This is a genomic window from Arthrobacter sp. HS15c, from assembly GCF_040812005.1.
Classification (GTDB): Bacteria; Actinomycetota; Actinomycetes; order Actinomycetales; family Micrococcaceae; genus Arthrobacter.
In genome coordinates, this window is record NZ_JBFOHM010000008.1 from 1 (window position 1) to 113615 (window position 113615).

The 113615-nt window shown below is 65.9% G+C and carries 107 protein-coding genes and 1 tRNA gene (1 of these 108 running past the window's edge); 48 read left to right on the plus strand and 60 right to left on the minus strand.

The window, feature by feature from the left end; translation table 11 throughout:
* Nucleotides 1–124: integrase core domain-containing protein (locus ABV518_RS14030; RefSeq protein WP_367765755.1), on the plus strand; the 124-nt coding region annotated here is incomplete at its 5' end.
* 68 nt (nucleotides 125–192) lie between these two features.
* Here ABV518_RS14030 and trxA read toward each other — a convergent pair.
* Nucleotides 193–621 carry a thioredoxin gene (trxA, locus tag ABV518_RS14035; protein WP_131131219.1) on the minus strand — a complete coding sequence of 143 codons (429 nt, stop codon included), beginning with the start codon at nucleotides 619–621 and terminating at the stop codon, nucleotides 193–195.
* A gap of 162 nt (nucleotides 622–783) precedes the next feature.
* Between trxA and ABV518_RS14040 the strand changes: the two genes are divergently transcribed.
* Both ABV518_RS14040 and ABV518_RS14045 read left to right on the plus strand, forming a co-directional pair.
* The gene (locus ABV518_RS14040; RefSeq protein ID WP_367767750.1) at nucleotides 784–1707 is read left to right on the plus strand and encodes an ABC transporter ATP-binding protein; all 924 of its coding nucleotides are present in this window, start codon (nucleotides 784–786) and stop codon (nucleotides 1705–1707) included.
* A complete protein-coding gene (locus tag ABV518_RS14045) occupies nucleotides 1704–2504 on the plus strand; it encodes an ABC transporter permease subunit (protein WP_367767752.1) in 801 nt (266 codons plus the stop codon). The genes ABV518_RS14040 and ABV518_RS14045 overlap by 4 nt, the downstream gene beginning before the upstream one ends.
* 4 nt (nucleotides 2505–2508) lie before the next feature.
* On the opposite strand, the gene ABV518_RS14050 is transcribed toward ABV518_RS14045, so the two are convergent.
* Complete coding sequence (locus ABV518_RS14050) at nucleotides 2509–3075, minus strand: acyl-CoA thioesterase (protein WP_367767754.1); 567 nt, start codon at nucleotides 3073–3075, stop codon at nucleotides 2509–2511.
* 59 nt (nucleotides 3076–3134) lie between these two features.
* Complete coding sequence (locus ABV518_RS14055; protein WP_367767756.1) at nucleotides 3135–5066, minus strand: beta-N-acetylglucosaminidase domain-containing protein; 1932 nt, start codon at nucleotides 5064–5066, stop codon at nucleotides 3135–3137.
* A 560-nt stretch (nucleotides 5067–5626) separates the two neighbouring features.
* Between ABV518_RS14055 and ABV518_RS14060 the strand changes: the two genes are divergently transcribed.
* Complete coding sequence (locus tag ABV518_RS14060) at nucleotides 5627–6598, plus strand: LysM peptidoglycan-binding domain-containing protein (protein ID WP_367767758.1); 972 nt, start codon at nucleotides 5627–5629, stop codon at nucleotides 6596–6598.
* 136 nt (nucleotides 6599–6734) lie between these two features.
* Here ABV518_RS14060 and ABV518_RS14065 read toward each other — a convergent pair whose 3' ends face one another.
* The 3 genes from ABV518_RS14065 to ABV518_RS14075 all read right to left on the minus strand — a co-directional run bounded on the left by ABV518_RS14065 (nucleotide 6735) and on the right by ABV518_RS14075 (nucleotide 7931).
* Nucleotides 6735–7166 carry a CBS domain-containing protein gene (locus ABV518_RS14065; protein ID WP_310161024.1) on the minus strand — a complete coding sequence of 144 codons (432 nt, stop codon included), beginning with the start codon at nucleotides 7164–7166 and terminating at the stop codon, nucleotides 6735–6737.
* A 246-nt stretch (nucleotides 7167–7412) separates the two neighbouring features.
* Nucleotides 7413–7494, minus strand: a tRNA-Tyr gene (locus ABV518_RS14070).
* A gap of 182 nt (nucleotides 7495–7676) precedes the next feature.
* Nucleotides 7677–7931, minus strand: a complete 255-nt coding sequence (locus tag ABV518_RS14075) for a hypothetical protein (RefSeq protein ID WP_367767760.1) — start codon at nucleotides 7929–7931, stop codon at nucleotides 7677–7679.
* A gap of 176 nt (nucleotides 7932–8107) precedes the next feature.
* Here ABV518_RS14075 and ABV518_RS14080 point away from each other — a divergent pair, with 176 nt between their 5' ends.
* Entirely contained in the window at nucleotides 8108–8599 is a 492-nt protein-coding gene (locus ABV518_RS14080) for a YajQ family cyclic di-GMP-binding protein (protein ID WP_131131211.1), read from the plus strand.
* A gap of 96 nt (nucleotides 8600–8695) precedes the next feature.
* Here ABV518_RS14080 and htpX read toward each other — a convergent pair whose 3' ends face one another.
* Both htpX and ABV518_RS14090 read right to left on the minus strand, forming a co-directional pair.
* Nucleotides 8696–9556, minus strand: a complete 861-nt coding sequence (htpX, locus tag ABV518_RS14085; protein ID WP_367767762.1) for a zinc metalloprotease HtpX — start codon at nucleotides 9554–9556, stop codon at nucleotides 8696–8698.
* A 30-nt stretch (nucleotides 9557–9586) separates the two neighbouring features.
* The gene (locus ABV518_RS14090) at nucleotides 9587–10858 is read right to left on the minus strand and encodes an MFS transporter (protein ID WP_367767764.1); all 1272 of its coding nucleotides are present in this window, start codon (nucleotides 10856–10858) and stop codon (nucleotides 9587–9589) included.
* Nucleotides 10859–10935: 77 nt separating this feature from the next.
* Here ABV518_RS14090 and ABV518_RS14095 point away from each other — a divergent pair, with 77 nt between their 5' ends.
* From ABV518_RS14095 to ABV518_RS14110, 4 genes are all read left to right on the plus strand, one after another.
* Entirely contained in the window at nucleotides 10936–11685 is a 750-nt protein-coding gene (locus tag ABV518_RS14095; protein ID WP_367767766.1) for a hypothetical protein, read from the plus strand.
* A gap of 30 nt (nucleotides 11686–11715) precedes the next feature.
* The gene (locus ABV518_RS14100) at nucleotides 11716–12198 is read left to right on the plus strand and encodes a Fur family transcriptional regulator (RefSeq protein WP_131131207.1); all 483 of its coding nucleotides are present in this window, start codon (nucleotides 11716–11718) and stop codon (nucleotides 12196–12198) included.
* Nucleotides 12199–12205: 7 nt separating this feature from the next.
* Nucleotides 12206–13693, plus strand: coding sequence for a catalase (locus ABV518_RS14105; RefSeq protein WP_367767768.1), 1488 nt, complete (start codon nucleotides 12206–12208; stop codon nucleotides 13691–13693).
* Between the two features lie 177 nt (nucleotides 13694–13870).
* Nucleotides 13871–14506: a DUF2461 domain-containing protein gene (locus tag ABV518_RS14110; RefSeq protein WP_367767770.1), complete on the plus strand. Its 636-nt coding sequence runs from the start codon at nucleotides 13871–13873 to the stop codon at nucleotides 14504–14506.
* Nucleotides 14507–14544: 38 nt separating this feature from the next.
* Here the strand turns inward: ABV518_RS14110 and ABV518_RS14115 are convergent, their stop codons facing one another.
* The 9 genes from ABV518_RS14115 to ABV518_RS14155 all read right to left on the minus strand — a co-directional run bounded on the left by ABV518_RS14115 (nucleotide 14545) and on the right by ABV518_RS14155 (nucleotide 24813).
* Nucleotides 14545–15156, minus strand: coding sequence for a TetR/AcrR family transcriptional regulator (locus ABV518_RS14115; protein ID WP_367767772.1), 612 nt, complete (start codon nucleotides 15154–15156; stop codon nucleotides 14545–14547).
* Between the two features lie 44 nt (nucleotides 15157–15200).
* Complete coding sequence (locus ABV518_RS14120; protein ID WP_367767774.1) at nucleotides 15201–15557, minus strand: nuclear transport factor 2 family protein; 357 nt, start codon at nucleotides 15555–15557, stop codon at nucleotides 15201–15203.
* Nucleotides 15558–15738: 181 nt separating this feature from the next.
* Nucleotides 15739–17295, minus strand: a complete 1557-nt coding sequence (locus ABV518_RS14125) for an amino acid permease (protein ID WP_367767776.1) — start codon at nucleotides 17293–17295, stop codon at nucleotides 15739–15741.
* 175 nt (nucleotides 17296–17470) lie between these two features.
* Nucleotides 17471–17920 (minus strand): DUF779 domain-containing protein, encoded by a 450-nt coding sequence (locus ABV518_RS14130; protein ID WP_367767778.1) that lies wholly within the window; start codon nucleotides 17918–17920, stop codon nucleotides 17471–17473.
* Nucleotides 17920–18942 (minus strand): alcohol dehydrogenase AdhP, encoded by a 1023-nt coding sequence (adhP, locus tag ABV518_RS14135; RefSeq protein ID WP_367767780.1) that lies wholly within the window; start codon nucleotides 18940–18942, stop codon nucleotides 17920–17922. Before adhP ends, ABV518_RS14130 begins: the two co-directional genes overlap by 1 nt.
* Nucleotides 18943–18997: 55 nt before the next feature.
* Nucleotides 18998–20521, minus strand: coding sequence for an aldehyde dehydrogenase family protein (locus ABV518_RS14140; protein ID WP_367767781.1), 1524 nt, complete (start codon nucleotides 20519–20521; stop codon nucleotides 18998–19000).
* 152 nt (nucleotides 20522–20673) lie between these two features.
* Nucleotides 20674–22101 (minus strand): GAF domain-containing protein, encoded by a 1428-nt coding sequence (locus ABV518_RS14145; protein ID WP_367767782.1) that lies wholly within the window; start codon nucleotides 22099–22101, stop codon nucleotides 20674–20676.
* 142 nt (nucleotides 22102–22243) lie between these two features.
* Complete coding sequence (locus ABV518_RS14150; protein WP_367767783.1) at nucleotides 22244–23686, minus strand: FAD-dependent oxidoreductase; 1443 nt, start codon at nucleotides 23684–23686, stop codon at nucleotides 22244–22246.
* 128 nt (nucleotides 23687–23814) lie between these two features.
* Entirely contained in the window at nucleotides 23815–24813 is a 999-nt protein-coding gene (locus tag ABV518_RS14155) for a DNA topoisomerase IB (RefSeq protein ID WP_367767785.1), read from the minus strand.
* A gap of 93 nt (nucleotides 24814–24906) precedes the next feature.
* Here ABV518_RS14155 and rarD point away from each other — a divergent pair, with 93 nt between their 5' ends.
* Nucleotides 24907–25926 (plus strand): EamA family transporter RarD, encoded by a 1020-nt coding sequence (rarD, locus tag ABV518_RS14160; RefSeq protein WP_367767786.1) that lies wholly within the window; start codon nucleotides 24907–24909, stop codon nucleotides 25924–25926.
* A 102-nt stretch (nucleotides 25927–26028) separates the two neighbouring features.
* On the opposite strand, the gene gabT is transcribed toward rarD, so the two are convergent.
* Together gabT and ABV518_RS14170 are read right to left on the minus strand one after the other, a co-directional pair.
* On the minus strand, nucleotides 26029–27399 hold the full coding sequence (gene gabT / locus ABV518_RS14165; protein ID WP_367767787.1) for a 4-aminobutyrate--2-oxoglutarate transaminase: 1371 nt from the start codon (nucleotides 27397–27399) through the stop codon (nucleotides 26029–26031).
* Between the two features lie 64 nt (nucleotides 27400–27463).
* Entirely contained in the window at nucleotides 27464–28894 is a 1431-nt protein-coding gene (locus ABV518_RS14170; protein ID WP_367767788.1) for a gamma-aminobutyraldehyde dehydrogenase, read from the minus strand.
* Between the two features lie 157 nt (nucleotides 28895–29051).
* On the opposite strand from ABV518_RS14170, the gene ABV518_RS14175 reads away from it, so the two are divergent.
* Nucleotides 29052–30488, plus strand: coding sequence for a PucR family transcriptional regulator (locus tag ABV518_RS14175; protein WP_367767789.1), 1437 nt, complete (start codon nucleotides 29052–29054; stop codon nucleotides 30486–30488).
* Between the two features lie 15 nt (nucleotides 30489–30503).
* Here ABV518_RS14175 and ABV518_RS14180 read toward each other — a convergent pair whose 3' ends face one another.
* Nucleotides 30504–32117 carry a CHAD domain-containing protein gene (locus ABV518_RS14180; protein WP_367767790.1) on the minus strand — a complete coding sequence of 538 codons (1614 nt, stop codon included), beginning with the start codon at nucleotides 32115–32117 and terminating at the stop codon, nucleotides 30504–30506.
* A gap of 117 nt (nucleotides 32118–32234) precedes the next feature.
* Here ABV518_RS14180 and ABV518_RS14185 point away from each other — a divergent pair, with 117 nt between their 5' ends.
* The 3 genes from ABV518_RS14185 to ABV518_RS14195 all read left to right on the plus strand — a co-directional run bounded on the left by ABV518_RS14185 (nucleotide 32235) and on the right by ABV518_RS14195 (nucleotide 35403).
* A complete protein-coding gene (locus ABV518_RS14185) occupies nucleotides 32235–33470 on the plus strand; it encodes an MFS transporter (RefSeq protein WP_367767791.1) in 1236 nt (411 codons plus the stop codon).
* Nucleotides 33471–33476: 6 nt separating this feature from the next.
* Complete coding sequence (locus tag ABV518_RS14190; protein WP_367767793.1) at nucleotides 33477–34157, plus strand: FadR/GntR family transcriptional regulator; 681 nt, start codon at nucleotides 33477–33479, stop codon at nucleotides 34155–34157.
* A 115-nt stretch (nucleotides 34158–34272) separates the two neighbouring features.
* Complete coding sequence (locus tag ABV518_RS14195; RefSeq protein WP_367767795.1) at nucleotides 34273–35403, plus strand: AI-2E family transporter; 1131 nt, start codon at nucleotides 34273–34275, stop codon at nucleotides 35401–35403.
* Between the two features lie 183 nt (nucleotides 35404–35586).
* On the opposite strand, the gene ABV518_RS14200 is transcribed toward ABV518_RS14195, so the two are convergent.
* Nucleotides 35587–36123: a hypothetical protein gene (locus ABV518_RS14200; protein ID WP_367767797.1), complete on the minus strand. Its 537-nt coding sequence runs from the start codon at nucleotides 36121–36123 to the stop codon at nucleotides 35587–35589.
* Nucleotides 36124–36280: 157 nt separating this feature from the next.
* Here ABV518_RS14200 and ABV518_RS14205 point away from each other — a divergent pair, with 157 nt between their 5' ends.
* Nucleotides 36281–36571: a hypothetical protein gene (locus ABV518_RS14205; RefSeq protein WP_367767799.1), complete on the plus strand. Its 291-nt coding sequence runs from the start codon at nucleotides 36281–36283 to the stop codon at nucleotides 36569–36571.
* A gap of 5 nt (nucleotides 36572–36576) precedes the next feature.
* Nucleotides 36577–37404 (plus strand): DUF1206 domain-containing protein, encoded by an 828-nt coding sequence (locus ABV518_RS14210; protein WP_367767801.1) that lies wholly within the window; start codon nucleotides 36577–36579, stop codon nucleotides 37402–37404.
* 157 nt (nucleotides 37405–37561) lie between these two features.
* On the opposite strand, the gene ABV518_RS14215 is transcribed toward ABV518_RS14210, so the two are convergent.
* The 3 genes from ABV518_RS14215 to ABV518_RS14225 form a co-directional block, all read right to left on the minus strand.
* Nucleotides 37562–39028 carry an FAD-dependent oxidoreductase gene (locus ABV518_RS14215; protein WP_367767803.1) on the minus strand — a complete coding sequence of 489 codons (1467 nt, stop codon included), beginning with the start codon at nucleotides 39026–39028 and terminating at the stop codon, nucleotides 37562–37564.
* An 87-nt stretch (nucleotides 39029–39115) separates the two neighbouring features.
* On the minus strand, nucleotides 39116–40381 hold the full coding sequence (gene cobA / locus ABV518_RS14220) for a uroporphyrinogen-III C-methyltransferase (RefSeq protein WP_367767805.1): 1266 nt from the start codon (nucleotides 40379–40381) through the stop codon (nucleotides 39116–39118).
* 198 nt (nucleotides 40382–40579) lie between these two features.
* Nucleotides 40580–41197: a TetR/AcrR family transcriptional regulator gene (locus ABV518_RS14225; protein WP_367767807.1), complete on the minus strand. Its 618-nt coding sequence runs from the start codon at nucleotides 41195–41197 to the stop codon at nucleotides 40580–40582.
* 71 nt (nucleotides 41198–41268) lie between these two features.
* Between ABV518_RS14225 and ABV518_RS14230 the strand changes: the two genes are divergently transcribed.
* Entirely contained in the window at nucleotides 41269–41763 is a 495-nt protein-coding gene (locus ABV518_RS14230) for a cupin domain-containing protein (RefSeq protein ID WP_367767809.1), read from the plus strand.
* Here the strand turns inward: ABV518_RS14230 and ABV518_RS14235 are convergent.
* The 10 genes from ABV518_RS14235 to ABV518_RS14280 all read right to left on the minus strand — a co-directional run bounded on the left by ABV518_RS14235 (nucleotide 41760) and on the right by ABV518_RS14280 (nucleotide 52822).
* On the minus strand, nucleotides 41760–42497 hold the full coding sequence (locus tag ABV518_RS14235) for a DNA alkylation repair protein (protein WP_367767811.1): 738 nt from the start codon (nucleotides 42495–42497) through the stop codon (nucleotides 41760–41762). The two genes, ABV518_RS14230 and ABV518_RS14235, sit on opposite strands and share 4 nt — an antisense overlap.
* A gap of 205 nt (nucleotides 42498–42702) precedes the next feature.
* Nucleotides 42703–43668, minus strand: a complete 966-nt coding sequence (locus ABV518_RS14240) for an ABC transporter permease (RefSeq protein ID WP_367767813.1) — start codon at nucleotides 43666–43668, stop codon at nucleotides 42703–42705.
* Nucleotides 43658–44383, minus strand: a complete 726-nt coding sequence (locus ABV518_RS14245; RefSeq protein ID WP_131131183.1) for an ABC transporter ATP-binding protein — start codon at nucleotides 44381–44383, stop codon at nucleotides 43658–43660. Before ABV518_RS14245 ends, ABV518_RS14240 begins: the two co-directional genes overlap by 11 nt.
* 53 nt (nucleotides 44384–44436) lie before the next feature.
* Nucleotides 44437–45567 (minus strand): ABC transporter substrate-binding protein, encoded by a 1131-nt coding sequence (locus ABV518_RS14250; RefSeq protein ID WP_367768269.1) that lies wholly within the window; start codon nucleotides 45565–45567, stop codon nucleotides 44437–44439.
* A gap of 130 nt (nucleotides 45568–45697) precedes the next feature.
* Nucleotides 45698–46864 (minus strand): RtcB family protein, encoded by a 1167-nt coding sequence (locus tag ABV518_RS14255; RefSeq protein WP_367767815.1) that lies wholly within the window; start codon nucleotides 46862–46864, stop codon nucleotides 45698–45700.
* A gap of 155 nt (nucleotides 46865–47019) precedes the next feature.
* Nucleotides 47020–48453 (minus strand): sulfate adenylyltransferase subunit 1, encoded by a 1434-nt coding sequence (locus ABV518_RS14260; RefSeq protein ID WP_367767817.1) that lies wholly within the window; start codon nucleotides 48451–48453, stop codon nucleotides 47020–47022.
* Complete coding sequence (cysD, locus tag ABV518_RS14265; RefSeq protein ID WP_367767819.1) at nucleotides 48454–49401, minus strand: sulfate adenylyltransferase subunit CysD; 948 nt, start codon at nucleotides 49399–49401, stop codon at nucleotides 48454–48456.
* A complete protein-coding gene (locus tag ABV518_RS14270; RefSeq protein WP_131131855.1) occupies nucleotides 49398–50126 on the minus strand; it encodes a phosphoadenylyl-sulfate reductase in 729 nt (242 codons plus the stop codon). The genes cysD and ABV518_RS14270 overlap by 4 nt, the downstream gene beginning before the upstream one ends.
* A 26-nt stretch (nucleotides 50127–50152) precedes the next feature.
* Nucleotides 50153–51901, minus strand: a complete 1749-nt coding sequence (locus tag ABV518_RS14275) for a nitrite/sulfite reductase (RefSeq protein ID WP_367767821.1) — start codon at nucleotides 51899–51901, stop codon at nucleotides 50153–50155.
* Nucleotides 51902–52078: 177 nt separating this feature from the next.
* On the minus strand, nucleotides 52079–52822 hold the full coding sequence (locus ABV518_RS14280; protein WP_367767823.1) for a sirohydrochlorin chelatase: 744 nt from the start codon (nucleotides 52820–52822) through the stop codon (nucleotides 52079–52081).
* A gap of 61 nt (nucleotides 52823–52883) precedes the next feature.
* Here ABV518_RS14280 and ABV518_RS14285 point away from each other — a divergent pair, with 61 nt between their 5' ends.
* A complete protein-coding gene (locus tag ABV518_RS14285) occupies nucleotides 52884–53588 on the plus strand; it encodes a trimeric intracellular cation channel family protein (protein ID WP_367767825.1) in 705 nt (234 codons plus the stop codon).
* Nucleotides 53589–53601: 13 nt separating this feature from the next.
* Nucleotides 53602–54027 (plus strand): hypothetical protein, encoded by a 426-nt coding sequence (locus ABV518_RS14290; RefSeq protein WP_131131179.1) that lies wholly within the window; start codon nucleotides 53602–53604, stop codon nucleotides 54025–54027.
* A gap of 117 nt (nucleotides 54028–54144) precedes the next feature.
* On the opposite strand, the gene ABV518_RS14295 is transcribed toward ABV518_RS14290, so the two are convergent.
* The 4 genes from ABV518_RS14295 to ABV518_RS14310 form a co-directional block, all read right to left on the minus strand.
* The gene (locus ABV518_RS14295) at nucleotides 54145–54981 is read right to left on the minus strand and encodes a type IV toxin-antitoxin system AbiEi family antitoxin domain-containing protein (RefSeq protein ID WP_367767827.1); all 837 of its coding nucleotides are present in this window, start codon (nucleotides 54979–54981) and stop codon (nucleotides 54145–54147) included.
* 376 nt (nucleotides 54982–55357) lie between these two features.
* Nucleotides 55358–56458: a polyprenyl synthetase family protein gene (locus ABV518_RS14300; RefSeq protein WP_367767829.1), complete on the minus strand. Its 1101-nt coding sequence runs from the start codon at nucleotides 56456–56458 to the stop codon at nucleotides 55358–55360.
* Entirely contained in the window at nucleotides 56455–57786 is a 1332-nt protein-coding gene (locus ABV518_RS14305; RefSeq protein ID WP_367767831.1) for a geranylgeranyl reductase family protein, read from the minus strand. Before ABV518_RS14305 ends, ABV518_RS14300 begins: the two co-directional genes overlap by 4 nt.
* Before the next feature lie 5 nt (nucleotides 57787–57791).
* Entirely contained in the window at nucleotides 57792–58568 is a 777-nt protein-coding gene (locus ABV518_RS14310) for a demethylmenaquinone methyltransferase (protein ID WP_367767833.1), read from the minus strand.
* Nucleotides 58569–58675: 107 nt separating this feature from the next.
* Here ABV518_RS14310 and ABV518_RS14315 point away from each other — a divergent pair, with 107 nt between their 5' ends.
* The 4 genes from ABV518_RS14315 (at nucleotide 58676) to ABV518_RS14330 (ending at nucleotide 62800) form a co-directional block, all read left to right on the plus strand.
* A complete protein-coding gene (locus ABV518_RS14315) occupies nucleotides 58676–60082 on the plus strand; it encodes an isochorismate synthase MenF (protein WP_367767835.1) in 1407 nt (468 codons plus the stop codon).
* Between the two features lie 185 nt (nucleotides 60083–60267).
* The gene (locus tag ABV518_RS14320; RefSeq protein WP_367767836.1) at nucleotides 60268–61068 is read left to right on the plus strand and encodes an ABC transporter substrate-binding protein; all 801 of its coding nucleotides are present in this window, start codon (nucleotides 60268–60270) and stop codon (nucleotides 61066–61068) included.
* Between the two features lie 125 nt (nucleotides 61069–61193).
* Nucleotides 61194–61985, plus strand: coding sequence for an amino acid ABC transporter permease (locus ABV518_RS14325; protein ID WP_367767838.1), 792 nt, complete (start codon nucleotides 61194–61196; stop codon nucleotides 61983–61985).
* Between the two features lie 11 nt (nucleotides 61986–61996).
* Nucleotides 61997–62800, plus strand: a complete 804-nt coding sequence (locus tag ABV518_RS14330; protein ID WP_367767840.1) for an amino acid ABC transporter ATP-binding protein — start codon at nucleotides 61997–61999, stop codon at nucleotides 62798–62800.
* A gap of 45 nt (nucleotides 62801–62845) precedes the next feature.
* On the opposite strand, the gene ABV518_RS14335 is transcribed toward ABV518_RS14330, so the two are convergent.
* Both ABV518_RS14335 and menD read right to left on the minus strand, forming a co-directional pair.
* Nucleotides 62846–63748 (minus strand): hypothetical protein, encoded by a 903-nt coding sequence (locus ABV518_RS14335; RefSeq protein WP_367767842.1) that lies wholly within the window; start codon nucleotides 63746–63748, stop codon nucleotides 62846–62848.
* 236 nt (nucleotides 63749–63984) lie between these two features.
* Entirely contained in the window at nucleotides 63985–65673 is a 1689-nt protein-coding gene (gene menD / locus ABV518_RS14340) for a 2-succinyl-5-enolpyruvyl-6-hydroxy-3-cyclohexene-1-carboxylic-acid synthase (protein ID WP_367768272.1), read from the minus strand.
* A gap of 286 nt (nucleotides 65674–65959) precedes the next feature.
* Here menD and ABV518_RS14345 point away from each other — a divergent pair, with 286 nt between their 5' ends.
* The 6 genes from ABV518_RS14345 to ABV518_RS14370 all read left to right on the plus strand — a co-directional run bounded on the left by ABV518_RS14345 (nucleotide 65960) and on the right by ABV518_RS14370 (nucleotide 74144).
* Complete coding sequence (locus tag ABV518_RS14345) at nucleotides 65960–67066, plus strand: LacI family DNA-binding transcriptional regulator (protein ID WP_367767844.1); 1107 nt, start codon at nucleotides 65960–65962, stop codon at nucleotides 67064–67066.
* Between the two features lie 293 nt (nucleotides 67067–67359).
* Nucleotides 67360–68634 (plus strand): sugar ABC transporter substrate-binding protein, encoded by a 1275-nt coding sequence (locus ABV518_RS14350; protein WP_367767846.1) that lies wholly within the window; start codon nucleotides 67360–67362, stop codon nucleotides 68632–68634.
* A gap of 23 nt (nucleotides 68635–68657) precedes the next feature.
* Nucleotides 68658–69587 (plus strand): carbohydrate ABC transporter permease, encoded by a 930-nt coding sequence (locus ABV518_RS14355; RefSeq protein ID WP_367768275.1) that lies wholly within the window; start codon nucleotides 68658–68660, stop codon nucleotides 69585–69587.
* Between the two features lie 7 nt (nucleotides 69588–69594).
* A complete protein-coding gene (locus ABV518_RS14360; protein ID WP_367767848.1) occupies nucleotides 69595–70548 on the plus strand; it encodes a carbohydrate ABC transporter permease in 954 nt (317 codons plus the stop codon).
* Between the two features lie 36 nt (nucleotides 70549–70584).
* Nucleotides 70585–72495 (plus strand): glycoside hydrolase family 3 protein, encoded by a 1911-nt coding sequence (locus ABV518_RS14365; protein WP_367767850.1) that lies wholly within the window; start codon nucleotides 70585–70587, stop codon nucleotides 72493–72495.
* Entirely contained in the window at nucleotides 72492–74144 is a 1653-nt protein-coding gene (locus tag ABV518_RS14370; RefSeq protein WP_367767852.1) for a glucoamylase family protein, read from the plus strand. The genes ABV518_RS14365 and ABV518_RS14370 overlap by 4 nt, the downstream gene beginning before the upstream one ends.
* A gap of 317 nt (nucleotides 74145–74461) precedes the next feature.
* Here ABV518_RS14370 and ABV518_RS14375 read toward each other — a convergent pair whose 3' ends face one another.
* The 6 genes from ABV518_RS14375 to ABV518_RS14400 form a co-directional block, all read right to left on the minus strand.
* Nucleotides 74462–76531: a PhoX family phosphatase gene (locus ABV518_RS14375; RefSeq protein WP_367767853.1), complete on the minus strand. Its 2070-nt coding sequence runs from the start codon at nucleotides 76529–76531 to the stop codon at nucleotides 74462–74464.
* A 234-nt stretch (nucleotides 76532–76765) separates the two neighbouring features.
* Nucleotides 76766–77764, minus strand: a complete 999-nt coding sequence (locus ABV518_RS14380; protein ID WP_367767854.1) for an o-succinylbenzoate synthase — start codon at nucleotides 77762–77764, stop codon at nucleotides 76766–76768.
* Between the two features lie 39 nt (nucleotides 77765–77803).
* Nucleotides 77804–78820 (minus strand): magnesium and cobalt transport protein CorA, encoded by a 1017-nt coding sequence (locus ABV518_RS14385; RefSeq protein ID WP_367767856.1) that lies wholly within the window; start codon nucleotides 78818–78820, stop codon nucleotides 77804–77806.
* A complete protein-coding gene (locus tag ABV518_RS14390; RefSeq protein ID WP_367767857.1) occupies nucleotides 78817–79362 on the minus strand; it encodes a GbsR/MarR family transcriptional regulator in 546 nt (181 codons plus the stop codon). The genes ABV518_RS14385 and ABV518_RS14390 overlap by 4 nt, the downstream gene beginning before the upstream one ends.
* Entirely contained in the window at nucleotides 79359–80990 is a 1632-nt protein-coding gene (locus ABV518_RS14395; protein ID WP_367767859.1) for an ABC transporter permease, read from the minus strand. Before ABV518_RS14395 ends, ABV518_RS14390 begins: the two co-directional genes overlap by 4 nt.
* Nucleotides 80983–82026: an ATP-binding cassette domain-containing protein gene (locus tag ABV518_RS14400; protein ID WP_367767860.1), complete on the minus strand. Its 1044-nt coding sequence runs from the start codon at nucleotides 82024–82026 to the stop codon at nucleotides 80983–80985. The genes ABV518_RS14395 and ABV518_RS14400 overlap by 8 nt, the downstream gene beginning before the upstream one ends.
* A gap of 94 nt (nucleotides 82027–82120) precedes the next feature.
* Between ABV518_RS14400 and ABV518_RS14405 the strand changes: the two genes are divergently transcribed.
* The 6 genes from ABV518_RS14405 (at nucleotide 82121) to ABV518_RS14430 (ending at nucleotide 86405) form a co-directional block, all read left to right on the plus strand.
* The gene (locus tag ABV518_RS14405) at nucleotides 82121–82456 is read left to right on the plus strand and encodes a helix-turn-helix transcriptional regulator (RefSeq protein WP_131131164.1); all 336 of its coding nucleotides are present in this window, start codon (nucleotides 82121–82123) and stop codon (nucleotides 82454–82456) included.
* 16 nt (nucleotides 82457–82472) lie between these two features.
* Nucleotides 82473–82979 (plus strand): SRPBCC family protein, encoded by a 507-nt coding sequence (locus tag ABV518_RS14410; protein ID WP_367767862.1) that lies wholly within the window; start codon nucleotides 82473–82475, stop codon nucleotides 82977–82979.
* A 49-nt stretch (nucleotides 82980–83028) separates the two neighbouring features.
* Entirely contained in the window at nucleotides 83029–83571 is a 543-nt protein-coding gene (locus ABV518_RS14415) for a Chromate resistance protein ChrB (protein ID WP_367767864.1), read from the plus strand.
* On the plus strand, nucleotides 83568–84752 hold the full coding sequence (locus tag ABV518_RS14420) for an MFS transporter (RefSeq protein ID WP_367767866.1): 1185 nt from the start codon (nucleotides 83568–83570) through the stop codon (nucleotides 84750–84752). The genes ABV518_RS14415 and ABV518_RS14420 overlap by 4 nt, the downstream gene beginning before the upstream one ends.
* A 95-nt stretch (nucleotides 84753–84847) precedes the next feature.
* Nucleotides 84848–85756, plus strand: coding sequence for a PA-phosphatase (locus ABV518_RS14425; protein WP_367767868.1), 909 nt, complete (start codon nucleotides 84848–84850; stop codon nucleotides 85754–85756).
* Nucleotides 85757–85826: 70 nt separating this feature from the next.
* The gene (locus ABV518_RS14430) at nucleotides 85827–86405 is read left to right on the plus strand and encodes a carboxymuconolactone decarboxylase family protein (protein WP_367767870.1); all 579 of its coding nucleotides are present in this window, start codon (nucleotides 85827–85829) and stop codon (nucleotides 86403–86405) included.
* A 92-nt stretch (nucleotides 86406–86497) separates the two neighbouring features.
* Here the strand turns inward: ABV518_RS14430 and ABV518_RS14435 are convergent, their stop codons facing one another.
* Nucleotides 86498–87106, minus strand: a complete 609-nt coding sequence (locus ABV518_RS14435) for a nucleotidyltransferase domain-containing protein (protein ID WP_367767872.1) — start codon at nucleotides 87104–87106, stop codon at nucleotides 86498–86500.
* A 279-nt stretch (nucleotides 87107–87385) separates the two neighbouring features.
* On the opposite strand from ABV518_RS14435, the gene ABV518_RS14440 reads away from it, so the two are divergent.
* Entirely contained in the window at nucleotides 87386–89989 is a 2604-nt protein-coding gene (locus tag ABV518_RS14440) for a hypothetical protein (RefSeq protein WP_367767874.1), read from the plus strand.
* Nucleotides 89990–90032: 43 nt separating this feature from the next.
* Here ABV518_RS14440 and ABV518_RS14445 read toward each other — a convergent pair whose 3' ends face one another.
* The 7 genes from ABV518_RS14445 to ABV518_RS14475 form a co-directional block, all read right to left on the minus strand.
* Nucleotides 90033–90533 carry a hypothetical protein gene (locus ABV518_RS14445; protein ID WP_367767876.1) on the minus strand — a complete coding sequence of 167 codons (501 nt, stop codon included), beginning with the start codon at nucleotides 90531–90533 and terminating at the stop codon, nucleotides 90033–90035.
* Entirely contained in the window at nucleotides 90530–91219 is a 690-nt protein-coding gene (locus tag ABV518_RS14450; protein WP_367767878.1) for a signal peptidase I, read from the minus strand. Before ABV518_RS14450 ends, ABV518_RS14445 begins: the two co-directional genes overlap by 4 nt.
* The gene (locus tag ABV518_RS14455; protein WP_367767880.1) at nucleotides 91206–91817 is read right to left on the minus strand and encodes a hypothetical protein; all 612 of its coding nucleotides are present in this window, start codon (nucleotides 91815–91817) and stop codon (nucleotides 91206–91208) included. The genes ABV518_RS14450 and ABV518_RS14455 overlap by 14 nt, the downstream gene beginning before the upstream one ends.
* Nucleotides 91818–91888: 71 nt before the next feature.
* A complete protein-coding gene (locus ABV518_RS14460) occupies nucleotides 91889–92431 on the minus strand; it encodes an alternate-type signal peptide domain-containing protein (RefSeq protein WP_367767882.1) in 543 nt (180 codons plus the stop codon).
* Nucleotides 92432–92941: 510 nt separating this feature from the next.
* The gene (locus tag ABV518_RS14465; RefSeq protein ID WP_367767884.1) at nucleotides 92942–93631 is read right to left on the minus strand and encodes an esterase/lipase family protein; all 690 of its coding nucleotides are present in this window, start codon (nucleotides 93629–93631) and stop codon (nucleotides 92942–92944) included.
* A 36-nt stretch (nucleotides 93632–93667) separates the two neighbouring features.
* The gene (locus ABV518_RS14470; RefSeq protein WP_367767886.1) at nucleotides 93668–94885 is read right to left on the minus strand and encodes an MFS transporter; all 1218 of its coding nucleotides are present in this window, start codon (nucleotides 94883–94885) and stop codon (nucleotides 93668–93670) included.
* 79 nt (nucleotides 94886–94964) lie between these two features.
* Complete coding sequence (locus ABV518_RS14475; protein WP_367767887.1) at nucleotides 94965–96230, minus strand: serine/threonine-protein kinase; 1266 nt, start codon at nucleotides 96228–96230, stop codon at nucleotides 94965–94967.
* A 252-nt stretch (nucleotides 96231–96482) separates the two neighbouring features.
* On the opposite strand from ABV518_RS14475, the gene ABV518_RS14480 reads away from it, so the two are divergent.
* From ABV518_RS14480 to ABV518_RS14500, 5 genes are all read left to right on the plus strand, one after another.
* Nucleotides 96483–96707 (plus strand): hypothetical protein, encoded by a 225-nt coding sequence (locus ABV518_RS14480; protein WP_367767888.1) that lies wholly within the window; start codon nucleotides 96483–96485, stop codon nucleotides 96705–96707.
* Between the two features lie 106 nt (nucleotides 96708–96813).
* Nucleotides 96814–97167, plus strand: a complete 354-nt coding sequence (locus tag ABV518_RS14485) for a hypothetical protein (RefSeq protein WP_367767889.1) — start codon at nucleotides 96814–96816, stop codon at nucleotides 97165–97167.
* 150 nt (nucleotides 97168–97317) lie between these two features.
* Nucleotides 97318–97638 carry a hypothetical protein gene (locus ABV518_RS14490; RefSeq protein WP_367767890.1) on the plus strand — a complete coding sequence of 107 codons (321 nt, stop codon included), beginning with the start codon at nucleotides 97318–97320 and terminating at the stop codon, nucleotides 97636–97638.
* A gap of 116 nt (nucleotides 97639–97754) precedes the next feature.
* On the plus strand, nucleotides 97755–98759 hold the full coding sequence (locus ABV518_RS14495) for a LacI family DNA-binding transcriptional regulator (RefSeq protein ID WP_367767891.1): 1005 nt from the start codon (nucleotides 97755–97757) through the stop codon (nucleotides 98757–98759).
* A gap of 139 nt (nucleotides 98760–98898) precedes the next feature.
* Nucleotides 98899–99687 (plus strand): hypothetical protein, encoded by a 789-nt coding sequence (locus ABV518_RS14500; RefSeq protein WP_367767892.1) that lies wholly within the window; start codon nucleotides 98899–98901, stop codon nucleotides 99685–99687.
* A 47-nt stretch (nucleotides 99688–99734) separates the two neighbouring features.
* Here ABV518_RS14500 and ABV518_RS14505 read toward each other — a convergent pair whose 3' ends face one another.
* Nucleotides 99735–100295 carry a hypothetical protein gene (locus ABV518_RS14505; protein WP_367767894.1) on the minus strand — a complete coding sequence of 187 codons (561 nt, stop codon included), beginning with the start codon at nucleotides 100293–100295 and terminating at the stop codon, nucleotides 99735–99737.
* A gap of 256 nt (nucleotides 100296–100551) precedes the next feature.
* Here ABV518_RS14505 and ABV518_RS14510 point away from each other — a divergent pair, with 256 nt between their 5' ends.
* The 6 genes from ABV518_RS14510 (at nucleotide 100552) to ABV518_RS14535 (ending at nucleotide 107611) form a co-directional block, all read left to right on the plus strand.
* Complete coding sequence (locus ABV518_RS14510; RefSeq protein ID WP_367767895.1) at nucleotides 100552–101556, plus strand: LacI family DNA-binding transcriptional regulator; 1005 nt, start codon at nucleotides 100552–100554, stop codon at nucleotides 101554–101556.
* Nucleotides 101557–101654: 98 nt separating this feature from the next.
* Entirely contained in the window at nucleotides 101655–102959 is a 1305-nt protein-coding gene (locus ABV518_RS14515) for a sugar ABC transporter substrate-binding protein (protein ID WP_367767896.1), read from the plus strand.
* A 2-nt stretch (nucleotides 102960–102961) separates the two neighbouring features.
* Complete coding sequence (locus ABV518_RS14520; protein ID WP_367767898.1) at nucleotides 102962–103912, plus strand: carbohydrate ABC transporter permease; 951 nt, start codon at nucleotides 102962–102964, stop codon at nucleotides 103910–103912.
* Complete coding sequence (locus ABV518_RS14525; RefSeq protein WP_367767900.1) at nucleotides 103905–104810, plus strand: carbohydrate ABC transporter permease; 906 nt, start codon at nucleotides 103905–103907, stop codon at nucleotides 104808–104810. Before ABV518_RS14520 ends, ABV518_RS14525 begins: the two co-directional genes overlap by 8 nt.
* A gap of 25 nt (nucleotides 104811–104835) precedes the next feature.
* The gene (locus tag ABV518_RS14530) at nucleotides 104836–106200 is read left to right on the plus strand and encodes a DUF2961 domain-containing protein (protein WP_367767902.1); all 1365 of its coding nucleotides are present in this window, start codon (nucleotides 104836–104838) and stop codon (nucleotides 106198–106200) included.
* A gap of 40 nt (nucleotides 106201–106240) precedes the next feature.
* Complete coding sequence (locus ABV518_RS14535; protein ID WP_367767904.1) at nucleotides 106241–107611, plus strand: glycoside hydrolase family 32 protein; 1371 nt, start codon at nucleotides 106241–106243, stop codon at nucleotides 107609–107611.
* Here the strand turns inward: ABV518_RS14535 and ABV518_RS14540 are convergent.
* The 5 genes from ABV518_RS14540 to ABV518_RS14560 form a co-directional block, all read right to left on the minus strand.
* Complete coding sequence (locus tag ABV518_RS14540) at nucleotides 107604–109175, minus strand: AAA family ATPase (protein ID WP_367767906.1); 1572 nt, start codon at nucleotides 109173–109175, stop codon at nucleotides 107604–107606. The two genes, ABV518_RS14535 and ABV518_RS14540, sit on opposite strands and share 8 nt — an antisense overlap.
* Before the next feature lie 9 nt (nucleotides 109176–109184).
* A complete protein-coding gene (locus ABV518_RS14545; protein WP_367767908.1) occupies nucleotides 109185–109847 on the minus strand; it encodes a hypothetical protein in 663 nt (220 codons plus the stop codon).
* A gap of 326 nt (nucleotides 109848–110173) precedes the next feature.
* Nucleotides 110174–111913 (minus strand): hypothetical protein, encoded by a 1740-nt coding sequence (locus ABV518_RS14550; RefSeq protein WP_367767910.1) that lies wholly within the window; start codon nucleotides 111911–111913, stop codon nucleotides 110174–110176.
* 32 nt (nucleotides 111914–111945) lie between these two features.
* A complete protein-coding gene (locus ABV518_RS14555; RefSeq protein WP_367767912.1) occupies nucleotides 111946–112425 on the minus strand; it encodes a hypothetical protein in 480 nt (159 codons plus the stop codon).
* A complete protein-coding gene (locus ABV518_RS14560; RefSeq protein ID WP_367767914.1) occupies nucleotides 112422–113288 on the minus strand; it encodes a hypothetical protein in 867 nt (288 codons plus the stop codon). Before ABV518_RS14560 ends, ABV518_RS14555 begins: the two co-directional genes overlap by 4 nt.
* A gap of 271 nt (nucleotides 113289–113559) precedes the next feature.
* Between ABV518_RS14560 and ABV518_RS14565 the strand changes: the two genes are divergently transcribed.
* Nucleotides 113560–113615: the beginning of a hypothetical protein gene (locus tag ABV518_RS14565; protein WP_367767915.1), read on the plus strand. Its footprint extends 133 nt past the window's final position; the window shows 56 of its 189 coding nt (coding positions 1–56); it begins with the start codon at nucleotides 113560–113562; its stop codon lies beyond the right edge, outside the window.

The window sequence follows — 113615 nt, forward strand, 5'->3', positions numbered from 1 at the left end:
ATCAGTCCGCAGAAACGCCCTCCCGGCATGGCTGCACCACTACAATCACCACAGGCCCCACACCGCAATCGGAGGCCACCCGCCCATCAGTCGGTTAACCAACCTGCCTGGGCAGTACAGCTAGCGGGCACCGGTTAAAGGCGAAGCGGGGCCTCTCATGGAGAGGCCCCGCTTTGTATGTTCAGTGAGCGCTTACGCGTCCGGGATCTGGGTGCCGTCCTGCGGGCCGGCCGGCTTGCTGCCTGCAGCCGCTGCGGCTTCTGCCTGCGAGCGCGCCACGTGCGCGTGGACCTCGTCCATGTCCAGGGCCTTGACGGCGTCAACCACCTGCTCCAGCTGCTGGGCGTTCAGGGCGCCCGGCTGCGAGAAGACCAGGACCTTTTCGCGGAAGGCCATCAGCGTGGGGATGGACGTGATGCCCGCCTCGGCGGCGAGCTGCTGCTCGGCCTCGGTGTCCACCTTCGTGAACAGGACGTCGGAGTGCTTCTCCGACACTGCGCTGTACGTGGGCCCGAACTGCTTGCACGGACCGCACCATTCAGCCCAGAAGTCCACCAGGACAATGTCATTGCCTTCGATGGTCGATGCGAACTGATCACTGGTGATGTCAACGGTAGCCATGCCTTCAACGGTACGCGAGCAAGCCATGCAATGTCGCGGTCGGGGGCACCCTGTTCGCTTCCCGCGTCATCGGGAATAACCGCGGCGCCCCCATATACAGCACGGGCCGCCCAGCCTACCCTTGGGGTCATCAGCCGCTGAATGCCGCACACAGGAGGGCGCATGCCGCACGCAATCTCCACCAGGTCCCTGACCAAGAAATTCGGCCGCCGGGAGGTGCTTCACGGCGTGGATTTCGCCGTCGAGGCAGGGTCGGTGTTCGGCGTGATCGGCCCCAACGGAGCGGGCAAGACCACCACCATGCGCTGCCTCCTGGACATCATCCGCCCCACGTCCGGCGAGGTCCGGGTCCTGGGCACGGATCCCCGGCTGGGCGGTCCGGAGCTCCGCCGCCGGATCGGGTACCTTCCGGGCGAGCTGTTCCTTGAGGGCAGAGTGACAGGCCGGAAGCTCCTGGCCCACTACCAGGCCATCAGCGGTCCGGTGGCTCCGGGCAGGATCGATGCGCTGGCCGAACGGCTGGGGCTGGACCTGGACAGCCACACCCGCAAGCTGTCCAAGGGCAACAAGCAGAAGCTGGGCCTGGTCCAGGCGTTTATGCACGATCCCGAACTACTGGTCCTCGATGAGCCCACCAGCGGCCTTGACCCGCTGGTGCAGCAGGAGTTCCACGCCATGATGCGCGAAGCGCAGCACAAAGGCCAGACCATCTTCCTCAGCTCCCATGTCCTCAGCGAGGTCCAGCAGACGGCGGACACGGTGGCCATCCTCCGGGACGGCCGGATCATCGCGGTGGAGTCGGTGAGCGGGCTGCGGGAAGGTGCCGTGCGGCACGTCCGTCTTTCGGCCACCGGAATTGCAGCGCATGACGCCGGCGCGCGGCTGGGTGCGGTGCCCGGCGTCGGACACGTGGAGGTACTTCAGTCCGGCAGCGGCGTCACCCTGACCGCCACGCTGGAGGGAGAGATCCAGCCGCTGGTCCAGGCGCTGGCATCCCTGCAGCTCACCGATCTTGTCCTGGAGGAGCCCGACCTGGAGGAATCGGTGCTGAAGATGTATTCAACCCCGCAGGAGGCAGCAAAGTGAGCGCTACCCTGCCGCTGTTCCGCCGGGCGTTTTTCGACACGTGGCGCTCCACTCTCGGCTGGGCAGCCGGGCTGGCAGCCGCCACGTTCCTCTACCTGCCGCTGTACCCGTCCATCGGCGGGAGCGCCCAGATGCAGGACATGATCGATGCCCTCCCTGCCGAGATGACCAAGGCGCTCAACTACGACCAGATTGCCACCGGGCCCGGCTACACCCAGGCCACGCTTTACGGACTGATCGGGTTCCTGCTGATGACCATCGCCTCCGTGGGGTGGGGTGCCGCGGCCGTGGGCGGCGACGAGGAATCCGGCCAGCTGGAGCTGACCCTCGCCCACGGTGTGACCCGCGTCCAGGTGGTGCTGGAACGCGCACTGTCCCTGTTCCTCAGGGTGGTGCTGCTCGCGGCGCTGGTGTTTGTGCTGGTCCGGCTGCTCAACGATTCGGCCCAGCTCGACATCCGGCCGGAGAACCTGTTCGGCGCGGCAGTGCTGTTCGCCGGCCTGGCGCTCCTGAGCGGAACCGCTGCGCTCTGCGCGGGTGCCGTGTCCGGCCGGCGGACCTACGGGTTGGCCGCCGGCGCCGCCGTGGGCGTCCTGGGGTACGTGTTCAACGCCGTCGGCCGGCAGAGCAAGGACGTGGAGTGGCTGCTGAACCTGAGCCCCTACCACTGGGCCTATGGGAATTCTCCGGTGACCAACGGCGCGGACTGGGCAGCAGCCGGGTGGCTCTGGGGCATTTCAGCAGCTTTGGTGGCTGCGGCCGCGTTCGCGGTGAACAGGCGCGACGTCGGCGCGTAGCCGGTCAGCGCACCGGGCGGGCGCTGCTCTCCCAGAGGTGCGGTGCCGGTGTCCGGCTGCCGGGCAGAGCGTTTGTCTCGCGCCACTCGTGGATCCATTCCGGGAGCACAAGACCGGCCGGGGGCTGGCCGAACTCGCGCAGGATCTCGTCCTGGCTGACGGGTTTGCCTTTGCTGACCAGGCGGGTGGCGATGTAGGCACGGGCGTAAATCTCGCCGTCGGCCACCATGCGCTGCTCAAAGTAGATGGCCTTGGCGTCCAGGCCGATGATCCTGGTTTCGATGGTGTACTGCTGCCACAGCTGCAGGGACTTCCGGAAGGCGATGGTCTCCCCCGCCGCCACCGGGGTCCAGCCGCGCTGGCGCATCCTCTTCCAGACGCCGCTGCGGACCATCAGGTCGAACCGGCCCAGGTCCATGAGGGAAAAGTACATACCGTTGTTGACGTGCATGGCGATGTCGATGTCGGTGGGCAGGACGCGCAGCGGCAGGGACGAGGCGTCCCAGATGGTCAGCGCGGAGCGGCGGGCGGACGTGAACAGCATCAGGAGGGTGCGCAGAAGCAGGTGCATCCCTCAATGTTACCGGCGGGTAACTTGGTGGCAAGCCTCCGGTTCATCCTTTCGGGACATTAACGGCCTAAGCGGCGGTCCGATTCCAGGATTGCCCGCTCAAGGAAGGCCTCGAACAAGCCGTCGCCTACCCTGGGTTTTACCTGTGGGCTATCGATGGCCGGCTGGGTGGCCTGATTTGCCCGCTCGACGGCAGCATCCAGCACCGAGCGGGCATCGGCCACAGCCACCGAATCGCCTTCCTCCGCTGCCGCGAGCATGGTGATGGCGCTTCGCAAGGCCTCACCCGAGCTGGCTGCGGCGTCAATCCAATGAATGGCATCGTTGTAAAACCCCTGCACCGGGACGCGTGAAAGGACGTCAGGAAGCCTGCTGATCGTTGCCGCCCGTCGTTCCAGCGCCGAGTCATCAAACGTGCCGTTCTCGTAGGATCGCCAGAACTCCTCCATGTCTGCCGCGAGCAGCGGGGACTTCGCCGTCAGCTCATCAATGGTCCAGTACTTGTTGAGATCTGCGAACGTCTTCACCGCATCCTGAACGTCCTTGTCCGGTCCAGCGATCCCTTCGAGGGCGACATTCAAAGAATCCTCGCCGTCGGATCGTGGACCATTCCACATGTAGTCTGCAAAGCTGGCAAGCGCCGGCATGGATGCGTAAGGCTGAACCATGGGATTGGCGGTGATTCCGGGGATCACGGTGTACAAATCCGGGTTGCGGCCCACTACGGGTCCCAGAAAGAGCCGGTCAGGGGCAAAATCATTGACCGGATAGTTGTCCCAAAGAAAAATCCCTCGAGGCTGCTCCGGAGTGCCATATGCCATGCTGGCCGCTTTCGCGGACTCGGGCGTGATGGTCGGGGACACTATATCGAGGCCGGTCCATTGCACCAGGACGCCAGCGTCCAGCTTGGCGCCGAGTTCCTCCCTGTAGGGGTCGGTCTCCACGCCGTTGAATTTGGTTGGCACCATCTCGAGTGGGTTGACATCCGGGTTTTCCTGCACGAATTGCCGATTGATGCTGTTGAGGAAGGCCGCCTGTGCTGCGGCGAGCCCGCGTTCGCCCTCCACGTTCGCCGCGCGGTCCGCTGTGCATTTCAGGTCCAAATCAATGTCATCCAACGCAATTGAGAACGTCTTGACCCCCAGCTCGTGCACGGCCTGCATTTTGCCTAGCGCTGACTCCAGGTCCGCCTTGTCGGAATAGCAGATGTCTTGACCCGGCGAGAGGGCGAAGACAAATCTCACATGATTCCGTGCGGCGCTCTGAATGAGCTCCGATAACTCCTCCAGCTGGCGGCCCGCGTATTGCTGGCGCCAGTCTCCGCGAAGCAAGGGGTCGTTCTTAGGAGAGTACATGTAGGTGTTCAGCTTTTGCCGGCCATAGAATTCCAACTGATCCAGCCGGGCCTGGTGTGTCCACGGAGAGCCGTAAAAACCTTCCACTACGCCACGAATGCCCATGAGGGGCCAGTCCCGGATGACGACGGGAACCCCGCCGGAGTCCTCCGCGACCTCCCTCAAGGTCTGCGCCGCGTAGTACACACCATCCTGGTCATGCCCGGCCAGCACGATTGCAGGTTGTCGGCCGTCCCAGCCTGCGGCCAAAACATAGCCCTCCGGCTTATCCAGTGCTTCCGCACCGTCGACATCCATAGCCGCCAAAGCCGGGCCGATGGACAAGTTGTCCTCAGGCGTGCCGATGTAGACCCGGGTATGGCTTGTTTTGTAGCCGGCGGAGTCGGGCGCTTCCAGGGTGCCGCCGGCTTTCGCGATCATCTGCGTCACGATCTCAAGCGCGGCGTTGTCGGTCACCGGTCCCCGGTCAATCACGACACGCCCACGCAGCGACACCGACGTCCTGGCGGCTTCAATGCTCTGCGGCGTTGGAAACACCCGCACGGATTCGGCGGACAGCCGTAGAGAAGGGGGATCCGGGTGTTGGTCTGCGGCGAAACCCAGCAGGACCAGGACGGAAACCAGCAAAGACGTCATCAGCTTCGGGCCGTCCGTACTTAGACGCCTCTTCAAAGGCCTCCGCCCTAACGCCATGAATGGCACCTTCTCCCCCGCTGCAGGGCCTGACCATGCCGCCTGACATGGCCCGGCTGACCGGTCCACGACATCGTCTCTGGGAGCCAGCATATCCGGCCAGTCTCTGCAGACACCCGCGCTCGCTGCGTCCCTCCAAGCAGCCCACAGGTACCCGCAGCGGAAAGGGTAGGTATCCGATCCGTTTGCGCCAAGTAATCCTCGAAAAAACTCGGGTAATGCCTACTCGTGCCGCCTGCTCCCCCGTTTCCTAGACTCGAAATTCCTAGGGCCAAACAAAGTTGCTGGCGCATCCTCCGAGCTGGGGTGGGTGATGCCGCTTCATAGTGGAGCTTCCGTATCTTCTGGGTATGCGGGCGGCTCCCATCATGCGCATCCCTGCGCGGCGCCGGTCACTGACCGGAACCGCATCGCGCATCACACCTCGATCCGTCCCGCAACGAAAAGAGCCGGCGTCCGCCGCTGCTTTTTCCTTGCCGGGGCCGACCTGCGATGGGCCACCCATGTACCAGTTGACCGCAAAAGCTTCCGAGCCGCCCCGCCGAAACTTCGAAACAGACGTCCCCCGGACAGAACTGACCCAAGACCGCAAGCCGGTCAGTAACCGGCTCTGGGCAGGCATGGCCGCCGCGGCCGTGGTCTCCGCCGTCGGCGTCGGAGTCCTGGCCGGCCCCGTGCGCACAGCTGAGGTGTCGCCGCCCGCGGAGGCAAGCACGACGTCGGCCGCACCGGTAGTGAGCGTCGCACGGCCGTTGGTTGCGGCGCCCCTGGATGAACCGTACGTCGGCACCTTTGTGCCCGGTTCGGTTGAGGCTGCCACGGCGCAGCCGGAGGTGGCCGCCGCGCCGGCCGAGGCTCCCCCTGCGCCGGCTCCGGAGCCTGCACCGGCGCCTGCCCCCGCCGGAGACTCCAACCGCTACACCGTTGTCCCCGGCGACACCGTGGGCGGGATCGCGGCGCGGTACGGCGTGGACATGAACGCGATGCTGGCCGCCAACGGACTGGGTGTTTACAGCATCATCGTTCCCGGCCAGACCCTCGTGCTGTCAGGTCCCGCCGTCGCATCAGCTCCGGCGTACGCACCTGCACCGGCTGTGGCAGGGCCCGCTCCGGCAGCAGCCCCGGCCCCGGTCCAGGCCGCTCCGGCCGTCCGGACGATCTACGTCGCAGGTGCGGGCGGACAGGCCATGGTGGATGCGTGCATCGGGCCGATCCATTTCACCCCCAATGACGGCTACTCGCTGTTCATCACCGAACACGACTTCTGCGGCGGCTGGGCACGGTTCTCCGGCATCGCCGTGGGGGAAACCATCAGCATCCCGGGCTACGGAACCTACACGGCGACAGCCCGCGGCCAGGTCCCCAACCCCGGCACCACCAACGACGTCCTCCGGGTGTTCGGCGGTTTCCCCAGGGCGATCCTGCAGACCTGCATCCCGGGGACCAGCCAGATGCTCCTGATCGCGCTGAACTGATTTTCCTCAGCTTGTCCGCGGTTTCGAACCGTCAGGGCCAGGAGCCGCGGACAAGGCCATTTCGAACCTCAACGGTTCGGGCCACACAGTAACGCCACGGAGTGGGACTCCGTGGCGTTCCGGGTTGAATTGCTGACTACACCTGCATTCGGCTGCGTTCCGAAATATGCTCCACCAGCTCGCCCACACGCTGTTCGGAGTAGTTGCGGGCGATGTCACCCTGGCTGATGATGCCCACCAACTTGTGGTCGGCAATGACCGGGAGGCGACGGATCTGGTGCTTCTCCATCAGTTCGATGGCGGCGTCAACGTTTGCGTCGGCGTCGACCCAGTGGGGCCGTCCGCTGGCGAGCTCACGGGCCATCATTTCGCGTGGGTCGCGGCCGGCGGCGACGCACTTGAGCACGATGTCACGGTCGGTGATCATGCCCTTCAACTTGCCGTCGTCTCCGCAGATGGGCAACGATCCGCAGTCCAGATCCTGCATCATCCGTGCGGCATCAGCGAGGGACTGTTCTTCCTTGATACACCGTGCATCCGTAGTCATGAATTCACGTACAGCACTCATTGGTCCTCCTTCATCGATTGATGTATCGACACAGGGCACCGGGGCACGTGCGCCGATGGTGTCAGCCTACGCCGGGCCGGGCGTTGCTGTCGACGACGGTTTTGGACCGGACTTCGGTGGCATCTTTTCCCCTTCAAATGGTCAATTCCCCGTGTAATGCCGAGGGGAATAGACCATTCGAAGGGGAGTATCCGGAGACACGAAAAAGCCTCCGGAACCTGGTGGTTCCGGAGGCTTTTCCTTGGGTGGCAGATGAGGGATTCGAACCCCCGTAGGCGTTGCCAGCTGATTTACAGTCAGCCCCCTTTGGCCGCTCGGGTAATCTGCCGAACTTCAAAAGAAGATCACCCCCGGCTGCAGTGTTCAGAACGTCCGTTTCCGGGCCGTTCCGCTTCCAGTAACCGCGGGCAAGACAACTTTACAGAACTTCTGCCGAAGAATCGAATCGAGCCCCACGGCGTCCGGAAAAGAGCGGAAAACCCCTGAAATGACGGGGAAAACCGGCCGGAATCAGGCCTCGCCGAGAATGCGTCCGGCGAGCCGGGCCTCGAACTTCACGGCCTGTTCCTCGGTGATCTGGTTCAACTGGACGGCCCGCAGCAGGTCCTCGCTCACGCCGTCCATCCGGGAGGAGGCATCCGCGACAGGACTGAAGATGATGGAGGCTGCAACCGCGGCGGCGGCGACGGATGTGGCTGCAGTGGCAACGGCGCCTGCGGCAGCAGCGGTGGTTCGGTTGACGTAACGGATGGCATTGCGGTGCATGGTCTTTCCCTTCGCGCTCTTTCCCAACAACTCCAACTCTCCGGCGCCGGCCTTCGTTCCCGCCCGGTGTCCGCTGTGAGGAAACTGTGAAGACAGCAACAACCAACAGGGCCATCCGTATTAGGCTGGAACGCAGAGATCAGGCCCCGCGGGGCACCCCCAGCACAAGGAGAGTCATGGCAGGCGAGTCAACGTTCGACGTCGTAAGCAAAGTCGACAAGCAGGAAGTGGCCAACGCGCTGAACCAGGCACAGAAGGAACTGGTCCAGCGCTACGACTTCAAGGGCGTCGGCGCCGAGGTCGATTTCAGCGGCGAGAAGATCCTGATGAAGGCGAACTCGGAGGAACGCGTCCTGGCCGTCCTGGACGTGCTCCAGTCCAAGCTGATCCGCCGCGGCATCTCGCTGAAGTCCCTGGACACCGGCGAGCCGTACCCATCCGGCAAGGAATTCCGCCTTGAGGCTTCCATCAAGGAAGGCATCGAGCAGGATCTGGCCAAGAAGATCAACAAGTTGATCCGCGATGAGGGGCCCAAGGGCGTCAAATCCCAGATCCAGGGCGACGAGCTCCGCGTTTCGTCCAAGTCCCGAGATGACCTGCAGGCCGTCATGGCGCTCCTGAAGGACTTTGACGAGGCCGACCTGCAGTTCGTGAACTTCCGCAGCTAGGACACTGGTTCGGCGTCAGGACGCAGAACCGGGCTGGGGACACTGGAAATCGGGTGTCCCCAGCCCGTTTCTGTGTCGCAGCCCCTTTGCGTCAGGTCAGGGCCGGCCGGCCATCCGCTCCAGCCGGGCAATCCGCTCCTTCATGGGCGGGTGCGTGGCAAACAGCTTGATCATCGCCCCGCCGCGGAACGGGTTGGCGATCATCAGGTGCGAGGTGTTCACCAGCTTCTGGTCCTGCGGGAGCGGCGCGATCCGGACGCCCTGCTCGATCCTGCCCAGGGCTGAGGCGAGCGCCAGCGGATCGCCGGTCAGCCGCGCACCGTCCTCGTCGGCGTCGTACTCCCTGGTCCGGGAGATGGCCAGCTGGATCAGGGACGCCGCGAAGGGCGCCAGCAATGCCATGGCCAGCATGGCCAGCGGGTTGGAGTTGCGACGGTCGCCGCCGAAGAACAGCAGCATCTGGCCCACCGAGGTGATGACGCCGGCGACGGCGGCCGCCACCGAGGAGGTCAGGATGTCGCGGTTGTACACGTGCATCAGCTCGTGCCCCAGGACGGCGCGGAGCTCCCTGGCGTCCAGAAGCTGGACGATGCCTTCGGTGACACAGACGGCGGCGTTCCGTGGATTCCGCCCCGTGGCGAAGGCGTTCGGGTTCATCGTGGGCGAGACGTAGATGCGCGGCATCGGCTGGTTGGCGCGGACAGAGAGCTCGCGGACGATCTGGTAGAGCTGCGGCGCCTGGGCCTCGGTGACCGGGTAGGCCTGCATGGAGCGGATGGCGATCTTGTCGCTGTTCCAGTAGCCGTAGGCCGTGGTGGCCACGCCAATAAGTGCCATGATCCAGATGGGCGCCGAACTGCGGGTATTGAGGCCGATCAGGCCGCCCAGGCCCAGCAGGACAGCCCAGAGGACGCCGAAGAGCGCCGCAGTTTTCAGGCCGTTGTAATGCTTGTGCACGTCCACTCCTCCACCTCTGCCCGGCAGGTCCTAGCGGACCGGGTTGCGGGCATCGTACTTCCGAAAACCCGGCTGCAGCTGTGCGGCCAACCATGCCACGGCAATGCACAACACCCCGCCGAGCAGCAGGACCCAGCCCTCAGTCAAAATCTTAGTCCCGCCGCCTGCCAGCAGGTCACCCACGCGCGGTCCCCCGGCGACCACCACGATGAAGACGCCCTGGAGACGTCCCCGCAGGTGGTCCGGCGTCGCGGCCTGCAGGATGGTGTTGCGGAAGACGCTGCTGATGGAGTCCGCGATTCCCGCCAGTGCACAGCACAAAGCCGCCGGCAGCAGCCAAAGCGTGGCGCCGCCGTCGCCCGTCCGGCCGGCCAGGAGCACCACCACGCCGAAGCCCGCAATCGAGGCGCCCCAGCCCATCACCGACCACACCACGGCACTCCCCTGCCAGCGGACGTGGCCGAGCGGCCCGGAAAACAGCCCGGCCAGGAACGCGCCCACCGCGGTGGAGGCCAGCAGGATGCCCACGGTGGACTCGCCGCCGCCGATCGTCACGGCACCGATGGCGGGCATGAGCGCGCGCGGCTGGGCGAGGATCATGGCCACGAGGTCGATGATGAATGTCATCCGCAGGTTGGGCCGCGTGCCCAGGAACCGGAAGCCTTCAACAACGGACCGGATTCCGGCGCGCCCGGCGCTCCCCGCCGGCGGCATGGACGGCAGCCGGAAGACGGCCCAAAGCACAAACGCGAAGCTGATGAAGTCGATCGTGTAGGTCCAAGCGAAGCCCACCCACGCCACGAGCACGCCTGCCAGCAGGGGCCCCACCGTCATGGCCAGGCCGAAGGACACCATGCTGAGCGCGTTGGCGGCCGGCAGCAGTTCTTTGCGGATCAGTACGGGGATGATGGCGCTGCGGGCCGGCTGGTTGATGGCCTGCGCCGCGCTTTGCAGCGCGACCAGCAGGTACAGGATCCAGACGTTGCCCAGCTGCAGCCACGACTGCAGCGCGATCAGGCCCGTGGTCAGCCACAGGACCGCGGTGGCCAGGAGCGCCACCCGCCGGCGGTCGTGGGAATCGGCGATGGAACCGCCCAGCAGGCCGCCGAACACCAGCGGCACCAGCGCAAACACGCCCAGCAGGCCCACATAGAAGCTGTCCTGGGTGAGCCGGTACACCTCCAGGCTCACGGCCACCAGGGTGAGCTGGCTGCCGACGGCGGATACCGCGGAGCCCAGCCAGAGGCGGCGGAAAGCAGGGCTCTCCCTGAGCGGTGTGATATCGGCCAGCAGTTTCCCCACCCTGCAACCCTAGCGGGGCAGCCATGTCCTGTTGTGTCACACGCTTGGTATCCTCAGGCGGGGGAAGGAATTGGCTTATGAATCTGTCCAGGCGGCTGCTTTTTGCATCGGCGTTTTGGGAGGTGGCCCGGCCACGGACTGCCCTGAACGCCGGCCATCTCCTCATTCGGCTCACGAATCCCGCTGTCGCCTTCGATCTCCGCTCCGCCGCCGACTGGCTCCTGTGCCACAATGCGGCGCGGCAGGCCCTCGCCGACGTGCTCGGCGCCAAACGCTGCACCGTGGTTTTTGCCCATCAGTGGCATCCCATCGGGGCGGCCATCGGAGAGCCTGAAGTCGAGTCCTCCACCCCAACCTTCCACGTGTTCGGGCGCTGGGACGGTGAACCCGTCACCCCGGGCGAACAGCTCCGCCTTCCCGCGCAGCGCCGGGTGCCCGCTCCTGAGGACCAGCTCGTGGAGTACGACGGCGGCCTCCGCGCCGCCCTGCGCCGTTCGGCTTTGGAGCGCTCAAGTGAGCCGGCATTGGTGGGCGATGCCGCACCGGAACTCGTTGCGTCCCAGCCCCGGTTCAAGGCCGGCGCCCACCACACTGTGCTTGCGCCGGCGTCGGGCGAACCGGGCCTGACGGCCGGGCACCTGCTGGCGCTGGCCGCCTCCCTGCAGGGCCTGACGGAACGCCGCAGCGTGACCGGGCTGAGCTGCGTGGTGCCGGAGCCGGGCAGCGGGCCGGTGGAGGTCCACGCCATGGGCCGCTCTGCAGGGGAATCGGTCAATCCCATGCAGGAATTCCTGGATCTGCCGGAAGTTAGCCAAGCCTTATTGTGATGAACTCATAATAAGTGTTTCAATAGAGGCATGACGGAACACTTTGGCGGCCACGAAGCATGGGCTGCTGCCCTGCGCGCCCACGGCCGCCGGGTGACCAAACAGCGGCTGGCGGTGCTGGCCGCCGTCGAGCACCACCCCCACTCTCCGGCGGAGAGCATCCTGGCCGCCGCGCGCACGGAACTCCCGGAGCTCACGGCCCAGTCCGTCTACGTGGTCCTGGGCGACCTGACCGACCTTCACATGCTGCGCCGCTTCGAACCGCCGCACTCCCCCGCGCTGTACGAGACCCGGGTGGGCGACAACCACCACCACGCGATCTGCATCAGCTGCGGCCGCGTCGAGGACGTGGAGTGCGCCGTCGGGCATGCGCCCTGCCTCACCCCGCACTGGGATGAGAACGCCAAGCCCATGACCATCCAGATCGCCGATGTGATGTACCAGGGCATCTGCCAGGACTGCCAGCAGTCCCAACAACTTTCCCCTCGAACGTCCCAAGTAACAGAGAAATAGGAGAAAAATGACTGCCATTTCAACCACCCAGTCAGGTGCGCCCGTCACGTCCGACGCGCACTCGAAGTCAGTTGGTGCCGACGGTGCCATCATCCTGACCGACCACTACCTGGTGGAAAAGCTCGCCCAGTTCAACCGCGAGCGGGTGCCGGAGCGCGTAGTGCACGCCAAGGGCGGCGGCGCATTCGGTACGTTCAAGGCCACCGAGGACATCTCCAAGTACACCAAGGCCGCGTTCCTGCAGCCCGGTGCCGAGACCGAGATGCTGATCCGCTTCTCCTCCGTCGCAGGCGAGAACGGCTCCCCGGACACCTGGCGCGACCCCCGCGGTTTCGCCGTGAAGTTCTACACCTCCGAGGGCAACTACGACCTCGTGGGCAACAACACCCCGGTCTTCTTCATCCGCGACGGCATCAAGTTCCCGGACTTCATCCACTCCCAGAAGCGCCTGCCGGGCACCCACCTGCGCGACGCCGACATGCAGTGGGACTTCTGGACCCTGTCCCCCGAGTCCGCACACCAGGTCACCTGGCTCATGGGCGACCGCGGCCTGCCGGCTTCCTGGCGTGAAATGCAGGGCTACGGCTCGCACACCTACCAGTGGATCAACGCCGAGGGCGAGCGCTTCTGGGTCAAGTACCACTTCAAGTCCAACCAGGGCGTCAACTCCATCACCGGCGACGAGGCTGCTGAACTGGCCGGTTCGGACGCGGACTTCTACATCCGCGACCTGTCCGAAAACATCGCCGCCGGCAACTTCCCGTCCTGGGACCTGCACGTCCAGGTCATGCCGTACGAGGACGCCAAGACCTACCGGTTCAACCCGTTCGACCTCACCAAGGTCTGGCCGCACTCCGACTACCCGCTGATCAAGGTGGGCACCATGGAGCTGAACAAGAACCCGGAGAACTACTTCGCGCAGATCGAGCAGGCCACCTTCGCGCCGTCGAACTTCGTGCCGGGCATCGCCGCCTCCCCGGACAAGATGCTGCAGGCCCGCATCTTCTCCTACGCCGACGCACACCGCTACCGCGTGGGCACCAACCACGCGCAGATCCCGGTGAACCAGCCCAAGAACCAGGTCAACAACTACAGCCAGGACGGCTCCGGACGTTACCTGTTCAACGCCCCCACCGTCCCGGTCTACGCCCCCAACTCCGTGGGCGGTCCCGCTGCAGTTGAGCCGCAGAACCCGGCCGGCGGCTGGGAGAATGACGGCGAGCTGACGCTCTCCGCGCACACCCTGCACGCCGAGGACAGCGACTTCGGCCAGGCCGGCACGCTGTACCGCGAGGTCTACGACGATGCCGCCAAGGCCCGCTTCCTGGACACCATCACCGGTGCCGTGGGCGGCGTGAAGAGCCCGGGCATCAAGGAACGCGCCATCCAGTACTGGACCAACGTCGACGCCGAGCTCGGCGCCAAGCTGCGCGCCAACCTTGGTGCGGCTTCCGCGGCCGACTCCGACGCCGAGGCCGCCAACAAGATCGGCTAATTGGCCCTTGCATCACTCGGTGGCTTGTGCCACCCGGGAACACCCCGCTGCGGATACTCCGCGGCGGGGTGTTCTGCGTTTGGGCCCCTTGTCCCTGTAGCCTGCAGTTTCCCGGCGCTTTCCACATACGGGATGCCGGCTCTGGCTGGAGCCGGCTGCGGTCCCTAGGATCACTGCATGAGTACATTCCAAGGCATCCCCGCTGGGGCATTCGAGTTCTATGCCGAGCTTGAGGACAACAACAACCGGGAGTGGTGGCTGGAGCACAAGGACAGCTACAACACCCTGGTCAGGGACCCGGTCACGGCGCTGCTGGCCGAGCTCGAACCGCGGTTCGGGCCGGGGAAGGTCTTCCGCCCCAACCGGGACATTAGGTTTTCCCAGGACAAATCTCCGTACAAGACGGCCCAGGGCGGCTTCGCGGCCACCCAGGAAGGCGTCGGCTACTACGTGCAGGTGAGTGCCGACGGGTTGTTGGTAGGCGGCGGCTGCCACACCAGCACGCCGGCCCAGCTGGTCCGGTTCCGGAACTCCGTTGATGCCTCAAGCACCGGCGAAGCCCTCAGGCAGATCGTTGATTCCGTAGCGGCCGCCGGCTTTGCGGTGGAGGGCGAAAAGCTGAAGACCGTGCCCCGCGGGTTCGACAAGGACCACCCGCGGGCGGAGCTGCTGAAGCACAAGTCGTTGTCCGCGCGTGTTGAGCTGGGCGAGCCGGACTGGGTGCACAGCCCGGAAGCGGCCCGGAAGATCTCCGAAATGTGGGACCAGCTGCGGCCGCTGGTGGAGTGGGTGGGCCGGCACGCCTCACCCTGAGGGGTGGTTGCGGAAGCCGGTCCGGCTTTGCCGATGGGTTAGGCCGAGGACTCCTGCGCCGCCGCTGCGAGCCGGGTTTCCAGGTTGTTGAAGAAGACGGTGAGCATCAGCTCAAAGGCCTTCGTAGCGGCTTCCTGCTGGTTCATCACTACAAAGTCGAACTGCAGGCCGTAAAAGGTGGAGGTGAAGAGCCGGGCATCGGTGTCCGCGAATTCCTCCGGGATGCCCTGCACCATCAGCCAGTCGCGGGTTTTGTGGTGGAGCATGCGGAAGTGTTCCTGGGAGGTGCCGCGCGGCTCAGCTGCCACGATGTCCTGGGCCGTGGCTTCGAACTCGAGGCGGGCCAGATGCCGGTTCCGCTGGGCCATGGTCCACTGCCAGGACTCCAGCAGGTACGTCTTCCACGCTTCCCGGTCGATGTCGTGCACGTCGGCGCCGCGCATGCTGTCCAGCCGTGACTCGATGGACCCGATGATCTCGTTGACCAGCTGCTCGCGGCTGCCGAAGTGGTACACCAGCACGTACGCGCTGATGCCCAGGCCATCCGCCAGGCTGCGGAACGTCAGTTCCGCCAGCGTCTTGTCCATCAGATAGTCCAGGATCGCGGAGAGCAGCTCTGCCTTGCGTTCAGGTTTTGCGGGGCGGGCCATGAATCCATCCTAAGTACTGGCGGAGCGTGGTCCAGCCGCGGGGCTTACTGCGGAGTCAGCTCGATATTGTACGAACGGATGTGCGTGACCTGTCCGCCAATGAAGTCGTAGATGTCGCAGGACGCCACCCTGCTGAGGCTGCCCTCCGCGGCACGGTACCCGGCTACGCTGTCAATCACCACGCTGGCGGGACCGGCAATCACCTTGAACTGGTCGAAGCTGGTCTCAGTACCCCGGAGTTCCGCAGCCACCGAGGCGCAGGCATCCACAACCGCCTGCTTGCCGACCAGAACGTCCTCCCCCACCAGCTCCCAGACAACGTCTTCGCTAAGGCATGGCATTGCTTCGTCAAACCGGTGGCTCGAAATGGCGCGGGCTATTTCCTCGATCGACAGGTCCACACTGGCCTCCCTGGGGCTGGAAACATGGTCAACAGCCCCTTGGGACGGCCAGGGAGCCGTCTGATCATTGAACTCCAAAGCCGCCCGGCCCGCCATGCCCTGAAAACACGAAACCGCTCGCCGAGCGGGTCAGCGGGCGGTCTCATCCGATGCGGGTATCAGGCACCAGGTTCCGGATGCCTCAGGCGCGGCTGAACTCGTCCTCGTCGTCGGAGGAATTCGGAGCGGTTGCGTCCGAGGGGCCGTTGACAGCTTCCTTGGCCTCGGTGAAGCGCTCGTTGAGGCGGGAGTGGCGCTGGCCGTAGGCGAAGTAAATGGCGAGTCCGATGACCAGCCAGATGGCGAAGAAGATCCACGTCTCCACGGCCAGGTTGGTCATCAGGTAGAGGCACAGCACGGCGGATACCACCGGCAGGACCTTGCCGAACGGCACACGGAAGGAGGGCTTGAGGTCGGGACGCTTCTTGCGCAGCACCAGGATGCCCAGGCTCACCATCACAAACGCCGACAGCGTGCCGATGTTGATCATTTCCTCCAGCAGGTCCACGTTGGTGAGGCCTGCGACGAGTGCCACGGCGGCACCGCAGATCACCTGGAGGCGTGCCGGCGTCGAACGCTTTTCACTGGTTTTGGACAGGGCACGCGGCAGCAGGCCGTCGCGGCTCATGGCCAGCACCACGCGGGACAGGCCCATCAGGAGCACCATGATCACGGTGGTCAGGCCGATCAGGGAGCCGAAGGCGATGACCTTCGCCGCCGTGGTGTCGCCCACCGCTTCGAAGGCAGTGGTCAGGGTGGGGTTCTTGGCTTCAGCCAGGTCGGTGTAGGACACCATGCCCGTCAGCGCGAGGGACACCAGGATGTAGAGGAGCGTGACGACGGCGAGGCCGCCGAAGATGCCGCGCGGCAGGGTCTTCTGCGGGTTCTTCACTTCCTCGGCGGACGTGGCCACCACGTCGAATCCAATGAAGGCGAAGAACACGAGGGCCGCGCCGGCGAAGATGCCCAGCGTGCCGTACTGGGCGGGGGCAGCGCCGGTGAGGAAGCCGAAGAAGGACTGCTTGAGCACGTCGGCAGCGCCGCTGGCGCCGGTTGGCTCGGCTGCGGGCACGAAGGGGCTGTAGTTCTCGAACTTGACGTAGGTGAAGCCCACCACGATCACAAACAGGACCACGGCGATCTTGATCAGCGTGAAGATGTTGCCGACGCGGGCAGAGAGCTTGGTTCCTAGGACGAGCAGCACCGTGAAGACCGCCACGATCAGGAAGGCTCCCCAGTAGAGGTCCACCCCGCCGAGGGACACGGCAGCCGGAACGTCTGCCCCCATCAGGGCGAACACCTTGCTGAGGTAGATGCCCCAGTACTTGGCGATCACGGCCGCGGCGGTGAAGAGTTCCAGGATCAGGTTCCAGCCGATGATCCAGGCCAGCAGTTCACCCATCGTGGCGTACGTGAAGACGTAGGCTGACCCGGCGACGGGGATGGCGGTGGCAAACTCGGCGTAGCACATGATGGCCAGCGCGCAGGTGACGGCGGCGATGGCGAAGGAGAGAGTCACGGCGGGTCCGGCAAAGTTGGCGGCGGCCTTGGCTCCGACGGAGAAGATGCCGGCCCCGACAGCGACCGCGACACCCATGATCATCAGGTCCCAGGTGCTTAGGGACCGTTTGAGCGTGCGTCCGGGTTCATCGGCGTCGGCCATTGACTGCTCGATTGATTTGGTCCGGAGGAGGTTCATAAGAGATCCACAATCCTGATAGGGGATGGAAACAGACTTATCAACTTTACTGTCCAGCCACTGGACTGTTCCAGTTGTCCCGCATCGTGAGACAGCCCTAATGCCGAAGTTAATTGTGGAAAACACCTCGAGGCCCTCCTATTTGGAGGGCCTCGAGGGTAAAACACCGAACCGCCTAAACAGGCCAATCCATCAGGGTGGACCGGATAAGGAAGCGCTTCCCCTCCGGCGACTCCACCGAGAACCCGCTGCCCCGGCCGGGAACAACGTCCACCGTCAGGTGCGTATGGCTCCAGTAGCTGAACTGTTCACGGGACATCCAGAACTCCAGCGGATGACCGTGTCCGGGGCCGCCGGGAGGGTCGGACGTGACGCCTCCGCCCGTCCCGGCACCGGAGAGGTCGAACAGGCCCAGCAGGACATCCGAATCGCCGGTGATGAACTCCCCGGCGGGATAGCACATCGGCGAGGATCCGTCGCAGCAGCCGCCGGACTGGTGGAACATCAGCGGCCCGTGCTGGCGCCACAGTGTCCGCAGCAGTTCCACGGCCTCGGCGGTGAGCGCCACCCGGGAGAAGTCCTCCCCGGGCAGCGTCACTGCGGCCTCGAGCCTGTCCTGGGGCATCAGAACCTCAGGACCACACGGCCGTCGATCTTGGCGTGCTTCATTTCGTCAAGGACGGCGTTGACTTCCCCGAGCTCCCGCACCGAAACGGTGGGGTGGATCTTGCCCTGGGCGTAGAAATCCAGCGCCTCCTCCAGGTCCTGCCGGGTGCCCACGATCGAACCGCGGACGGTCAAGCCCTTGAGCACAATCTCGAAGATGGGCGCCGGAAAGTCGCCCGGCGGCAGCCCATTGAACACAATCGTCCCGCCGCGGCGGGCCATGCCGATCGCCTGTCCAAAAGCTGACGGGTGCACTGCGGTGACCAGGACTCCATGGCAACCTCCGGTTTCACGCTGGATGACTTCTACTGGATCTTCGTGCAGGGCGTTGACGGTCAGCTCGGCGCCGTGGGCCTTCGCCAGGGCGAGCTTGTCGTCCGCGATGTCCACGGCTGCAACCCGCAGGCCCATGGCCACCGCGTACTGGACGGCGATGTGCCCCAGGCCGCCGATGCCCGAGATGGTGACCCACTGCCCCGGCTTGGCCTCTGTCATTTTCAGGCCCTTGTAGACCGTGACGCCGGCGCACAGCACAGGTGCCACCTCCACGGGGTCCGAGCCTGCCGGGATCCTGGCGGCAAAGCGGGTGTCCACCAGCATGTACTCGCCGAAGGATCCGTCCACGCTGTATCCGGCGTTCTTCTGCACCTCGCACAGTGTTTCCCACCCGGTGCGGCAGTACTGGCAGTCGCCGCAGGCGGACCAGAGCCACGCGTTGCCCACGAGGTCGCCGACGGCGAGGTCAGTGACGCCCTCGCCGAGGGCCACCACTTCGCCCACGCCTTCGTGGCCGGGGACAAACGGCGGCGACGGCTTGACGGGCCAGTCACCCTCCGCTGCGTGGAGGTCGGTGTGGCAGACGCCGGTGGTGAGCACTTTGACCAGTGCTTCCCCCGGCTCCGGGGTGGGGATGGCGATGTTCTGGATCTGGAGATCCTTGCCGAATTCTGTTACTACTGCTGCTTGCATTGTCGTCGTCATTGGCGAAATCCTTGCGTTGTTGTAGCGGTGGTAAAGCGTGGGACGCAGACCGGGCTTAGAAGAAGCCCAGCTTGTTCTCGTTGTAGCTGACCAGGAGGTTCTTGGTCTGCTGGTAGTGGTCCAGCATCATGGAGTGGTTTTCACGCCCGATGCCTGAGGACTTGTAGCCGCCGAACGCGGCGCCAGCCGGGTAGGCATGGTAGTTGTTGACCCAGACACGGCCTGCCTGGATTTCGCGCCCGGCACGGTACGCAACGTTGCCGTTGCGGGACCAGACGCCGGCTCCGAGGCCGTACAGGGTGTCGTTGGCGATTTCCATCGCATCGTCATAGTCGCTGAAGCGCGAGACGGAAACCACCGGGCCGAAGATCTCCTCCTGGAAGATCCGCATCTTGTTGTGGCCCTCGAAAACGGTGGGCTGGACGTAGTAGCCGCCGGCAAGGTCGCCGGGCAGCTCCGCCCGGGCACCGCCGGTGAGCACCTTGGCGCCCTCCTGCTTTCCGATGTCGATGTAGGAGAGGATCTTTTCGAGCTGGTCGTTGGAGGCCTGGGCGCCCACCTGGGTTTCGGTGTCCAGCGGGTTGCCCTGGATCATCTTCTCCACCCGGGCCACGGCGTCGGACATGAACGAGTCGTAGATGTCCTCCTGGACCAGGGCACGGGACGGGCACGTGCAGACCTCGCCCTGGTTGAAGGCGAACAGCGCGAAGCCCTCCTGGGCCTTGTCGTAGAACGCGTCGTTGCTTTCCGCAACATCGTTGAAGAAGATGTTGGGGCTCTTGCCGCCCAGTTCCAGGGTGACCGGGATCAGGTTCTGGCTGGCGTACTGGCTGATCAGCCGGCCGGTGGTGGTTTCGCCGGTGAAGGCGATCTTGCGGATCCGTGGGCTGGAGGCGAGCGGCTTGCCCGCCTCGACGCCGAAGCCGTTGACGATGTTCAGCACACCGGCCGGGAGCAGGTCACCGATGAGCTCGATCAGGACCAGGATGGACGACGGCGTCTGCTCGGCCGGCTTGAGGACCACGGCGTTGCCGGCGGCGAGCGCCGGGGCGAGCTTCCAGACAGCCATCAGGATGGGGAAGTTCCACGGAATGATCTGGCCCACGACGCCGAGCGGCTCGTGGTAGTGGTACGCGGTGGTGTCGTCGTCGAGCTGGGACAGCCGGCCCTCCTGGGCGCGGACCGCCGAGGCGAAGTAGCGGAAGTGGTCCGCGGCGAGCGGGATGTCCGCGTTCAGGGTTTCCCGGATGGGCTTGCCGTTGTCCCAGGATTCGGCGACGGCCAGCATCTCGGTGTTTTCGTCGATCCGGTCGGCGATCTTATTCAGGATGGCGGCGCGTTCCGCCACTGACGTTTTGCCCCAGGACGGCGCGATCTTGTGCGCGGCGTCCAGGGCAAGCTCGATGTCCTCCGCCGTGCCCCGTGCAACCTCGCAGAAGACCTTGCCGGTGACGGGCGTGATGTTTTCAAAGTACTGTCCCTTGACGGGGGCAACCCACTCGCCGCCGATCCAGTTCTCGTAGCGGTCCTTGAACGTGACCTTCGAACCGTCGGTACCGGGCTGTGCGTAAACAGTCATTGCTAGCTCCTTTGCTGTGCATGAGGTGGCCTTGATACTGGGGCCGCCGTTGGTTTCAGCGTAGGAGTGTGGAGGTTGCAGCCAGGTTGCGCCGGGGTGAGCCAGCTCACAGGAAAGGTTGCGCGGCGCCGGACGGGGACCGGCCAGGGGCTTTACGCGCTGAGTTCGGCTTCCAGCCGCTCGAGGTCGGCGACGACGGCGGCCCGCTTGGGCGAGCGCGGCGGCAGCAGCTTGAGCGCGGCAGTCCGGACGTCGACGTCGTCCCTCGCTTCGGGCAGGGCCGCGTACTTGAGCAGCGTCTCGGCGCTGCCGTCGGTGAGTACCGCTTCGCGCATCAGCGAGGAGACCCTGTCGCGGAGGTCGATGATGCCCGGCGCTTCGGACCGCGGGAGCACGGCGCCGCGGTAGATTTCCAACGCAATGCGGTGCGCTCCGCGCTGCAGGCAGCTGAGCACCTGGCCGCTGTCGGGGACCAGGTCCATGCTGAGCTTGTACGGCCGGGATTCGGGCACGGCGGCGGGGTTGAGCTGGACGAGGATCTTGCGGAGCCGGACCATCTCGGCTCGGAGCGTCATGGTGGAGCCGTCGCCCGGGTAGAGCAGGACGCTGAGCTCCTCGGCGTTCAGCCCGTCCGGGTGGGTGCTGAGCAAGGCGAGGATTTCGCTGTGCCGGGCGGACAGGGCCACGGTCTTGCCTTCGATGCTGAGCAAAGCCTGGTCGCGGCCCAGCAGCTGCAGGCTGTTGCGGTACAGGCTTCCTTCCTTCGTGGACCCGCCTCCCCCGGCCCGCGCCGAACCTGCCCTGGCCGCGGAACTGCTGCTCCGCCGTCGGGCCGGCCGGCTGGCAAGGGTTGCCGCCAGCTGGAGCCGTTCAACACGCAACTGAGCCTGCGCGGCCGCCACCGTGGCTTCGACGAGGGACAGCGTGTGGGGCGCCACCGCGGAAGCCTTGCCCGTGATGTCCACAACGCCGAGCAGCGCGCCGGAATCCGGATCGTGGAACGGCACCGCCGTGCAGCTCCAGGGGTGCACGGACCGCTGGTAGTGCTCGGCACCGGAAATCTGGATGCCGCGGCCCAGGGCCAGGGCAGTTCCGGGCGCGCTGGTGCCCACAGTGGCCTCGGACCAATCCGCACCGGGCACGAACATCATTCCTTCCGCCCGCCGCTGCAGGACCGGGTCGCCTTCCACCCAGAGCAGCCGGCCCACTTCGTCACCCACGGCCACCAGCAGGCCGCTGTCGTGGCTGGGCTGGACCAGGAGCTTGTGGATCACGGGCATGATGCTGGCGAGCGGGTGCTGGCGGCGGTATTCCTCGAGCTCGTCCGTGTCCAGTGCCAGCGGCGCTTCGGGGTTGTCCGGGTTCGCCTTCAGCCGGGCCGACCGCTGCCAGGACTCGCGGATCAGCTTGCGCAGGCCGGGGATTTCCTCTGCGCCCGGGAAACCGGCACCGGGAAAATCGGCGCCGGGACCCGCGAGGCGGATCACGCCGTCGAGCCGTTCATGGCCCGCCAGGGCACTGCGCTGGATCAGCCCCTCGGAATCGCTACCGGGAGCCGCCGGGTGGATCAGGTTCCTCATCGAACTCCCACTTGCGCTCAGCCTGCAGGCGCGGCGCATTGCCGACAGCCTTGGTGTGGCCACAAGTGTAGCCCCGCGTCCGCACGCCCGCCTAGGGCTGGCAGGCGGGGCGGACGGAGGCCAGCCGTCGGTCAGCCTCGGACTAGTCGCGGGAGATGCTGATCATTTCCTCGCGGGGAACCACCTTGATGCGTTCGCGGACGACGCCGTTGGTCCCGTCAGTGCCTGTCCACGCCGCGCCGAGGGCTGCTTCGTGGGCGTCGAGCTTGTTCCAGCCTTCCCACGTGGTGTACTCGATGCCGCGCTCCTCCAGCAGGTGGATGATCGCCTGCGGATCCGGGTTCTGGGCCGGCGGCAGGGTGAGGCGGTCCTCGAGCAGGTAGCCGATGGTCTCCAGGGCGTCGCCCTTGGTGTGCCCGATCAGGCCGACGGGGCCACGCTTGATCCAACCGGTGGTGTAGATGCCCGGGACCGGGGTGCCGTCGGCGTCCAGCACGCGGCCGCCCTCGTTGGGGACCACGCCGCGCTTGGCGTCGTACTCAAGTTCGTCCAGCGCCGAGCCGTGGTAGCCGATGGCGCGGTAAACGGCCTGGACCGGGTAGTCCACGAATTCGCCGGTGCCCTTGACGTTGCCGGTGCCGTCCAGCTGCATGCGCTCGAACTTGATGCCGGCAACCTGCCCGGCCCCGCCGTTGTCAGCGTCCTCGTAAATCTCCACCGGGCTGTGCAGGAAGTGCAGGTGCAGCCGGCGGGAGGAGGGCTCCTCCGCTTCGGCGTGCTCCTCGACGAGCCAGTTGGTGAGCGTGTTCACCATGGTCTTGATCTGGTTGTTGCTGCGGATCGCGTCGTCGGAGGCTTCGTCGAATTCGAAGTCCTCGGGGTACAGGACGATGTCCACATCCTTCATGTGGCTCAGTTCGCGCAGCTCCAGCGGGGTGAACTTCACCTGGGCTGGGCCGCGGCGGCCGAAGACATGGACGTCGGTGACCGGGGAGTTTTTCAGGCCCTGGTAGACGTTGTCCGGGATTTCGGTGGTGAGCAGTTCATCGGCATGCTTGACCAGCATCCGGGCGACGTCGAGGGCCACGTTGCCGTTGCCGATCACGGCGATTTCCTTGGCGTCCAGCGGCCATTCGCGGGGAACGTCCGGGTGGCCGTCGTACCAGGAGACGAAGTCCGCTCCCCCGTACGAGCCGTCCAGTTCGATGCCCGGGATGTCCAGTTGTGCGTCCTTGATGGCGCCGGTGGAGAAGATCACGGCGTCATAGAAGGCACGGAAGTCGTGCAGTGTCAGGTCCCGGCCGTACGTGACGTTTCCCAGGAAGCGAATGTCCCCCCGGTCCAGGACCTTGTGCAGGGCGTTGACGATGCCCTTAATGCGCGGGTGGTCCGGAGCCACGCCGTAGCGGATCAGGCCATACGGCGCGGGGTAGGCCTCGAACAGGTCAATGCTGACTTCAAAGTCGCCGCCCTTGACCTCGTTGGATTTGGTGAGGATGTCCGCGGCGTAGACCCCCGCCGGTCCGGCGCCCACAATGGCGACGCGGAGGGGACGTTTGGAGCTGGTTTCGCCTGGGTTGGACACCGGGAGCCCTTCTGGAAGCAGGATATTGCGCCGGAGGCACAGTGCAGCAGCGCGCACAGTGCAGGAAGCGCACAATGCCCCATTCTAAATGTCTGCGGGGCCGGACGGGGTAACGCGTGACGCAGGACTCAGCCGCTTTTCCGCAGCGGAACAACGTCCCCTTCGCGGTACAGCAGCGCCCGCAGCTCAGACTCGGCCGAGTCCACCCGCCTGGGATCGATCGTTTCACCGGCGGCGAAGTGGTCCAGCAGCCGCGGATCCACGTAGCTCTTGCGCGCGATCGACGGCGTGTTCCCCAGCACGGCGGCCGCGTCCTGCATTGCTGCGCTGATGGCCTGCTTCCGGGCACCAACGGTTTTCTGCGGGCCGCTCCGTGCGAGGCTGACTGCGGCGGCCACGGTGCCACGCAGGGTGCGGAAATCCTTCGCGGTAAAGTCCGAGCCCGTGCGCTCCTTGACGTAGGCGTTGATGTCGGCGCTGGTGACTGGGTGCCAGCTGCGGCCATTCTTGAACGCCAGCAGCCGGGCGTTGCCGCCGCGCCGCTTGAGCGTGCGCACCAGGGCGGCGAGGTCGGCGTCGTGGATTTCCGATTCCCAGTCCTTGCCGCTCTTGGCCGGGAACTTCAGCTCCAGGCATTCCTTCCGCACGTGGACATGGGCGCACAGGAGCGTGGCCAGGCCGTGGCTGCCGTTTTCGTTGGTGTACCGCTCGGAGCCCACCCGGAGGGATCCGCTGTCCAGCATCCTGAAGGCCGCCGCCAGGACGCGTTCGCGACTGTGGCCGTCGCTGCGCAGGTCCAGGGTGACCAGGCGCCGGGCGGTGGGCAGCGACTCCGCCAACTGCAGGGCACGGTCGAACTTGACCCGGTCCTTCCGCTCCCGCCACTCGGGGTGGTAGATGTACTGCCGCCGGCCCACGGCGTCGAGGCCCGTGGCCTGGATGTGCCCGTTGTCGAAGGGCGCGATCCACACGTCTGTCCAGGCCGGCGGGATGCCGATGCTTTCCAGCCTGTCCCGGACGGGTCCCGGCGGCAGTGTGGAACCGTCCAGATCCCGGTAGCTGAAGCCTGTCCCGGCGGCCACCCGGCGGTAGCCGCGGCCGGAGGCGTTGCTGCGGCGGAGCCTCACGCTGCGTCCTCCGCCAGGTTCATCCTTGTCATAAAAGCAAGCATACTGACTAGTTGCTGGAATACCTCTCCGTCAATTGGTGTTACTGGTTAGGTGCCTACTCCCGACGGATCCGTCTCCTCCCCCAGCGCCCCCACGACGTCAGGCCGGCAAGCCTCGCCCCGGCCGGGGGTGCCGGCTCCCGGGCTCAAGGCAGTGGACAAGGAGACGACGGCGGGAATCGCCTTCGGCATCGGCGCGTACGGCCTGTGGGGGCTGCTCCCGCTGTACTTCTTTGCGCTGCAGCCGGCCGGCGCGGTGGAAATCGTGGCCAACCGGGTGGTCTGGTCGCTGATCTTCTGCACGCTGCTCATCACGGTTACCCGTTCGTGGCGGGCCATCGCGGGCGCGTTCCGCGACCGTTCGGTTTTCGCCACCCTGGCGATCGCCGCCGTCCTCATCGCCATCAACTGGCTGACCTACACCTACGGGGTGACCACGGGGCAGGCCGTCGAAGCGTCGCTCGGCTACTTCATCAACCCGCTAGTGTCTGTCCTGCTCGGCGTGTTTGTGCTGAAGGAGAAACTGCGTCCGCTCCAGTGGGCCGCCGTGGGAATCGGTTTTATTGCCGTTGGAGTGCTGACGGCGTCCTACGGCAAACTCCCGTGGATCGCCCTGACTTTGGCGGTGAGCTTTGGCCTGTACGGGTTCGTGAAGAAGCGCGTGGGGCCGAAGGTCGACGCCGTGACCAGCCTCAGCGTGGAGACGATGGTCCTGGCGCCGCTGGCTGCCGCCACCATGGTGTGGCTGGGAGTGAGTGGCGTGGCCACCCTGGCCAGCGAGGGTCCGGGGCACTTCTGGCTCCTGGTGGCCTCCGGCGTCATCACCGCGGTGCCGCTGCTGTTCTTCGGGGCCTCGGCCCGGCGGCTGCCGATGACCACGATCGGGCTGCTCCAGTATTTCGCGCCTGTGCTCCAGTTCATCGTGGCGCTGGTGGTGTTCCGGGAGGCCATGACCCTGGACCGGTGGATCGGGTTCGGCGTGGTGTGGCTGGCGCTGCTGGTCCTCACGGTGGACATGCTCCGCACCACCCGCAAGAACTCCGTGGCGAGGAAGCTGGCCCGCACCTCCTAGACGAGCGCCTTAAAAACCAAGCGCGAACTGGCAGCTAATGACGTCAAATCGGGGATTTGAGGTCATTAGCTGCCAGTTCGCGCTGTGGGGTGGGGCTGCGTCCTAGGCGTTGGCCTTGATGGCGGCGGCCAGGACGTCCAGGCCGTCGTTCAGCAGCTCGTCGGTGATGACCAGCGGCGGGAGCAGGCGGATGACGTTGCCGTAAGTGCCGCAGGTGAGGATGATGACACCCTCCTTGAGGCAGGCGGCGGCCACGGCCTTTGTCAGTTCCGGGTTGGGTTCCTTGGAACCGGCCTGGACCAGTTCGATGGCCAGCATGGCGCCGCGGCCGCGGATGTCGCCGATCACGGCTTTGTCCGCGGAGGCCAGCTCGGCCTGGAGCTCCTGCAGGCGTCCCGTGGCGAGCGCCTCGATGTGGCGGGCGCGTCCGGCGAGGTTGTACTCCTCCATGGAGCCGATCGCGGCCAGCGCGGCAGCGCACGCAACCGGGTTGCCGCCGTAGGTGCCGCCGAGGCCGCCCGGGTGGACGGCGTCGAGCAGGTCCGCGCGGCCGGTGATCGCGGACAGCGGCATGCCGCCGGCGATTCCCTTGGCCATGGTCAGGATGTCCGGGACAACACCTTCGTGGTTCACCGCGAACCATTCGCCGGTGCGGCAGAAGCCGGACTGGACCTCGTCGGCGATGAAAACGATGCCCTTTTCCTTGGCCCAGTCGGCGAGAGCCGGCAGGAAGCCTTCGGCCGGGACGATGAAGCCGCCCTCGCCCTGGATGGGTTCGATGATGATCGCGGCCACCTGGTCGCCGCCGATCTGCTTCTCGATCATGGTGATGGCGCGCTTGGCGGCCTCGGCACCGGTGATCGAGGGGTTCTCCTCGCGGTACGGGTAGCTCATGGGCATGCGGTACACCTCGGGCGCGAACGGACCGAAGTTGGTCTTGTACGGCATGGCCTTGGCGGTCAGCGCCATGGTCAGGTTGGTGCGGCCGTGGTAGGCGTGGTCAAAGGCGACGACGGCGTCCCGGCCGGTTGCGAGGCGGGCCACCTTGACGGCGTTCTCCACTGCCTCGGCGCCGGAGTTGAACAGCACCGTGCGCTTTTCGTGGTCGCCCGGGGTCAAACGGTTCAGCTGCTCGGCGAGGGCCACGTAGCTTTCGTACGGGGTGACCATAAAACAGGTGTGGGTGAAGTGCTCCACAGCTTCCTTCACGGCACCGACGACGGCGGGATCGGACGCACCGACGCTGGTCACCGCGATGCCCGAGCCGAGGTCGATGAAGGAGTTACCGTCGACGTCGTGGATGATCCCGCCGTCGGCGTCCGCCACGTAGACGGGGACGCTGGAGGCGACGCCGGCAGCAACAACAGCCTTGCGGCGTTCGGTCAGGGCCACGGACTTGGGGCCCGGGAAGTCGGCCTGGACACGGCGCTTCTGCTCCAGGCGGAAGGTGAGTTCACTTGCGGTGGTGGTCATGGGAGGGCCTTTCTTGAAAGCTGGGATGGTGGGGTCTCGACGAGCTCGACCACCGGGAGAGTTGCTAGGCGTCGAGTGCGGACATCACGTGCTTGATACGCGTGTAGTCCTCGACGCCGTACATGGAGAGGTCCTTGCCGTAGCCGGACTGCTTGAAGCCGCCGTGGGGCATTTCGGCGGTGAGGAGGATATGGGTGTTGATCCACACGGCGCCGAAGTCCAGGTCGCGGCTCATCCGCATGGCGGTGCCGTGGTCGGACGTCCAGACGCTGGAGGCCAGGGCGTATTCGACGTCGTTCGCCAGCTCGAGTGCCTCCGCCTCGGTGCTGAACTTCTGCACCGTGATGACCGGGCCGAAGGTTTCCTTCTGCACGATGTCGTCTGTCTGCTTGGCGCCGGTGACGATGGTGGGCTCGAAGAAGAAGCCCTTGTCGCCTGCGCGGTGGCCGCCGGTGACGATCTTGCAGTTCTCCGGAAGGTGCTCCACCACCGAAGTCACGGCGTTGAAGTGGTTTACGTTGTTCAGCGGGCCGAAGTAGTTGTCTTCGTCGTTCTGCGAGCCGGTGTGCAGGGTCCGGGTGTGCTCCACCATGGCCGCCACAACGTCGTCGTGCACCGAGTCCTCGACCAGCACGCGGGTGATGGCGGTGCAGTCCTGGCCGGCGTTGAAGAAGGCGAACTCGGCGATGGCCGCGGCGCTCTTCTTGATGTCGGCGTCCTTGAACACGATGGCCGGGGCCTTGCCGCCGAGTTCCAGGTGGGCGCGCTTGAGGCCCTTCGCGGCTCCGGAGGCCACGGCGATGCCTGCCCGGACCGAGCCGGTGATGGAGACCAGGCCGGGGATCTTGTGCTCCACCATCATGGCGCCGGTTTCACCGGTTCCCAGGACAACGTTCAGGACGCCGGCGGGCAGGATTTCGCCTGCCAGGCGGGCCAGCACCAGGGTGGATTCCGGCGTGGTGTCGGAGGGCTTGAGGACCACGGTGTTGCCGGCGGCGAGGGCGGGGCCGATCTTCCAGATGGCCATCAGGAAGGGGTAGTTCCACGGAGCCACCTGGGCGACGACGCCGATGGGTTCGCGGCGCACGTAGGAGGTGTGGCCTTCGAAGTATTCTCCGGCGGACTTGCCCTCAAGGATGCGGGCAGCGCCGGCGAAGAAGCGGAGCTGGTCGGCGCCGGCGGCAACTTCCTCGGAGGCGATCAGGCTGCGGACCTGGCCTGTGTTGCGGTGCTGGGCTTCGACGAGCTCATCGCTGTTGGCCTCGACGGCGTCGGCGAGCTTGAGCAGCATCAGCTGGCGCTGGCCGGGGGTGGCGTGCTTCCAGGTCTTGAACGCATCCTTGGCCGCGGTCATGGCCGCGTCAACGTCAGCCTGGACGGAGACGGGCGACTGGGCCACAACCTCGCCGTTGGTGGGATTGACGATGTCCAGCAGGCCGGTGCCGGCGGGCGTGACGAACTCACCGTTGATGAAGTTCTGCAAGGTTTGAACCACGGTGTGCAACCTCTTTCATAGGGATCATCAGCTGCGAAGCGGATGGATGCGACTGCTTTGAGCCTATGCCAGCGCCCCTAGCCAGGGAATAGCCACCTGCACACCTTTGAAGAACATGTTTAGTGCGGTTGCCCAGCGCCCGGTTATCCTTTAAACCATGGCCATTTCCCTCGCTGCACTCCTTGGCGTGAGCTCCCTGAACCTGTCCAAGGCAGGCCTCGCCGAGACCACCTGGCACCAGGACATCAACTGGGTCGCCGTGACGGAACTCGAGGATCCGCAGCGGTTCATCAACGGAGGTGAACTGGTGCTCACCACCGGGCTGCGCCTGAAGTCCGCGCCGGAGCAGCGCCGGTTTGTCCGCCAGGTCCAGCGCGCCGGCGCAGTGGGCATCGGCTTCGGCATCGGCCTCTCGCACGACGCCGTCCCGCCGGCCATGATCGCCGAGGCCAACCGCTGGGGCCTGCCCATGGTGGAGGTCCCCTACGAGACGCCGTTCATCGCGATCGGCAAGCTGGTGGCGGACGCCCAGTCCGCTGACCACTACTCCAAGCTGGAGCGGCTCATCGCCGGGCACCAGGTCCTGGCCCGTGCGCTGCTGACCGGCGGCGGCCTGGCCGAACTCCTGAAGCACCTGGGCAGCATGCTCCGGACCGACATCGCGCTCACCCAGTTCACGGCGCAGCTCTACAGCAGCAGCATGGACCACCCCTCCGCGGACACCTGGGCCTCCTACCCGATCCCCACCGGCCGCCGCGATGCCTGCACCCTCTGGGTCCGCCAGCCGTTCGAGGATTCGGGCATCATCGGCTACGCCCAGAACCTGATCAGCGTGGAGCTGAACAACATGGTCAAGCAGCGCCAGGCCCAGCGCGCCCTCTGCGGCCAGGTGCTGGAGGACGTCATCCACGGCGCCCTCGAGACCAGCGAAGCGCAGCGCCGGCTCGCCGGGGTGGGCCTGAACAGCACGCGGAAGAACGTGGTGCTGCTGGCCGTTTCCGCAGCCCACCACAAGGCCCTGGTGAGCACCTCGGTGCCGCAGCCGCTGGAGAACGCGGTGGCCGCCGTCGTCGGGAAGGACCTGGTGGTGGTCATTAACGACGACGGCGGCGCGGCACCTGCGCTGGCCCGGAAGCTCAGCGACCACCTGGCTGAGGCCGGCATCCACGCGACGATCGGCATCGGCGGCGCGTACACCAAGCCCAACGGCCTGCGCTGGAGCTACTTCGAGGCCCGCGATGCCGCCAGCCATGGCCTGCCGGTGAACGAACCGGAACGGCTGAGCCTGACCTCGCTGCTGCTGGCGAGCGAGGACGTCCCGCTGGCGGACATGGCCAACGAATCCCTGAATCCGTTGCGGGCCTTCGACTCCGCCCACGGCGCGGAACTGATGACCACGCTGGAAAGCTACCTGGGCAACAACGGTTCGGTGGCCGCCGTCGCCGAAGCCCTGACCCTGCACCGGAACACCGTGCGCTACCGCCTGGCGCAGATCACCGAGCTGACCGGCTACGACCCATCAGTCACGGCAGACAGGGTGCAGCTGTGGCTGGCCCTTGCTGTCGCGCGGCTCGGCGGCCGGCAGGGCAGGTAGGTAGGCCGGGCTGGCTTAGAGCACCCCGGCTTTCAGGCGCTTCTTCGACTTCTTCCAGGCCTTCACGTACGTCGCCTCGGCTTCGGCCGCGAGCTGTACTTGCCGGGTCTGGAGCGTGATGTAGGCCGAGGCGACGGGTTCGGACAGGCCCGGGACGGCGCCGAACTCCGCCAGCAGGTCCCGGGCGATGACACCGTCGTGGAAATCGCCCAGTGCTTGCTGCAGCCGGTGCGCAGCCTTCGCAACCTTCACAGCACGCTTGCCGTGGACCGGCACCATCGATTCCGCCACGTGCCGCACCTTCTTGGCATCCTTGCGGACCTGGTGCAGGGCGGATTCGTGCGGAGCGCCCCGCCGCGCATTCTTCGCTGCCCGGTGCGACAGGCGCAGCCGCTTGGCGGCCTTGCCCACCAGCTTGCCCGCCACCTTCCGGGCCGGAGCATCCGCCTCCGGCCTGGCGGGGGGCTGGTCGCGGAAGCGTTCAAGGTCGTCCAGCAGCCGGTAGTACCGCTCGGACAGCAGGGTGCCCTGGAGTTTCCGGTAGGCCGTGTCCAGGGTGTCCCCCAGGTCCTTCTCGAGCTGGGCCTTCACGGCCGTCGCGGCCGGGCCGGGCTCAAGGTCGTCGATGTGGCCGCGGAGCCGGTCCAGCATGACTTCGGCGTCACGCGGTTCCCCGAGGATCTGGCCGAGCCATTTGAGTTCATCGCACAGCCGCCGGACCGCCACGGCGCTGTACAGCTGCCGGTAGGCCGAGAGCGCCGAACGTGCCCGGCGCGTGGCCGAGCGCATCTCGTGAACGGCTTCCGGTTCCTCCAGGCGGACGCCCGGATCGCGCGCCAGGATTTCCTGGATCTGGGCACCGAGGTAGGCCGTGACGACGGCGGTGGCCGGCGATTTCTTGCCGGCAGCTGCAACGGCGGGGGCGGCCCGGTCGTGGGGACTCAGGTCCGGCCCGCCGGCGAGCGCCCGTGCCAGTTTGGATGTGTATTCAGCAGGGCTGGCTCCGGCGGCGGCCAGGGCGTGGTCCGCTGCGGGGAAGAGTTCGGGGCTGCCGTGGACGAGTTCAAGCTCCCATTCGCGCCACCGCTGCGTGGTGCCGGAGTCCCCCGCGGCGCCGAGCAGGTCCGCGCTCACCCGGTCGTCCGCAAGGTCCGCCAGATGCATGCCGTCTTCGGCGTACAACGGGTAGGTGGTCCGCCGGGTCTCCAGCCTGACCACCGGTGCCACGTCGTCACCGCGCAGGTAGGCGCGCAGGTGCGCCAGCAGCCTGTCAGGCACGACGTCGGCCTGGCCCAGTGGCTCGTGGAGCTCACGCCGCTGCTGGGGTCCTGATTCATCGGTCGCCTCGGATGCGCCGGGAACGGCTTCCGCCGGGAGTTTCAGGTGCCATCCGGCGTCGGTATCGCCGGTCCGCCGGCGCAGGGTCATCCGCCGGGAAGCCAGGGTGTGCCGGCCGGTGTCGAAGTACACGGCATCCAGCGTTGCCGTCCGTGGCTCCCCCACCCGAGCCACTCCTGCCACGCCGGTCAGCGACGGCACCTCGGCCGCCTCGCCGACGTCGTACTTCTTTTCGATCTCGATTCCCTGGGCAACCACTGCGCTCCGTCCTTCCACATCACTGCGGCGCATCCGGACCATACTGTCCGGACATGCCGTGGCCACGAGTCTATGGCCCCGACGTTAACGGCCGGGAGAGGTTGGCCACAAAACCATAGACATCAAACGTCTAACGTCTAACCTTGTAGGATGACCACCGCCGCCTCAGCCCCCTCCGCACTGGACGCCCCACCCAAGCCGCGTACCGCCGTCGTGCTGGGTGTCATTGCCCTGGTGCTGATCGGCCTGAACCTGCGCGCCGGGATCACCGGGGCGTCGGCCTTGCTGCACGACCTGCAGGTGGTGCTGGGCTACGGGCCGCTGGTGGCGTCGATCATTCCCTCGATTCCCACCCTCTGTTTTGCGGTGGCGGGTGCAGGCACGTCCTGGCTCACCGGCCGGCTGGGCGTGGAGAAGGCCATCCTGCTGGCGCTGGCGATGCTGGCCGGCGGGCTGATGGTCCGAGGCATCCCGGCCACGGGCGCGCTGGTGGCCGGGACGGTGCTGGGGATGTCCGGACTGGCGGTCTGCAACGTGGCCATGCCGTCGTTTATCCGCGAGCACTTCGCCCAGCGCACGTCGCTAATGACGGCGCTCTATACGGTGACCATGACCACCGGAGCCACCGTGACCGCCGTCGCCGTCGTCCCGCTGGCCCAGGCCCTCGGCTCGCCCTCTGCCGCCGTCGGGGCGATCGGCATCATGGCCGTGGCCGCGTTCCTGGGCTTCCTTCCCGTGGCGCTGCACGCCCACCGCAACAGCGTCCGCACCAAAGCCGGGCACGTTTCGCCCTGGCCCCTGCTGCGCACCCGCAAAGGCCTGCTGCTGACCGCGATTTTCACCCTGCAGGCCCTGCTCGCGTATGCGCTGCTGAGCTGGTTCCCGTACATGCTGACCACCATGGGGCTCAGCGCCTCGGCGAGTGGCCTGATGTACGGGCTGATGCAGCTGGTGTCCGTTCCTGCCGGGATGGTGCTGATCGCCATCGGCTCCCGCCCGCGGATGCTCCGCCCGGCCTTCTACCTTGCCAGCGTCACCATGGCGGCGGGCGTGGCGCTGCTGCTGTTCCTGCCGGTATCTCTGGCGGTGGTCCCGGCGGTCCTGCTGGGCTTCGGCCTGGGCATTTTCCCGCTGGTGATGGTCATGATCAGCCGCAGCGGCGAGAGCACCGCGGAGACCACGGCCCTGTCCACCCTGGCCCAGTCCACCGGCTACCTGCTGGCCACGGCCGGCCCGTTCGGCACCGGCCTGCTGCACAGCGCCACCGGCGGCTGGACGCTGCCGCTCGCCATCCTCCTGGGCCTCGCCCTGGTCCAGATTGTTGTTGCGCACCTGATCAGCGGCCGCCCGGCAATGACCGGCCGCCCCGCCGCGAAGAAGAAGTAGGCCACCATGACCCTGAGCACCTCACACCGCCAGCCCCTTGCCGACGAAATCACCGCCAAGCTGCGGGCCATGATCCATTCGGGCGAGTGGCCGCTGCAGCAGCGGATTCCGTCCGAGCCCGAGCTGATGGCCAAGCTTGGCGTCTCCCGCGGCACCCTCCGCGAGGCGGTCAAGGCCCTGGCGCACAGCGGCATGCTGGAAGTCCGTCGCGGGGACGGCACCTACGTCCGCGCCACCAGCGAGATGTCAGGCGCGGCGCGGCGCATGTACCAGGACCACACCGAGGAGCACATCCTGGAGGTCCGGGTGGGGCTGGACACCCAGGCCGCCCGCCTCGCCGCCCGGCATGCAACGGACGACGACGTCTCCGCCCTGCGTGCACTGCTCGCCGAGCGCGATGCGGCATGGCACGCGGCGGACTACGCGGCGTGGGCACGCGCAGACTGGGGTTTCCACGAGCGCGTGGCCCAGGCATCCCGGAACCCGCTGCTGCACGAGTTGTACGTCAGCTTCGGCGCCGTCTTCCATGACGATCTCCTGAAGCAGCAGCAGCGCCCCGGTTTCGACGGCCTCCCGCATGAAGGCCACGACACCCTCGTGGATGCCATCGAGGCCCGGGACAGCGACGCCGCGGTGGCCAGCGTCAACCGGAACCTGAACTCCTGCGCGGAGTGGCTGGGCGCGTAGGCCCTATGGCGGGGTTTCGCCACACTCCAAGCGGTCAGTAGGCTTGCTATCTGACGTAGGCAGTTGTTCCCGGGCGCCGCCTGCATGCGGGGTGCCCGCCGATGAAGGAGTACACATGGCGCAAGCCGCACGCCTGTCCGAGAGCCAACGAAAGCCGGCCGCGGAACTGTGGGCTGACGGGCTGGGCAGGGTGGGCATCCGCTCCGCCCAGGTCCTGCTGATCCTGGCAGTGGCCGTCGCCTCGGTTTACGCGTTGATGCAGATCAAGCTGCTGGTCATTCCGGTGCTGATCGCCCTGATTCTTGCCGCCGCCATCGGACCGTTCGTAAACATCCTCCGCCGCCGCGGGCTGCCCGGCGCAGCGGCTACGGGCATTGCGTTTGTGGCCCTCCTGCTTGTCCTGGCGGGGGTTGCCACGGTGATCTACTTCTCCGTCCGGAGCCAGTGGACAGAGCTGGCGCAGCAGGCCACTCAAGGCCTGGACGAACTGGAGAACTTCCTACGCACGGGCCCCGTGCCCATCGACCAGGAGCAGCTGGACCAGGCCCGTGAGGGGATCATTCAGTTCGCTACGAGCAGCCAGGTCCGCTCAGGCGCCATCACCGGCCTGTCCGTGGTGACCGAGTTCATCACCGGAACCATCCTGATGGTGGTTATCCTGTTCTTCTTCCTCAAGGACGGGGCCAAGATCTGGAACTTCTTCCTGCGGCCGTTCAAGGGTGAGCGCGAAGCGAAACTCCGCCGCGTGGGAAGCCGCACCCTGGAGGTGCTGGGCGGTTATGTCCGTGGCACCGCCATCGTGGCCCTGGTGGATGCCGTAGCAATCGGTGCGGCACTCCTCATCCTGCAGGTACCGCTGGCATTCCCGCTGGCCATCATCGTTTTTATGACCGCCTTCATCCCGCTGGTGGGGGCAACGGTGGCAGGCATCCTCGCGGCACTGGTTGCCCTCGTTGCCAACGGCCCCGTGGTGGCGCTGATCGTCGTCGCGGTGGTGGTGGCCGTCAACCAGCTGGAAGGCGACTTCCTGCAGCCTGTCGTCATGGGCAAGTCCCTCCAGCTCCACGCCCTGGTGATTCTGATGGCGCTGACCGCCGGGACCATCCTGGCCGGCATCGTGGGCGCGGTGTTGGCTGTCCCGCTGGCCGCCGTCGCCTGGGCGATCATCCAGGTATGGACCGCGGAGGATCCGAACCTCGAGGACATGAACCCGGACCTCCCACCGGCCAACACCCAGCCCGCCTGAGGCCTCACCGGTTCTCGAGCCGGATCTTCAAAATCGAGCCGCATATTCCTTGGCGCACTGGATATATCCGGTGCCACAGCGGATTTGCGAGTCGCAGGCACATTTGCACGTCGCAAATTGAACGCCCGACGGCGGCCCGGCACCTGGGTGCCCGGCCGCCGTCGTACTTGGGTTTGTGGGTGGTTAGGAGCGGAGGCCGGCGAAGACGTTCTTGGGCCGCTGCATCTCGCCGTGCTTGGCGCCGAGGATGACTACCGCCGCCGCGAAGGCTGGAATGGCCCACTGCAGGATCTTGAGCTGCTGCTGCGCCGACTTCAGCTCATCGGACGCCGCCGGCTGGGGCTCCGTGGCGCCGCGTGCACCCTGGCCGGCGAGCTTCTCCACCTTCTTGCCAAGGACGCCGGCGTAAAGCGTCACGCCAGCACCCGCCAGCGTCACCGCCGTCTTGATCACGGTGTCCCTGGCCACGCCGTCCTGCGTGGCGATGCGCCCCTTGTTCTCCCAGGCGATGGCGAGGTCAGCCACCAGGTGCGAGGCGAACGCCGCCGTCTGGAGCGGCGCCCACTTCATCCAGCCGGCGCTGGACAGGCGCGTGCGTTCCGCCGGGTCCTTGGCCAGCGCCGTCGCCCCGTTCAGCCCGATCGCTCCCATCAGCGAACCGCCGAACCATGCCGCGGCGCTCAGATCGTGAACGGACCGGGCTACAAGATTTCCTGCCATGATGTGTTTTCCTAACGTCGAACTGGTTCCGAAAAATGCCGCTGGTGCGGTCTTTACTGGCCGTGTTCCATCAATGTCATGGAATTGCTATGGTAAGCACACTTACTAATATTACGAAACCCCGACTTGAAGCACGCTTACGCGTAATATCGTCGCCATGGAAAACACTGGGACTTTGTTCGGCTGGGCCTTCGGCGACCCCGCCCGTGAAGATGACGCCGCATACATGGCAAGCCTTGAGAAGGAAGCGCTGGAGAACGCGACGGCCACAGCCAAGGCCAAGGGCGTCACGGTGGTCGCAGGCTCTGAAGTCTTCACCGCCCTCAGCGCGAATGACAGCCTGGTGGAACTGGACCACGCTCCCGGCAAGCTGGTGGTCCGCTGCACCGTGCACGTGGAAGGCCCCGGGGCCGCGAAGCTGCACGCGGAAGGGCCCATGAACGGGTAGCTCGCATGGCAGACGGGGAATCGAGCATCAGCGAGGCGGCGGATGCCGTCGAGGAGGCGTCCGACACCAAGGCGCTTGATGTTGTGGCGCGCTCCGGTTTTGCCGTGATGGCCCTGCTCCACATTATTGTCGGCGCAATTGCCGTTGCCCTCGCCTTCGGCCAGCCCGGGCAGGCCGAGGCCACAGGCGCTATCGAGCAGCTGGCCGCGAACCCGTGGGGACCCGCCGTGCTGTGGGCCTGCGTGGTTGCGTGCACCGGACTCGCGCTGTGGCAGCTGAGCGAAGCGACGCTCCGGGCACGGCGCCTTCCCGCCGGGAAGCGCCTGGGGAAGCTCATCTCGTCAGGATGCCTGGCCGTGGCCTACGGCAGCGTGGGGCTCAGCTTCGCGGGGTTCGCCGTGGGCATGCGCGGGGACTCGGGAGACACCACCCGGGACTTCAGCACCGCGCTCCTGAACGCACCCTTTGGCCTGCCGGTGCTGGTGGCGGTCGGCCTGACCACCATGGGCGTCGGCGTTTATTTTGTGGTGAAGGGGCTGCGGCGCGGGTTCAAGGAGGAGCTGTTCCGGTTCGACGGCACCCGGCGCGGCAAACTCATCGATGCCCTGGGCGTCACCGGTCACGTGGCCAAGGGAATCGCGCTGAACCTCGCCGGGCTGCTCTTCGTCATCGCCGCCGGGAAGCAGAGCCCGGAGGAATCTACCGGGCTGGACGGCAGTCTCAAGGCGCTCCGCGACCACCCGTTCGGTCCGTACCTTCTCGTCGCGATCGGCGCGGGCTTCATCTGCTACGGCATGTTTGCGCTGGTCCGGGCACGGTTTGGCCGGATGTAACGCGGGCTGCCGGAAACCGCCGGCGCGGAAACCGCCGGCGCGGGGAGTTAGCCCGGTCGGTTTAAAACCAAAGCGCGAACCGGCAGCTAATGACGTCAACCGTGCGGTTTGAGGTCATTAGCTGCCAGTTCGCGCTGTGAGGGGAACCGGTCCGTACTTAGACGTTGGCGGCCACGCCGTCGCGGGAGATGGCAACCATGTCCTCGCGCGGCACCACCTTGATGCGCTCACGCTTGACCTCAACACCGTGGGATCCGCCGGCCTCAGTGGCCGCGGCGCCGAGCGCGAGTTCGTGTGCGTCCAGGGCCAGCCAGCCTTCCCAGCTGGTGAACTTCACGCCGCGGGCATCGAGGAGCTCGACGACGGCGTCCGCCTCGGGAACGGCGGCAACCGGCAGGTTTTCGCGGTCCTCGAGCAGGTACGTCACGGTCTCCAGGGCGTCGCCCTTGGTGTGCCCGATGAGGCCGACCGGTCCGCGCTTGATCCAGCCCGTGGCGTAGATGCCCGGCACGTGGGTGCCGGCGGCATCCAGGACGCGTCCGCCGTCGTTCGGCACAACGCCCTTTTTGTGGTCGAACTCGATCTCCGGCAGGGCCGAGCCGAAGTAGCCGATGGCGCGGTAGACGGCCTGGACCGGGTAGTCCACAAACTCGCCGGTGCCGCGGGCGTTGCCCGTGCCGTCCAGCTCGGTGCGCTCGAACTTCATGCCGGCAACGCGGCCGGGGGTCTCGGCGTCGTCGAAGATTTCCACGGGGCTGTGCAGGAAGTGCAGGTGCAGGCGGCGGGAAGCGGTCAGCTCGGAGAGGTCCTCGGGCTGCTCGGCGATCCAGTTGGTGAGCGTGCCCACCATGGTCTTGACCTGGTTGTTGCTCTGGATCAGGCGGTCCGATTCCTCGTCGAACTCGAAGTCCTCGGCGTAGAGGATGATGTCCACGTCCTTGGAGTGGGACAGCTCGCGGAGTTCCAGCGGCGTGAACTTGACCTGTGCGGGGCCGCGGCGGCCGAAGACGTGGACGTCAGTGACGGGTGAGTTCTTCAGGCCGGCGTAGACGTTGTCCGGGATTTCGGAGACCAGCAGGTCATCGGCGTGCTTGGACAGGACACGGGCCACGTCCAAGGCCACGTTGCCGTTGCCGATCACGGCGATTTCCTTGGCGTCCAGCGGCCATTCGCGCGAGACGTCGGGGTGGCCGTCGTACCAGGAGACGAAGTCGGCGCCGCCGTAGGAGCCGTCCAGCTCGATGCCGGGGATGTTCAGGTCCGCGTCCTTGATGGCGCCGGTGGCGAAGATGACGGCGTCGTAGTGGGTGCGGAGGTCCTCGATGGAGAGGTCCGTGCCGTAGTCCACGTTGCCGAAGAAGCGGATGTCTCCGCGGTCCAGGACCTTGTGCAGGGCGTTGACGATGCCCTTGATGCGGGGGTGGTCCGGGGCAACGCCGTAGCGGATCAGGCCGTAGGGTGCCGGGTAACGGTCAAAGAGGTCGATGCCCACGGTCAGCTCGCCGCTCTTGACGGCTTCGCTCTTGGTGAGGATGTCGGCGGCGTAGACGCCGGCCGGGCCGGAGCCCACAACGGCAACGCGCAGCGGACGCTCGGCAGATCCTACGGTGGTGCTGGTTGACACGGCTGTGTTCCTTTTCGTCTGCATCGGTTGCTCCGTAATGGCCCTTTTGAGGCCTCATAAGGGCGGTTGCGGAGCAATCGATGGGTTTCAGGGGGCTAAAACTCGGGTGGTACGGGGCTTGTTCGGGCTGGTGGTGCTGTAGTCGGCGGTCTTGAAGTGCGACGGCGCGAAGGGGCTTACGCGCACTACGTCACCGATCACAATCACGGCGGGATTTGCGACGCCGGCGGCTTCCGCCTGGTCGGCGATGGAACCGAGCGTGCCGATGGTCACGCGCTGATTCGGCAGATAGCCGTTCTCAACGATGCCAACTGGAGTGTCCAGAGGCAAACCGGCACCTGCCAGGGCGGCCGCTGAATCCCGGAGCGCGGCGACGCCCATCAGCAGGACGACTGTATGGTCCGGGCGGGCCGGGACTTCGGAGAGTTCCTCATGGCCGGTGACCACACTGAAGCCCTTGGCCAGGCCGCGGTGCGTCACGGGAATGCCGGCGGCGGCGGGAACGGAGATCGCGGACGTGACGCCGGAGACCACTTCAACCTCGACGCCGTGCTGCCGGCAGTATTCGGCTTCCTCGCCGCCGCGGCCCAGAACGTAGGGGTCGCCGCCCTTGAGCCTGACCACGCGGTGGCCTTTGAGTGCTTCTTCGACGAGGATGCGGTTGATGTCGGCCTGCGGTACGGGATGGTGGCCGGGGGTCTTTCCGACCTCGATGACGCGAACGTCCGGGGCAAGTTCGTTGAGCAGTTCACGCGGGCCGAGCCGGTCTGCCACCACAACGTCGGCCTGGCCCAGGAGCCGGCGGCCGCGGACGGTGATGAGGCCTGTGTCGCCGGGTCCGCCGCCCACGAGAGCTACGGAGCCGGCAGATGCACGACGGCGGCGCAGCGGGAGGTCGCCCGTTTCCAGGGCTGTGGCGACGGCGTCCCGCAGGGCCATGGCGCGGCGCGGGTCTCCCCCGGCGTTCACGGCGATCTGGACGTCGTCCACGACTGCGACGGCGGGAGTCCATGCGGCTGAAGCTTCGTGGTCGGAGGCGTTGACACACCAGATGCGCTGCGCCTCGGCGTCTTGCGCGACTTGGGTGTCCACGGCGGGATCGCCGGTGGCGGTCTGGACGAACCAGACGCCGTCGACGTCGGTGCGGACGTAGGTGCGCGGCTCCCAGGTGAGGAGCCCGGCGTCGGCCAGGTCCTGGAGCGCGGCGGAGGCAACGGGAGCCACGACGGTGACCCGGGCACCGGCGTCGAGCAGCCCCTTGGCGCGGCGGGCAGCCACGGGGCCCCCGCCCACCACCAGCACGGGGCGGCCGAGCAGCCGCAGTGCTGTGGGGTAAATATCCTGAATTGCCATGGATCAACGGTAGGGCCGCGTCACATTGACCAACAACGGCAGTGGAAACACCAGTTCACGTAAGGTAACGCTGCGTCACATACGGCTGGGCCACCGTCGTGCCGTCTTCGTGGGGCACATTGGCGCCGATGAGGGCCGGCGAAGGCTCAATCCTCGGCGTGTCCGTGTCGAAGTGCCCCACGACGGCGGCTGGCCGGGTTAGCGGGCGGCGCCCGGCAGCCCGCGCGAGAGAGCCTGGTTGAGCAGGGCGGCCGCCGTCCACCGCTGGGAGGCGACAGCCTCTTCCCGGCTCAGGCCGCCGACATCCGTGAGCCAGACCAGGGACTCAATGCCGGTGGCACTGCGGATCGCCAGGACCAGCCGGTGGATGTCCTTTTCCGCCATGGTTTCCTGGAGCGGGGAGAGCGCCTCAGTGATCCAGGCGATCGCCCGGCCCTGGCGCAGGGGCAGGCCTTTTTGCTGCTCGGCGGTCTGTTCGAGGGAGAGCCTCAACATGGTCCGCTGCTGCGCCTCCGTTTCGAGGATCATCCGGGTGAACTCAACCACGACGGCGTCCAGGCGCTCTGCGACGTCGGCCGGCGGATTTTCCGGGAGCAGCGATGCCGCGGCCGTTTCCGGGTGCGCGGCGGCGAGCAGTTCACGTTGCCCCGGGAAGTACCGGTACGCCGTGCTGCGGGCGACGCCGGCGACGAGCGCGGCCTCGTCCACCGTGGGCGACGTGCCGTCAGCAACAAGCTGGCGCGCCGCAGCGACCAGGGCATCAAGGGTGCGGCGTTTCTGGCCCGTCCGGCCGACGTCTACGTAGGGTCTTGACATGCACTTCATGGTACTCCAGTCTTGTTATGGGACATTAGTCCCATAAGCCCATCAGCGTCGAGGCGGCCACCATGGAGACAAAGAATTCAGCATCCGCAATTGTCCGGCAGCCCGGTGAAGGGGCCAGACGCTGGTTCTTCGGCGGAGGCGTGCAGACCTGGAAGGCCACGGAAGAAGACACCGCCGGGGCGTTCCTGCTCTTCGAAGACGAGATGGAACTCAACAAGGTCACGCCCCTGCACACCCACCCCGACTCCGACGAGACGATGTACATCCTGTGCGGCGAGATCCTGATGAACATGGACGGCACCGAGCACCGGGTCGCTGCGGGCGGGGTGACCATTGCGCCTAGAGGCGTCCCGCACGCATTCAAGGTCACGCAGGAGGGGACCCGCGTGCTGTGCCTGCACACCCCCGGCGGTGCCCAGGCGTTCTACTTCGGCGCCAGTGAACCGCTCGCTGCCGGTGAGGCTTCAGGAGTTGTTGATTTCGGCCGCATCCGGGAATCCGGGCGGCTCAATGGCGGCATTGAGCTCCTGGGTCCACCGCCGTTCCCGGAAGACTAGGCGTTCTTCAACCTCAGGTAGTGGTCCCGGTCCGGCTTGTCCAGGTGCTCGATCGCGTAGCGCAAGGCCGTCCGCGGCATCGTGGCTGCGTGCGCGTCCAGGAACTCCAGCAGCCGGGGCCGGTCGCTCCGGCCGGCGTCGCGGAGCCAGCCGCCGGTTGCCTTGTGGATCAGGTCCTCCTTGTCGTCGAGGAGCAGTTCGGCGATGGCGAACGTGTCTTTGACGTCGCCGGTCCGCAGGAACCACGAAGTCGCCACGATGGCCGTCCGCCGCTCCCACAGATTGGCTGAGCGGGCCAGGCCGTAAAGGACGTCGCGGGGCTTGTCAACGAGCCACCCGCCCACAACCCGTCCGGCGCCCAGGTCCACTAGGTCCCAGTTGTTGATCCGGTCGTGGCGGCGCAGGTACAGCCCGTAAAGATCCCGGCGGCGGTCTTCGGTCGCCTTCTTGCCGGACGCCTGGAGTGCCATGATCTTGACGGCTCCGGCCCGCGCCTCGTGGATGTCCTCGTCCAGGAGCGCCTCAATCTGCGGCAGCTCCATGGCCACGAATTCCTTGCCGAGATCGAAGACCTGCCCCATCCGCACGCCGATAAAGAAGTCGCCTTCGGCGTAGTCTCCCGGGCCTGTCTTGAAGTAGCGCTGGTACTTCCGGTGTTCGTCGTCGGACTGCAGGTCGTGCAGCCGGGCGAGGAACGCGGCGGCAGTGGGATGAGGTGGAGGTCCGGAGGCCATGGCGCCAGTCTGCCAGACGCGCTGCCACGCCGTCGTGGGGCACATTGGCGGGGATTTCGGCGCCGACCTTCCCAAACTGCGGCGTGTCCGTGTCAAAGTGCCCCAGTCCGGCGGGTCGGGGCAATGACGTCGCGCCAACAGACAGCAAAGCCCGACGGCGGGACTCGCCGTCGGGCTCTGCTGTGACGCTGTGTGGGTGGTCGGGTTAGCGGGTGCTTCCGGAGAGGAGGCCGCGGCTTCGGAGCAGGCGCTTCTCGATCGGCGCAAACACCAGCAGTTCGATCAGGATGCCGACGCCGAGGATCAGGAGGATGGCCGCCATCACCACGGTCATGTCGGACAGGACGCGGCCCTGGTCCAGCAGCGAGCCGAGGCCGAAGCCGATGGTGCCGCCCACGGCAATGATTTCCGCCGCCATCAGGGAGCGCCACGAGAACGCCCAGCCCTGCTTCAGCCCGCCAAGGTAGCCGGGAAGGGCTGCGGGCAGGATGATCTGGACAGCCATCTGCAACCGGTTCGCGCCCAGGACTGTGCCCACGCGGCGGTACTGCGGCGGGATCTGGTCCACGCCGGAGATCAGGCCGTTGATGATGGACGGGATGGCGCCCATGAACACCACAAAGTAGACGGTGGCGTCGGTGAGGCCGAACCAGATGATCGCAGCCGGAACCCATGCCACGGAAGGCAGCACCTGCAGACCGGAAATCAGTGGTCCAAAGGCACGGCGGAGCGGAGCTACCTGGGCCAGCAGCAGCCCCACCGGGGTGGCAATGGCAACGCTGATCAGGAACCCGACCAGCCCACGCTGCAGCGAGGTCCACACGGCTTCCTGGAGTTTGCCTTCGCCCCACAGGACTCCGACCTGGCCCAGCACGTCGAGCGGGCCGGGCACCAGGTCGCGGCGCTTCACGCCAAGGGAAACGTAGAACTGCCAGACCAGGACCAGAACCACCAGGGCCGCGATGGGCAGCAGGATACGGCTCCAGTCGACGCGGGTCTTACGCGCGGCGTCGGACTGCAGGGAATCCAGGCCGGCTTCCAGCTGGCGCAGGTCCTCATGCCCGGTGGACGTCCGCGTCAGGGCAGCGTGGATGTGGCGGGACTCGGGCTGGGTCTCGACAGCCTCGATTACCGGCTCGCTTTCGGCGAGGGGTGTGGGGTTATTTGGCATGGCGGCGAATCTCCTCCCGGAGCCGGGCGGTGATGACCCCGGTCAGCTGTCCGGCCAGGCCGGCGTCGGTTCGGTGTTCCTCGGTGACGGCCCACTCTTCGACCACGCGGCCCGGGCGGGAGGACAGCAGCAGCACGCGCTGGCCCAGCCGAACGGCCTCGCGGACGTTGTGGGTGACAAAAACGATGGTCCGCCCGGTCTCTTTCCAGATGCGTTCCAGCTCATCGTGCAGCAGGTCGCGGGTGATGGCGTCCAGGGCCGCGAAAGGCTCGTCCATCAGCAGCAGCTGCCGGTCCTGGGCCAGGGATCGGGCCAGTGAAACACGCTGGCGCATGCCGCCGGAGAGCTCGTGCGGGCGCTTGTCCCCTGCTCCGCCGAGGTGCACCAGCTCCAGCAACTCGTTGGCCTTGGCACGGCGCTCGGCCTTGCCCACGCCGCGCAGCTGCAGCGCCAGCTCGATGTTCTCCCGGGCCGTGAGCCAGGGGAACAGGGCGGCGTCCTGGAACATAAACGCCGCGCCGTCGCTGGGCACTTCCAGGGCGCCCGACGTCGGGGCCTCGAGTCCCGCCATGATGTTCAGCAGGGTGGATTTGCCGCAGCCGGAGGCACCGAGGAGGGCGACGAACTCGCCCGACGCGATGGTGGCGTTGACGTCGTCCAGCACCGGGGCGCCGTCGCCGAAGCGCTTGCCCAGGTTTTCCAGTACGACTGGCATGGTCCCGTCCTTAGGTTGGTGGTGCGGTTGCTGGGTGATGCAGTGCTTGGTGGTCAGTCCTGGCCGAGGTTGGCTGCGGAGATGGACTTTCCGGTGACTTCGTTCAGGGCCCGGAGGTCGAACAGACCGTTGATGTCGGCCTGTTTGGTGGTGCCGGCCGCCACCCCGTCCTTGAGCAGCTTGGGATAGGTCCCGGCCAGCGGATCCACGGTGAAAATGATGTTCTTCAGCGACCGGTCGATAACGTCCGCCGGGAGGGCTGCGCCGGCGGATTCCTGCAGCGCGGCGTTGATGACGGCCGCTTTCTCCGCGGAGGGGGTGTCATTGAGCCAGGCAACGGACTTGGCGTGGCCCCGGAGGAGGGCCTTGACCGTGTCCGGGTGCTCCGCCGCGAAGGTCTTGTTGACGATCAGGATGGTGGTGGGGAACTCCCCCGGCTTGCCGGACGCTGAACCGTCCCAGAGATCCTTTTCATCCACCAGGACCTTGGCTCCGGCCTGGAGCACCAAACGCGAGGCCCACGGCTCAGGCAACCACGCGCCGTCGAGCTTTCCGTCCTGGAAGAGCTTCAGCGTCTGGGCGTTGTCCGTGGGGTTGATGGCGACGTCGCCGCTGCCGTCCACGTTGGTGTCGTAGCCCTGTGAGCCCAGCCAGGCGCGCAGCGCGACGTCCTGGGTGCCGCCGAGCTGGGGCGTGGCGAGGGTTTTGCCCTTGAGGTCCGCGGCGGAATTAATGTCCGGCCGGACCACCAGCTGGGCACCGCCGGCCGCGGCACCGGCAATGACGCTCACCGACTCCCCGCCGCTCTTGACGAACGAGTTGATGGCGGGGTTGGGGCCGATGTAGGCGGCGTCGATGGCGCCGGCGTTCAGGGCCTCGATGGCGGCCGGCCCGGCGTTGAACGTAGCAGTGCTGAGCTTGGTGCTGCCCAGTTCCTTGGCCAGGAAGCCCTGGTTGATGCCCACCAGGGCAGCGGCGTGGGTGATGTTGCCGAAGTAGCCCAGCTTCAGTTCTTCAGCGGGAGTGGGCGACGGCGTGGCAGCCTGGGCGTCAGTGTTACGCGAAACGCTGGACGCCACCACGGCGCCCACGGCGATCAGCAGGACCAGCCCGATGGCCAGCGCAGCCTCGACGGCACGCTTGTGCCTGGGCACCGCGCTTTCACCGGCCACGATCCGGGTCATCCCGGGCTTGGAACTAGTCATTGTTTCACCATAGGGAGTGCCGATTACCCGTTCAATGAAGCAGAAACGCTGGGTCACGCGAGTTCATCTAGCGTCACATTCGGTGGCTGGGAGACGCGGTTCGCGCAGTTCAGTCGCCCTTAACGTTGACCAGCTGCCGCAGCTTGTGCCGCACCTTGACGAGGTCCGCGGCGTCCCTCATCACGACGTCGATGGGCTTGTAGGCCGCCGGGATCTCATCGATGAACGCGTCGCTGGGGCGGAACTCGATGCCGTGCATGGCTTCCTTCAGTTCCGCCAGCGAGAACGTCTTGCGGGCCGCAGTCCGGGAGTACTCGCGGCCGGCCCCGTGCGGGGAGGAGTTCAGCGAGGCGCGGTTGCCCAGGCCGTCCACCACGTACGACGCCGTCCCCATGGACCCCGGAATAAGTCCCGGATCGCCCGGCTCGGCCCTGATCGCCCCCTTGCGCGAGACCCACACGGATTTGCCGTAGTGCATCTCCAGCTGTGTGAAGTTGTGGTGGCAGTTGATCCGCTCACGTTCCGTGACATGGCCGCCCACCCAGTGGCCGAACTGTGCGATCACGCGGTCCATCATTTCCTCGCGGTTCAGCAGGGCGAAGTGCTGGGCCCAGCGGAGCTCCCTGATGTACGCATCAAACTGGGGTGTGCCTTCGTCCAGGTAGGCGAGGTCGGGGTCGGGCAGTTTGGTCCCCCGCTTCCGCGTCACCTGCTGGGCGACGCCGATATGGTGCTGCGCGATCTTGTTCCCTACGCCGCGGGAGCCGGAGTGCAGGAACAGCCAGGCGGCGCCGGTTTCGTCGGCGGAGACCTCGATGAAGTGGTTGCCCGAACCCAGGGAGCCAAGCTGCAGCTCCCACCTTTCGACGTACTGGGCGGGGTTGAAGCCTGCCTTGGCCGCCAGCCTTTTGAGCTCGGCAATCCGCGGCTCGGCGGTGGCCAGGACTCTCCGGTTGTTGTGGCCGGCGGACAGCGGAATGGCGCGCTCGATGTCCTCGCGCAGCCGCTTCCGGTCCCTGGGCAGGTCCTTCACCGAGTACTGGGTCCGCACGGCGATCATGCCGCAGCCGATGTCCACGCCGACGGCGGCCGGAATGATGGCGTGCAGGGTGGGGATCACCGAACCCACGGTGGCGCCCTTGCCCAGGTGCGCGTCCGGCATCAGGGCCAGATGCGGGTAGATGAAGGGCAGCGTGGAGGCGGCCAGCGCCTGGTCAAGGGTCTTGGCGTCCAGGATCGAGGCCCAGCTGATGAGCTTGGGGTTGATGGTCTCCACCGGTTCGCCTCCTCCTGTCGATGATGGTGGGCGAGGCAGCGGGTGGCAAGCACCGTAGGGGTCCCGAAACGAGGAAATCGCCGGAAACATGCGAGGTCGCCGCGCATTTGCGGCGACCTCGCATGTTTCCGGCGACCTCACGGGTGAGGCCAACGTCAGATCGAGTAGCGCTCGTCCTCGTGGTCGCCCGGGTGGTCCTTGACCAGGCCCGCGGCCAGCGTGTTGCCGTCCAGCGGGTCGATCACCAGGAACGCGCCGGTGCGGCGGTGGTGCAGATAGTTCTCCAACGGGAGCGGTGCGGCGAGCCGGAGCTGCGCGTGGCCGATGTCGTTCAGCTCCAGGCTTGACGCCGCCTCCAGCTTGAAGGACGCGAGGTCCAGCTTGCCGCTGACGTTGCGTACAAGCGCCTGGACGGTGCGGGTGCCGTGCTTGACCAGCACCTTGGCACCTTCCCGCAAAGGCTTGGGCGAGAGCCAGCACAGGGCTGCGTACAGGTCGGCGGAGGACTCGCGGACGGTTCCGGCGGCGGCGATGGTGTCACCGCGGGCGACGTCGAATTCCTCGGCCAGGCGGATGGCCACGGACTGCGGCGCGAACGCCTCCTCCAGGGACTCACCGGCGAAGTCGATGCCGGTTACCGTGGTGGTGCGGGAGGCCTGGCCGGGCGTCAGCACAGACACCTTGTCCCCCACCTTGACGGAACCCTCGGTGATCTGGCCAGCGTACGCACGGTAGTCACGGTAGGCCTCCACGTCCAGGCCGCCTGCAACGGCGTCGGGCGCCAGCGCACCCTGCGGCCGGATGACCAGCTGCACGGGGAAGCGGAAGCTCTCAAGCTGAGTGTCGATCTCGTCCGCGGCCGGCAGGGTCTCGAGGACCTCCAGCAGGGCCGGGCCGTCGTACCAGGGGGTGCGCTCGGACCGGTCCACCACATTGTCGCCGTCGAGGGCGGACACCGGGATCACCAGCAGGTCGTCGATGTGGTCAGCCGTCCCCAGCGCAGCCGCGCCGATGCCCAGTTCGCGGGCCACCTGCTGCACGTCGGCCTGGATTTCGCGGAACACGGACTCGCTGAAGTCCACGAGGTCGATCTTGTTGACGGCCACAATCACGTGCGCCACGCGCAGCAGCTGCAGCACGGACAGGTGCCGGCGGGTCTGCTCCAGGACACCCTTGCGGGCGTCAATGAGTACGACGACGGCATCCGCAGTGGACGCGCCGGTCACCGTGTTTTTGGTGTACTGCACGTGCCCGGGGCAGTCGGCCAGGATGAAGCTGCGCTGGTCCGTGGCGAAGTAGCGGTAGGCCACATCGATCGTGATGCCCTGCTCCCGCTCGGCGCGCAGGCCGTCTGTCAGGAGGGCCAGGTCGATCGCCTGGGTGCCGGTGGCACCCGCGCCGCCGAAGCCGCGGTCCGCGGAGGTGCGGGCAACGGCGTCGAGCTGGTCAGCGAGGATCGCCTTGGAGTCGTGCAGGAGGCGGCCCACCAGAGTGGACTTCCCGTCGTCGACCGATCCTGCCGTGGCGAAGCGGAACAGCGTGGTGGGCAGGGCTGTTTCCAGCTCAGCGGCCAATGTGTCGGTGCTCATTTAGAAGTACCCATCCTTCTTGCGGTCTTCCATGGCTGCCTCGGAGATGCGGTCATCTGCACGGGTGGCGCCACGTTCGGTGATGGTGGAGGCGGCAACTTCGATCACAACGTCGCTCACGGTGGCTGCGGCCGATTCAACGGCACCGGTGCAGGACATGTCGCCCACGGTGCGGTAGCGGACCGTCTTGGTGATGACTTCCTCGTGCGGCAGCGGCTGGGAAACCTCGCCCACCGCGCGCCACATGCCGTCGCGGGCAAACACTTCGCGGTCGTGGGCGTAGTACAGGCCCGGCAGCTCGATGTTCTCGCGTTCGATGTAGCGCCAGATGTCCAGCTCGGTCCAGTTGCTGATGGGGAACGCGCGGACGTGCTGGCCCACGGTGTGGCGGCCGTTGTAGAGGTTCCACAGTTCGGGGCGCTGGTTGCGCGGGTCCCACTGGCCGAACTCGTCGCGGAGGCTCAGGATGCGCTCCTTGGCGCGGGCCTTGTCCTCGTCGCGGCGGCCGCCGCCGAACACGGCGTCGAACTTGTTCTTCTGGATGGCGTCCAGCAGCGGGACGGTCTGCAGCGGGTTGCGGGTGCCGTCGGCGCGCTCGGCCAGCTCGCCGCGGTCGATGAACTCCTGCACGGAGCCGACGACCAGCTTCAAGCCCAGCCGCTCGACGGTGCGGTCGCGGAAGTCGATGACCTCGGGGAAATTGTGGCCGGTGTCCACGTGCAGCACGGGGAACGGCACCTTGCCCGGCCAGAACGCCTTCGTGGCCAGGTGCAGCATCACCACGGAGTCCTTGCCGCCGGAGAACAGCAGCGCGGGCTTCTCGAACTCGGCCACGACTTCGCGGATGATGTGGATCGCTTCGGACTCGAGGGCGTCCAGGCTGGAGAGGCGCGTGGATACGGCGGCTTCAGTCACCTGGATGGTCTCCTCAGTTAGGAAAGTGCTCATACGTGTAGTCCGCATTCTGTCTTGTCGGTCCCTGCCCAGCGGCCGGCGCGGGGATCGTCGCCCGGTGCCACCTTCCGGGTGCAGGGCTGGCAGCCAATGGAGGGGTAACCCTGGGAAAGCAGCGGGTTGACCGGCAGGAGGTTGTCATCGGAGTACTGGACCAGCTGGTCGAACGTCCACGCGGCCACCGGGTTGACCTTGACCAGGCCGTTGACGTGGTCCCAGGTCACCAGCGGGGTATTGGTGCGGGTGGGGGCCTCGTCGCGGCGGACGCCGGTGAACCAGAGTTCGTAGCCGGCCAGGGTGCGGCGCAGCGGCGCCACCTTGCGGAGGGCGCAGCACTGGGCTGCGTCGCGGGCAAAGAGGTCCTTGCCGAGGAGCCGGTCCTGCTGCTCCACGGTGTTCTCCGGCAGAACGTCAACGACGTTGACGCGCAGGTTCGCGGCCACCTCGTCGCGCGTGGCGTAGGTTTCCGGGAAGTGGTAGCCGGTCTCCAGGAACAGGACGTCGACGCCGGGCATCTGGTCAGCGACCAGGGCCGGGAGGACGGCGTCGGCCATGGAGCAGGCGACGGCCACTGCGGAGAGGTCGAAGTTGCGCTCCACCCAGGCGATCACGTCGCGGGCCGGGGCGTCCCAGCCGAGCTCGGCGGCGCCGGACTCGGCGATGGCCTTGAGCTCGTCGTGGGTGCGGAGGGTGGGCTTGGTTTCGACAGGCTCAACCACCGGGTCGATACCCGCTGCGTGTTTACTCACTGGAGGGCCTCCTCATCTGCTGCGTGGGCCCACTCGGCGAAGGTCTGGCCTTCGGCGCGCTGGGCAACGAACGTGCGGACGACGCGTTCGACGTAGTCCGGCAGGTCCTCGACGTAGACCTTGAGGCCGCGGACGGTGCGTCCCAGGCCTGCCTCTTCGCGGTCGGTGGAAGCTAGCCCGCCGCCGAGGTGGACCTGGAAACCCGGGGTGGGGTCGCCGTCGGGCGTTGGAAGCATCATGCCCTTGAGGCCGATGTCCGCGGTCTGGATGCGGGCGCAGGAGTTGGGGCAGCCGTTGATGTGCAGGGACAGGGCGTGCGGCAGTTCACCGGACGCCGCGAGGTCCGCCAGGCGGCGTTCCAGCTCGGCGACGGCGGTGGCCGCGGTGACCTTCGTTTCTACGATGGCCAGCTTGCAGTATTCGATGCCGGTGCAGGCGATGGTGCCGCGGCGGAACACGGACGGGCGGGCGGACAGGCCCAGGGCGTCCAGCTCGGCAACCAGCGGCTCAACTTGGTCCTTGGCGACATCCAGCACCACGAGCTTCTGGTGCGGGGTGGTGCGCAGGCGGTACGAGCCGCGGGCCTCAAGGGTGTCCGCGAGCTTCACCAGCTGACCGCCGGACAGGCGGCCGGCCAGTGGGGTGGCACCGATGAAGAACTTGCCGTCCTTCTGCTCGTGCACGCCGATGTGGTCACCCGGGGACGTGGGCTTGGGCGCGGCCGGACCGTCGGCCAGCTTGTAGCCCAGGTATTCGTCCTCGAGGATCTGGCGGAACTTCTCCGGACCCCAGTCGGCCATCAGGAACTTCAGGCGGGCCTTGGTGCGCATCCGGCGGTAGCCGTAGTCGCGGAAGATGCTGGTGACGCCGAGCCATACTTCGGCGGCTTCCTCGGGGCGGACGAAGGCGCCGAGCCGCTTGCCGAGCATCGGGTTGGTGGACAGCGCGCCGCCGGCCCAGAGGTCGTAGCCGATGCCCAGTTCGGGGTGCTTCACACCCACCAGGGCGAAGTCATTGATCTCGTGGACCACGTCCTGGCTGGGGTGGCCGGTGATGGCGGTCTTGTACTTGCGCGGCAGGTTGGACAGCAGCGGGTTGCCGATGAACCGCTCCCCCAGTTCCGCGATCAGCGGGGTGGGGTCGATGATCTCGTCCTTGGCGATGCCGGCCACCGGGGAGCCCAGGATGACACGGGGCACGTCGCCGCAGGCCTCGGTGGTGGACAGGCCAACACCTTCGAGGCGGGTCCAGATCTCGGGGATGTCCTCCACGCGGATCCAGTGCAGCTGGATGTTCTGGCGGTCGGTGAGGTCGGCGGAATCCCGGGCGAAATCAACGGAAATCTGGCCGATGACGCGCAGCTGCTCGGTGGTGAGCGCACCGCCGTCGATCCTCACACGGAGCATGAAGTACTTGTCTTCGAGCTCGTGCGGCTCCAACGTTGCGGTCTTGCCGCCGTCGATCCCGGGCTTGCGCTGGGTGTACAGGCCCCACCAGCGGAAGCGGCCGTGCAGGTCCTGGCCGGGGATGGAGTCGAAGCCCTCTTTGGAGTAGATGGACTCGATACGCTCGCGCACGTTAAGGCCGTCGTCTTCCTGTTTCCAGGTTTCGTTGGCGTTCAGCGGGGTTTTTCCGTCCACTTTCCACTGGCCGTGCGGCTTTGCAGCGGGGCGGGTGGAGGTGCGTGCGGGGCGCTTGGGGGTAGCGGGGTCCGCAGACGCTCCGGCTAGAGCTGTATCAGTCATGCATCGACTGTAGGTCCCACCTGAATAGCGTCACAAAGGGTCGGGAAACGCTAAGTCACCTAGGGAAATATTTCGTCATGAACCGCCGAAGGGCCTTGAAGATGCCCCCGGGCTGTGCATCGGCGGGGGGCACCGCGGGCCCCCTTTGCTGTGCTGTTGAGGCGCCTTCCGGCCCGCTTAGGGCCCCGCCGCTTCCTGTCCGGTGGCGGCGGCCGCTTCGGTGCTGGCGACGGCGACGGCGGCGTCGTAGCGGTCCAGCGCGATCTCGGCCATGAGCCGCGACGGCAGCAGCGGTTCCGTCACGATGTCGGCTTCGGCTTTCGCCAGTTGGTCGTGGAAGAAGCCGTGCGCCAAGAGATAGGAGGCGATGATTACCCGTCCTTGTCCGCCGCCCGGATATGCGGCACGCAAGGAGGCAACGGCGTCGGGCACTGAAGGCTTCGCAGCGGCGCCATAGGCGGGCACAATCCGGTTGCCTCGAAGCTCCCTGAGGTGTTCGGCGAGCTTTTCAACGCTGGCTGAGGCCTTGGGGTTGGTGGATCCTGCGGCCGCCAGCACCACGGCGTCGTGTTCGGTGGCCCCCGCCTCGCGCAGCCGCTGGTCGAGGATCTCCGCCAGCCTGGCGTCCGGGCCGAGGGGTTCTGACGCGCTGCTGCCCTCGCGGCCTCGCGCCGCCTTGGCGATGTCCACTTTGGTGTGGAAGCCCACGCTGAGCAGCAGGGGCACAATCACCGCCGGCTCGCCCTCCGGCAGCCCTGCCATGACGTCAACGAGGTCCGGGTCCTGGACATCAACGTATGCCTCCCGCACATCCAGGCCGGGGCGCAGGGCGGCGATGTCGGCACGGAGGCCGTTGACCTCGGAAGCACCCAGCGGGCTGGACGTTCCGTGGGCGCAGGCGATCATGATGGGGCTGTTCATACCCGCTAGCGTAACGTTGGAGCCGCCCTGTCCGCCCTCTTGAAATACGCCGGGACGCTCCATGACATTCCCTTTTGACATCGCCCTGGTCTGGCTGGACCTGGCCGGCGTCTTCTTCTTCGCCGTCTCCGGATCCCTGCTCGCGGCGCGGAAACAGTTCGACCTGGTCGGCTCGCTGCTTCTGGCCTCCCTGGTGTCGTTGGGCGGCGGCGTGATCCGCGACATCATCCTGAACACCACCCCGGCCGCGTTCACCAACCCGGCATACCTGGCACCTCCCGTCCTTGCCACCGTGCTGGTCTACTTCCTGTTTTCCAGCGTCCAGCGGTTCACCTCGCTGCTGACCCTGTTCGACGCCGGCGGGCTGGCACTGTTCTGTATCACCGGCACGCTGAAGGCGCTGACGCTGGGGATGAACCCGGTTGCCGCTGTGCTGCTTGGGGTGACGACGGCGGTGGGCGGGGGCCTGTTGCGGGACATCACTGCCAATGAGGTGCCCCAGCTGTTCGACCCCCGCGACCTGTACGCACTCCCCGCTTTCAGCGGCGCGGCCCTGACCACTTTCCTCTGGGTGACCGGTTCCTTCAACGCTTTGACAGCGTGCGCTGTGGCGGCCGTGGTGTTCACCTTCCGTGTCATCGCGTGGCGCCGCTCCTGGTACGTTCCGCTCGCAGTGCACGGCTGGCACCGGCGGGGTGTGGACGGTTCCGCTGGCACTGATGGGGCTGGTGGGGCTGGGCGCGGCTCGGGAGCACCCCGGAATTAGCTACGATATGACCATGACTGACATGTTCCTCGAGAAGTTCCGCGCGCTTGTTCCGAAGTATCTCGAAGACGAATGGCAGGAAGAGGACGGGCTGTCCGCCGACGAGCTTGACTCCGCCCTCGACGAACACCAATTCCAGATCCCCCTGGTCCTGCGCGAGTTCTACCTGGCCCTTGGCGGCTGCGAGGACCTGATGGAGGCGTACCACTACTTCTGGGACCCCGAGGAACTCGAAGTGGACGACGAGGGCTTCCTGATGTTCCTGGAGGACGAGGAAGAGCAGTTCACCTGGGGCTTCCGAGTGGGCGACCTCGGCGTCCCGGACCCCATCGTCTACCGCCGCAACAACGCCCGCGCCCAGTGGAAGTCCGAGGAAGGCACGTTCTCGGAGTTTGTCTTCGACATGTTCGAGTGGGCTTTCAACGACGAGGAAGACTAGGGGTTCCTGGGGCTTGGTGGCTGGCTCTGCCGCCGTCGCGGGGCACTTTGACACGGACACGCCGTCAATGAAGCATGGAATGCGCTTGCAGGGCGCCAATGTGCCCCACGACCGGCCTTAACGCGCGCCGAAGCCTCCCTGCCGGCACAGCTCCAGTACCGCCAACACCTCTGCCACCATCCGCTCAGGGTGATGGACGACGTCGTCATAGCCGAATCTGAGGCCAAGACGCCCGCCGATCAGGGTGGCGTTGTTCCGCTTTCGGTCCTTCTTTACTTGCCGTGGCTCCAAATGGGTGCTGCCGTCGGTCTCCACCACGAGGCAATCCTCAATGAGGAAGTCCACCTCGCCCACGCCCGAAAGCTCTACGTGCCTGCGGATGTGGAGCCCCGCCCGCCGGAAGTGGTAGTTGGCCAGCACCTCCAGTACGGAATCCGCCCGAGGGATTACGTAGTCCAACAGGGACCTGGCGCGGGCGTTGCGGTTCCCAGGGAGCTTCCGCCGCAGGAAATCCACCGTGACGTCTCCCCGCTGGGCTGCGCACTGGACCATAACCAGCGCCTCCACCGCGGGCAGGCATCGCAGAGCATGAATGAGGACGTCGGCCAGGCCCGCCACGGGCAGCCATCTGTGCGGCGGATGTCCACACCTCCCGTGAAGCACCGTCCCAGGCGGGGCCTTCTTATGCCCTGGGCTCAGGTGCACAGAACCCGGGTCATGCAGCGTCCATAACTGGTACGTGGGTGCGGCTGACAAGCAGGTCAGCAGGGCGTTGTGCTCCAGCGCCAGGCCGAGTACATCCGCCTGCCGCGGCATGCTGTAGACGCCCCGCCGGATCCGTACGATGCGCCCGGCGGCCAGTGCTTTGTCGATGTAGGCCCTGGAAAATCCGGCCTTATGGAGCGTCGAAGCCCGGGCCACGCTCCGCGGAGCGAGAAAACTCTCAATATCCATGACTCCACGGTGCCCGCCGGCCACAGCAGAGGGCAGATCCAGGCTGCGCCATGTGGACAACGCCGCCGTCCTGGGGCACTTCGACACGGACACGCCGCCACTCCAGCGCGGAATGCGCTTGCTGCCCGCCAATGTGCCCCACGACAGGCCGAAAAGTTCGTGACACGCGCAGTAACAAGGGACTTGCATCTTGTGACAAAGCTGTCATAGACTGTTCACGGATCCGCTAAACGCCTCCGGCGGATCTGATGCGAACGGAGAAATAGCCCCGGTTCGACGCAACGTATGACTCGTATCGTTGCTGAGAATCGGGGCTATTCCGTTTAAGCCAAAGGCCTGGCCTGGGCGATAACCCGGGCCAGGCCCCCATAAAGAACTAGCTGGCGCGGTCCACCACAGCCAAGGCGAAGTTCGACAGCGAGGACTTCACAACACCCTCCGGCAGTGGCGCCAGCGCGGCAATGGCCTCGTCGGCCCAGCGGCGTGCAACTACCCAGGACTCGGCGGTGACGGGGTGCTCGCGCAGCCCGGCAACTGCGGCGGCCAGGGCGTCGTCGGAGGTCAGGTCGCCGTCAATCAGCTTCAAAAGTTCGACGGCGGACTGGTCGCCATCCGCTGCGGCGCGCCGCAGGAGCAGGACCGGCAGCGTGGGAACACCTTCGCGGAGGTCGGTCCCCGGGGACTTGCCGGACTTGACCTTGATGCCGGTGACGTCAATGACGTCGTCGGCGAGCTGGAAGGCCACGCCCACCTTCTCGCCGTACTCCACCAGGACGTCCTCGTAGGTGGGATCGGCGCCGGCGAAGATGGCACCCAGCTGGCCGGAGGCGGCAACCAGGGACCCGGTCTTGTCGGCAATGACGGAGAGGTAGTGCTCCACCGGGTCCTCGTCGGGACGCGGGCCAACGGTTTCGTGCAACTGGCCGAGGCAGAGGCGCTCGAACGTGCGGGCTTGGATGCCGAGGGCACGCGAACCCAGCTCGGACACCAGGATGGACGCGCGGGCAAAGATGAGGTCGCCCGTGAGGACGGCCACGGAGTTGCCCCAGACCTCGTGGGCCGTGGGGGCGCCGCGGCGGAACGGGGCCGAGTCCATCACGTCGTCGTGGTAGAGCGTTGCCAGGTGGGTCAGTTCCACCACGACGGCGGCCTGCACCACGGCCGGCAGTGAAGCGTCGCCCAGGTGAGCACACAGCAGTGTCAGCAGCGGCCGGATGCGCTTGCCGCCGGCTTCCACGAGGTGACGCGACGTTGCGTCAGCCAGCGGGTCCGAGTTGGCGATGGCTTCGCGCAGCTTCTTTTCCACCCGCGCCAGGTTGTTGGTGATGGCGGGGCCCAGCTCGGCGTCCTCCGCGATCGCCGCGAAGCCTGCGGGCAGCTGAAGTCCCGTGGCAATGGCGGTGGTGTTGAGGCTGGGTTCGGAGTCCGGCAGGCCGTGCCCGGCGTGCGTCCAGCTGTGGTCTGCGGAGTTGGTCACGGGTTAACCCTAACTTTTTGTTGCGGATACCGCTGATTCGAGGCCGACGGTGTATTGGATGTGGCCGGAACCAGCGACTCCAGGACGCGGATGGCCCGGTCCTCGAAGCTTTTCGCGGCTGGATCGGTGAGGTTGGCAAGCAGCCGCACCACAAAGCGCATCAGCACGGGAATGGGCATCCCGGTCCGCAGCGCGAGCTTCATGACGGCGGGCTTTCCGATCAGCGCGGCAAAGGCCCGGCCCAGCGTGAAGTGCGATCCCCACTGGCCCCGAACATAGTCCGCGTAGCCGGAAAGGTGCGCATCGGCGTCGTACATTCCGCCCGCGGCATAAGAGCGCGAGGAGGCGTCAATGATGAACTCGGCCGCGAACCGCGCCGACTCCATGGCGTAGGAGATGCCCTCGCCGTTGAACGGGGAGACCATGCCGCCGGCGTCGCCCAGGAGCAGGAGTCCGGGCGAGTAGTGCGGGGTGCGGTTGAAGCCCATGGGCAGCGCGGCACCTCGGATTTCGCCCACCTGGTTTTCCGGGGTGAAGCCCCAGTCGGCGGGCATGCCAGCGGTCCATTCGCGCAGGACCTGTTTGTAGTCGAGCTTGCCGAAGTCCTTGGACGAGTTCAGGATCCCCAAGCCCACGTTGGAGGTGCCGTCGCCGACGCCGAACACCCAGCCGTAACCGGGGAGCAGTTTTCCGTCGCGGCCGGGGAGCTCCAGCCAGCCTTCCATCCAGTCGTCGTCGGTTCGGGGCGAGGTGAAGTAGGTGCGGACGGCGACGCCGAGGGGCCGGTCGTCGCGCTTCTGGATGCCCAGCGACACGGCGGTCCGCGTCGAGTTGCCGTCCGCGGCGAGGACGACGTCGGCGCTGAAGTCGCACGTCTCCCCCGTCTTGCGTCCGGACTCATCCAGGAGCGCTGCGCGGACTCCGGTCACGCGGCCATCCTCCGAGCGGAGGGCTTCGGTGACGCTGTGCCGCTCAAGGATCTCGGCGCCGGCGGCGTGGGCGTGGCGGGCGAGTTCCTCGTCGAACCCGAGGCGGGTACGGATCAGGCCGTACTGCGGGAAATCGGAGACCTCGGGCCAGGGCAGCTCGATGGTGCGGCCGCCGGCGATCAGGCGCAGACCTTTGTTCCTCCGCCAGCCCTCCGCTTCCGGGTGCGGCAGGCCAAGCTTCTGGATTTCGCGGACGGCCCGTGGGGTGAGGCCGTCGCCGCAGACCTTCTCGCGCGGGAAGCTGGTTTTTTCCAGGACGGTCACGCTGATGCCGGCCTTGGCAAGGTAAAACGCGGCGGTGGAGCCGGCAGGCCCCGCGCCGACAATCAGTACATTCACGCCGTTCAGCGGACGATGTTGCGGCGAAGCTTGGCGACGGGGCCTTTGTTCGCGGCAATGGCGGCCGCACCGCCGTCGGGGCTTGAGTCCGCCGGTTTGGTGGCGCGGTGGATGGCCACGATCCCGCCTGTGAGGTTGCGGTAGGTGACCTTTTCCCAGCCGGAGTCCTGCAGCCACGCGGCCAGGTGGTCCTGGTCCGGCCAGGCGCGGATGGACTCGGCGAGGTAGACGTAGGCGTCCGGGTTGGAGGCCACCTTCACGGCGATGGCGGGCAGGGCACGCATGAGGTATTCGGTGTACATCGTGCGCCACAGCGGAACCACAGGCTGCGAGAACTCGGCGATGACCAGTTTGCCTCCGGGCTTGGTGACGCGGAGCATCTCGGCCAGGGCCTTCTTGGGCTCATTGACGTTGCGCAGCCCGAACGAGATGGTGCTGGCGTCAAAGGAGTTGTCAGCGAAGGGCAGGTTGGTGGCGTCACCGGCAACAAAGTTGATGTCGGGGCGGCGGCGCTTGCCCACTTTGAGCATTCCGAGCGAGAAATCGCAGGCCACCACGTCTATGCCTGCATCGGCATATGGCTCGCTGGAAGTGCCGGTTCCGGCGGCCAGGTCGAGCACCCGCTGGCCCCTTGTGACTTCCATGGCTTCCACCACAACCTTGCGCCAGCGGCGGGTCTGCCCCATGGAGAGGACATCGTTGACGACGTCGTATTTAGGTGCGACGTCGTCAAACATCGTGGCTACTTCGTCCGGACGCTTATCCAAGGATGCTCGGTTCACTCAGCCATTGTCTCAAATGTTCAGCAGGCCCCCTAACCACGGGCGGTTTCCGCCGCCGGAGGCCGGTTACGGGGAGTCCCCGCGCCCGGGAGTACTGTTATCTCATCATGACGAGCACGTTCCGCACCTTGACAGTCCCCCTGGATGGAAAAGCATCTCCCGGGGGGCTGCCTCAGTTTCTGGTCCGGGACGATGTCCTCTGCTGGACCCGCCGCGAGGCCGGACTGGTGGGCTTCGGCGAGATCGCCCGGTTCACCGCGACGGGCCCCGAGCGCTTCCTGGAGGCCGACATCTGGTGGCGCCACCTGGTCCTGGAAGCCGAGATCACTGATTCGGTGGAACTGCCCGGTACTGGCCCGGTGGCTTTCGGCTCGTTCGCGTTCTCCAAAAAATCCGCCCATGAGTCCCGGCTGATCGTGCCGGAAATCGTGGTGGGCGTCCGGGACGGCCGCTACTGGGTCACCCAGTTAACGTTCGACGACGGCGCGCTCACCGAGGCGGGCGCCCTCGCCGCCCTGGAGCGCTGGCTCAGCAGCGGCAGCACTGGTGCCGCTGCCACGTTGGGCGGCGGTACGGCGCCGGCAGTTATCTCAACCGGGGACGGCACCTCCCCTGCCGTATCCGCAAAGGCGGGTCACGCCGTCGTACGTCCTTTGCCCCTGGCCGCTGGCGCAACGCTGCACACGGGGTCCCTGAGCGAAGAGGACTGGATGGCCGCCGTCGCCGCCGGCGTGGAGGAAATCCGGACCGGAGCGCTGGAGAAGCTGGTGCTGGCGCGAGACATCGTGGCCACGGTTCCCACCGGAGTGAATGCAGCCCGGGTGCTCCGCGAGCTGTCGGCACGGTACCGCGAATGCTGGACGTACGGGGTGGACGGGCTGGTGGGGGCCACGCCGGAGATGCTGATCCAGGTGGAGGGGCGCACCGCTCAGGCGCGCGTGCTCGCCGGGACGCTGGACCGGCGCGACGCGCACGGCGAGGCCGGAATCCCCATGGATTACGCGGAACGCGTGCTGGCCGGGTCCGAGAAGCAGCGGCACGAGCACGAGATCGCCATCCAGTCGCTGACGTCACAGCTCGCGCCGTTCTCCGAGGCCATGAACGCGCACGACGAGCCGTTCATCCTGGAACTGCCCAACGTGTGGCACCTGGCGTCGGACGTGAAGGCGGAACTCGCCGAGGTGGAGGGACACGTCCCCACCTGCCTGGCCCTGATCAACGCCCTGCACCCGACAGCCGCTGTCTGCGGCACACCGACGCTGGTGGCGGGTGCGCTGATCCGCAAGCTGGAACACCTGGACCGCGGACCCTATGCCGGGCCGGTGGGCTGGCTGGATGCGGCCGGCAACGGCGAGTGGGGCATCGCCCTGCGGGGTGCAGTAATCGAGTCGCCGGATACGGTGCGTCTGTATGCCGGCTGCGGCATAGTCGACGGTTCCCAGCCCGAGGCCGAGCTGGCCGAGACGTGGGCCAAGTTCCGGCCGATGCTTGAGTCGCTGGGTATCAACAGCTAGTTTTGGCGGCCACCCGGGCGGGGTGTCCGGAATCGCAGACACCTTCCCCTCGCCTAGTCTTGAAATCAGCGGTAGTTTAGTTATCCAATAGTGAAACTAAGTTTCCTGTGATGCACATCTCTTGTTCGGCGCTACACTATGAACCGATTTAGTACCGCATACCCCTGCAACAAAAGGTAAGAATTATGCAGCTCAAGTCCCTGGCCACGGCCAAAATGACCGCCAAGGCAGCAGCAATCCTCGCCGCCGGCGCCCTCACCCTTACGGCCTGCGGCGGCAGCACCACCCCGGCAGCGTCCGAAGGCGGCATCCAGCTCATCCATGCCGGCAAGCTCACAGTCTGCTCCGACGTCCCCTACGAGCCGTTCGAATTCCAGAAGGACGGCAAGACCGTCGGTTTCGACATGGACATCGCCGCGGAGGTCGCCAAGGACCTCAAAGCCGAACTGAGCGTTGTGGACAGCTCCTTCGAAGCGATCGAGACCGGCACAGCGCTCACCCAGTGCGACGTCTCCATCTCCTCGATCTCCATCACGGACACCCGCAAGTCCGTCATGGACTTCTCCACCCCGTACCTGGACGACGACCTGGCGCTCGTGGCCAGCACGGACTCCGGCATCAAGAGCCTGGACGACGCCAAGGGCAAGAAGGTTGGCGTCCAGCAGGCCACCACCGGCGCCGACTACGCAGCCGAGAAGGGCCTGGACGCCCAGCAGTTCGAGGACACCGGCCTCCTGGTCCAGGCCCTGCAGGCCGGCACCGTGGACGCAGCCCTGGGCAACCAGTCCGTCCTGGGCTACGCCATCAAGGATGCGCCCAAGTTCAAGGCCGTTGAGAAGTTCGCCACCGGTGAGCAGCTGGGCATCTCCATCAAAAAGGGCAACACCGCCATGGCCGAAAAGGTCAACGGAACGCTCAAGCGCCTGACCGACGACGGAACCCTCAAGAAGTTCGAGACCACCTGGTTCGGCGAGGTCGCCAAGTAGCCAGCGCTTCGGCCCCAGGCAACTGAGGCCTTCGCCGCCCTGAGAACCACGCCGCCGGGGCCCCGGACACGCTGTACCGCAGTAAGTCCGGGGCCTCAGCCACGCACTATGAATGTGAGCACCCCATGGCAATGACCGCACGTCAACGGGCCAGAGTGAGCCTGTATGTCCAGATCGGAATCTTCGTTGTGGCCGTGGCCGCACTCGCCCTGGCCACGGACTGGAAGACCATCGGCAACAGCGTCTTCAACTTCGGCAAGATCGGCCCGATGTTCCCGGATATCTTCCTGGTGGGCCTCAAAAACACCCTGATCTACACCTTCCTGGGCTTCGTCGTCGGCCTCTCCGGCGGCCTGCTGCTGGCCCTGATGAAACTCTCCAGCTTCCCGCTGTACCGCTGGATCGCCACCGGCTACATCGAGTTCTTCCGCGGCATCCCGGCACTGCTCGTGTTCATCGCCTTCGGGTACGGCGTCCCCCTGGCCTTCGGCGTCTCCTGGAACGTGACCATCGTGGTGATGGTTTCGCTGGGTATGGTCGCCTCGGCATATATTGCTGAAACCCTCCGCGCCGGCCTGCAGGCTGTGCCCAAGGGACAGCTGGAAGCCGCACGCTCGCTGGGCATGCCGCAGTGGCGGGCCATGGTCTCCATCGTCATCCCGCAGGCGTTCAAGATCGTGCTGCCGCCGCTGACCAACGAGGTCATCCTGCTCACCAAGGACTCCTCGCTGATCTACGTCCTGGGCCTCACCGCGTCGCAGTACGAGCTGACAAAGTTCGGCCGCGACGGCATCTCCAGCCTGGGCGCCGGCCTCACGCCGCTCCTGGTCGCCGGTGCCTTCTACCTGGTCATCACCATCCCGCTGAGCCTCCTGGCCCGGAAGTTCGAAAGCCGCTCCGCGCGGACCAAGCGATAGGCAGGGAAGCCATGAACGACGTCGTAAATTCCACCCCCGGCAACCCCGGCACCGTCCACGCGGCAGGCGTGTCCATCAAGGATCTGCGCAAGTCCTACGGCAGCAACGAAGTGCTCAAGGGCATCAGCCTGGACGTGGCGCCGGGTGAAGTGGTGTGCCTGATCGGCCCGTCCGGTTCCGGCAAGTCCACCCTGCTGCGCTGCGTCAACCTGCTGGAACAGCCCAACGAAGGCGCCATCCAGGTGGGCGGATTTGAAGCCACCGACCCCGACGTGGACATCGACAAAATGCGCCGCAAAGTGGGCATGGTGTTCCAGCAGTTCAACCTGTTCCCGCACCTGGATGCCAAGCGGAACTGCACCATCGCCCAGACCAAGGTACTGAAGAGGTCCCAGGCAGAGGCGGATAAGGTGGCCCAGCACAACCTGGAGCGCGTGGGGCTGGGGCACCTGTCCGACCGTTTCCCGGACCAGCTTTCCGGCGGCCAGCAGCAGCGCGTGGCCATTGCCCGGGCGCTGAGCATGAACCCCGAGCTGATGCTCTTTGACGAGCCCACGTCCGCGCTGGACCCCGAGACCGTCGGCGACGTCCTTTCGGTCATGCGGAACCTGGCCAAGGAAGGCATGACCATGCTGGTGGTGACCCACGAGATGGGCTTTGCCCGCGAAGTGGCCGACCGCGTGGTCTTTATGGACGGCGGCGTCGTGGTGGAGGAGGGCGTGGCCGAACAGGTCATCTCCGCCCCCACGCAGTCCCGCACCAAGGAGTTCCTGCGCCGCGTCCTGGATCCGACCCACATCGAGATCGAGGAATAGGCCCGCTCCGCCCGAACGTAGGACACGGAATCGGCCCGGGGACACTCATATTCGAGTGTCCCCGGGCCGATTCTGCGTCCCCGGGCCGTTACCGCGTCCTGATGAGGACCGTGGACGTCGAGGTACGCCGGCCCCGGACAGCATGCCTTCCAATTCCCCCCTCCACAGTTCACTCCACACCCACCGGACTACGTTCCGTCCCGTTGCCCGGATCCGGTCCTCCCGCAGCTTTTCGTCCACCACAACCTGCCCGGGGGTCCGCCCCTTGAGGTACTCCGGCTTGACGTACTTTTCGATGCCATCGAACTCCCCCACGGTCCGGCTGCGTTCCCAGTAGAAGTCAGTGAAAGCCACGCGGCCAGTGGAACTCCTGACCTCGTATTGCAGGATGGGTGCTTCAAAGCCAGCCATGTGAATGAGCCCGCGGCTGTACGATTCACCCGCAGATCCGGACCGGAAATCGGCAAACTCCACCGCCGACCTGACACGCCGCTCAGCGGCAGCGGAGTACCGGCCAGCCATGGCAGCGATAAGTCCAGCCTTTGTGAGCGCCGGAAGGCCCCGGGACCGGTCCGGCCTCAACACGTGGTCCAGTGGAACCACAGCCTCCGCAAACGGAACGGTTGCCGCAATATCGAGCACGGTGGTTTGGCGCGAGGTAACGGACAGACCATCCACGATTTCGGCGTCGACCATTCCCGGTTCAACGAGATGCTTCCGCACACCCGCTCGGGATCTGCCGCCTCCCCGGAAGAGCGTCAGGGCGTGGATGGGCTGGCCCCGCTGGATAGTGGGAATACCCCAGACAGAGGCGGCGGAATGAAGCGAGAAGGTCACCGGGAGGATGGCGGTTTCAGCCACCGCTTCGATCCGTAGCCGGTAGCGCTGCCATACGGTGAGCTCAGCCCAGGCAGACGCCTCGACGTAGACGCCCTGACGAATCCGCACCAACGAACCTGCCTTTACCGCGGCAGGCAGTGGGCGGGTACTCGCGCCAGCATCGGCCAAGTGTCGCGTCAGGATAAGGCGGGGAAGAGGACTCATACCGGGACGGTCTCACCTCCGCGACGGGCCGGGAAAGGCACCGATCCCGTTATGTGGACAACCCGCCATCGCTGTCGGATGCAGTTTCGGTCCGGAGACACCCGTTAATTCGCGTCCGTGGACCGAAACCGCGTCCTGAGTCAGCCCGCGAGGACTCCCGCGACTGCCGCGGCCACGGCTGCCTTGATGCGGGCGTGCAGGGCACGCAGCGCATGCCGGTCGGTCCGCACCTCGACGATGCTGCGGCCCTCGATCGGTAGGGCGAGCGCTTCGGCGAGTGCCGCCGTCGTACTTACCGAGCAATGCCCGACGCCGTACGCTGCGGCGAGTGCCGCGAGGTCCACGGTGTGCGGGGTGCTGAAGAGGCGCTCGACGGCGTCTCCGTAGGTTCCAGATTCGCGCACGGCCCCATGCTCGAGCAGGTCGAAGATGGCGCCGCCGGAGTCGTTAAGCACCACGATCCGGAGCGCGGGTTCGGCCTCCCCGGAGCCAAGGATAAGGCCGCCGGCGTCGTGCAGGAAGGTGACGTCGCCAAGCAGGAGGGTGGTTTCCTGCCGGCCGCCGAGGGCGATTCCGGTTGCAGTGGAGGTGGTGCCGTCGATCCCGGAGAGGCCCCGGCTGGCGTAGACCGTGGCGGCCGGTTCTGCGGCGGGCAGGCCGGCGAGGTCGACGTCGCGAATGCCGTTGGAGGACCCGAGCACCAGCTGGCCGCGCGAGTTGTTCCACACAACGGCGCCCACGGACGGCCCGGTGGCTGCAGCCTCCCCGGCCAGAACCTGGTCCAGGGCGTGCTGCGCGGCGGACCCGGCGAGCAGCCAGGCATCCAGCCACGAAGACGGGCCGCGGCCGGCGAATTCGGCGAGGTCGGCCAGGCTTTCCAGCGGCAGTTCAGTCCGCCGGCCGGGCTCGTACCAGGCCACGGGAACCGGCTGGTACAGCGCCGACGGCACGTCCGCCCGCGCCAGCAGGGAGGCCACCGGCCGGGACAGCGTGGGCCTGCCGAAGAGCACCACCCGATCGATCGGCTGCGCGGCTTCCGGTCCGAAGTGTTCCAGCAGCAGCCGGTACGGCCCCACCGCGTTCGGGCCGAAACGGGCGTTCGACGACGGCTCGGCCAGCAGCGGCAGGCCGTGGGCGCGGGCGAAGGCTTCGGCGACGGGACCGGCGTCGTGCCCTGCCAACACCACGGTGCGCCGCTCCGCGAGGTCACCGGACACTGGCGGAAGGTTCATGGTGAGCGGGTCAGTGCCGATGCGGAATTTCGGGCGGGCGGCTTCCGTGGGAAGGCTCTCCCCCGGCGCGGGAACCAGCGGGTCACGGAACGCAAGGTTCAGCTGGACGGGCCCGGGGGCGAGGTCAGAGAACGCCCCCGTGGCGGCGGCCAGCGCCGTCTCGACAGCGCGCAGGGGGCTGCTGCCGGCCTCGACGTCGGCGGCGAACCGGACGTGCTCGCCGAACAGGTCCAGCTGGATGGTGGTCTGGTTGGCGCCGGTGCCCCTCAGCTCTTCGGGCCGGTCGGCGGACAGCACCACCAGCGGGACGGCGGCGTGGTTGGCCTCCATCACGGCGGGCATGAGGTTCCCGACGGCGGTGCCGGACGTGGTGAGGACGGCCGCCGGGGAGCCCGTGGACAGGGCCAGGCCCAGCGCCGTGAATCCCGCGGAACGTTCATCGATCCGGACCAGCAAGTCGACGCGCCCGGCCGCCGATGCCTCGGCGAGTGCGTAGGCCATCGGAGCCGAGCGGGACCCCGGCGAGACCACCACATACTCAACGCCGCCGTCGATCAGGGCGTTGACGGCGATCCGCGCCGCCTCGACGGAGCCCAGGGAGGGTGCGGCTGGGGGTGCGGAGGCGCCGTCGTCGGATGCGGGCTGGAAGGCGGAGTCATTCGGCGAAGTCACCGCACCAGTCTGCCACCCCTAAAACCCTCTCTCACTTCCTGTCGCTTAAACCTGAACGCTCACTCACCCGGCGCCGGCGGCGGACGCGTACTGATAGAGCGATGGCCAAAAACCTGCAGGAAGTGAGAGAGGGTCCTGGAAGGTGGGCGGGGCCGGGCACTCCCCCGCACCCGTACTAAGCGCATAGACTCGGACCAGAAGGAGTATTCACATGGCAAAGGGTCCCACTGTTTACCACGTCGCCGAACGCGCCGGCGTCTCCATAGCAACTGTCTCGTTCACGTTCCGGCAGCCGGAAAAGGTCAAGGCGTCGACCCGCGAACTCGTGCTGGCGGCCGCCGAGGAGCTCGGCTATGTGCCCAGCGCGAGCGCCCGGGGCCTGGCGCGGGGCAGGACCGGGGCATTGGGCCTGTTTGCCTACGACTACCTGCTGGACCCTTCGGGCGGACCCGGACAAGGCGGACCGGGCGGACCCGGCGACCTGTCGCAGGACGTGGACGCACCAGGCGACCGCGAGGACGGGAACCTCCGGCTGTTCCCCCTCTATGTGGACGAGGTCCAGCGCGGTGTTGAGCTGGAATGCTGGCGCCGCGGCCAGGCGCTGCTGGTTGGCGGCGGCAACCCGGCGAACAACGAGGCCGTGCTGTCCGATATTGCCGGGAGGGTCGACGGGCTGGCCGTGTTCCCGCGTTCGGTGCCGGTCGAAGCCCTGGCCCGCATAGCCCGCCGCATCCCCGTGGTGGAGGTTTCCGAGAGCCAGCGCAACCGCGGCGTGGACCACGTGACCGTTGACAATGCGTCCGGCGCGCGGGCGATCACCGAACACCTGATCAACGTGCACGGACTCACCGACCTGCTGTTCATCGGCGCCATGCCGTCATCCGACAACGATGAACGACTCGAAGCCTTCCGCGGCGCCCTCACCGACGCCGGCGCGGGCCTCGGGCACGAGCCCCGGTATCCGGCAGGCAGCGAACCCGCGGTTGCGGAAATCGTCCGGACCATCTGCCAGCAGGGTGTCCTCCCGCAGGCTTTTGTGTGCGCCACCGACCAGGACGCACTGGTGGTCATGGATGTGCTGTTCGAGGCCGGGGTTGCGGTGCCGAAGCAGGTGGCCGTCACGGGGTTCGACGGCATCGCCGCAGGACGCGTCATCCGGCCGTCGCTGACCACGGTCCGGCAGCCGATGGAACGGATGGGGCGGACCATGGTGGAGCTGCTCCTGGACCGGCTGGACCACCCCGACAAGCCCCCGGTGGAGCTCCGCCTCCCCGTCAGCGTAGTGCTGCGCGAAAGCTGCGGCTGCACGCCGGCCTAGGCGCACGAGGGTCGCGCGCCGGGATCCCGTCGGCGCTCCGAAAGTAACGTACGACGGCGGCCCGCGGGCACCTGCGGGCGCGGACGCGCCGGCAGGTGCCACAACTGTACGTTCGCGCCAACAGGATCAGGAAAGTTTGCGGCAGCTGTTGCCAAAATCACATTCAATGCGCTTAGATTGATCTTACGAAATGAATCAAAGCGCTTAGATAATTCCTGGCGGGATGGCTCCGCCGCTCCTGCCCCCTCCGCACCGCGCCACCGCCGGCCCGCGGAACCACGAAAGGAACAACGATGATCCATCCGAATGCCAAGAAGGCAGCCGCCGTCGGCGTCGCCGCCGCACTGCTCCTGACAGCCTGCGGGCGGGACTCCTCCGGAACCACCGACGCTGCTCCGGCCAAAGACATCGCCTCCGGGCCGGCGTCGGGCACTATTACAGTGTGGGCACAGGGCGCCGAAGGTGAGGCACTTCCCGCCTTGCTGAAGGATTTCGAAGCCGAGAACCCGGGCGTCAAAGTCAACGTCACGGCCATCCCCTGGGACGCCGCCCTGAGCAAGTACCAGACGGCCATCGCCGGCGGCACCACCCCGGATGTGGCCCAGATGGGCACCACCTGGATGGGAGATTTCGCCGACTCCTTCGACCCCACACCCAAGGAGGTCGAGTCCGGCGACTTCTTCCCAAGCTCCGTAAAGTCCACCGAGGTTGAGGGAACCGCGTACGGGGTGCCCTGGTACGTTGACACCCGCGTGGTCTACTACCGCAGCGACCTCGCGGAAAAGGCCGGCATCACCAAGGCACCCGAAACCTGGGACGACTTCAAGGCCCTGGCCAAGGGCCTCCAGGAGAAAGCCGGAGCCAAATACGGCGTCCAGCTTCCCGCCGGCGTCGCCGGCTCCTACCTGGACACCCTCCCCTTCCAGTGGTCCAACGGCGCGAAGCTGATGAACGACGACGGCACCAAGTGGACCCTTGACACCCCGGAAGCGGCTGAGGCACTGAAGTACTACGCCAGCTTCTTTGCTGACGGGCTCGCCTCCAAGGTCGTGTCCACCGGAACCACCGCCGAAGCCGCGTTTGTGGACGGTTCCGCCCCCATGATGATGAGCGGCCCGTGGCACGTCGGCCTGCTGAACAAGGCCGGCGGCCCAGGCTTTGAGGACAAGTACAAGGTTGCCCTGATGCCGAAGGAAAAGACCTCCACGTCCTTCGTGGGCGGTTCCAACATGGTGGTCTTCAAGAAGTCCGAGAACCGCGATTCGTCGTGGAAGCTCCTCCAGTGGCTGTCCAAGCCGGAGGTCCAGCTCAAGTGGTACGAGGCCACCGGTGACCTGCCGTCCCAGCAGAGCGCCTGGAAGGACCCGTCGCTTGCCTCAGACAGCAAGCTCTCTGTGTTCGGCGACCAGCTCAAGTCCACCAACAACCCGCCGGCCGTTCCCACCTGGACCCAGGTCGCGGCAGCCGCCGACAAGGAAATCGAACAGATCGTCAAGGCCGGCAAGGATCCCGCCGAAGCCCTGAAGTCGCTGCAGCAGGCCGCAGATTCGATCGGCACCGGGAAGTAACAGTGGCTGCAACCACCAACACGATGCCTGCCGGCGCCTCACGGGGTGCCGGCAGGCCTCCGGCCAGGCCCGGAGGCTCGCGCCGTCGCCGCAACGCCATCACCGCGTGGCTGTTCGCAGCGCCGTTCGTCCTCATCTTCGGCGTGTTTATGCTCGGCCCGCTCGTGTCGTCGTTCCTGATGTCCTTCACGGATTTCACCAGCCGCGACATCGAGAGCCCGCTGTCAGTGGGATTCGTGGGGTTTGACCAGTACATCGCCCTGGTCAAGAATCCGCAGTTCGTGCACTCCATCCTGAACACGGCCTACTTCGTGCTGGTCGGCATCCCCCTCACCATGGTCCTGGCCCTCGCACTGGCGGTGGCCCTGAATAACGGGATCACCCGCTTCCGCACGGCTTTCCGCGTGGGCTTCTACACCCCCGTGGTCACCAGCATCATCGCCGTGGCCGTGGTGTGGCGGTTCATCCTCCAGCCCGACGGCCTGCTGAACATCATCCTCAGCTGGGTGGGCATCGCGGGACCGGACTGGCTCAACAGCACCGCCTGGTCCATGCCGTCCCTGATCCTGATGGCCGTGTGGCGGAACCTGGGCACGCTGATGATCATCTTCCTGGCCGGGCTACAGGCCGTCCCGTCGGACATCCTCGAGGCGGCCGAGGTGGACGGCGCCAGCTCCTGGCAGCGTTTTATGAAGATCACGCTACCGATGCTGCGTCCCACCCTCCTCCTGGGCACCGTCCTGCTGTCCGTAGGGTTCCTCCAGGTCTTCGAGGAGCCGTTTGTGATGACCAAGGGCGGCCCCCTGGACTCCACGCTGTCGGTCAGCTACTTCACCTTTAACCAGTTCGGCTTCGGCAAATACGGGCTCGCGTCGGCCGCCAGCTATGTGCTCTTCATAGCCATCGCACTGTTGAGCCTCATCCAATTCCGTGCCCTGCGATCCAAGGACTGAGGCCCCCATGACGATCCCGGAAACCGCACCCACCCCCACGGAGAAGACGCTGACGGAACGCGGAAAAGCGGAACGGTCGACGGCGGGAGGCACCCAGGTGCCAGCGTCCCCGCCCAACCCGGCGCGCCGCTGTCGTACCCGCCGGGTGCCCGCCCGCCAGGCCCTGATCTACGGCATCCTCATCGTCTCCGTCGGCGCGACGCTGCTGCCGTTTGTCTGGATGCTGCTCGGCGCGTTCAAGACCCAGGGTGAGCTGCTCCGCCGGCCCATTACCTGGTGGCCGGAACAGCCCACCCTGGACAACTTTGTGCTCTGGTTTACAGAACTGCACATCGGCACTTTCTACCTGAACAGCATTGTGGTGGCCGTGTTCACCGTGCTCGGCAACCTGCTGTTCTGCTCGATGGTGGGCTATGCCCTGGCCAAGATGGATTTCCCCGGCAAGCGTTTCCTGTTCCTGCTGGTGATGGTCATGCTGATGGTCCCGGGCGTGGTGACGTTTGTGCCGCTGTTCGTCCTGATCAGCAAACTGGGAATGGTCAGCACGTACCCGGCCCTGATCCTGCCGTTCCTCGCAGCGCCAATGGGGGTCTTCCTGATGCGGCAGTTCATCGCCGGCATTCCGGATTCGCTCATTGAGGCCGCCCGGATCGACGGCGCCGGCGAGCTGCGGACCTTCCTGCGGATTGTGATGCCGCTGTGCGGACCGCCCCTGGCCACGCTAGGAATTTTGACGTTCCTCGGGTCCTGGAACAACTTCCTGTGGCCGCTGGTGGTGGCGCAGACCGAGGAAATGTACACCCTTCCGGTGGCCCTGTCCCTCTACTCCACGGGCCAGAACGCCACCGAATATGGCTTGCTCCTGGCCGGTTCGGTGCTGGTGATCACGCCGATCCTCCTGCTCTTCGTCGCCCTGCAGCGCTACTTCATCCAGGGCGTTGCGGCCACCGGCATCAAGTAGCCGCGGCCGCCCGCCCCTTCTCCCCTAGAGAGCCCCATGACACAAGCCCAGAATCACGCACGCCCCGGGACGTCCGTCGCTGACGGAAAAGCGTTCCGGGACCTCAATGGCAACGGGATCATGGATCCCTTCGAAAACCCGGACCTCAGCCCGCACGAACGCGCCGCCGACCTGGTGGGCCGCCTCAGCCTCGAGGAAAAAGCCGGCCTGATGTTCCACACGGTCATCGAAACCGGCCCCGACGGCACACTCCTCGAGACCCCGGGCAACATCAGCAAGTCCCCCACCAGCACGGTGATCCTCGCCAAGTTCATGAACCATTTCAACGTCCATGCGCTCGGCACCGCCCGGGAGGCCGCCCGCTGGAGCAACGCCCTGCAGGAGCTTGCCGCGCAGACCCCGCACGGGATTCCTGTGACCATCTCCACGGACCCCCGGCATGCCTTCATCGAAAATTCCGGCGTCTCGTTCACGGCCGCCCACTTTTCGCAGTGGCCCGAGCCGATCGGCCTCGCGGCGGTGGGCAGCGGCGACCTGGTCCGCCGCTTCGCCGAGATCGCGCGGAAGGAATACACCGCCGTCGGGATCCGCGCGGCGCTGCACCCCACCGTTGACCTGGCCACCGAACCGCGGTGGTGCCGGCAGGCGGGAACCTTCGGGCAGGACTCGGAAGCCAGCGCCGCCTACGTCGTGGAATACCTTCAGGGGTTCCAGGGCGCGGAGCTGGGACCGGACAGCGTTGCCTGCACCACCAAACACTTCCCCGGCGGCGGTCCGCAGGCCGACGGCGAGGACGCGCACTTCCCGTACGGCCGCGAACAGGTCTACCCCGGCGGCCGGTTCGACGAGCACCTGGCCCCGTTCCGGGCGGCGATCGCCGAGAAGACCAGCGCGATCATGCCTTACTACGGCATGCCGGTGGGTGTGGAACTCGACGGCGAACCCGTTGAGGAGGTCGGCTTCGGCTACAACCGGCAGATCATCACCAATCTGCTCCGCGACAAGCTCAACTACGACGGCGTGGTCCTCAGCGACTGGGAACTGGTCAACGACAACATCGTGGGCGACCAGGTCCTGCCGGCGCGGGCGTGGGGCGTTGAAGAGCTCACCGCGCCCGAGCGCATGCTCAAGATCCTTAACGCGGGCGTTGACCAGTTCGGCGGCGAGGAATGCACCGAACTGCTCATCGGGCTGGTCCGGGACGGGCTGGTCAGCGAGTCGCGTTTGGACGAGTCCGCCCGCCGGCTGCTGCTGGTGAAATTCCAGCTGGGCCTGTTCGACAACCCGTTCGTGGATGAGGACGCCGCCGCGTCCGTGGTGGGGAACGCCGAATTCCGGCGCGAAGGACACCGAGCCCAGTCACAGTCCGTCACGGTGCTCACCAACGGAACGTCCGACGTCGGGCCCGTCCTTCCGCTGTCCGGCTCACCGGCCGTCTACCTGGAAGGCATGGACCCGCTCAGCCTGCACGGTTTCGGGACTGCGGTGCAGGACCCCGCCGACGCGGATGTTGCGTTCATCCGGCTGCACTCTCCCTGGGACCACCGGGACGATTTGTTCCTGGAGCAGCATTTCCATGCGGGCAGCCTGGACTTCCCGCCCGGGCTGGTTGCGCGCCTCAGGGCCCTGGCAGCGAAGGTTCCGCTGGTCATTGACGTGCGGCTGGACAGGCCCGCGATCCTCACACCCCTGGCCGGTTTCGCCGCGGCGCTGGTGGGGACCTTCGGGGTCTCGGACACGGCACTCCTGGACGCACTGTTCGGTCGGGTGAGCCCTGAAGGGCGCCTGCCGTTCGAGATCCCGCGTTCGATGGATGCCGTGCGCGCGTCCCGGCCGGACGTCCCCGGCGATACCGCCGATCCCCTTTTCCCGTACGGGCACGGCCTGCGCCTGCCGGAGCCAGCAGGGGCCACCTCTTTATCGGACACGTTAGGACAGACCTCATGAACCCTTACCCGAACCCCGGAATTTCCACCGCCACCCGCCGCCAGCTCCTGGCCGGCGCGGCCGCGTTCGCCGTCACCGGTTTCGCCGCCGCCACGGCTACTCCGGGCTACGCCGCCCCGCTCGGCGGGTCAGTGACAACCGGCGGGTCACTTGGATCAGGCCTGGGATCGCCGCTGTCCCGGGCGCGGAACAAAGAGGGCATCGACCGGAAGGTCATCAACCGCTGGGCGCACGACACCTGGCAGTCCCTGGTTGCCATGACCGATCCCGTGACCGGCCTGCCAGCTGACTACATCGGCGAGTCCACCACGGCCCCGGAGCGCAGCGGCTTCACGTCGCCCACCAACATCGGCGGCTACATGTGGAGCACCGTAGTGGCCCGGGAACTCAACCTCATCAGCGCCAGCGAGTGCCGGGAGCGGCTGACCCGGACGCTCACCACGCTGGTCGGGCTCAAGCACCACGAGCCCAGCGGCATGCTCTACAACTGGTACGACGAGGCCACCGGCGAGGTCGTCACCATCTGGCCCGAGAACGGGAACCCTGTGGCGCCGTTTATGTCCAGCGTGGACAACGGCTGGTTCGCGGCTGCGCTCATGACGGTCCGCAACGCCGAGCCGAAGCTCGCGGAGCTGGCGAACACCATCCTGGGCAGGATGGACTTCGGGATCTTCTACAACAAGGACGCCCGGCCCGGCGTGGCTGCCGGCCTGCTGCGGGGCGGGTTCTACGACGTCAAACCTCCCGTGGAAACGGTCCAGGGCAACTATCTGGGCCGCGGCCCGGACGTTTTCTACACGATGAACCACTACGACGTCACCAACTCCGAGCCGCGCATCGCCACGTACATCGGCATCGCCCTGGGCCAGCTTCCGCCGGAACACTATTTCGCCACCATGCGGGTCTTCCCGGACACCTGCGACTGGTCCTGGCAGGAGCAGAAGCCCATCGGCGAGCACCGGACGTACATGGGCATCGACGTCTTCGAGGGTGCCTACACCTACCGCGGCATGCGGATCGTGCCGAGCTGGGGCGGGGACATGTTTGAGTCGCTGATGCCGGACCTGTTCGTGCCCGAATCCAGCTGGGCGCCGAAGGCCTGGGGTATCAACCACCCCCTGACGGTCCGGGCACAGCGCGAATTCGGCCTGGACGACGCCAAGTACGGTTACTGGGGCTTCTCCCCGGCCAGCCACCCCAACGGCGGGTACTCCGAGTGGGGCGTGGACATCCTGGGCATGAGCAGCGACGGCTACCCGTCCGACGTCGAACGGACCAGCGTTGACGTCGGTTTTGAGGGCTGCCGTCCGGCCAGCAACCCGACGCCGGCCTGGGGCGACGGCGTGGTGACTCCCCATGCGGCGTTCCTCGCCATGGAATACGAGCCCCGCGAGGCGTACGACAACCTGGTGAAGATCGAGAACGACCTCGGCGCCTACGGCCAGGGCGGGTTCTTCGACGCCGTGGCCGTCAAGTCCGGTACCGTCGCCCGGCGGTACCTCTCACTGGACCAGGCCATGGTGCTGGGCGCCATCGGCAACGTGTTCGGCAACAACGTGATCCGCCGCAACTTCATCCAGGGCGAGGTGGAAGCGGTCATCAGGCCGCTGATCGCCGATGAGGAGTTCGGCGCCGGGCTGATCGGCTAGCCCTCTCTACCTGCCCCGGTCCAGTGCCGGCCGGGATCGGCGGGCGTCACCCCGGGCACGCTTTCGGGGAGCGGACGACGGCGGCGGCCCGGTTTGGCGGGGTAGCGGCACCGCCGGTGGGCCAAAAGGCTGCCTGGCGTGACGCCGTCGTACGTCCTGCCCGAACCCTCTCTCACTTCCTGTCGCTTAAAGCCGGACGCTCTATCACTACCTGTCGCTTAAACCCGGACGCTCTATCACTCGTCGCCCCGCGCGGGGCGGCAAGTGATAGAGCGTTTGCCAAAAACCTGCAGGAAGTGAGAGAGGGTCCTGGAAGGTTAGCCGCGGAAGACCTGGACCACCGACGGGCGGGGCGCACGCACCTGGCCGGGTGCCGGCGTCGTGCCTGCCGCGACATAGTCCGGGAAGTACGAGTTCGGCGCGTCGAACGAACCGTCCTCGCCCGGGTGCTGGACCGAGACGAAGACGGTGCGCTCGTCGTCGTGGATGATCGGTCCGCAGGTTTCGCCGTCGCGAGGTACGGCCAGGAACTGCTCCACCTTGCCGCGCTCGGCGCCGTCGAGGGTGACCTTGAACAGGCCGTCCGCGCGGCCGATGCCGGAGGGGGCGCCGTCGGTGGAGATCCAGAGGTTGCCCACGGAGTCGAACGCGAGGTTGTCCGGGCAGGAGATCGGCGAGACCTGGTCCACCGGGAAGCCGGAGAAGTAGGTGACGTCGCCCTGGGCCGGATCGCCGCAGACCATCAGCAGGTTCCAGGTGAACGTGGTGGAGGTCTGGTCGCCGGTTTCGGTGATTTCCACGATGTGGCCGTCGCGGTTGGCGTTGCGCGGGTTGATTTCCGTGGCGCCTTCCTTGCCCACCTTGCCGCGGTCCGAGTTGTTGGTGCAGGCCACGTAGACCTTGCCCGTGTGCAGGCTGGGCTGGACATCCTCGCAGCGGTCCATCTTGGTGGGGCCCACCTTGTCCGCGGCGAGGCGGGTGTAGACCAGGACCTCCTCCACAGTCATCCCGGGCACGGCCGAGGCACCGTCAACCACCAGGGGCAGCCATTCGCCGATGCCGTCGAACGAACCGTCCGCCGGGACAGCGCCTGTGCCCGTGATCTCGCCGGCGGGTGAGTTGCCGGTGAACTTGGCCACGTACAGGTTGCCGGCGGACAGCAGGGTCATGTTGTGCGCGCGGTCGCCTTCGCGGTACTTCCCGGCGGAGACGAACTTGTAGAGGTAGTCGAAGCGCTCGTCGTCGCCGGAGTACGCCACCACATGGCCGGAATCGGCCACGATCACGTTGGCGCCCTCGTGCTTGAAGCGGCCCAGCGCGGAGTGCTTCTTCGGGGTGGACGTGGGGTCGAACGGGTCCACTTCGACGATCCAGCCGAAGCGGTTGGCCTCGTTTTCGTAGCCGGCGTTGCGGGTGTCGAACCGCGGGTCATCGCGCTCCCACTTGCGGGCCGTGGCGTTCGATGTCAGGCCGTACCGCTTGTCGGACGCGGACATGCCCGGGGAGACGAAGTACCCGTTGAAGTTCTCCTCGCCGGACAGGATGGTGCCCCACGGGGTGGTGCCGCCGGAGCAGTTGCCCAGGGTGCCCTTGATAGCGCGGCCGGTGGGGTCAGCCACGGTCTTCACCAGCGGGGAACCCGCAACCGGACCCGTCAGTTCGTAGACCGTGCTGTTCAGGTAGCGGCGGTTCAGCCCCGCGCCCTGGACGTAGGACCACGGCTTGTTCTTGTTCTTCCGCTCCAGCTCGACGACGGTGAGCCCGTGCGCGGCCTGGCCCACGGCGCGAACGTCGGCCGCGGGCATGGTGGCGGGGAACATGATGTTCTCGTTCGTGTACTCGTGGTTGGCGAACAGCAGCGCGCGGCGGCCATTGCTGCCCGGAACCTCAAGGATGTCCGTGTAGTCGTTGTTGTAGCCGAACTGCTTTTCCTGGGCCGCGGCGGTCTGGTTGGCCAGGTCGAAGGCGGGCGCATCGTTGAAGATCGGGTCGCCCCACCGGATCACCGGCTGCCAGGTGAAGCCTTCCGGAACGGTGACGGCGTCGACGTCGGCGGCGATGGAATCGATGGCCGTGAACTTCAGCTTCGACGTCCCGAAGCCCTCCTTCGCGGCGGGCGACAGACCCGCGGCGGTCGCCGGCTGCGCGGACGTCACGGCACTTCCAAGTACGACGGCGAGAGCACCGGCGGCGCCGAAGCCCAGGGCGGCGCGGCGGGACATGGTGGCGGAGGCGATGTCGCGGAAGTAGCTGTTGGAGCTGGTGTTGCAGACGTCGCCGGCACAGGCGTTGTCGCACTTCAGCGCGCAGGTAACGGCGCTGCGCTTGCCCTTGGTGTGGCCGAGCATCGGCAGCAGGGTGAACTTGCGGGCAGTCGTTTCAGACATGGGGGCCTTCCAGGGAAAATCGATGCGGTTCCCCCACTCTGTCAGCCGGTTTCTACGCGCAGCCGTCAGCCAGGTGAAGTTCGGGTTAACCCCGCGTGACCTGCAGGAATGTGCGAGAGCGTCCGCGGAAAACCGACAGGAAGTGATAGAGCGTCCGCCGAAAACCGACAGAAAGTGAGAGAGCGTCCTGGGTGGAGGGGTGGGGCGGGTGGGGCGGGTGGGGCAGGGGGTGGGTCAGTCGGCGGCCGGGAGGAGGGCGTGGACCCTTGCCAGCCTCGCCAGCCACCAGTCCCGGCGTTCCGCGGGAGCCGCAAACCGCTCCAGCAGCCCCGCATCGGCGGAGACATCGCGCAGGCGGATGGCGCCGTCGTCGGCCACCAGCGGATCCAGCGTGATGTCCGACTCGAACAGGGACACGGTCCCCAGCCCGCACGCGTACGGCAGCTCGGGCAGCGAACCCGCCAACGCCAGCCCCGCGCGGATGCCCACGGACGTGTCCAGGGCAGAGCTGACGACGGCGGGCAGCCCGGCCTGCGCCACGATGTCCAGGGCGCGCCGCACTCCCCCGAGCGGCGCCACCTTAACCACGATCAGGTCGGCCGCGCCGGCGCGCGCCACCCGGAGCGGGTCGGATTCCTTGCGCACGCTTTCGTCGGCCGCGATCAGCACCGGCGTGCCCGCGGCCCGCAGCTGCGTGCGCACCTCGGCGAGGCCCTCAATCGTGGGCACCGGCTGCTCGGCGTATTCAAGTCCGACGGCGGCGAGCCGGGTCAGTGCCTGCACAGCCCCCGGCACGTCCCATCCCCCGTTGGCGTCGACGCGGATGGCGGCGTCCGGCAGGGCGGAACGGACGGCGGCCACCCGGGCGGCGTCGTCGTCGAGCGTCTGTCCGCGTTCGGCCACCTTGATCTTGACGGCGTCCACCCGGCCGAAACGGGCCAGAATGTCCGGCACCCGGTCCGCGGAAACGGCGGGAACGGTGGCGTTGACGGGGATCACCGAACGGACGGGCGAAGGGAAACCGTGCCAGCCGGCCTCGATGGCGGCCGCGAGCCAGCGGGAAGCCTCGGCGTCGGCGTATTCGGGGAACGCGCAGAACTCGCCCCACCCGTGCGGGCCGCGCAACAGCAGCGTTTCGCGTTCCAGGATGCCGCGGAACTTCACCCGCATGGGCAGGCTCACCACCTGGGCGGTGGCGAGCAGTTCGTCGAGGGAAGGGACGGAAGCAGGCATGCCTTTCAGCCTACCGGCGCGCTGCGGGCGCCCCGTCGGCTAGATCCACTTGTTGCGCTTGAACGTCCAATACAGGACCAGCCCCATGGCCAGCATCAGGCCCAGGGCAAACGGGTAGCCGAACACCCAGTTCAGCTCGGGCATCGACGTAAAGTTCATGCCGTAGATGGTGCCCACAAGGGTCGGCGCGAACAGGATGGCGGCCCACGACGAGATCCGCTTCACCTGCTCACTCTGGGCGAAGCTGGATTCGGTGAGCTTGCGCATCTCGTCGTTCTGCCGCTGCGCCACGAGGGCTGCGTTGACCGCCAGGGCGTTCTGCAGCAGGGCCCGGAAGGACGCCACCCGCTCGTTGAGCCGCAGCACGTGGTCCAGCACGTCACGGAAGTGGTCCTGCAGTTCCGGCCCGGGCGTCCGTTCCGGTGTCCCGGTCATCAGGGATTGCAGGATTCCCACCAGCGGGCTGGTGGCGCGCTGGAAGGTGATCACTTGGCGGGAGAGTTCGTAGATCCGGCGGGAGACGTCCGGGTCGGCACCGAAGAGGTCGTCCTCGATCTCGTCGACGTCGTTCTCCAACCCGGCGGCAACCGGCTCGTACTCGTCCACCACCTGGTCCAGGATGCCGTACAAAACCGCATCGGGACCCAGGGCGAGGAACTCCGGCATGGCTTCCATCCGCCGTCGGACCCTCGCCAAATCCGGGGATTCCGCGTGCCGGACCGTGACCACGTAATCGGCGCCGACAAACACGTGGATCTCGCCGAAGTCCACCTTCTCGACGTCGTCCAGGTAGCGGGCGGGCCGCAGCACCAGGAACACGCATTCGCCGTAGTGCTCCAGCTTGGCACGCTGGTGCCCGGCAAGCGCGTCCTCCACGGCCAGGGAGTTGAGGTCGAACTCCTCGGCCACCGAGCGGAGTTCGACGGCGTCCGGCCGGTACATGCCGATCCACGCCATTCCCTCCCGCTGCCGGAGGACGAAGTACGTCTCGTCGAGGCCTTCCGGGTCCGCGGTCCGCAGCCCGTCCACGTACACCGCGTTGTCGATAATGGTCATGCCGCGCCTCCTTTGGACAGGGTCTCGTTGGACAGGGCCTCGCCGGACAGGACTTCGGGGGAAAGAGCCTCGCCGGAATCGCCCGCCCGCTGACGCTCCCAGTCGTCCAGGACTGCGGGCATCCGTGCCGCGAGGAAGCGGTAGAAACTGCCCATTTCCGTCACCCGGGACCTGGCGGCGGATCCTGCCGGCAGCGCCTCGGCCGTCGCGTCCGTCAGCGCCGCGAGGCTCTGGTAGATGGGGCTCTTCCGCATCGAGACGACGTACCACTCGTCGTCGTAAAGGGCGTACAGGTCACGGCGGCTGCCGGGCTGGGAGACCCGGTGGACGAAGCCCACGGTCTGCAGGTACCGGACGGCGCCGGAGACCGCTGCGGCGCTCACTCCCAGCTTCCCGGCAAGCTCGGCCGCCGTGAGGCTGCCGTCCTCGGACGAGACCAGCGCCATCAGCGCCCTGGCAGGCATCTTGGGGAAGCCGGCCGCGGCGAAGGCCGCCGCGGCCTTTTCCGCCGCGGCGTTAATCTCAGCTTCCCCGGCCCTCATGCCGTCCCCGTTTCCCGCCGCCGCATGCCCAAGACGGCCACGACGGCGGCGAGCACAGCGATGGCGAGCATCCACCACGCGCCGCTCCAGTCCGTCGTCGGACCGTTGGGTACCGGGGTGTGGGTGAACGGCGAGAGGTCGCGGATGCTCTGGTCCAGGCCCACCATGCCGCCGAAGATGCCCATCACCACGCCGGCGCCCAGGAGCGCCCAGCCAGCGGCAATGGTCGCCGCCGGCCAGAGGACGAACACCAGCGCCGGGACGGCAAGGTAGATCAGGGCGGCGGGAAGCTGGGCCGCGGCGGTTTCCCATACGGCCCCCACGTCCATGGAGGTGTCGCCCGATCCGGTCAGGGAAACCCAGGCGCCCAGCCCCGCGAGGAACATGACCAGCACCACGGAGGCCGTGCCCAGCGCCAGGTAGCCGGTGAGCCAGCGGATCCGGCTGACCGGGGCGGCGAGCAGCAGTTCGGCGGTGCCTGCGGCCTCCTCCTGGCGCAGCCGGAGGACGGCCTGGAGTCCGCAGGCGGCGGCCAGGACCCCGACGATCGAGAACAGGACCGAGATCATGATCTGGGTCAGCGACGCCCCCTGGGACTGGATGATGGCACGAAGCACCGCGGTGACACTGCTGTCGGCCAGGTCGACGGCGGCGATCGCGCTGCCGAGTGAGCCGGCCAGGAGTCCCCCCGCCAGTCCGCCCAGGCTCCAGCCGACGATTGAACCGGCCTGCAGCCGCAGTGCGAGTGCAAAGGGGCTGTTCAGTCCCGGACGGGCGGCCACGCGGCCCGGCAGCGCTCCCCAGACGCTCGCGCCGCTGTCCCGCCGTTCCAGGAGGACCCAGGTGGCGGCGAGGCTTACGACGGCGAGCGCCAGCGGCAGGAGCAGCGGCCACCACCGGTCACCGGTGAAGGCGAACGTCTGCTGGCCCCAGCCGATCGGTGAGAACCAGCTGGCCGGGCCCGCCGTCATGACCGTCCCGCCGGCGTCGGGCGTGCCCGTGGCGTCGCCGATGCCCCGCAGGATGTACGCGAGGACAACGAGTGCGGCGGAGAACCCGTTCGCGCCGCGGGACGTCCCCATCAGCTGCGCCACGAGGAGGCCCACGCCCAGGAAGGCCAGTCCGACGGCGCCCGTGGCGGCTCCCGCGGCCAGGGCACCTGCGGGATCAAGCCCCGCCGCCGTGAAGCCGACAAACACCGCGAGCGCCACGAGGAGGTTGGCTGCTGTGCCGTGCAGGGCTGTGGCCACGGCCGGGGTCAGGCGGCCGGCCGGGGTGGACGCGGTCAGCTCGGCACTACCGCTTTCCTCCTCGGCCCGGGAGTGGCGCACGCCCAGGAACGTGCTCATCATCCCGGCCAGCAGGGCAAGGAAGGAGAAGATCTGGAAGAACGTGAAGGCGCCGATACTTGCCCCGCGGGCCAGGCCGCGGAGCATCAGGATGGCCGGAGTGGCGATGGCCACCTGCAGGATCTCGGCGCGGCTGGCATCGTCGCCGTAGGTCTGGTGAATGGCAGTGGCGGAGAACAAGGCCAGGGCGCCGATGCCCAGCACCCAGATGGCCAGCTGCCAGCGGTCACGCCGCAGCCGCTGGCCCCACAGGATCCGGAGTTCGCGCACCTCAGTCACGGCCCCTCGCGCCGAGCAGGTGCCGGTGCCGGGCGTGCTCGGGCTCTCCCCCGGCTGCCCCGGCGGTCACGGAGTTGTCACCGTAATGGCGCAGGAACAGCTCCTCGAGCGACGGCGGCGTGATGGTCAGTCCCTGCACACCCAGGGCACCAAGCGCCGGAAGCACCTCGGCGATCCGGTCCGAGTCGGCACCAAACCTGACCCGGCCGCCGTCGGACGTCAGGTCATGGACGGCACCCAGCCCGGCCAGGGCACGGGTGTCCAGGCCATCCGCCGCGAAGGAGACCTCGGTGCGGGTGAGGTGGCGCAGCGAGTCGAGCGTTCCGCCGTCCACGATCCTGCCGGCGCGGATGATACTCACGCGGTGGCAGAGCACTTCCACCTCGGAGAGGATGTGGCTGGAGAGGAGCACGGTGGCGCCGCGTTCGACGGCGGCGAGCACCTCCCGGCGGAAGACCGCCTCCATGAGCGGGTCAAGGCCGCTGGTGGGCTCGTCGAACAGGTACAGCTCGGCGTCCGTGGCCAGGGCGGCAATCAGGGCAACTTTCTGCCGGTTGCCTTTGGAGTAGGCGCGGCCTTTCTTGCCGGGGTCGAAGTCGAAGGCCTCGCAGAGGCGTGCCTTGCGCTGCCGGTAGTCACTGCCTTCCGCGACCCGGCCCTCCGAGGTGCGGCCGGACGTTCCGCCGGAGGTGCGGCCGGACGTGCCGCCGGAGGTGCCGCCGCGGAGGCGCGAGAGCAGGTCGATGGTTTCGCCGCCGGACAGGTTGGGCCAGAGGCGCACGTCGCCGGGGACGTAGGCCAGGCGCCGGTGCAGTTCCACGGACTGCGTCCACGGGTCAAGGCCCAGGACGCTGGCCGTGCCGGACGTGGCCTTCGCCAGGCCCAGCAGGATGCGGAGGGTGGTGGATTTACCGGCGCCGTTGGGGCCGAGGAATCCGTGGATCTCGCCGCGCCGGACGTCAAGGTCGAGTCCGTCAAGGGCCCGGACCCTGCCGAAATGCTTGTGCAAATCAACGGTCTGGATGATGGTCTCCATACAACGAACATTACTCAGATTCACAATTTTGTGAATACTGCAAATGCAAGCTGATGCCTTCCAACGCATATCCATATGGGTATACAATTTTGGCATGGCACGGGCAGCAACAACGGCAGATACGTTCAACGCGGTGGCTGAGCCCCGCCGTCGGGAAATCCTGGACGCACTGGCCCAACGCGAACGGCCGGTCAACGAACTCGTGGAAATCCTCGGCCTGGCCCAGCCGCACGTGTCCCGGCACCTGCGCGTGCTGCGCGAGGTCGGGGCGGTGGACGTGCGCGACGAAGGCCGGCAGCGGGTCTACCGGCTGAATCCGCAGGCGCTGAAGCCCATCCACGACTGGGTTGCCAGCTACCAGCACCTCTGGGAGGAGCGCTTCGATCTCCTGGAGGACGTGCTGGAGGACCTCAAAGAGCAGGAAAACTAACAGAAGGAGCAGGGCAATGGCACAGACAAGCAGCGGCACCATGGACGTCACTTTCCCCAGTGACGAGGAAATCCTGATCACCCGCACCCTCAACGCGCCCCGGCACCTCGTCTACAGGGCCTGGACCACGCCGGAGCTCGTCAAGCGCTGGTGGCCGGGACGGCGCGGCGAGATGACGGTGGCGGAGATGGACTTCCGGGTGGGCGGGGCGTGGCGGTACGTCATGGTGGCGCACGGCGAATTCGAGGTGGGCTTCCACGGCACGTACCGGGAGATCGTGCCCAACGAACGGATCGTCAACACGGAGGTCATGGAGGTGCCGGGCGCGCCCACGGACAGCGAGGAAGGCGCCGTGGTCAACACGGTCACCTTTGAAGAGGCCGACGGCGGCGCCACCACGGTCCGGATCCGCACCGATGCGGGCAGCAAGGAAGTCCGCGACATGATTGCGCAGTCCGGCATGGAAGGCGGCGTGCGCGAGCAGTTCGAGATCATCGAGGAGCTGGCGGCGGCCCTGGCCTGAGCCTGACAGCCGCACGCACTGCGTTGTAACGGTTGTTACAATTCCAGGTGTGACTTCCCTTGAACAGGTTTCCTGGCTGGTAATGCTCGTCCAGGTCCCCTCGGAGCCATCGCGGCACCGGGTGGCCGTCTGGCGCGAGCTGCGGCGCTTCGGCGCGGTCCCCATCGGCCAGGGCGCCTGGACCGCGCCGGATGTTCCCGCCTGCCGCGAGGGTGCTGGAAAAGCCAAGGAGCTTGCGCGCGCAGGCAGCGGCGAGCTGCTGCTGCTCACCACCGGGCCGACCGACGACGACGCGGCGCGGCTCCGTGAGCTGTTCACCGCCGCGCGTGCGGACGAGTGGGCGGAGTTCACCGCGGACTGCGGCAAGTTCACGGACGAAATTGCCAAGGAGATCGCCAAGCAGAAGTTCACGCTGGCCGAGCTCGAGGAAGAGGAGCAGAGCCTGGACCGGCTCCGGCGCTGGTTCCGGGCCATCCGCAGCAAGGACGTTTTCGGCAGCCCGGAAGCCGCAAGCGCCGACCAGAGCCTCGCCGGCTGCGTGGAAGCCTTGGACGGCTTCGCGGCCCTGGTTTACGGCGAGGTGCACTCATGACTACCGGCACCGCGCAAACCCGCACCGCCGGCGCATCGTCGGCCCCCTTGTACGCGGCAGGATTCGTCACCGCGTTCGGGGCCCACAGCATCGCCGCGGGCCTGGGCGCGCAAAGCGGGAACATCGGCCTGACGCTGCTTAGCCTGGGCATCCTCCTGGCCCTGTACGACGTCTCCGAGGTCTTCCTCAAGCCCGTGTTCGGCGCCCTGAGCGACAGGATCGGCGGCAAACCCGTCGTCGTCGGCGGTCTTGTGGCCTTCGCCGCGCTGTCGCTGATCGGCCTCTGGGCGGCAGACCCGCTGATGCTGGCGCTGGCGCGGCTCGGGCAGGGCGCTGCTGCCTCCGCGTTCTCGCCGGCGTCGTCTGCCTTGGTGGCGCGGATGGCGCGCGGCGGGAAGGCCGGCACGTATTTCGGCCGGTACGGGTCCTGGAAAAGCCTGGGCTACATCATCGGCCCGCTGCTGGGGGCAGGCCTGATCTGGGCAGGCGGGTTCGCCCTGCTGTTCGGCACCCTGTCGGCACTCGCGGCAGCCACGGCGCTGTGGGTGCTGCTGGCAGTGCCGCACCTGGAACCGCTCCCCCGCCAGCGCTACACCGTGCTGGACCTCGCGCGCCAGATCGGCGAGCGTCGCTTCCTGGTCCCCACGCTGGTACTGGCGGCGTCGACGGCGGCGCTCGGTGCCGCCGTCGGATTCCTCCCGGCGCTGGCAACCCGGCACGGCCTGGACGCTGTTGCGGGCACGGCAGCTGTCAGCCTGCTGGCTCTCTGCTCGGTCCTCACCCAGCCGCGGATCGGCAGGCTGCGCGACCGCAACGGCATCACCGACAACCAGGGCACGACGGCGGGACTCCTCCTCATCGCGGCCGGCGTCGCTTTGCTGGCGGTCGCCCCGGGACCGGTCACCATCTTCATCGCCGCGGCGGCGATCGGCGTCGGGGTCGGCGCCGCCACGCCCCTCGGTTTCGCACATCTTGCGGACACCACGCCGCCGGAACGGATGGGCCGCACCATGGGCTCCGCGGAGCTCGGCCGGGAACTGGGCGACGCGGGCGGGCCGCTGCTGGTGGGCGGGGTCGCCACGCTGACAGCCCTGCCGTTTGGCCTCGGCGCCCTCGCGCTGCTGATCGCGGCGGCCAGCCTCCCCCGCCTCGACCCGGTGAACCCGTCCCCGCCCAAGTAAGTAGCAGCAGATGTCCTTTTGAGCATCCAAACCGACATCTGCTGCCACTCAGTTGGGTGAAGCGCGCTCCCAGTTTTCTGTGACACCCTTAACCGATGACCTTTTCACGACAGGCCCCGGCCCGGACCCAGCTGCGCCCCGCCCCGGGGTCCGGCTTTATGTTCGCCTTCGCCACGCTGGCCTGCATCGTTGGATTGATTGCCACGTACTACTACTTCGTCCAGACCACCACGGGCCAGTTCATCGACGAGTCCGCGCTGGTTGAAGCCGTGGACATCCACGGTCCCGCGGGCAAGGCTGCCACCGAGTTCCTGGACTGGCTGCCCACCATCTCCCTGGTGATGGCCGCCGTCGTCGTCCTGTTTGTCACGGTGATCCGGCGACGCTGGACTGCCGCGGGGATCGCCGTGGCCGCGTGCATCGGCGCGAACATTGCCACCCAGGTGCTCAAGGACGTGCTGCCGGCCCGCCCGGACAAGGGCGTGATCACGCTGGAGCTGAATTCGCTGCCGTCCGGGCACACCACGCTCGCCGCCTCCGCTGCCGCGGCGGTGTTCCTGATGGCGTCGCCGCGCTGGCGCCCGATGGCCGGTTTTGTGGGCGGCACGTTCGCGATTGCGTCGGGCGTGTCCACCCTGATCAACCAGTGGCACCGGCCCGCCGACGTGGTGGCAGCGTTCCTGCTGGTGGGCGCGTTCATGATCCCCGCCGGCTGGCTGATCCTGCGGCACGACGGGGCCTGGAATGTGTGGGACGGTTTCGGCAGGCACGTGGGTTCGGCGAAGATCTGGCTGACCCTGCCCGTGGTGATCGGCCTGGCGTCGGCCGGCGTAGCGGTGTATTCGCTGGCCAGGATCGCGCCCGGCCCGGCCCAGGAAACCAGCACCACCAACTACTTCTGGGCGGGCATCGCCCTCATCGTGATCGCCGGGTACCTGGCCACGGTGGCCACCACGTCGCTGTTCGCCTATGCCGCACGACGGCGGGACGCGCCAAGGCGCTGACGGCACCCTTGCGGGCCGGCGGGGGCGGGACCAGAATGGGCACCACCAGTGCCTGCCCGAGGGGAAACCGATGATCCTGAAAACCACTCCTGTGCCGGCGGCTGCAGGCCTGACGGCAGAAATTTACGACGACGAGACCGCGTCCCTGGGCTACGTCCCCACCCACACACAGGCCATGGCGATCAACCCGCAGGCTTACCTGGCCTTCGAAGCCATGCTCCAGGCCATCACGGCTTCGATGGACCTGCGGCGGTATGAACTTGTCACCCTCGCCGCGGCGCAGGCCATCGGATCCACGCACTGCCGGCTGGCCCACGGCGTCAAGGCGCTGAAGGCTTTTCCGGAGGACCAGCTGGCGGAGATAGCCCGCGACTTCCGCAACGCGGGGCTGGAGCCGGCGGAGGTGGCCATGATGGAGTACGCCCAGAAAATGTGCCGGGACGCCGCTGGCATGACCGACGCCGACACCCTGGAACTGCGCGGCCACGGCTTCACGGACCGCGAAATCATGGACATCACACTGGCCGCCGCGGCGCGGAACTACCTGAGCCGCACGCTTCTGGCGCTGGCTGTGGACCTGGACGTGCCGCCGTCGCTCAGTCCCGAACTGCGGGACGCGCTGCTGGCACCACTGGCCCCGTCCCCGTGAGTAGCCGAGGAACCGGTGAGCACCAGGGCATCCAAATTCCGCCGGCCCCTTCGAACTGACTCGTCACCCACCTGCGTTCTCACCAGGCGACTCTACTTTTCGCGGAGTATCTTACGCAGCCAATCCGCGTCGCCCACTATGTTCAAACCGTCCCGGGCTATGGAGTCGAAGACCGGTGCCGCGGAAATTTCGCTTGTCCTGTAGACCAGCGGCCGGGCATCATTTCCGGTCCAGGACGCTATCCTTGCGGCCAAGCTGGCTATCCTTGCATCTGCCAGGTCATCGTCGACTTCGTCCGGCAACGCGATGAAGATATCCACGTCGCTGTCGGTTCGCATGTCGTTCCTTGCGGCGGAACCGAAGAGGACCACGCTTGTTGGAACGAATTCCCATGAATCAACCTCGCTGCGGATGCGGTCGAGGAGAACCGACTTGGCTGCGACCATGGCCTGAATCGCGTCCGCCAGCAAATGCTCGCGGTTAAGACGATAAGCGTGGGTCCTGCCAACAACTTCGTCTAGGACTATGCCCTGGTCAGTGAGCCGCTGGAGTGCCTTGCGGACTCCGGCGAGGGAACCAGCATCGGGGAGGAGCTTCTGAATGCCGGGCGCAGTAAAAGCCGCCTCCGCTCGTCCGAGGACGTAGAGCACGCCCATGTCGAGTGATGGACTGATTGTAGTGAGCGGATTCTGAAATCTCATCAAGCACCTCCGGACTCACTATTGTATGTCCAAATACACAAAAGTACATCTAAATGCACGAAAGTGGATGTTCCTGCGGGCGCTTCTGGCGGCTTTGGAGTGCGAGGCTAAGCGCCAGGTCGACGTGACCCATACACATTGCGTGGCGTACTATCCGCATTAACAACGGCGACGCGCCGTGTCGGAATCGAAGTTGTTCTTGGCCGAGCTGCGGCCTGGCCCTATTCACAACATTGTGTGAGGGTATAGCCTTTCGCCATCTCATCGAGGCGGGGGCACATGAAGCTACACGGAAAACGTCTAGCAGCCTTCCTCGTCGGCCTCGCGTTGATGGCATTGGGTTCACTGGCCGTCAGCGGATATGGCCAATGGCCGAGGGCAGTGGGTGAGATCGAATTCTTCCCTTACCCAACCAGCGGGTTCGGCCTGACGTCTGACGACGTGCCGGCCCGCCAAGGTGACAGGACTCTCCGCCTCGAGTCACGCGACACGCTGGTTGCCACCTTCAAGAGCGTCCTACCGTCTGACGATCGCGTGATCATTGACGTGACCGCCGGTAAGTTTCGCGACATGCCAGGGGCGTTCGTTGGCCTCCATTTCGGTTATCTGTCCGCGTCAGATGCCGACGGAGACGTAGTTTTCGATTGGAGCCCGCCCACTGTCGAGAAAGTTGGAGACGGACAGGCCGTGCTCATAGTCAAGGGCACCAGCCGCCCCATCAGTGGGCGCCTTGAAGTGCAAGCCTCATGGGCATGGTGCATGGATTCGCGATGCCGGACAAAAGTTGAGGGAAAGACTACAGGTCCTGTCGTAGCGATCAGCCCGCCCTCAGAGGTGACCAAACAAACCGCCACCGGCTTCGAAGTCCGGTCTTCGTCTGTGGATTTTTCAACGGTCATTGACGACAACTCAGCTCCGTCGCTCACAAAACAGCTGGGTCCGTCACCAGCCTTCTGGTCCAATCTGGCATCGCTGTGGAGGCAAGCTCTCCTTTTCGTGCCGTGGCTCATCGGCTTCGCTTGGTTACGGTCCCGACTTCGGGTGTTTGGAGCAACGCAAGACTTCCCCGCGACTGTCGTGTCAACACATCGGGCTGTGCTTCTCGCCGCAGTGGTCACCTCAGCCGTTCTTATGCTGAACTGGTTCCAGTCCACGATTAGCCCGACTGTCGATCGTCTGCGGAGTGATACTGGTCGAAGCGGCGCAGGAACCGAGTGGATTCCCTTCAACTATCCGGCAACGGTGGCTGCAATCGTGGCGGTTCTTGCCCTGTGGGTGTGGAGAGCTACTCCACCGGGCAACCCCTCGCCAGCAAAGTGGTCCAGTCTGTTCAAGATTTTGGTGCTGTTGTTCGGGTTAGCTGCAGTGGCGCTTCTTGGGTACACTGCGTTGGATCACTGGGAATTCGTGCCACCTGACGATTCCCGGTTTCTCACCTCGACGGAGTCTCTGGTGGCCTCGTCGCTGGGCGTGATTCTCGCTGCGGTCGGCGCACTTGCCGCTTCATTCGCGTTGGGCAAAGGGTCCGGATGGGCTAGGGACGGCCTGTGCGCGGCGAGTGTGATAGTGACCCTTGGACTGGCTTCCACGGTATATTCCGTGAACGCTTCCATGCTGAGCGGAATCCTGACGTTGGTAATTCTCGTGATGTTCGTCAGCGCTTTAATCTGGACCATTCTCGGCACGGTATTACCGGGTACATGGAGGCAGGGCGCCCCACGTTGGTGGATCTCGGTGGGAGTCTTCCTGTTTGCCCTGGCGTTCGCTGTTCCACCTACGGTTTCTGTCTACTCAATGTTTCCGGTGTCCCCTTATGATGCGCTGGATGTCTCATTCGCAGTTGAGCCCTTCATTCGGGTAGGCCTCATCGCTGGCGCGCTAGTGCTGCTCGGGTGGATAGCCCGCTCCGGCAAGGAGGTGCGGGTTTGGCGGCCATTGGCGGTTGGCACGATAGCTCTCCTTCTTCTGCGCCCGGAGAGTGTTGTCGCTGGCGTGCCGGTTTCCTTCGGTGTGGGGCTGGCACTGACTCTAAGTGTGCTTGTGAGACCGCGCGGAAGTATTGTCATTTCCAGTCTTCAGTCTGAAAAGGATGGTGTCCGCCGACTACTTGACGAACTACGCGCCATCAGACTGAAACGCGAACTAGGCCTTGCCTTGCGGAAACGCATCCGGTCTGGCGATCTATCCTCCGGGGACCGTGACAAGATTGTCGAAACGGTGACATCTGCCCTCGATGCCCCCGCGAGCCCGCCTGATGGCCAACGACGACACGAACTCCTAGGCCAGGCCGGAATGCCACAAGCCATGCAACGTGCTCTGCTGGCAACGGCCGTCAGCGGGGTGGCCGGTGTTGTTTTTTCGCTCCCGCTACTTGCAGGAACGATCTCCGGGTTGGATGTGCGCAATTCGAATACATTCGAAGCGATTCTGACAAGCATCCTTTCAGTCCGATTCCCGTTCTATGGGTTCGTATTCGGCTATTTTTTGCCCTACTTTAGGGGACACTCCGGACTGGCGAAGGCTGTCCGGTTCTTCATCGTGCTGGGAGCCTCAGAATCGCTGGCCATCCTTCTTCCATACAATCCCGCAGATGACCTACGCGGAGCCGTAACAGTGTTGTTGGTCCAACTCGCCGCATTGTGCGCCGTACTCGGCGTAGGAGCCGACCTCATGGCCATACACACAGCGAATGAGGGTGTGGATAGCCTGGCGGATCTTTATAACATGAGCCGCCTAGCCCTTTGGTCTTCGGGCATCTTGGCATCTGCGGCCACCGCGCTCGTCACCGCCATGCTGGGCGCTGCGTTAGCTGCGGCAGCGGAGAGTGTACTCCCACCCGCACCGCCTCCGATCATTCGACCGATCAACGGCGCTTCACAATAGTGCGCTGACCAAGCTCGGCGCCTACCCCTTGCCCGCACCGGCGTCAGGGGCAGACGAGCTTGCCGCCGGTGACGCTGTGGTTCAAGGTGGTGTCCATGGAGGCTGCCGTCGTGTCCAAGTACGTGGCGGTGACACGTATCGTCAACGGGCCACCAGCAGGATTGTCCTTGATGATCTGCGACGACTGCGCGGCCGGGCTCGCAATAATGCCAATGGTTCCGGAGCCCCCCGGCAGGAGGATGGTTGGCCCGGTGTAACTGGTGCCAAACGTCCCGTTGGCCTGCAGGGCGGCGTACGTGATTGTCGTCGGTGCTGCTGTGGCAGTGACCGTCAGGGTGGCCGTCTTGTCGGAGTTGCTGTTGGTGCAGGTGAGTGATCCGAGGGCCGGGCCGGGCCAGGCGCCGTTGGCGGTCACCGTCATGGTGGCGGTGGCCGACTGCTGCCAGAGCGCTGAGGCTGAAGCCCCTCCAATGCCCAGCAGAACGGTCAGCACGAAGGCGCCCACCGCAAGGGAGGCGCCTGGAAAACGTGCGAAGGACTTCACGCCAGTGCCTCGCCGTCGGCCTTCTTCGACTGCGCGGCTTTCTTCGATTGCGCGTTGCCCCGGGCGCCCTTGACCACCAGCAGCGCGCCGTAGCCAATGAGGCCGGCAGCGCCGAGCGTGACCCAGAGGTTCCGGTCGGCGTTGCCCAAGGCGTTGGCGGCGTAGCCCACGTACGGGACGGCGTAGAACAGCTTGCCCTTCATCTGCAGCGAACGGACGGGCTCGGCGTCGCTGACACCGTTGTTGTCGCCCTTGGTGATGAGGGTCTTCTCCCCCTCCTGGGTTGCCGCGAAGCCCACTATGCGGTGGGTTTCGACGTCGGGCCGGCCGGAGTACATCTGGAAGGTCACCACGTCGCCGTACTTGAGTTCGGCGAAGTCCACCGGCTTGACCACAAGGAAGGTTCCCGGCGGGAAGTTCGGTGCCATGGAGTTGGTGAGCACGGTGTAGGTCTGGGACCCGCTGACCTTCGGTATGACAATCAGCACCAGCGCCGCGAAAACCGCGATCATCAGAACCACGAAGTTCAGGACCTTGCCGGCAGTTGCCAGCGCGCCGCGGCCCTTCGGTGGGGTTTCGCCGGACTTCCTCCGGCTGGTTGCCGCTTCAGTGGAACGGTCGACGGCGGCAGTGCCGACCGCGCGGTCCTCAAGTTCGCCAACTGTCATCATCTCAGGCGCAGCCACTGGGCACCCCGCAAAGCTGGCGGGCGGTGAGCGGAAGGCTGATGTTCACGGCGTTGCCTTTCAGAAGGAAGGAGGTGGAGGAGCTGAGGCTGACCTGGAAGCACAGCACGGTACTTGTTGCTTTCGGGACGGCCGCGGACGTGAGTCCGGCGGCTGTCAGCACCGTGTACCCGGTCGCGGAGTTGCACTCTGCGACTGCTGTAGCGAACTTTCCGCTCACCGTGACGTACTGGGCCAGGCTGCCGAACCCGACATTCGTTACCGTGGCCTGGCCCGCTGTGATGCTGGTGCTGAACGTGCCGCCGGCGTTGGAGTTGTTTCCCACCACCAGGCTGGCGTACACCGGTGTTCCGGGTGCGAGGGTTGTGGCCGAGCCGAGGTTGATGGTCGCTGATGTCCCTCCGGGAAGGCTCATGTTGGTGGCCTGCCCGGAGGGGCTCGCAGTGAGGCTGACGTCGAACGATGCGGAGGTTACGGTTCCCGGGGTGGCCGAGGTGCCGGCATTCCACAGGGCGAAAGTGCCCTGTACTGCCAGCATCCCCAACACCACAGCTGCTGCGATGAGTGCACCGGCCCGCAGCATCCGCGGGATCCGCATTGTTCCTCCTGGTCCTGGTCCAAATCTGTCCTGATGGGCGGCTGGGATCTCAGCCAACCGCCCAGTCCAGACTAGGACAGGCCGTCACCCGTGGCGTTGACCTGGGTCAGGGTGAAACCGACATTGTTGAAGTTGTAGGTTGCGCTGACGTCGGCGCGGCCCGCGGTGGCTGCCTTGAACTCAAAGGTGATGGTCGACGTGACCGTCTGGGTGGCTCCCGTCGGGCGCAGCGGGTTGGAAACAGCCGAGCCGGCTACGGTCAGTACCGGAGCGGAAACCGTGACGTTTGCGGGTGTGAAGCCGTTGGTGGCGCTGATGCCGGAGGTGGCGATCGCGGCTGCCATCTTGTCGCCCACCAGGGTGACGTTGAGGTCCTGCGTGTAGGTGAGCTGGTCGCCCGGAACCACCTTGTAGGTGGCGATGTTGATAGTAGCGCCGAGCCGGTCCTTCCAGACACCGGCGCCGTTGACGACGTTCAGGTCGCCGGCAACGATGGTGCCCGGCGTCTGCGTGGAAGCTGCGTTCCAGTTGGCCAGTGTGCCGCCGCCGCCCAGCAGCAGTGCTGCGCCCAGTGCGATGGCTGCGGATCCCTTGATGAGCGTGGTGTTCTTCATGATGTTTGTGTCCCCTCAGACTTTTGCGTGCTTGTTTTTTACTGCTGAAGAACACATTGCACGCCTTCGATCAGGACTTATGGGGGGAAATAGTCAATGTTTGCTCAAGAAATTGACGCTTCAACCGGCCTCTGACCTGCGGTTTTATATCCAGTCGTTGGTCGAACCGGCCGCCAAGCGCCAAAAGCCCAACCAATCAGCCCGCGTACCCGGCGAGCAAAAAAGCGAGTACTTGCTACTCGTGCGTAACAAGCGCAAAAGGGCTTGAATGATGGGGACCGGTACGGAGGGGTTGGGCAGGCATCACAACGCAGCGATGTCCGCCAGGGTTTTCCGCACCGGTCATGTCCACAAGTTTCCCGGCGACCGGACACGTTCACACCGGGTTCAAACCGGGGCCGGCGGTGAGATGGCCTTTTGAGACCGGGCCATCCCCCCCAGCCACCGCCGGCCCCACCACCTCACGCTCCGCCGTCGTAAATGCCCCGCGTCTCAACCGTCCTCAGAGTCCTACCCCCGCAGCTGCTCCACAATGATCCGCGCCGTCTCGGGCTCCCCCAGGATCCGGAAGTGCCCCGCAGAGGGTAGCTCGATGTTCGTGGCCCCCGGCAGGACGCTGCCCTCGGGGATGTGCGGATCGAACACTCCGTAAATGGAGCTGATCCGGCTGTTGATGGTCTCTTCGCGCGCCATCTGCTGCGTCAGCGCGTTCCGCGGCGAGAAGATCCGCAGGCTGGGGATCAGCAGGTACCGGGCGTACCGCGATCCGGAGAACGGCGTGCAGACGGTGATCATGCGCCGGACACGCTGCTCGGGATCGAGGGCCAGCATGACGTACTTGCCGATCAGGCCGCCCTTGCTGTGCGCCACGATGGACGCGTCCGTCAGGCCGGCCTCTTCGAGGTGCTGCGCCACGAGACGCGCGGCAATGGGCACGTCCAGCTTATTCCGCTGCAGCATGGTCACCACGTGGACCGGATGCCCGGCGTCGTGGATGGCGTTGATGACGGGCAGCATGAACTGCCAGTTTTCATAGACCCCGGGGATGATCACCACGGGGCTGAGGTGTCCCTGGCGGAAGGATCCGGGCTGGACGCGGGACAGCAGGCCGCGCACCTGCCAGCCGGCGGCATAGGCGTAGTCCTGCGCCCACCACAGGCCCTTTTGCAGCGACCCGCTTGCGCCGGCGTCGTCACCCATCTGTTGAGGATAGCCGCTTTGGGTGCGCTGCCGGGCTCAGTAGTTGCGGCGGTGCTTGAGCCGGGGAATGACGACGGCGAACACGGCCGCCGCCGCGAACCCCAGCACGCCGGTGGCTGAGACCCCCGCGCCCAGGGTTGCGAGCGCGGTCACCCCGGAGAGGAGGAGGGGCCCGCCGGTGGATCCGGCGTCGGCCATGAACCGCCACAGGCCCAGGAACTGGCCACGGCCGCGGTCCGGCGAGAAGTCGGCGCCGAGGGTCATCACCAGGCCGGAGCTGATGCCGTTGCCGAATCCGATGAGCATGCCGGCCAGGAGCAGGCCGGTGAATCCGCCCGTCAGGGGTATGAGCAGCAGGGCCGTTCCCATGATCGCGGTGGACGGGATGGCCACCCACTGCCGGCCGCGGCGGTCCATGAGCTTGCCGGCGGGATAGAACACCAGCATGTCGATGGCGCCGGAGATGCCGTAGATCAGGGAGGCCTGGGTGGCGTCCATGCCCAGGTGGTCGGCCCACAGCGGGATGACCACCTGGCGGGAGGACCGCAGGGCGCTGAGGAGCAGGATGCCCACGCCCAGGCTGAGGAAGACTCCGGCGTGCGAAACGGCGACGCTGCGGAGGGTCGGTTGAGGGCCTACGTCGGCACCCGGCTTGGGTGCCGGAACCTCCAGGTCCGGGAGGGTGACGGACAGCAGCGCCGCTCCCACCATGGCCACCACGCCCACCCAGTACGCGCCGCTGAGGCCGGCGAACTGGATCACGGCGGCGCCGGCGAACGGACCGATGAACACGCCGATCCGGTTTACTCCGCCCAGGGTGGACAGCGCCCGGGCCCGGTAGTTGAGAGGCACCGCTTCGGTCAGGTATTTCTGCCGGGCCAGGCCAAACACGCTGGAGGACATGCCCACCACCAGCATCGCGGCCGCCAGCAGCCAGATGCCGTCCGGCAACTGCGGCGCCAGCGCGGCGGCCACCAGGGCGAGGGCGGCGGCGGCCGCGGCCCCGACGATGGACCAGCGTTCGCCGAACTTCAGGGTCACCAGGGATGCGGGCAGGTTGAAGAACCAGGATCCGAGCCCGATCAGGGTCACGATCAGCGCGGCAACCGCCACCGACGCGCCCAGGTCACGGGCGGACAGCGCGACGACGGGCATGACGGCGCCGGTGCCGATCCCGAACAGCAGGCTGGGTCCAAACGCGGCGACGGCGATGCTGCGGAGGCTGAACGGCTGGGGATCATCGGGCGAAGTCATCAGATTTATCCTATGACCCGGGCCTTCGCTCCCCAGCCCGCAACGTCACATGGCGGACTGGTGCTCCGTCACATGCGGATCAGGGTTCCACGCTCTTTTGCAGTTCCTGGAGATGGTCACCCAGTGTGCCGGTCACCGTCGGGTAAGGCACGACGTCGGCTGTGGGCTCTGGGGACAGAGTCGCCGTGAGTGCCGCGGCCCCGCCGGCCAGGGCCAGGAAAACCAGGACGGCCGCGAGCCAGCGGCCCCTGCCGCCCCGACTGCGGGGTGCATCCACACTGTCCGTTTCCGGGGTACTGCCGGGCTGGTGGTCAGTGGGTACCAGCCGTGCGTGGCCGGTCTCGCTGTTGGTCGACTCGATGCCAATGGCCGCGCCAACCGGGCTTGGCTGGGACAGTTCCGGGATCGGCTCCTCGGCTGTGACGGACGGCGGCCTGAAGGGCATCGCCGGCAGCATGTGTGTGGTGTCCGGGGCGAGGTGGCCGGGAGTGGATGCCGGCGAGACGAGGGCCTGCCGCAGCGCGATTTCAACATTTGCGGCTGAGGGGCGTTCCAGCGGTTCAAGGGCAGTCATGGACCGGAGCAGGGCCGCCCACGCAGCAGGAAGATCCTCCGGAATGTCGGGCGGCCGGTGGACCCTGGCCACGGCTGATTCCACCGCGTTGCCGGGGTATTCCTCTGTTTGCTTGATGCACTCGAGCAGGACCAGGCCCAGTGAATAGACGTCCGTCGCCGGCGTGAGGGGCGAGCCCATGACCTGTTCGGGACTGAGGTACGCCGCCGTGCCCACCATGGTTCCGGTTGCTGTTATATGTGTGCTGTCGGCGATCCGGGCGATCCCGAAGTCGGTGAGTTTGGGCCTGAGCGGCTCCCCGGGGCGGGTCGGCACCAGGAGGATGTTGCCCGGCTTGATGTCCCGGTGGATGATGCCAAGGCCGTGGACGTAGGCCAGTGCGTCGGCGATCCCGGCACCGATGACGGCGAGTTCATCCAAGGGGACGGGGCTGTGCCTGATGCGGTTGCGCAGGTCCTGCCCCTCGGCCAGTTCCATGGTCAGGAACGGGCGGGGCTCATCCGGGATGCGGGTGTCGATGCCGGCATCGAACAGCGTCACAAGGTTGGGATGGTTGAGCGTTGCCAGCAGTGTGGTTTCAGCTTCCTGGCGCTTAAGTTCGTCAGTGTCCGGGGCCTGGGGTGCGAAGAGCTTCAACGCGACGTCCCGGCCCAGGTTCTCGTCCCGCGCGCAGTACACGGAAGACATTGCGCCGCGGCCGATCACCTCGCCGAGCCGGTAGCGTCCGCCGACGACGTCGGCCCGGATGGAGTTCGGTGACTCCGCCACCATGTCCGTTCCTCCCGTGCGTAGCGGCACTGAAATGACGCTCACCCGGGCCCAGAAGCTGGCACCTCTAACGCCCCTGTGTGCGTGGAGATTTAACCATAAGCCTACTTATCAAAGCTGTCGAACCCGGGTTATTGTGGCGCTGTTCGACGCCCAATACACTTCTAGATAGTTGCCCCATCCCGTCCCGACGCGCTTGGAGGAAGTCACCGTGAATGGCACGAACCGCGGGATTCACGGCCGGGATGGCCAGCGATGACTTCAGCGAAACTTCCCCGGATCATCTACGATCCCAGGGGCCCGGAACGCATCCTCCCCACCCTGACCGCGCCGGAGCTCGCCGGTCTTCTCGATGCCCTGTACCGCCACCTTGACACGCCCTCACCCGAACTCGGGGCAGAGACCTGGTACGAATTGGCGGTGGAGGAAGCCGTCCGCAGGCAGTCCCTTAGCGGACGCACCGACCAAGACGCGGTCTGAAGCCACGGTCGCAGAATTTGGGGGGTCACAAGAAGCCATTTGAGGACTACCGTTTGCCTTGGGGGACGCTGCTACTTGTTCTCCGCAAACCAATAGGGAGGGTTTTATGGGGGACGTATGGCTCCGCACCATCAGCAACAGCCTGATCCGCGCGGCAAGTGTCACTGAAATAGCATCCACGCGCGGCACGCTGCATGAGGAGCAGGGGTTTGCGCTGAAGGTCATCGTGCAGGGCAAGGGCCACGTCCTCATCGACGACAGCGACCTTCAGGGCTCGCTGTCCGATCGGCTGGAGTATGCCCGGCACCTGGAGGACGCCCTGCTGCTCGCCATCGACGAGGCCAAGATCGCTGTGGCGTCCGTTGTGGTCAGCTTCGAGCCGGAAAGCCAGCACTGGTCCATGGCGGCAGCTCCGGAACTGGCCGGCGGCCTCGCCAACAAAGTGGAGGCATCTTTGTAACATCCCGGCGGAAGTGTTGCGCAGGTCACATAAGGTGCCTACTCTTGGTGAGGCTGCAAAGGCGCAGCCACCCAGGGTTCGACTGCAGCGTCGCAGGAGCCCAGGGTAACGGCTGCAGCGTCGCGGCCACATAGGGGAAGGCAGCACATTTTGACCGATAAGCTCAACATTCTTGTCCGTGTAGATCTCGACCACGCCCGCGCCCAGGTCCTCGCGCAGGGGCACGTCACCGTCCACAGCATCCAGGCCCTCTACGTCGTGGTGAAACGCGCCAACGCCCTGAAGGAAGGCCTGGACCTGGAGCTGGACATCACCAAAGCCCACGTTGATCCGGAAGCCCTGGAACAGCTCCAGGACTGCTCCCGGACCCACCACCTCCCGGCCAAGATCGATCCGAGCCAGTCCCACTGCACCCTCAGCGTGCTGCCGCCGCGGCACCACGACAGCCGGAGCCAGTTGCTGGCTGCCTGATCAGGTCCTCCCACGGCCACGCAGGTCGGGGCCTTGCGCCTCCCCTCCCGGGCCGTCTGTAAACTGGCGGAGCTACGCGAAACGTTCGCGTAAACGATTCTCCGAGGGCGGCGACGATGACGACGATGGTAAAAGTGGCCAAGCTTGCCGGCGTTTCCATCTCCACCGTTTCCCACGTACTCAACGGCACCCGGCACGTGAACGATGAGACGCGGCAGCGGGTCCTGAAGGCCATCGAGGACACCTCCTACCGGCAGGACGCCCTGGCCCGTGCCATGCGGCGGTCCAAGACGGACAGCATCGGTCTTATAGTTTCCGACGGCGGCGAGCCGGCTTTCGCGGAGATGATCCGGGGCGTGGAGGAAACGGCCGCCAGCCAGGGCATCACGTTGCTCCTCGCCAATTCGGCCGAAGACCCGCAACGCGAGGCGCGGGCCGTCCAGGCCCTTCTCGAACGCCGGGTGGACGGGCTGATCCTGGCCCGTGCCGCCGGCTCCGGCCAGGATGCCCTCGCGGAATTCGCGAACTACGACACACCCCTGGTGCTCATGGACCGGCTGTCCGATGACCCGTTCGACCAGGTGGGAGTCGAGAACCGCAAGCCCATCATGGAACTGGTGGAACACCTCGTATCGCAGGGCCACCAACGGATCCTGCTGGTCGTTGGGGACACCAGGGTTGCCACGCTTCACGAACGGCACGAGGCCTTCCAGGAAGCCATGACGACGGCGGGCATCCCGAAGGCGGACCGGCTGGCGGTCATCGCGGCGGACTCTGAAGAAACTGATGCCGGGATCTCGGCAGCGCTGTCGGCAGCCAAACCACCCACCGCTGTCATCGCCTGCAGCACCGTCCTGGCCGCCGCGGCACTCCGCCAGATCCAGCAGCGGGGCATGCGGATGCCGGAGGACATTGCCTTCGCAGCGTTCGACGGCTTCGCCTACGCGGACCTGTTCGAACCGCAGCTCACTACGGTCCGGCAGCCCGCCTTCCAGGTGGGGGCAACAGCGGCTGAGCTGCTAACCAAGCGGATTGCGGACAAGTCAGCGGATCACTCGGTCGTCCGTCTGGCCCCCACCATCGAATACCGCGCCTCCACCGGCGCAGCTCCTGCCTCGTAAAACTGATGTCCGTATAACTCTTCATTGTCACGGGTTATGTGCGGTAGGAGACTTGAGGCGACGGCATCCCATCTCGGGCCGCCCGCGGGGCCACCCGGCTGCGGGGCCCCACAGCACCCTGTAGCGGCCTGGTGGATCGATGAGCTCCATGACACCCCTCGGAAAGGCCGCTCACCGGTCGCGCCATCTCTGGTCCTTGGTGGCTATCGCACTGATTGGATGTCTCGGCGGGTGCGAGTATGAGCCCAACGACGTCTCCCTCCCGTCCGCCAGTCCTCCGACTACGGAGGCTCGCACGGCCCCACCGCTGCCGGACAGGGGCGACACCAGCACGGTCCCACCGCTGCCGGAGAGTGGCGACATCGACGCCGGCACATACCTCGTCCCCGTCGCCGGCTATAAGGAACCTTTCCAGATCACCGTCCCAGACGGCTGGTTTGCTATCGACAGCAAAAGCCTGGGCAAGGACGACCCGGATCACCCGGCCGAAGGGGCCGTCTTCGTGACTCTTTGGCCCGCCAACTATGTGTCGATGGACGCATGCACCTGGATGGGTGCCCTTGCCGATGTCGGTCCGTCGGTCGAGGCCTTCATTAGGGCTATGGCGGCGCAGTCGTCAACGGCAAGCAGTCCTCCCGCCAAGGTCACGGTAGGCAATTACTCCGGCTTCGAGTTCGACAACTCCGTCGAGGGCGATGTGGACATCAACGCCTGCGACGCCGACAGGTTATGTATCTACTCAGAAAATAGATTCACCTGCACACACGGGTACTCGACTCGGGGCGAGCGTGAAACCTACCGGGTGGTCGACCTGAACGGCCAGCGCGCTGTGATCGGGGTGAGGGAACTTCACGAATCAATCAATCCTGAACTGACGAGAGAGGCACGCGCCGCCTTGGACTCGATCGTGTTCAAGTCCGACAAGTGACCAGCTGATGCGATAGATGAGCCAGCCACCGGCGCAGGACCTGCCTCCTAGGACCTCTCTTCGACTGCAGGCATCCTCGGTTGCACCAGAAGGTTCTGATGCACCGAAACCCAGCCCTCAGCTTCCAGCTCCCCGTGGTCGAACTGGTCGGGGACAAGGATTACCCACCTGCCTTCCAGGTCGGAAATACTCGTCACCACGTCCCTGCCGTCGATCAGCCTGTTGCAGGTTGCCTCCCACACGCCATCATCGGCGACCGATTCGGTGATCAGGCAGAAGCTGTTCCGGTCGTAGGTGCTTGGAGCCGCGTAATAATTGCTGTTGCTGTACGTGCCCAGGAAGCGGGCACCTTCCATCCGGGCATCTTCCAGGGATGCGTAGTCACTAACGGGCATGTCCTGATCGGTCGCTGCCCGGTCCAGCACCTCAAGACTGCCAGGCTGGGCCACGAACATGGCCGCCCAGAGGAAGCCCAGGGCAACACACGTGCCCACGCCGGCGGCTGCAGCGAAAGCGATGATCAGCTGCCAGGTCCGCGTCACGCGATACGGCTGGCGAGCGATAGGCCACCGCTGCTGCACGGCGTAAAAAGTGAGTTGACTGGTCATGCGCTGCCCCCTCAGGCTGATTGGTCTGCCTGTAGGTTACACCGGGCGTGACCGCCCCACCCCTCAGGCGCTAACGGACCGTTGAGGCCCAACGCGCCAGGGGCCCCAACTGTACGTTCGCGCTGCTTTTCAACGGCGGCGGATCGGCTGCTGCGGACGAAACCTCAACAAACTTTCCTGTGACCCATTGCACATCGAAACGTTTGTCTCTAGTATCGAAACGTTCGCGCAATCGTTTCGCTGAGAAGGAGTCGCAGTGGCCACCATCGTAGATGTCGCCTCACTTGCCGGCGTTTCGACGTCCACTGTGTCGCACGTCCTCAACGACACCCGGCACGTGGAACCGGAAACCAAGGAGCGCGTCATCAGCGCTGTGAAGGCCACGGGTTACCGGCGGGACGTCCTCGCCCGGTCCATGCGACGCGCCAGGACCGACTCCATCGGCCTCGTGGTCTCCGATGCCGGGGAGCCGGCCTTCGCGGACATGGTGCACGGCGTGGAGGAAGCCGCCGCCCAGCTCGGCCTGTCCCTGCTGCTGGCCAACTCGGCGGAAGATCCCGCCCGGGAGCGCGCAGCAGTCGAGGCCCTCCTGGACCGCCGCGTGGACGGCCTGATCCTCGCACGGGCAGCCGGGTCAAGCCCCGCGCTGCTCGAGCGGATCCGCGAGGAAAAGAAGCCCCTGGTCCTGCTGGACCGGCTCGCGGACCTGGACGTGGACCAGGTGGGCGTCAACAACCAGTCGGCCATGGCAGCCCTGGTTGAACACCTCACGGACCGCGGCCACGAACGGATCATGCTGGTTTCCGGCGACCTGCGGGTCTCATCCCTCCGCGAGCGCCATGACGGGTTCCGGGCCGCCATGCTCAGGCGGGGCCTGGAAGTGCCGGCCGGCCTGCTGTGCGAAGGCACTGTCACCGCGGCAGAGACTTTTGACCGCGTCCAGGCGGTCCTCCGGGCTTCCACGGATTCTGATGAACGTCCGACGGCGGTCCTCGCCTGCAGCACGCTGCTGGCGGCGGGTGCCCTGCGGGCCCTGCAGCACGCCGGGTTGCGGGTGCCGGGGAACATGGCCTTCGCCACGTTCGACGGCTTCACCTACTCGGACCTCTTCCAGCCGCAGATCACCACCGTCCGCCAGCCGGCGTTCCGGCTCGGCGAAAGCGCCGTCAGTTTACTCATGCGGCGCCTCGAAGACCCCTCAGCCCCCACCAGGATCCTTCGGCTCGACTCAGAGATCGAATTCCGCAGCTCCACCGACTGACTGCTCCACCGACCAAACCGCGTCACCCACTACTGCTGTTCAAACCCATCGCATCCCATCAGTGCCCCCTCCGGGCGCCGCATGCAAAGGAGCATCACATGAGAAAAACACTCCGCACGTCCATCGCCACGGCGGCAGCCGTGGCCCTGCTGGCCCTCACCGCCTGCGGGAGCACCACGCAGACGGCGGCCCCGGCCGCTGACGGGCCCTATACCGCCCCGGCCAAGGACATCACGGCCACCATCTCCGTCTCCAACTGGGGCGATCCCGGCGACAAGGCCGTCTACGACGGCGTGGCCAAACGCTTCAAGGAGAAGTACCCCAACGTCACGGTGAACAACAACTTCACCCCCATCACCACGTGGACGGAATACGTCAACAAGCTGGTCACCCAGGCCGCCGCCGGGCAGGCTCCGGACGTCATCAACATCGCCACCGAGGGCGTGGAACTGGGCCTCGCCAACGAACTGTTCACTCCCCTGGACGGCTTCCTCGAGAACGACCCCGAAGCCAAGTCCCTGCGCGCGGACATCGACCCCAAGCTGCTGGCAGGATTCAGCAAGGACGGCTCCACGTACCTGATGCCCAACACGTTCAACACCATGGTGATCTTCTACAACACCAAGATGTTCGAGGCTGCCGGCATCGCACGTCCAAGCGACGACTGGACCTGGGACGAGTTCCTGGAAATCTCCAAGAAGCTGACCACGGGTTCCGGCGCGGACAAGGTGTACGGGTTCGCCATGCCGCACTACTCCTTCGGCATCACCCCGTGGCTCTACTCCAACGGCACCTCCATGATGAGCGATGACCTGAAAACGGCCCAGCTCACGGACGGGAAGGTCAAGGACACCGTGGGCTGGGTCCGCGACCTGGTCACCAAGCACGGCGTGTCCCCGCAGCCGAAGGGGTCCGACCCTTACCAGCTGTTCCCCGCCGGCAAGGCGGCCATGACCGGCGCCGGGCACTTCGTCACCGGCGGCTTCGCGAAAGCCGGATTCAAAGACTACGACATCCTGCCGTGGCCGAAGGGAACCACCAAGTCCACGGTTTTCGGCGCCGGCGCGTTCGCAGTCTCCAAGGCCTCCAAGAACCAGGAGCTGTCCTGGGAGTTCATCAAGATGCTCACCGACCAGCAGACGCAGAAGCAGTGGGCCGACGCCGGCGCCGCCGTTCCGTCGACCAGGACTGCCGCTTCATCACCGGAGTTCCTGTCCGCACCCGAGCACGCCGAGGAGTTCTACAACTCCCTGTCGTACGCCAAGCCGGTAGCCGCCCCGGGTGTCTACAACGTGCTGGATCCGGCGTTCATGCGGGCCATGGACGAGATCATGTCCGGCCAGGACATCGGCGCCTCGCTGGAGAAGGCCCAGAAGGATGTTGAGGAGGCGTTGAAGCAGTGACCATGACCGCCTCCAAAACCGCGCTGCCGCCCGTGCCCCCTTCGGGGCGCGGGGGGCGCCCCGGGCACCGAAGCGCCGCCCGGCGTCGGGAAGCCCTCACCGGCTACGTCTTCACCGCCCCCACGGTGATCGGCTTCCTGGTTTTCATCCTCGGCCCGCTGGTTGCCGCCCTGTACCTGAGCCTGACGAAGTACAACATCCTCACCGCCCCGAAGTTCATCGGCTTGGACAACTACGCCCGGATGTTCCGGGACGAACGCCTGGCCACCACCTACGGCAACACGGTCCTCTACGTGGGCGCCGCCGTCGTACTGATCAACGGGTTCGCGCTCCTGTTCGCGGTGCTGATCAACCAGCGGCTCCCCCGGGCACTGACCTACGTGTTCCGCTCCGCGTACTTCTTCCCGTACCTGGTGGCGCTGGTGTACGTGTCCATCATCTGGCAGGCACTGTTCCAGAAGGACACGGGCATCCTGAACTACTACATCACCGCGGTGGGCGGGGAACGGATCGACTGGCTCAACAGCTCCGAATTCGCCAAGGTGTCGGTCATCATCGTGGACACCTGGCGGAACGTGGGGTTCGCCATGCTGATCTTCGTGGCGGCCCTGCAGGAAGTCCCGAAGGACATGGTGGAGGCCGCCCGGATGGACGGCGCCAACGAGTGGCAGGTCTTCCGCCGCATCACCCTGCCGATGATCAGCCAGGCGACGTTCTTCAACATCACCATCACCATCATCGGCGCGTTCCAGATCTACGAATCGATCATCGTCCTCACCCGCGGCGGCCCGGGCGATGCCAGCCGCAGCGTGGTGATGTACATCGCCGAAGTTGCCTTCAACAAGTTCGACATGGGCTACGCGTCAGCCATCGCGGTCACCCTGTTCGTCATCATCATGCTGGTGACCATGGTGCAGTTCCGCCTCCGAAAGTCATGGGTGAACAATGAGTAACGCAGCTGTCCTTTCGTCCCGCCCAGGTGCCGGACGCCCAGGTTCCGGAAAAAACGCACGACGGCGGCGGCCCCGCCCCGGCGTCGGGAAGACCATTTCGGTGGTGCTGCTGGTCCTGGGCGCCATCGGGATGATCGCACCGTTCCTGTGGATGTTCACCACTTCGCTCCGGGACGCCAGCCAGGCGTACGACCTGCCGCCGCAGTGGCTGCCCACCGAATGGGACTGGTCCAACTACGTGGACGCGGTCAGCGGGCCGGTGCCGATCCTGAAGAACATGTTCAACAGCGCGGTCATCGCCATCGCGGTCAGCATCGGCATGATCCTCACCGCGCCGATGGCCGGCTACGCGTTCGCCAAGCTGGACTTCCCGGGCAAGAACTCCATCTTTGTGGGCCTGCTGTCCTCGCTAATGGTGCCTGCCCAGGTGACTATCATTCCGCTGTTCCTGCTGATGCGGACCTTCGGCCTGCTGGACAACCCGCTCAGCCTGATCCTGCCCGGCATCACCGGCGCACTGGGCGTGTTCCTGCTGCGGCAGTTCTTCCTGGGCCTGCCGCAGGAGATCATCGACGCCGCCCGGATGGACGGTGCCACGGCCTGGCAGACGTACCGGCTGATCGCGCTGCCGCTGGCCAAGAACGCCGTGAGCACCCTGGGTGTGATCACGTTCCTGGGCAGCTGGAACGCCTACTTTGCGCCGTCGATCTTCCTCAACAGCACGGACACCGCCACCCTGCCGCTGGGCCTGGTCCTCATGCTCGGCCCGTACGGCGCCGGCAACGTGGCCCAGGTCATGGCAGCCACCACCATCGCCATCGCCCCGGCACTGATCGTCTTCCTCGTGGCCCAGCGGTGGATCATCGCCAGCCTCACCCAGTCAGCCGTCAAGGGCTGAACAACTTTCCCGAAAGGAACCACTTATGTCTTCATCGCCCCGCTCAGGCCTGCTCTCAAGCCTGACCAAGCTCTCCACCGCCCGCACGGCCCGCGCCTCCAGCTGGGACCAGACCGGCAAGAACCGCGACAACTGGATCGTGATGCCCGGCGAGGAACGCACCCTGGCGGACATCGAGGGACCGGGCTCCATCACGCACATCTGGATGACCCAGTCCTGCCGGATCCAGCCGGGCCCCGGCCAGATCTCGCCCGAACTGGTGGGCGTGCCCATGCTGGAAATCCACAACGCACTCGGCGTCAGCTGGGAAGTGGTGGACCCGGACTACTACCGCAAGATCGTCCTGCGGATGTACTGGGATGACCAGGAAACCCCCAGCGTGATCGCGCCCTTGGGCGACTTCTTCGGCCTGCTGAACTCGCTCTCCGGCTCCTACGATTCGCTCCCGCTCTCCGTCTCCGCCAAGGAAGGGGAACTGAACACCTTCGGCGGCAGCGCGGCGTTCAACAGCTACTTCGAGATGCCCTTCAACTCAAGGGCCCGCATCACCGTCGAAAACCAGAACGACATCCCCTACCTGCAGTACTTCTACATCGACTACGAGCTCTACACCGAGCCCCTGCCGGAGGACACCGCGTACTTCCACGCCCACTGGCGCCGGCAGAAGCCCAACGCCGGCTGGGGCCCGGACCTGCAGACCAACAGCATCGAGGTGGCCATCCCCAACCTCACCGGCGAGGACAACTACGTGGTCCTGGAGACCGAGGGCCAGGGCCACTATGTGGGCTGCAACCTGGCCGTCCGCCACTTCCAGGGCTCCTGGTGGGGCGAGGGCGATGACATGATCTTCATCGACGACGACACCTGGCCGCCCAGCCTGCACGGCACCGGCATGGAGGACTACTTCGGCCACGCCTGGGGCATGCAGCACAACGCCTTCCTGATGAACGGCACCATGGTCCACGAGGAGAACGTGCCGGGCTTCCACCACAGCTACCGCTTCCACATGACCGATCCCATCAGGTTCCAGAAACGCATCAAGGTCACGTTCGAACACGGCCACGCCAACCACCTCTCCGATGACTGGTCCTCCACCGCCTACTGGTACCAGAACCTCCCCTCCCCCGTCCTGGAGATCGACGCCGTGGAGGAGCGCCTGCCGCTGCGGCCCCGCGACCAGGTGGAGGAGCGCCCCCTGCCGGAGCTGACGCCGGCACAGCAGGCCGCCCGCGACGCCTCCGCCGAACGGATGAAGCAGTTCACCGAAACGCGGGACGCCGTCCGGAACGAACGCAAGGCCGAAATCGACCAGTGGGAAAAGGCCAACGCCGAGCAGGCCCGGGAGATCCGGCAGCGGTTCCTGGCCGCCAACAGCGTCCTCGCCAACTAACCCGGGCCCCCTAACAATCAGCCAGCACCGAAGGATCAGCATGAACGCGCCAGAACCCCGCCCCGCTTTCCACTTCACTGCCGCCGAAGGATGGATCAACGATCCCCTGGGCGTCACCTGGAAGGACGGCCAGTACCACCTCTTCTACCAGTACGTCCCCGGCCGCACCACGTGGGCCTCCAACTGCCACTGGGGCCATGCCACCTCCCCGGACATGATCGCCTGGACGGAGCAGGGCGTCGCCGTCGCGCCCGGGGAAGGGGACGACGGCGTCTGGTCGGGTTCCATCGTCACCGGCACCGACGGTGCGGCCACCATGTTCTACACTTCGGTCACCGAACCGGACCTCGGCATCGGGACCGTCAGGACCGCCACCGCTGATGACGCTTCCTGGAACTCGTGGACCAAGGGCCCGAAACTGATGTCCGCACCGGACCTCGGCGTGGTGGCCTACCGGGACCCGTTCGTCTTCCGCGACGGCGGGCAGTGGCGGATGTTCGTCGGTGCCGGGCTGAAGGGCGGAACGGCGGCGGCGGTTTCGTACAGCTCCCCGGACCTGTCGCAGTGGACCCTGGACGGCATTGCCGCGGAGCGGGCCGGCACGGAAACGGAGCCGGTGTGGACCGGCACCATGTGGGAATGCCCGCAGCTGTTCGAGATTGACGGCTCCCACGTGCTGGTGACCTCCATCTGGGAGGACGACGTCCTGCACTACGTGGCGTACGGTGTGGGCAGCTACGCGGACGGCAAGTTCACCGCACGCTCCTGGGGGCAGCTCAGCTACGGCAAGAGCTACTACGCGCCGTCGTTCTTCCGCGACAAGGACGGGGCGCCGTCGCTGATTTTCTGGGTGCGGGGCGTCATCAGCCCGGACGGGCAGTGGGCCAGCGCCCTGAGCGTTCCGCACACGCTGACGCTCGACGGCGACACCCTGGTGGCTGCCCCGCACGCCGACCTCGCCGCGTACTCCGCGCCGGGCCGCCTGGAGCAGGCGGGCGCTGGAGTTTTCGAGGCAGTGCTCGACGGCGGCGTGGACCTGCGCTGCACCGTCACCGCCGGGACGGTCATCAGCCTGGCCACCCAGGACGGGACACTGGCCGCCCTCCGGCACGATGGCGACGGCATTGAAGTCACAGTCACCGGGAATCCGGACTTCGCCGACGTGTTCTTCCCTGCCGGTGAGGGAACCGAGCTGCGGGTGATCATCGACGCCGGCGTGCTGGAGATCTCCGGCCGTCAGGGGATCATCGCGGTCCCGTTGCCCATCGTGGACGTGCCCGTGACGGTGGCGGTGACCGGTGCCGCCGGCACGCCGCTGATCTGGAGGGTCACCAAGCCGGGAGCTGGGCGCCAGCGGCGCCTGGGCGCGCAGCCCTTGGGATTTGATCGAGATTACGCCCGGGCTACATGATTCCAGCCGTCTCCGGCAGCATGATGATTCGGCGATTGGGGAGACCAGTACCCTGCTGCGTGGCCTCACTAGTCACACTGGCAGGGATCGCCCGACCTCTACCCCATGCCCGAATCGCTGCAACATCTTCTGCGTTGGTATGGCTGTAGGGAATGACATCCTCAAAGAAGTCCATGATTTTGCCGTTTTCCGGCAATGCTGTTGATCCGGACGTAAACATGGCCGTCGCGATTTCGTGGACAACTGCGTCGATGTCTGACCCCGAGAATCCCTCCGAGGATGCTATGAGCGAACTTAGGAGTTGTACCGGCACAGCTTGGCCTAAGTACCTGGAGAAGTACATTTCGATGATTTCGGCGCGGTCGGTTGCGTCCGGCAGATCGACGAAGAACATCTCGTCAAAGCGGCCTTTGCGGAGCAGCTCGGGAGGCAACGAAGTGACATCGTTCGCGGTAGCCACCAGGAAAACTTTTGATGCAGACTCTTGGAGCCAGAATAGAAATTGTCCTATAAGTCGCTTGGATGTTCCAGAGTCGCCGCTTCCAGTGGCCAGAGCCTTCTCGATCTCATCGATCCAAAGAACGCACGGAGCGACTCGCTCAGCTGTCTCCAGTGCTTCCCGGAGTCTGCTCTCCGACTGCCCAACGTACATCCCAAGAATTGCCGACATGTCCAAGCGGTAGAGGGGAAGCCGCCAGTCTGAAGCGATCGCCTTAGCTGACAGGGACTTGCCGCAGCCAGGAACGCCAACCAGGAGGACGCCTTTGGGGGGCCGGAGACGTGTCTTGGACAGATCCGCTTTCATCAGTTCCTGCCGTGAAGCGAGCCAGGCCCTCAGATTCCGCAAGCCGCCGACTTTGTAGTCCTCCCGCAGCTTGACTCGTTCAATGCCATTCAGTTCGCCGAATATCCGATCCTTAAACTGCGAAAGTTCAGCCACATCACCGACCTCAAGCTTGCCCTTTGCGAGCATCGTTGCGATGACGTTAATGGCTTCCATTTCTGTAACGCCCGAAAGAATCTCGGCCGCCACTCTAATCTCGTCCTGGCGCCAGTCCACCTGGACCACGCCCCGGTGGTTATCCACCATCTCCGTGATGCTGAATAGCATCTCCTCAGGTGAAGGGAGGTCGAGTGCCACGCTCATCCCTTGCCGCGCGAGTCCAGACCAGACCGGCTTTGAACTGACGAGCACTATGGAACCTTGCCTGGTTTCCGCTAGCCGCACCATTTCCGCAAAGTGCCTTGCGGTAGAGCTTTCCTGATCCAGTTCCTCGACGTCCGTGAAAATGAAATTGGCATTGTTCCGGGCTGCAAACGTTGACCGGGCATGTTCAAGGGCTCCGGTAAGCGAATAATCGTCCGAGACTGCAGTCGAGCCGGCGAGCTCCCTGAGGCCTTCAGTCCGCGAGTGTACGTAGAAAGGCATGGCCTTCAAATCCGCCGCAACCCTCCGCAGCAATTCGAGCACGCGACTGGGTTCTATGGATGTGATGACCACTAATGGCACCCTCGCGTTGAGATACCTGCGCACTACATCGCTGGTGCCGGTCATATCTGGCATGGGCGTTCCTTACGGTTTGAATTTCTGGGAGTTGTCGAAGAATTGCACCCGTCGCCGGTTGCCTGTAGCGGCTGATACTTGCGGTATTGAAGGGAATGCTTCAGCTGTGGCGGCGTCCTGAGGGGTTACGGGACCTTGCAGTGGGGCAGGGGCGGCGACCGACCCGTCCTGAACAGTTTCGAGGGTCAAGACATGTATGAGGGAGTTTGTGCGTACAACGCCGAGGAGCCTGTCCGCGGCCGACGGGTCCACCCTCCCGTCGGCCGCAGATTTGGAGACATTCGTTTCAAGATCTGACTGCAACGTCAAAATTGACGCTTCGGCGTCTGCAGAAAGAGCATTTCTGACCCGATCCGGCAGGCTCGAGTGCCGAGCCAGTTGGACGCGACGTGCCAGGATCCTCCTCAGCTGAACTAGTTCCCGGCCCAAATCTTGGTCCGAGCGCGCTGTCCCGACTGCCTTGGAAAGCGAAGCCTGCCAGTCGTTCATGACTTGGGTAATTGCCGCATCGATATGAGCGAGCAACCGCGCCCATGTGCCCGGGCTAAAATCTTCTTCCTTAATCGGAGGAAGGCGATCTAGCGGCGTCAGTGGCTCCTTTTGCCATTGCCTAAGAGTCAGTACCCACGTTTCGTACACACTGTTTCCTGCGAGAGCAAGTTTGTCAGGCATGGGGAGAGGCTAGTCCCGCGCACGGCGACGTACGGCAATTTCGCCCGGAGGCATGGGATCCCACGAAGGCAAGTCGCCCGCAATAACTCGCTCTCGCGAGAGTTGTTGCTTCTGCGCGGGGGCCTTTGAGCTCAGGAAGCCGCGGCCGACCACCACAGTAGCTTCCGCTGCTCGTGGAGGAGCGGGAAGGAAACGACTTGCGGAGCCTGGCCGGGAGATAACCGGGCCAGCCGTTCCCGGCTCGGGGATGGAGCCGGGCGTCGTTGTCTTTTCCGCCGCAGGAGCCACGGCAGGTTCCCCCTGTTCCAAGGCTTCAGTTTGTTCGGTCATGCCCGTACGCTCCTTTTGTCTGTTCCTGCCGGCCAGGTTTCAATCAGCTGAATCAACCGGTTCTCCTGACCGTCCAGTTCGTGGAAGGTGAGCTTCGCGTCAATGAATTGCGCGGAAGCGTCTCTGAATTGCGATTGGGAGTTCTCCAGTGCGGCTTTGCCTGTCAGGCGAAGGCGATCGACGTTCGCGTTGGCCTTCTTCTTCGCACTCTCGCCCAGGAAGTAGACGGCGGCAGCTCCGCCGAGGATGGCGAAAATTCCGAGTACCGGGTTGATGAAGAAACACACAATCATTGCCGCCAGCGCAATGAGCCCGGGCTTGATGTAGAACGACGTCTTGAACTGAGCCTCCTCAATACGTCCGGATATGGTCCGCTCCCACGTTGACGCTAGCGTCTCAAACGCTGCCGCCTCGGGATCATCGGTCCTTGCCGCCCAACCAGGAAAGCCCAAAGTGGATGCGTAATTCGAGTGCTGGGGCCCAAGTTCGATGGTTACGTGATCGACATAGCGGCTGCGATAGTCCCTCGTGTAGATACTCACGCCGGCAAGGAAATCCTCGCGTCCTGTACCGATGGCAACGCGCTGCGTTTGCTGGCTAACACCAAGGTTTTCGGGAGTGATGGCAGCTGATGTCTGCAACGAAACAGCGTCTATCGTCGCCTTGAGCGCTTCGAGGACGATGTCAGATTGAGCCCGGGCCCGGTCCAAGTCCCCGTTCTCGTCGATGACGGCATCGTGATAAGCAACCTGCCGCCGTAACGGTAGTTCTTCCTCGTCGTATTCGGTGACAAGCTGTTCCAGGATATCGTCCAGCAAATCTTCTATGGTGTTGGAGCGGGGCGCTTCGAAGGTCAAGATGTTCGTGTACTTATCAATCACGAGCGGAAGCGCTGAGGCGGCCTCAAGCTGATTCTTCACCTGTCCCCAGTCGGGTGACAGCGCAGCCAGTTCAGCGTAGTGGGTCCTATCCAGTATCTGTGCGTGCACGGCCACTTCAGCCCTCCACTTGGCGATCTGGGAATCCACGATGTCTTTACGAGACCGGAGCGTGTCGTTCCAGTCGGCCAGTTGATCAGCGACAACGTTCTGGCCGTCGAGACCGAAGGCGCCCTGCGCGCTGGATTCCAGAACAACGGCAAACTCACGGGTCAGGGCAGCAGGATCCAAGGAGAGGAGGTAGTGACGAAGCCAGCGGACTGAGGCATCCATGCGCCCTTGCCTACGCAGGACAAGCGAAAAGAACAGGCTCGTCTTATTTTTGTCTCGCGCGAAAGCTTCCCTGACTGATATGTCGACGATGTCCGAGTCGTCACGTGACCAGCCAGCGATGGCCACAAGCGCCGGCGCGAGCCAGTACCTGGGACTTTGAATCATCAGCTCTTCACTGATCTGGGCCACTGTACTGTTGGATACGTTCCCCACGTCGAACGCCTGCAACATGCCGACGGATGTCCGGCGAACAGTGGCGTAGTGGCCAAACTGCCTATCCAGCTCCCCCTTGAGGGCACTGACCTTGGTCTCCGATTGAAGAACATTAGCCCGGCGTTCGGACGCGTTTACGAAAGCGTTGAAATCGTTCCTGAGCTTTGTCAGCTCGTCGGTGGACAGCTTCAAGTCGCGACGGACCTCTCCAACGTCCCCTTGAAGCGAATTGATTTCCCGTTGAAGAGCGGCTCCTACGTGCTCGATCGCATTGATTGCCGGCCGCAGATCAACATGCAAATTTTGACTCACTTAACTTCCCCTTAATTAAATGTGATCCAACATTAGATGACACAAGTTCCGTCCGGACGTACCGGAATAATTGCCCCGTCAGAGTAAACCTCTATGTATATGTACATTGCCGACTGAGCCAGGCTTCTGGCATGGGAAAACGGCTCAGGGACCAGGTCGTCTCGGCGATAGTGCTCCAGGATGCATACGTCCAGTGACAGACGGTGGTCGACGAACGGATGACCTAAGTAGCATTTACCGAAAAGTCCGAGAATGACGCCCCCATTTCGTTCCGCATATTCCGCGGCGATCTGGTCCAGGAGTTCCTTTCTGGCAAGCGCGTCGGTGGTGGTATCAAGAGACTGAATGGCGTGAACCAGCGCTTTAGAACGCGGTGCCTTCCTGTTCCCAATCACGTACGCCTCGCTGACATACGCGCCAACACGTTGCTGACTAATCTGGTCCACCTTGAGGACGTCAGTGCCAACACCGACGACTCGCCGCTTGTTCTGGCCGAAGCCGGAAATGGTCATGACTTCCTCCCTATCAGCGGCGTTCTCAAGAATCGCTTGGATACGGCACGCAACACGGCATACACAACGACGAAGGTCAGGATCATCGTGATCATCGGACCCGTCATTTCGAGGACACCCTGAGGTCTTGTGATTCCTTGCTCGGCTGACATGAGTGCAACGGAGCCCAGCACCATCACTACGGCCGCAGCGAATTCCACCGAGTCACGGAAGCGGACCATGGTGCTCACTACTCCCACGAAGAGGGCCGCTAGGAGAGCACCAACGAGGATCCACGGATTATCCAGTTGATCCTCAAGCGGGACTGTCAGATAAACCACGATTTCGGTCGACCCGAAGAGGAGGAGCCCCAGTTTCCAGTCGATCTTTCCAGTCGTGAAGCCTGCAAAAGTGCCTAACGTAGTGAAAAACCAGACTAGGGCCAGGAGGGCCCAGCGCAGCACGAGGCTTCCACCGGTTCCTGGGTCCGGGAAAAGATAGTCCTTGGCAGCGGCCAAGGCGCCTAGGATTCCCAACATTGAATACATGGCATGCACAGGCAATTTCACCATTGTCCAAGACGGGGCCACTCGGCACGCTAAGACGAGAACGGCGATTCCCGCCCCGGCTGGTCCGGCTAAGGACGCCCCCGTTTCAGCGGTCAGAGACGCTAGACAAAGCACAGCCAGGAGACCTGAGATGAACTCAGGCCCGTCGCGCTGGCCCGCCAAATAATTCAGACCGCGCCGGGTGAAACTCTGGCCGTCCTTGTCCCTCTTGTCCCACTTGCCAAGCGTTTCGTTCTTAGCGCCGCGAAGCATCAAGACATACACCGCCGCCATCGCCGCAAACACTCCGACAGCAGCGGCTATCTCAGCGAACAACGAAAAGTCTCACGTTGCAGCCGAGCGGCGCTGGAACTACCAAACTCGTGGTCATGCAAGCCCCCAAATCACATTTCTACGCTATTTCTGCCCCATCGAAGTCGCGTTAGGCACATCAGATCACACTCGCGACTTAGCTACACCCAAAAACCGAAAAATTTCCTCTACGCCCGCTTCTTAACCTTGTTTATTACGCGAGGTCGGCCTCGAAACGCAAGATTTCCTCAAGGCAAGGAAAACGACCGTTCAAGGCATTGCCAAATCTCCAATCGTGACTGAATATCAACAAGGCAACACATCAGAGGATGCTGAATCCAATTTGGGAGC

Coding starts and splice junctions, on each gene's coding strand:
- trxA (WP_131131219.1), bottom strand. CDS start 621: ATGGCTACCGTTGACATCACCAGTGATCAGTTCGCATCGACCATCGAA.
- ABV518_RS14040 (WP_367767750.1), top strand. CDS start 784: ATGCCGCACGCAATCTCCACCAGGTCCCTGACCAAGAAATTCGGCCGC.
- ABV518_RS14050 (WP_367767754.1), bottom strand. CDS start 3,075: ATGCACCTGCTTCTGCGCACCCTCCTGATGCTGTTCACGTCCGCCCGC.
- ABV518_RS14055 (WP_367767756.1), bottom strand. CDS start 5,066: ATGACGTCTTTGCTGGTTTCCGTCCTGGTCCTGCTGGGTTTCGCCGCA.
- ABV518_RS14060 (WP_367767758.1), top strand. CDS start 5,627: ATGTACCAGTTGACCGCAAAAGCTTCCGAGCCGCCCCGCCGAAACTTC.
- ABV518_RS14065 (WP_310161024.1), bottom strand. CDS start 7,166: ATGAGTGCTGTACGTGAATTCATGACTACGGATGCACGGTGTATCAAG.
- ABV518_RS14075 (WP_367767760.1), bottom strand. CDS start 7,931: ATGCACCGCAATGCCATCCGTTACGTCAACCGAACCACCGCTGCTGCC.
- ABV518_RS14080 (WP_131131211.1), top strand. CDS start 8,108: ATGGCAGGCGAGTCAACGTTCGACGTCGTAAGCAAAGTCGACAAGCAG.
- ABV518_RS14095 (WP_367767766.1), top strand. CDS start 10,936: ATGAATCTGTCCAGGCGGCTGCTTTTTGCATCGGCGTTTTGGGAGGTG.
- ABV518_RS14100 (WP_131131207.1), top strand. CDS start 11,716: ATGACGGAACACTTTGGCGGCCACGAAGCATGGGCTGCTGCCCTGCGC.
- ABV518_RS14105 (WP_367767768.1), top strand. CDS start 12,206: ATGACTGCCATTTCAACCACCCAGTCAGGTGCGCCCGTCACGTCCGAC.
- ABV518_RS14110 (WP_367767770.1), top strand. CDS start 13,871: ATGAGTACATTCCAAGGCATCCCCGCTGGGGCATTCGAGTTCTATGCC.
- ABV518_RS14115 (WP_367767772.1), bottom strand. CDS start 15,156: ATGGCCCGCCCCGCAAAACCTGAACGCAAGGCAGAGCTGCTCTCCGCG.
- ABV518_RS14125 (WP_367767776.1), bottom strand. CDS start 17,295: ATGAACCTCCTCCGGACCAAATCAATCGAGCAGTCAATGGCCGACGCC.
- ABV518_RS14130 (WP_367767778.1), bottom strand. CDS start 17,920: ATGCCCCAGGACAGGCTCGAGGCCGCAGTGACGCTGCCCGGGGAGGAC.
- adhP (WP_367767780.1), bottom strand. CDS start 18,942: ATGACGACGACAATGCAAGCAGCAGTAGTAACAGAATTCGGCAAGGAT.
- ABV518_RS14140 (WP_367767781.1), bottom strand. CDS start 20,521: ATGACTGTTTACGCACAGCCCGGTACCGACGGTTCGAAGGTCACGTTC.
- ABV518_RS14145 (WP_367767782.1), bottom strand. CDS start 22,101: ATGAGGAACCTGATCCACCCGGCGGCTCCCGGTAGCGATTCCGAGGGG.
- gabT (WP_367767787.1), bottom strand. CDS start 27,399: ATGACCACCACCGCAAGTGAACTCACCTTCCGCCTGGAGCAGAAGCGC.
- ABV518_RS14175 (WP_367767789.1), top strand. CDS start 29,052: ATGGCCATTTCCCTCGCTGCACTCCTTGGCGTGAGCTCCCTGAACCTG.
- ABV518_RS14180 (WP_367767790.1), bottom strand. CDS start 32,117: ATGCGCCGCAGTGATGTGGAAGGACGGAGCGCAGTGGTTGCCCAGGGA.
- ABV518_RS14185 (WP_367767791.1), top strand. CDS start 32,235: ATGACCACCGCCGCCTCAGCCCCCTCCGCACTGGACGCCCCACCCAAG.
- ABV518_RS14190 (WP_367767793.1), top strand. CDS start 33,477: ATGACCCTGAGCACCTCACACCGCCAGCCCCTTGCCGACGAAATCACC.
- ABV518_RS14195 (WP_367767795.1), top strand. CDS start 34,273: ATGGCGCAAGCCGCACGCCTGTCCGAGAGCCAACGAAAGCCGGCCGCG.
- ABV518_RS14200 (WP_367767797.1), bottom strand. CDS start 36,123: ATGGCAGGAAATCTTGTAGCCCGGTCCGTTCACGATCTGAGCGCCGCG.
- ABV518_RS14205 (WP_367767799.1), top strand. CDS start 36,281: ATGGAAAACACTGGGACTTTGTTCGGCTGGGCCTTCGGCGACCCCGCC.
- ABV518_RS14210 (WP_367767801.1), top strand. CDS start 36,577: ATGGCAGACGGGGAATCGAGCATCAGCGAGGCGGCGGATGCCGTCGAG.
- cobA (WP_367767805.1), bottom strand. CDS start 40,381: ATGGCAATTCAGGATATTTACCCCACAGCACTGCGGCTGCTCGGCCGC.
- ABV518_RS14225 (WP_367767807.1), bottom strand. CDS start 41,197: ATGTCAAGACCCTACGTAGACGTCGGCCGGACGGGCCAGAAACGCCGC.
- ABV518_RS14230 (WP_367767809.1), top strand. CDS start 41,269: ATGGAGACAAAGAATTCAGCATCCGCAATTGTCCGGCAGCCCGGTGAA.
- ABV518_RS14235 (WP_367767811.1), bottom strand. CDS start 42,497: ATGGCCTCCGGACCTCCACCTCATCCCACTGCCGCCGCGTTCCTCGCC.
- ABV518_RS14240 (WP_367767813.1), bottom strand. CDS start 43,668: ATGCCAAATAACCCCACACCCCTCGCCGAAAGCGAGCCGGTAATCGAG.
- ABV518_RS14245 (WP_131131183.1), bottom strand. CDS start 44,383: ATGCCAGTCGTACTGGAAAACCTGGGCAAGCGCTTCGGCGACGGCGCC.
- ABV518_RS14250 (WP_367768269.1), bottom strand. CDS start 45,567: ATGACCCGGATCGTGGCCGGTGAAAGCGCGGTGCCCAGGCACAAGCGT.
- ABV518_RS14260 (WP_367767817.1), bottom strand. CDS start 48,453: ATGAGCACCGACACATTGGCCGCTGAGCTGGAAACAGCCCTGCCCACC.
- cysD (WP_367767819.1), bottom strand. CDS start 49,401: ATGAGCACTTTCCTAACTGAGGAGACCATCCAGGTGACTGAAGCCGCC.
- ABV518_RS14275 (WP_367767821.1), bottom strand. CDS start 51,901: ATGACTGATACAGCTCTAGCCGGAGCGTCTGCGGACCCCGCTACCCCC.
- ABV518_RS14280 (WP_367767823.1), bottom strand. CDS start 52,822: ATGAACAGCCCCATCATGATCGCCTGCGCCCACGGAACGTCCAGCCCG.
- ABV518_RS14285 (WP_367767825.1), top strand. CDS start 52,884: ATGACATTCCCTTTTGACATCGCCCTGGTCTGGCTGGACCTGGCCGGC.
- ABV518_RS14290 (WP_131131179.1), top strand. CDS start 53,602: ATGACTGACATGTTCCTCGAGAAGTTCCGCGCGCTTGTTCCGAAGTAT.
- ABV518_RS14295 (WP_367767827.1), bottom strand. CDS start 54,981: ATGGATATTGAGAGTTTTCTCGCTCCGCGGAGCGTGGCCCGGGCTTCG.
- ABV518_RS14315 (WP_367767835.1), top strand. CDS start 58,676: ATGACGAGCACGTTCCGCACCTTGACAGTCCCCCTGGATGGAAAAGCA.
- ABV518_RS14320 (WP_367767836.1), top strand. CDS start 60,268: ATGCAGCTCAAGTCCCTGGCCACGGCCAAAATGACCGCCAAGGCAGCA.
- ABV518_RS14325 (WP_367767838.1), top strand. CDS start 61,194: ATGGCAATGACCGCACGTCAACGGGCCAGAGTGAGCCTGTATGTCCAG.
- ABV518_RS14330 (WP_367767840.1), top strand. CDS start 61,997: ATGAACGACGTCGTAAATTCCACCCCCGGCAACCCCGGCACCGTCCAC.
- ABV518_RS14345 (WP_367767844.1), top strand. CDS start 65,960: ATGGCAAAGGGTCCCACTGTTTACCACGTCGCCGAACGCGCCGGCGTC.
- ABV518_RS14350 (WP_367767846.1), top strand. CDS start 67,360: ATGATCCATCCGAATGCCAAGAAGGCAGCCGCCGTCGGCGTCGCCGCC.
- ABV518_RS14355 (WP_367768275.1), top strand. CDS start 68,658: ATGCCTGCCGGCGCCTCACGGGGTGCCGGCAGGCCTCCGGCCAGGCCC.
- ABV518_RS14360 (WP_367767848.1), top strand. CDS start 69,595: ATGACGATCCCGGAAACCGCACCCACCCCCACGGAGAAGACGCTGACG.
- ABV518_RS14365 (WP_367767850.1), top strand. CDS start 70,585: ATGACACAAGCCCAGAATCACGCACGCCCCGGGACGTCCGTCGCTGAC.
- ABV518_RS14370 (WP_367767852.1), top strand. CDS start 72,492: ATGAACCCTTACCCGAACCCCGGAATTTCCACCGCCACCCGCCGCCAG.
- ABV518_RS14375 (WP_367767853.1), bottom strand. CDS start 76,531: ATGTCTGAAACGACTGCCCGCAAGTTCACCCTGCTGCCGATGCTCGGC.
- ABV518_RS14380 (WP_367767854.1), bottom strand. CDS start 77,764: ATGCCTGCTTCCGTCCCTTCCCTCGACGAACTGCTCGCCACCGCCCAG.
- ABV518_RS14385 (WP_367767856.1), bottom strand. CDS start 78,820: ATGACCATTATCGACAACGCGGTGTACGTGGACGGGCTGCGGACCGCG.
- ABV518_RS14390 (WP_367767857.1), bottom strand. CDS start 79,362: ATGAGGGCCGGGGAAGCTGAGATTAACGCCGCGGCGGAAAAGGCCGCG.
- ABV518_RS14400 (WP_367767860.1), bottom strand. CDS start 82,026: ATGGAGACCATCATCCAGACCGTTGATTTGCACAAGCATTTCGGCAGG.
- ABV518_RS14405 (WP_131131164.1), top strand. CDS start 82,121: ATGGCACGGGCAGCAACAACGGCAGATACGTTCAACGCGGTGGCTGAG.
- ABV518_RS14410 (WP_367767862.1), top strand. CDS start 82,473: ATGGCACAGACAAGCAGCGGCACCATGGACGTCACTTTCCCCAGTGAC.
- ABV518_RS14420 (WP_367767866.1), top strand. CDS start 83,568: ATGACTACCGGCACCGCGCAAACCCGCACCGCCGGCGCATCGTCGGCC.
- ABV518_RS14425 (WP_367767868.1), top strand. CDS start 84,848: ATGACCTTTTCACGACAGGCCCCGGCCCGGACCCAGCTGCGCCCCGCC.
- ABV518_RS14430 (WP_367767870.1), top strand. CDS start 85,827: ATGATCCTGAAAACCACTCCTGTGCCGGCGGCTGCAGGCCTGACGGCA.
- ABV518_RS14435 (WP_367767872.1), bottom strand. CDS start 87,106: ATGAGATTTCAGAATCCGCTCACTACAATCAGTCCATCACTCGACATG.
- ABV518_RS14440 (WP_367767874.1), top strand. CDS start 87,386: ATGAAGCTACACGGAAAACGTCTAGCAGCCTTCCTCGTCGGCCTCGCG.
- ABV518_RS14455 (WP_367767880.1), bottom strand. CDS start 91,817: ATGCGGATCCCGCGGATGCTGCGGGCCGGTGCACTCATCGCAGCAGCT.
- ABV518_RS14460 (WP_367767882.1), bottom strand. CDS start 92,431: ATGAAGAACACCACGCTCATCAAGGGATCCGCAGCCATCGCACTGGGC.
- ABV518_RS14465 (WP_367767884.1), bottom strand. CDS start 93,631: ATGGGTGACGACGCCGGCGCAAGCGGGTCGCTGCAAAAGGGCCTGTGG.
- ABV518_RS14470 (WP_367767886.1), bottom strand. CDS start 94,885: ATGACTTCGCCCGATGATCCCCAGCCGTTCAGCCTCCGCAGCATCGCC.
- ABV518_RS14475 (WP_367767887.1), bottom strand. CDS start 96,230: ATGGTGGCGGAGTCACCGAACTCCATCCGGGCCGACGTCGTCGGCGGA.
- ABV518_RS14480 (WP_367767888.1), top strand. CDS start 96,483: ATGACTTCAGCGAAACTTCCCCGGATCATCTACGATCCCAGGGGCCCG.
- ABV518_RS14485 (WP_367767889.1), top strand. CDS start 96,814: ATGGGGGACGTATGGCTCCGCACCATCAGCAACAGCCTGATCCGCGCG.
- ABV518_RS14495 (WP_367767891.1), top strand. CDS start 97,755: ATGACGACGATGGTAAAAGTGGCCAAGCTTGCCGGCGTTTCCATCTCC.
- ABV518_RS14500 (WP_367767892.1), top strand. CDS start 98,899: ATGAGCTCCATGACACCCCTCGGAAAGGCCGCTCACCGGTCGCGCCAT.
- ABV518_RS14505 (WP_367767894.1), bottom strand. CDS start 100,295: ATGACCAGTCAACTCACTTTTTACGCCGTGCAGCAGCGGTGGCCTATC.
- ABV518_RS14515 (WP_367767896.1), top strand. CDS start 101,655: ATGAGAAAAACACTCCGCACGTCCATCGCCACGGCGGCAGCCGTGGCC.
- ABV518_RS14520 (WP_367767898.1), top strand. CDS start 102,962: ATGACCGCCTCCAAAACCGCGCTGCCGCCCGTGCCCCCTTCGGGGCGC.
- ABV518_RS14525 (WP_367767900.1), top strand. CDS start 103,905: ATGAGTAACGCAGCTGTCCTTTCGTCCCGCCCAGGTGCCGGACGCCCA.
- ABV518_RS14530 (WP_367767902.1), top strand. CDS start 104,836: ATGTCTTCATCGCCCCGCTCAGGCCTGCTCTCAAGCCTGACCAAGCTC.
- ABV518_RS14535 (WP_367767904.1), top strand. CDS start 106,241: ATGAACGCGCCAGAACCCCGCCCCGCTTTCCACTTCACTGCCGCCGAA.
- ABV518_RS14540 (WP_367767906.1), bottom strand. CDS start 109,175: ATGCCAGATATGACCGGCACCAGCGATGTAGTGCGCAGGTATCTCAAC.
- ABV518_RS14545 (WP_367767908.1), bottom strand. CDS start 109,847: ATGCCTGACAAACTTGCTCTCGCAGGAAACAGTGTGTACGAAACGTGG.
- ABV518_RS14555 (WP_367767912.1), bottom strand. CDS start 112,425: ATGACCATTTCCGGCTTCGGCCAGAACAAGCGGCGAGTCGTCGGTGTT.